Consider the following 115,343-nt stretch of genomic DNA (forward strand, 5'->3'; position numbering starts at 1 on the left):
AAGGTGTTTCCTACCTGCCAGCCGCCGGACCAGGCTTGCAGCGTTTTACCATCGCGCACTTTGCGACAGTTCATCACCGCTGGCGTTTCAGGGGTAAAATCGGAGTAGTGGAATTCATGTCCTCGCAGCACTTCGCCTTCTGCAGCTAACAATGTTTGCTGCGCGGCCTGCGCTTCGCAGTAGCCAAATCGGGTCAGACGTTTCCCCATTTTGCTGTGGCCGGGAATGATATCCGCCATCAGCCAGGTATCGCCGTTGCTGTCCTCAAGCGAACTGCCGAGATACATCAGCCCCCCGCACTCTGCATAAATCGCGACGCCACGTTGATGTGCCTCTCGCAGTTGATTCAGCATCGAGACATTGCGAGCCAGCGCCGCAGCGTGTAGCTCTGGATATCCGCCACCTAACCAGATCATCTGACAGTCCGGTAAACAGGTGTCGTGCAACGGGCTAAAACGAACAATATTTAGTCCCGTACGTTCCAGCAGCGTAATGTTATCCGGATAGTAGAAGTTGAAGGCTTCATCATCGGCAATGGCAACCGTTAGCCCTGCTCCGGCGTCTGCGGCAGGAAGCGCGGGCCATTCGCCAGCAGGAAGATTGGTTGACTGGCTTAATGTCAGAAGCGCGTCGATATCAAGGGTTTGCTCCAGTGTCGTGGCAAAAGCCTGCCACGGTTGCTGATTGATAACCGACTCACGTGCGGTTACTAAACCCAGATGACGTTCGGGAAGGGCAACGCCCTCCATACGGGGTACGTAGCCCAAGACGGGTATATCGCAGTAACGTTCGATTGCGACTTTCAGTAACTGGTAATGCGTTTCGCTGTTAACCCGATTAACAATAACGCCGGCGATGTTCAGGGTGGGATCAAAATGCTGAAAACCCATTATCGTTGCGGCGATTGAAGTGGAAACGGCTTTGCCATCAACCAGTAAGATGACCGGACAGCCTAACTGTTTAGCCATCGCGGCGGTGCTGCAGTAGTTTGGATCGGTACCATAGCCGTCATACAGCCCCATCACACCTTCAATAACGGCGATATCCGCATGTTGCATCTGCTCGTTGAATAGAGCGTTCAGCGTGGGGACGGGAAGCATGAAGCTATCAAGATTGCGGGAAGCGGTACCGCATACCGCTGTATGCCAGCCGGTATCAAGGTAATCAGGACCCACTTTGCAAGGTTGGACGCGCAAACCGCGTTTTTTCAACAAGCTCAACAAGCCCAGCGTCACCGTGGTTTTACCACAGCCGCTTCCGGTACCTGCAAGAACAAATGCGTGAAAATTGGCCGCCATACCCTGATCCTGTTCAGGGTGGTAGGGGTGTAGAGATACCCAGTCTCTCGACTGTATGCATCTGAACCACCCACTTCCCACCGAAGTTGTTGGTAGTCACTGACAGGCAGGTCTTCTGGCTTAGCGTCATCCTCACCCGTCCTTCCCAATCTTGCGATCAGTGGTCCATACGGGGTCGTCAGCATCACAGCAGCGGGGGCTGCGGGGGATTCTCACCCCCTTCCCTACCACAAATGTGGCAAACCTGTCAGTTCAAGAGCCTGGTTAATTAAGCTCTCTGTTATGAGGTAAATTCACGACCTCATGACAATAATTCAATTTAATATCTTTCCGAGTTCATTCAGCCAATTTTCTGGCCTTAACCCACTTATTCATACGTTCACTTTTTGAATGAAAGTATCAGCTAAGAATAAAGAAAGTCATTCACACAGACACTGTATCTCATCACAAAAATAAAAACTGGTGCAGTTTATCCCTCTAATACCATTATTTTGTTGCGCTATGACAATTTATTGACTGCTGTTGTCACATTTCATTTTATAATGACTAACATAGCGCCCGATATCAAAAATCGGCAATAGCAAAATATTGCTATTTAAGCGGATTCACCGCGTGAAATGACATTTATTTGCTGGCGAAATGCCTGCGGCGTAACCTGATAGGTCTGGCGGAAAACTTTGCAAAAATAACTTGTTTGCGAAAAGCCTAAATTACGCGCAATGCTGGCTATGCTCCAGTCACTGTGACAAAGCAGCTCTTTGGCACTGGCCATTCTTTGCTGGTTTACCCATGCGTTAAAACCAATACCCTGATATTTTTTGAACAATTTGCTGAAATAGTACGGGCTAAGGAAAACATGAGAGGCAACATCTTCCAGACGTAGATCGTCTGATAAATGTGCATCAATATAGCGCAGGGCTTTTTTCATTTTACTGTCATGAGGGTTGGTACTACGGTTAGCGCGTACCGGCTCTGACTGCTGCGGGTTATCTTTGATAACAACAAAATTAAGTTGTTTCTTAAGGCAATTTTCGACGATGAGCTTGAGTAAATCCGCTGAAGCAATGACGCGAGAATAGTCCATTTCAGGTACATTACGGAACTCGTTTACCAGCTCTGGATCGGCTTGCCAGCGGTCATCGACGTTCAGAATATCAACGAGGCCTACATCGTTACTTAAGCGTACTTGTCCACAAAGCACGAACCCTACCAGGTGTCCCGCGATGACCAGCGGAATTGAGAAATCGGTAAGCCCGGCATGGCAGCGATAAATGCAGGGTTGATCGGATTTAGAGGCTTCCAACCCTCCACAGCGGTCGCTCATACGACAACGCGTACTATGCTGAGGATGCTGGCGCATCAACTGGCAAAAAGGAGTGAAATTAAAAAGCTCAGAAATTTCATCACCGTGAATATTGACAACCACAACAGCCAGACTGGTGGCCTGTGCAAAATCCTGTGCGATTTTATTAATGAGTTCTGAGTTCAGGGCACTCGCAGAAATCATGATAAAACCTCTCAGTTAATTTATTGTTATAAATAAAACATATTATTCACACATTCATTTTCATCTCGCGATCCAGCGATCTGATGAAAGTCAGCATTGAACATAACAAAAGTCTCCCATTGTTGGGAGACTTTTTAAGCCGTTCAGGAAACCGGATCACGAAAACAGTTTTTACCTTTCAATAATAAACATCTTTCGTGAAGCTAGCTCTCGTTTTCCTCCAACTTACACGAATTACACGGTAAATTTTTGCCAATAAAATAACGATAAATTGCTGCGCCCGCACAGGCGCCGATGATGGGTGCCACAATCGGCACGATGAAATAAGGGATATCGCGCCCCCCGGTCATCGCAACATCACCCCACCCGGCCATCCAGGCAAACAATTTAGGACCAAAGTCACGTGCCGGGTTCATCGCAAAGCCGGTAAGTGGACCGGTTGATGCGCCGATAACAGCAACCAGAATACCAATCAGCAGTGGTGCTAACGGGCCTTTGGGAACACCGTTACCGTCGTCCGTTAGCGCCATAATCATCCCCATCAGAATGGAGGTAATCACCACTTCGACCAGTGCGGCCTGCCAGACACTCAGTGCGGCGGCAGGATACGTACTAAAAATGCTGGCAAGTTGCAGGCTTTCCAGACTACCGCGTACCATTTGATGGGCTGATTCATACTCAATAAATAAGCTGCCGTACAACAAATAGGCCAGCATAGCGCCACCAAAGGCCCCCGCTATCTGAGCGACAGAATAAGGTAGTACCTTACGACCCGGAAAACAGGCAAACAACCAAAGTGCGATGGTAATAGCGGGGTTGAGATGGGCCCCAGAAATCCCGGCTGTCAGGTAAACTGCAAGCGAGATCCCCAAACCCCATATGATGCAGATCTCCCACAATCCCAAACTGGCACCCGCGACCTTCAGGGCGCTCAGGCACCCAATACCAAAAAACAAAAATAGTCCGGTACCCAAAAACTCAGCAATACATTGCGCTCTTAGTGAATCGTTCATTGTGACACCTTCTAAGCAGAGTTCGTGTCTTTACCAGCGGACTCCTTGCTGGCAGGAAGATTACTTCAAGGCTTACTATAAAAATCTGTATCGGCAAATTGTTGGCAATCTGCAAGCGACATGCCCTTAAAAATCGTGTTGTGATAGCAAATTCTTGCTATCACCTTTATTAAAGCAGGCGGTAAAACGAGGATTTACCCTATTAAAAGTACATTTTCAAAATAATAAAATATTGCGAAAAGCAGAATTCTATTTTCAAACGATCATCACAATTTCATTTTTCTCGCATAGCAAATGATATTTAAACTGTCACTCGGAAAAGTGTAAATATGGAATTAACATAACCAAATAATCACATTACTTAAACTAAAAATAACCAACAAAAACAAATTGTTATGATGACATATAGCAATTTTATCTCACCATAACCCCACTATTTTTTCACTCTTACTTTCAACTCAGCCATTCTTTTTCCTCGCTTCTTTTTATAGTCATGAAAATCGGGACAACCCAGGCGAGGTCTTTATGCAACAAGAAGCGTTAGGAATGGTAGAAACCAAAGGCTTAACTGCAGCCATAGAGGCCGCAGATGCAATGGTGAAGTCAGCCAATGTAATGCTGGTCGGCTACGAAAAAATTGGTTCGGGGCTAGTAACAGTCATTGTCCGTGGCGATGTCGGCGCAGTCAAAGCAGCAACAGATGCAGGTGCCGCCGCAGCCCGTAATGTGGGAGAAGTGAAAGCCGTACACGTCATCCCACGCCCGCATACCGATGTAGAAAAAATCTTACCGAAGGGAATTAGCTAATGAGCAGCAATGAGCTGGTTGAACAGATCATGGCGCAGGTGATTGCTCGCGTGGCAACGCCGGAACAGCAGGCTATCCCTGAAAATAATCCTCCAACACGAGAAACGGCTATGGCAGAGAAAAGCTGCAGTTTAACGGAGTTTGTCGGTACCGCGATTGGCGACACCGTCGGTCTGGTAATCGCCAACGTAGACAGCGCCCTACTGGACGCGATGAAACTTGAAAAACGGTATCGCTCCATTGGCATCCTTGGCGCCCGTACTGGCGCAGGCCCGCACATCATGGCCGCCGATGAAGCGGTAAAAGCCACCAATACTGAAGTCGTCAGTATTGAGTTACCACGTGATACCAAAGGCGGCGCAGGTCATGGTTCGCTGATTATTCTTGGCGGCAACGATGTTTCCGACGTGAAACGCGGCATTGAAGTCGCACTGAAAGAACTGGATCGCACCTTTGGCGATGTTTATGCCAACGAAGCCGGTCACATCGAAATGCAGTACACCGCACGCGCCAGCTACGCGCTGGAAAAAGCCTTTGGCGCACCGATTGGCCGTGCCTGTGGCGTTATCGTCGGCGCGCCAGCATCCGTTGGTGTCCTGATGGCCGATACGGCCCTGAAATCCGCCAACGTGGAAGTTGTGGCCTACAGCTCCCCTGCCCATGGCACCAGCTTCAGTAACGAAGCCATTCTGGTTATTTCGGGTGACTCTGGCGCTGTTCGTCAGGCCGTTATCTCCGCCCGTGAAATCGGTAAAACCGTACTCGGGACCCTCGGCTCAGAGCCGAAAAACGATCGTCCGTCCTACATCTGATATCAGTGAGGCTGATTCATGAGATCGAAAAGATTTGAAGCACTGGCGAAGCGCCCTGTGAATCAGGATGGTTTCGTTAAGGAGTGGATCGAAGAAGGCTTCATTGCGATGGAAAGCCCGAACGACCCCAAACCGTCGATTAAAATCGTCAACGGTACAGTCACTGAACTGGACGGTAAATCCGCCAGTGAATTTGACTTAATCGACCATTTCATTGCCCGCTATGGCATTAACCTGGCGCGCGCTGAAGAGGTCATGGCGATGGACTCGGTCAAACTGGCCAATATGCTTTGCGACCCTAACGTGAAGCGCAAAGACATTGTGCCGCTGACCACCGCAATGACGCCGGCAAAAATTGTCGAAGTAGTGTCCCATATGAACGTCGTTGAGATGATGATGGCGATGCAGAAAATGCGTGCTCGTCGTACACCCTCTCAACAAGCGCACGTCACTAACGTCAAAGATAACCCGGTGCAGATTGCCGCTGATGCCGCTGAAGGCGCATGGCGCGGGTTTGACGAACAGGAAACAACCGTTGCCGTTGCACGTTATGCGCCATTTAACGCCATTGCGCTGTTAGTCGGCTCACAGGTTGGACGCCCGGGCGTATTAACCCAGTGCTCGCTGGAAGAAGCTACCGAACTTAAACTCGGCATGCTAGGCCACACCTGCTACGCGGAAACCATCTCCGTCTATGGTACTGAACCCGTCTTTACCGACGGCGATGACACGCCATGGTCGAAAGGCTTCCTCGCCTCGTCCTACGCATCCCGTGGTCTGAAAATGCGCTTTACCTCCGGCTCTGGCTCTGAAGTTCAGATGGGTTACGCCGAAGGCAAATCAATGCTTTATCTGGAAGCCCGCTGCATTTACATCACCAAAGCTGCGGGCGTACAGGGCCTGCAAAACGGTTCAGTAAGCTGCATCGGTGTCCCTTCCGCCGTGCCGTCAGGCATTCGTGCAGTGTTGGCTGAAAACCTGATTTGTTCCTCTCTGGATCTGGAATGCGCCTCCAGCAACGACCAAACCTTTACCCACTCGGATATGCGTCGTACTGCGCGTCTGCTGATGCAGTTCCTGCCGGGTACTGACTTCATTTCTTCTGGTTATTCCGCGGTGCCGAACTACGACAACATGTTTGCGGGTTCGAACGAGGATGCTGAAGATTTTGACGACTACAACGTTCTTCAGCGCGACCTGAAAGTAGACGGTGGTCTGCGCCCGGTTCGGGAAGAAGACGTTATCGCCATTCGTAACAAAGCGGCACGTGCGCTGCAGGCCGTCTTTGCCGGGATGGGATTACCACCAATCACTGATGAAGAAGTGGAAGCTGCGACCTACGCCCACGGTTCGAAAGATATGCCGGAACGTAACATCGTTGAAGACATCAAGTTTGCACAAGAGATCATCAATAAAAACCGTAACGGTCTGGAAGTGGTGAAAGCCCTTGCTCAGGGCGGATTTACCGATGTCGCTCAGGACATGCTCAATATCCAGAAAGCCAAGTTAACCGGGGATTACCTGCATACCTCCGCCATTATCGTTGGCGACGGACAGGTGCTATCCGCCGTCAATGATGTTAACGACTATGCCGGTCCGGCAACAGGTTATCGCCTGCAGGGCGAACGCTGGGAAGAAATCAAAAACATCCCTGGCGCACTTGATCCCAACGAGCTTGGCTAAGGGGTGAAAAATGGAAATTAATGAAAAACTGCTGCGCCAGATAATTGAAGATGTGTTGTCTGAAATGCAGACCAGCGACAAACCCGTCTCTTTCCGCGCATCTACAGCGGCAAGCGCACCTCAGGCTGCGGCGACACAGGGAGACAGCTTTCTGACCGAGATTGGTGAAGCCAAACAAGGCCAGCAACAGGACGAAGTGATTATTGCCGTAGGGCCGGCGTTCGGGCTCTCGCAAACCGTCAATATCGTAGGGATCCCGCATAAGAATATCTTGCGCGAAGTGATTGCCGGTATTGAAGAAGAAGGCATTAAAGCGCGCGTTATCCGCTGCTTTAAATCCTCCGATGTGGCGTTTGTCGCCGTTGAGGGGAACCGTCTGAGCGGTTCCGGGATCTCTATCGGCATCCAGTCAAAAGGTACCACGGTTATCCACCAGCAGGGGTTACCGCCGCTTTCAAACCTGGAGCTGTTCCCTCAGGCACCGCTTCTGACGCTGGAAACCTATCGTCAGATCGGTAAAAACGCCGCGCGTTATGCCAAGCGTGAATCTCCGCAACCGGTCCCTACTCTGAATGACCAGATGGCCCGTCCTAAGTACCAGGCGAAATCGGCCATTCTGCACATTAAAGAGACCAAATACGTTGTGACAGGCAAAAACCCGCAGGAACTGCGCGTGGCGCTTTGATAAAGGATACCTCCATGAATACCGACGCAATTGAATCGATGGTTCGGGATGTGTTGAGCCGGATGAACAGCCTGCAAGGCGAGTCTGCGACTCCACCCGCGGCGAGTTCATCAGCACATACCGCGAAAGTCACGGATTACCCTCTCGCGAATAAACATCCTGAGTGGGTAAAAACTGCGACCAACAAAACGCTGGACGACTTCACGCTTGAAAATGTTCTGAGCAACAAAGTGACCGCGCAGGACATGCGCATCACCCCTGAAACACTGCGCCTGCAGGCGGAAATCGCCAAAGATGCCGGACGTGACAGGCTGGCGATGAACTTCGAGCGTGCAGCCGAGCTAACCGCTGTTCCTGACGATCGCATTCTTGAGATCTACAACGCGCTGCGCCCGTACCGCTCAACAAAAGATGAGCTGATGGCTATCGCCGACGATCTCGAAAATCGTTATCAGGCAAAAATCTGCGCAGCTTTCGTTCGTGAAGCGGCAGCGCTGTACGTTGAGCGTAAAAAACTCAAAGGCGACGACTAACTCAGGGAAAGGATCATGCGATATATAGCTGGCATTGACATAGGCAACTCATCAACAGAAGTCGCTCTGGCTACTCAGGATGAGTCTGGCGTGCTGAGCATCACCGGCAGCGCGCTGGCAGAAACCACCGGAATTAAGGGCACATTACGTAATGTGTTTGGCATTCAGGAGGCCCTTACGCTGGCGGCAAAAAACGCCGGTATCAATGTCAGCGATATTTCGCTCATCCGTATTAACGAAGCCACCCCGGTCATTGGCGATGTGGCGATGGAAACAATAACCGAAACCATCATCACTGAATCCACCATGATCGGCCATAACCCTAAAACACCGGGCGGCGTCGGGTTAGGCGTGGGCGTCACTATTACGCCGGAAGACCTTCTCAGTCGCCCGGCGGATACGCCCTATATTCTGGTGGTGTCATCGGCATTTGATTTCGCCGATGTCGCTACGATGATTAATGCCTCCGTCCGTGCTGGATACCAGTTGACTGGCGTTATTTTGCAGCAGGACGACGGAGTTTTGGTCAGTAATCGTCTGACTCATCCCCTGCCCATCGTCGATGAAGTCCTTCATATCGACCGTATCCCGTTGGGGATGCTGGCTGCCATTGAGGTCGCTGTACCAGGAAAGGTCATTGAAACCCTTTCTAACCCCTACGGCATTGCAACTGTCTTTGGCCTCAATGCCGATGAGACTAAAAACATTGTTCCGATGGCACGGGCGCTGATCGGCAACCGTTCAGCCGTGGTGGTCAAAACGCCGTCAGGTGATGTGAAAGCGCGAGCGATTCCTGCCGGAAATCTGGAGCTACAGTCTCAGGGTCGTACCGTACGGGTCGACGTTGCCGCGGGTGCCGAAGCGATTATGAAAGCGGTTGGTGAATGCCCAAAACTGGATAACGTTACCGGAGAAGCTGGCACCAATATTGGCGGCATGCTGGAGCATGTGCGCCAGACGATGGCTGAATTAACCAACAAACCCAGTCATGAAATTTTTATTCAGGATCTGCTGGCGGTCGATACCTCGGTTCCCGTCAGCGTGACGGGTGGACTTGCCGGTGAGTTCTCGCTGGAACAGGCTGTCGGCATAGCCTCTATGGTGAAATCAGACCGCCTGCAAATGGCGATGATTGCCCAGGAGATCACGCAAAAGCTCAACATTGACGTCCAGGTTGGCGGGGCCGAAGCCGAAGCTGCCATTCTGGGAGCCTTAACAACTCCGGGCACAACACGACCACTGGCTATTCTGGATCTCGGCGCGGGTTCAACCGACGCTTCTATCATCAATCCTAAGGGCGAAATTATTGCCACGCACCTGGCAGGCGCAGGCGATATGGTCACGATGATCATTGCCCGTGAACTGGGTCTGGATGACCGTTATCTCGCTGAAGAGATTAAAAAGTATCCGTTGGCGAAAGTTGAGAGCTTGTTCCACCTTCGCCACGAAGACGGCAGCGTTCAGTTCTTCCCTACGCCTCTCCCACCAACGGTTTTTGCGCGCGTGTGCGTAGTGAAACCCGATGAACTGGTGCCACTGCCTGGTGAACTGGCGCTGGAGAAAGTACGGGCCATTCGTCGAAGCGCCAAGGAGCGCGTTTTCGTTACTAACGCACTCAGAGCGCTACGTCAGGTCAGTCCGACCGGGAACATTCGGGATATTCCCTTTGTGGTGCTGGTTGGCGGCTCATCTCTGGATTTTGAAGTTCCACAGCTGGTCACCGATGCTCTGGCGCATTATCGACTGGTTGCCGGGCGCGGCAACATTCGTGGTACCGAAGGTCCGCGCAATGCGGTTGCGACAGGACTGATTCTCTCCTGGCATAAGGCATTCGCTCATGGAAAGTAATCTCACCACCCCAGCCATCGTTATCTTCACCAGTGCTGACTGTGCTGACGTCTGGAATGACGTACTGCTGGGTATTGAAGAAGAAGGGATTCCCTTTGTGATTCAGGAGAGTGGCTCAGCTGACGTTATCCACAACGCATGGTTGGCCGCCTGCCAGTCTCCATTGCTGGTCGGTATTGGCTGTAGCAGCGAAAAACTGGTCGTGCACTACAAAAACTTACCCACGTCAGCACCACTTTTTACGCTGACGTATCAACAAAATAGCCACGATCGCCGCAGCATTGGTAACAACGCTGCGCGGCTGGTTAAAGGCATTCCGTTCCGGGAATGCCACTCATAACCCACAGGAGAAAAGCAGTATGAATAACGCACTGGGACTAGTTGAAACAAAAGGGCTTGTCGGCGCTATTGAAGCCGCTGATGCCATGGTGAAATCCGCAAACGTGCAGTTGGTTGGTTACGAAAAAATCGGCTCTGGCCTTATCACCGTTATGGTTCGCGGTGATGTCGGCGCGGTGAAAGCAGCCGTAGATGCTGGAAGCGCAGCCGCAAGCGCCGTTGGTGAGGTGAAATCCTGCCACGTTATCCCGCGTCCGCACAGCGACGTTGAAGCCATTTTACCTAAATCCGCATAAGTCGTTGCAACCAAGGAGCACAGCGTGAAGCAATCACTGGGATTACTTGAAGTTAGTGGTCTGGCATTAGCCATCAGTTGCGCGGACGTCATGGCGAAAGCCGCCTCCATCACGCTGGTGGGCCTCGAAAAAACCAACGGCTCAGGCTGGACGGTGATCAAGATAATCGGGGATGTGGCCTCCGTCCAGGCGGCCATTTCCACCGGTGTCAGTTTCGCTGACCAGCGAGATGGACTGGTGGCTCACAAAGTCATTTCCAGACCCGGGGATGGGATCCTGTCGCATAGCGTTGTCCTGGAGCCTGAGCCAACGCCCGAACCCATACCAGCCGTACCGCATGAAGAGATATTTGTAGACCATGATGTACCCGAAGCACCGCAAGATGCAGAGTTGATTAGCTGCAATTTGTGTCTTGATCCTGCCTGCCCTCGTCAAAAAGGCGAGCCGCGCACGCTTTGTCTTCACTCTGGCAAACGAGGTGAAGCGTAATGGATAAACAGCAACTGGAGACCACTGTCGCTAAGGTTCTGGATGAAATGCGCGAGCGCCCGATTCCGCTGGGGATCTCTAATCGTCATATTCATCTGTGCGCTGAAGATTACGGTCGCTTGTTTCCCAATCACCCCATTAGTGAGAAAAAAGGGCTGCTGCAGCCGGGACAATATGCAGCAGAGCAGACTGTCACGCTGGTGGGGCCAAAAGGTCAGTTAAAAAATGTGCGTTTACTCGGCCCGCTGCGCAGTACCAGCCAGGTCGAAATTTCTCGTACCGACGCCCGCACGTTGGGAATTGCTGCTCCGCTGCGGATGTCGGGCAATATTCAGGGCACACCCGGTGTTCGTCTCGTCAGCCCATTTGCTGAACTGGACTTAGCATCCGGGGTGATCGTCGCCCAACGGCATATCCATATGTCGCCGCTTGATGCTCTGATTCTGCGGGTTTCCCATGGTGATAAAGTCTTGGTCGCCATTAATGGCGATGAACGTCGACTGATTTTCGATAACGTCGCCGTACGCGTTTCGCCGGATATGCGCCTCGAAATGCATATTGATACAGACGAAGCCAATGCTGCAGGCGCTGATAATCCCCAGGCATTCGCCACACTGGTGACCTCACGATGAACAACGAACTGCTGCAACGCATTATCGAGGAGGTTGTTTCCCGATTAAAAAAACGCGCGGAAAGCACGCTCACTCTTAGCGTCGCGCAGTTACGGGAAATCGATTCACGGACAGTATGCTGCCAGTACTCGTCGCTCCATCTCCAGCAAGTGGATCTGCCATTACTGGAACAAATTGCCGAGGGCTGCCCAGCCAACATGTCGGTGGGAAAGATTCACGACGCGCTGGCATGCGGAGTCCGCGTGAAAATTTCACTACAACACCGATTGTTACCCGCAATCCCCGTGAAAAAACTCGCACGTCTGCCGCTGGAGTTCAATGACGAACGGGGACGAATCATCTTTTTGCATCCTGAGAAGCTTCTCAGCTATGCCGACGTCGCCCAATTAAGGGATGGCGTACTGGTGTTGCGCCGTCGGTGTGTTGTGACGGCTCTGGCTCAGGAAGCAGTCAGTCTGCGAAATGTCCAACTAATTAAGCAGGAGTGAGCTATGCATCTGGCCCGGGTTACAGGCGTTGTGGTTTCCACGCAAAAATCCCCATCACTGGTGGGAAAAAAACTGTTGCTGGTACGTCGGGTAAGTGCTGACGGAGAGCTTCCTGCATCCCCTGTGAGTGGAGATGAAGTCGCTGTTGATTCTGTCGGCGCAGGGACCGGCGAACTGGTATTACTCAGCAGCGGATCCAGCGCCAGACACGTTTTTTCTGGCCCTAATGAGGCCATCGATCTGGCTATCGTCGGCATTGTCGACACGCTTTCTCGTTAGGAGGAACTATGGCGATTTATACCCGCACTGGTGATGCCGGAACAACAGCCCTCTTTACCGGACAGCGCGTGAGCAAAACGCATCCACGCGTGGAAGCCTACGGTACGCTGGACGAACTGAATGCGGCGCTAAGTCTGTGCATTTGTGCAGCGAAAAACCCGCAGCACCGGCAGTTACTTGAGAATATCCAGCTGCAGCTTTTTTGGTTCAGCGCCGAACTGGCAAGCGAAAGCGAAGAACCAACGCCAGAGCAGCGCTACATCAGCTCAGAAGAAATTGCGGCACTGGAAGCGGCCATCGATACCGCAATGGGAAGAGTACCGCCCCTGCGCAGCTTTATTCTACCTGGCCGCAGCGAAGCCGCCAGCCGACTGCACTTTGCCCGTACGCTGGTACGCCGCGCAGAGAGACGACTGGTCGAACTCTCCACCGAGATATCCGTCAGACACGTGCTGATGCGTTATATCAATCGCCTGTCCGACTGCTTATATGCGCTTGCACGAGCAGAAGATCATGACGCCCATCAAAACGACATCATTCAGAAAGTGGCTGAGCGCTATCTCGCTGCCGTTCAAGCACCTGCCATAAAGGAGCCGACTATGTCTCTGTCTTTTCAGGAGCTCCACCAACTCACTCGCGCTGCGGTGACGAGAGCAGAAGAACTTCAGGTTCCGGTCGTCATAAGCATTGTTGATGCGAACGGGACCCAAACGGTGGTCTGGCGCATGCCTGACGCATTACTCGTGAGTAGCGAACTGGCACCCAAAAAAGCCTGGACTGCCGTGGCGATGAAAACCGCCACACATGAGCTGACATCGGCAGTGCAACCCGGCGCTGCGCTTTACGGTCTGGAAAGCCATATGCAGGGAAAAGTCGTCACCTTCGGTGGCGGGTACGCATTATGGCGTGAGGGTTTACTCCTCGGGGGTCTTGGCATCAGCGGAGGAAGCGTTGAACAGGATATGGACATTGCAGAAACGGCCATTGCGGCGATTAACGTGAGAACACATCAATGAATACTTCAGAACTTGAAACCCTTATTCGTAACATTTTGAGTGAGCAACTCGCCCCGGCAAAAGCAGAAGTTCAGGGTAACGGTATTTTTCCGTCCGTTGGCGAAGCTATCGATGCAGCGCATCAGGCTTTTCTGCGTTACCAGCAATGTCCATTGAAAACCCGCAGCGCCATCATAAACGCCCTACGCGAAGAACTGACGCCTCATCTTGCTTCACTGGCCGCTGAGAGCGCTGCCGAAACGGGGATGGGTAACAAAGAGGATAAGTTCCTTAAAAATAAAGCCGCGCTGGACAACACTCCGGGTATCGAAGATCTCACCACCACGGCGTTAACCGGCGACGGCGGCATGGTGTTATTCGAGTATTCACCGTTTGGCGTGATTGGTTCTGTCGCCCCCAGTACAAACCCGACAGAGACCATTATTAACAACAGCATCAGCATGCTGGCGGCAGGGAATAGTGTTTACTTCAGTCCGCATCCGGGTGCTAAAAAGGTTTCACTCAAGCTGATTGCCATGATCGAAGATATTGCTTTCCGTTGCTGCGGAATTCGTAATCTTGTCGTTACGGTCACAGAACCCACTTTTGAGGCTACCCAGCAGATGATGGCGCACCCTAAAATCGCAGTTCTGGCGATTACCGGTGGCCCTGGCATTGTTGCTATGGGCATGAAAAGCGGGAAAAAAGTCATCGGCGCAGGCGCAGGAAATCCACCCTGCATTGTTGATGAAACGGCCGACCTGGTTAAGGCGGCGGAAGATATCATCAATGGCGCATCCTTTGATTACAACCTCCCCTGCATTGCTGAGAAGAGCCTGATTGTTGTTGATGCCGTTGCCGAACGACTGGTTCAACAGATGCAGTCTTTTGGTGCGATGCTTCTCAATAGCGAAGAGGTAGACAAACTGCGCGCTGTCTGTCTACCAGAAGGCATAGCCAATAAAAAACTGGTGGGTAAAAGCCCGGCAACCTTACTGGAAGCAGCAGGAATACCGGTTCCGGCAAAAGCACCTCGATTACTGACAGGCATCGTCAAGGCTGACGACCCGTGGGTTACCAGCGAGCAATTGATGCCAATGCTCCCCGTCGTAATGGTGAGCGATTTTGACAGTGCATTAACGTTGGCCCTGAAAGTTGAAGAGGGATTGCATCACACCGCCATTATGCATTCGCAAAATGTGTCACGTTTGAACCTTGCCGCGCGCACGCTTCAGACCTCCATCTTTGTGAAAAATGGCCCCTCTTACGCCGGGATCGGCGTTGGTGGCGAAGGTTTTACAACCTTCACTATTGCGACGCCAACCGGTGAAGGAACAACATCTGCGCGCACTTTCGCACGCTCTCGTCGTTGCGTGCTGACAAACGGTTTTTCTATTCGCTAATGGGGCCGTTATGAATAGCTTTTCACTGCAAACTCGATTGTACAGCGGCCAGGGAAGTCTGGATGTGCTCAAGCGTTTCACGAATAAGCATATCTGGATTATTTGCGATGGTTTTCTCGCGCGTTCTCCCCTGATTGAAAAGCTGCGCAACGCTCTGCCAGCGGATAACCGCATCAGCATTTTCAGCGATATCACCCCCGATCCCACCATCGGTACGGTAGTACAAGGGATTGCACAAATGCAGTCCCTGCGACCGGACGTCGTGATGGGTTTTGGTGGCGGCTCAGCACTGGACGCCGCAAAAGCCATCGTCTGGTTCAGCCGACAGTTCGGTATTGAAATTGAAACCTGTGTTGCAATTCCCACCACCAGCGGCACAGGCTCCGAGGTAACCAGTGCCTGCGTGATTAGCGATCCGGATAAAGGCATTAAATATCCATTATTCAATAATGCGCTTTACCCGGACATGGCCATCCTTGATCCAACGTTGGTTGTCAGCGTACCACCTGCCATCACCGCGAATACCGGCATGGACGTGTTAACGCATGCGCTGGAGGCTTACGTGTCCACGAAGGCCAGCGACTTCACAGACGCACTGGCTGAAAAAGCGGCTCAAATCGTCTTCCAGTACCTGCCTGTCGCCGTCAGCAAAGGCGACTGTCTGGCAACCAGGGGGAAAATGCACAATGCATCAACGCTCGCGGGAATGGCATTTAGTCAGGCTGGACTGGGGATCAATCATGCGATTGCCCATCAGTTGGGTGGTCAGTTTCATCTGCCGCATGGACTTGCCAATGCGCTGCTGCTGACCCATGTCATTCATTTTAATGCCCGCGATCCGCGAGCTGCGAAGCGCTATGCCCGTTTTGCTAAAGCCTGCCACCTATGCCCGGATAACGCGAACGATACAGCAGCATTGAATGCGCTCATTCATCATATTGAGCTACTGAAAAAACAGTGTGCGTTGCCTTCTTTTGTTGACGCGCTTAAAGACGGAAAGCAAGCCTGGTCACAACGTATCCCGTCGATGGTTCAGGCCGCGCTGGCTGACGTCACGCTGCAAACCAATCCTCGTGTTGCCGATGCCAGTGCCATGCAGGAACTGCTTGAGGAATTATTATGAAGACAGCCATGACGGCAGAGTCCACGCTTTATGATGCACAGACCATTCGCGAACGCGTTCGCGCAGCGGGTGTTGTCGGCGCCGGAGGCGCAGGCTTTCCTGCTCACGTAAAATTACAGGCGCAGGTCGATACCTTTCTGGTCAATGCGGCTGAATGTGAGCCAATGCTGAAAGTTGACCAGCAGTTGATGGCCGTCCAGGCTGAGCGACTTATCCGCGGCGTTCAATATGCCATGACGGCGACCGGAGCCAGTGCCGGGATTATTGCGCTCAAAGAGAAATACCAGAAGGCTATCAATGCATTAACGCCCCTTCTGCCTGCCGGGATCCGCTTACATATTTTGCCTGATGTCTACCCGGCTGGTGACGAGGTTCTGACCATCTGGATGGCAACAGGTCGGAGAGTTCCGCCTGCCGCGCTGCCAGTCAGCGTCGGTGTAGTGGTCAATAACGTCCAGACCGTGCTCAACATCGCCAGAGCAGTTGAGCAGCAGTACCCCGTTACGCGTCGCACCCTGACCGTTAACGGTGCAGTCGCCAGTCCCATCACACTCACTGTCCCTATCGGAATGCCTTTACGTGACGTTCTGGCGCTGGCCGGTGGCGCAACCGTTGACGATCCCGGCTTTATTAACGGTGGTCCGATGATGGGCGGCCTGATTACTTCACTGGATACCCCCGTAAGCAAGACCACCGGGGGCCTGCTGGTTTTGCCTAAGTCTCATGCGTTGATTCAGCGGCGGATGCAGGATGAACGCACCGTGCTTTCTGTAGCAAAAACCGTTTGCGAGCAGTGCCGTTTGTGTACGGATTTGTGCCCAAGGCATTTGATCGGCCATGAATTATCCCCGCACCTGTTGGTTCGTGCGGTTAATTATCAGCAGGCGGCCACACCGCAGTTGCTGCTCACGGCCCTGACCTGTTCAGAATGTAACGTGTGTGAAAGCGTAGCCTGCCCGGTTGGGATTTCACCGATGCGCATCAACCGTATGCTGAAACGCGAGCTGCGGGCGCTCAACCATCGTTATGAAGGGCCGCTAAATCCTGAGGATGAAATGGCGAAGTACCGGTTGATCCCGGTTAAGCGCCTTATTACCAAACTGGGTCTTAGCGACTGGTATCACGATGCGCCACTGGCTGAGACTGATTATTCCACAGATAAAACGACGCTGTTGTTACGCCAGCATATTGGTGCCAGCGCCATCCCATGTGTAGAACAAGGGGAACGCGTTGTTCGCGGTCAATGCGTTGCCGATGTGCCGTCCGGTGCATTAGGCGCGCCTGTTCACGCCAGTATTGACGGTATTGTCAGCGAAATCACTGAGCAATCTATCACGGTAATTAGAGGTTAATCATGTCTCAGGCTATAGGGATTTTAGAACTCACCAGCATTGCCAAAGGGATGGAAGCTGGTGATGCCATGTTAAAAAGCGCGAATGTGAATTTACTGGTCAGCAAGACCATCTGCCCGGGAAAATTTCTACTCATGCTCGGTGGTGACGTAGGTGCCGTACAACAGGCGATTGCCACTGGAACATCTCTTGCTGGCGATATGCTCGTTGACAGTCTGGTACTCCCCAACATTCATGCCAGCGTACTCCCCGCAATCAGCGGACTAAACAGCGTGGATAAGCGTCAGGCAGTTGGTATTGTCGAAACATGGAGCGTTGCTGCCTGCATCTGTGCCGCCGACCGGGCGGTTAAAGCCTCCAACGTCACGCTGGTACGCGTCCATATGGCATTTGGTATTGGCGGTAAGTGCTACATGGTCGTTTCTGGCGATGTATCCGATGTGAATAACGCAGTGACGGTTGCCAGTGAAAGTGCGGGTGAAAAAGGCCTGCTGGTTTACCGCTCGGTCATACCCCGCCCGCATGAAAGCATGTGGCGACAAATGGTGGAGGGATAATGGAAAGACAACCCACCACGGATCGAATGATTCAGGAATATGTACCAGGCAAACAGGTCACGCTGGCGCATCTTATTGCTAATCCAGGTAAAGATTTGTTCAAGAAGCTGGGATTACCAGATGCGGTTTCCGCAATCGGTATTCTGACCATTACCCCCAGCGAAGCCTCAATCATCGCCTGTGATATCGCCACGAAATCCGGGGCGGTAGAGATTGGTTTTCTCGACCGGTTTACCGGCGCGGTGGTACTGACGGGTGATGTTTCCGCCGTTGAGTACGCGCTGAAACAGGTAACCCGAACGCTGGGCGAAATGATGCGTTTTACCGCGTGTCCCATCACCCGGACGTAATCTCATGAAACGTATCATGCTAATTGGCCCCAGCCAGTGCGGTAAAACATCGCTCACGCAGTGCATGCGGGGAGAAGCGCTTCACTATCAGAAGACCCAGGCCATAGTCTGGTCGCCCACAGCGATAGATACACCGGGCGAATATCTTGAAAACCGCTGTCTGTACAGTGCGCTGCTGGCCAGCGCCTGTGAAGCAGACATTATTGCCCTGGTACTCAATGCTGACGCGCCGTGGTCACCATTTTCTCCCGGTTTTACCGGACCAATGAACCGACCCGTTATTGGTCTCGTTACCAAAGCCGATTTAGCCAATCCGCAGCGTATTTCTCTTGTGGAGAGTTGGTTAGTTCAGGCTGGCGCGCAAAAAGTATTTGTCACCAGCGCGCTGGAGAATACTGGGGTCGATGAGATGTTCATTTTTCTGAATGCAAAGGAACCTTCATGTCTCACAAAATAATGGCCATTAATGCAGGTAGTTCCTCGCTTAAATTTCAACTACTGGCGATGCCGCAGGGTGAAATGATCTGTCAGGGGTTGATTGAACGTATCGGTTTGTCTGATGCGCAGGTCACCCTAAAAACGCCAGCGCAGAAATGGCAGGAGACTTTGCCCGTAGCCGATCACCGTGAAGCCGTAACGTTGCTCCTGGAAAAACTGCTCAACCACCACATTATCAACAGTCTGGAAGAGATCGACGGCGTGGGTCATCGCGTCGCGCACGGCGGAGAATCTTTTAAAGACTCCGCGCTGGTAACTGATGAAACGCTGGCAGAAATCGAGCGACTCGCGGAACTGGCCCCTCTGCATAACCCGGTAAATGCGTTGGGGATCGCGGTATTCCGCCAGCTATTGCCCAAAACACCAGCCGTTGCGGTGTTCGACACCGCCTTTCATCAAACGCTTGATGAGCCTTCTTTCATCTATCCCCTGCCCTGGCGTTACTATGCTGAGTTGGGTATTCGTCGCTATGGTTTTCATGGTACCAGCCACAAATACGTTAGCTCACAGCTTGCTGAAAAACTGGGTGTACCACTCAGCGCCCTGCGCGTTGTTTGTTGTCATCTGGGCAACGGCAGCAGCATCTGCGCCATCAAAGGCGGACAATCGGTGAATACGTCAATGGGCTTTACGCCGCAGTCTGGCGTGATGATGGGCACGCGAAGTGGCGATATCGATCCGTCCATTTTACCGTGGATTGCCCTGCGAGAAGGCAAAACACCGCAGCAGCTCAACCAATTGCTCAACAATGAGTCCGGATTGCTCGGTGTTTCTGGCATCTCACCTGACTACCGCGACGTTGAACATGCCGCAGATACGGGCAATCACCAGGCGGCGCTGGCGTTGACGCTTTTTGCTGAGCGCATTCGTGCCACCATTGGTAGCTATATTATGCAGATGGGCGGTCTGGATGCCCTGGTGTTTACCGGTGGTATTGGCGAAAACTCCGCACGGGCGCGCGCTGCGATTTGTCGTAACCTGAATTTCCTGGGGCTGGCCGTTGATGAGGAAAAAAATCAGCGTAATGCCACCTTCATTCAGACTGAAAATGCGATGGTCAAAGTGGCGGTGATTAATACCAATGAAGAGCTGATGATTGCGCAAGACGTTATGCGTTTAGCGATATCTGAAACTGTGACATTGGGCATTCCTGCATAATACTGCCGCACCGCAAATTGCGGCAAATCATGGTAATAGCGCGATCGCCATGACACTATGCGCCGAAGATTTCTGATCACATAGGTGAAGACGTGGCTGTTGCGCAATGTCCCGCATCGTGCGGAGAACTTATCCAGGGCTGGATTCTGGGCAGTGAGAAATTGGTCTCCTGCCCGGTTGAATGGTATAGCACCGTTGAGGTCACTTCAGGTTCACCGCTGACAGATGAACGTCCACTTTCGCGGGCGATGGTTGAGAGGTTATTGCTGCACTGGCAATACCCGGCACAAATGAGTCAGGATATTCGAATTGATGTCCAGTCAACCATTCCTGTCGCTAAAGGGATGGCCAGCAGCACAGCGGATATCGCCGCCACGGCAATCGCCACGGCGCAGTATCTGGGTCATCAGCTAGACGAATCCACTCTGGCGCAGCTTTGCGTTTCGCTGGAACCTACCGACAGCACCGTTTTCCGCCAGCTTACGCTGTTCGATCATAACGACGCCTCCACGCAAATTGCCTGTGAAGCCCAGCCTCAACTCGATCTGCTAGTTCTCGAAAGCCCGGAAACCTTGCTTACTGCTGATTATCACCGTACTCCACGTCAGTCAGGGTTACTGGCAGGCGCTCCAGCGCTAAAACGCGCATGGGAAAAGGTACAGGAAGCCTGTATCAGTCAAAATCCTTATCGGATGGGTGAAGCCGCCACGCTGAGCGCGATCGCCAGCCAGTTGCTGTTACCTAAACCAAATTTTGATTCACTTTTAGCGCTGGTAGAAGAATGTGATTTATACGGTGTCAACGTTGCGCACAGTGGCAGCGTAGTCGGTCTGATGCTCGACAGAAAGCGTCATGATGTGGACTACATTAAATGGATGCTGACGCAGAAAAAATTGACGGAACACTGGCCGGAACAGCATTTGTTGCGGATGGTAACTGGCGGGGTCGAACTGCAATAAGGGCCGCCGCTAAGCAGCGACCCGGACAAGCATAAAATCGTTACTCGGCTTTCGCTTCGCCGTTTTTCACTTCGCCCATCGCTTTCAGCTTTTTAGAGATGTCGCGGCGCTCTTTAGAGATCTCAGCGTTTTTGATGATGTAATCATCAACACGATCTTCATAATCGCTTTTCATGCTGGCGATAATGCCCTGAATCGCTTCCACGCTCATTCCAGGCTTGATGTAGTCGCTCAGGTTGTCCAGCAGCAGAACACGTTTCTGGTTGTCACGGATCTTTTTCTCAACGTCCTGGATTTCACGTTGCAGTTTGTTTTTACGACGGAACAGACGAACAAATTCCAGCACGTCCTGGAAAGAAGGCTTGGTAGTTTCCATTTTTACACCCCTGATAATGTGAGATTCGGATTCGTTAAAACAACGGCTAAAGTGGGTCAACATTACTTTCATGCCCGCCATACTTCAAGTTGCATCTGCATCGACCATGCATGGTTGAAACCTGAATTATCGAGGGTAAAGCCATTGCAGTTACCAATGGTTTTAGCCTTTTTCAGTATCATACCTCTATTCGTTGCTGAATCGAAGCAGCAGTAGAACCAATCCCCTCATCTGCTCTTTATTTGCGCAGCGCGCGACAGATCAAATGAGAGAGCAACTCCAGCTGTCGCGCCATTTCCATATTTAGCCAAACGTAGCCGTGAATGGGCGTTTCAGCGACATTATCGCCCTTATGCTCAGCAATAAGCTGACGTAACTCCACCACGGTGTCATTGAGTTTTTCCGTATTGGCAAGCACCGGTTGTGGATTACCTTCATACAATGCGTGGGTTATCGTCAGTAGCGCCTGTTGTGTCCTGAGCTGTGTTTCACGCAAAGTATGCGCATTCAACATAACAAAGTGGCTGGTACGGCTGGCCCAGAGCGCATTGATTTGCAGCTCAAGCATGCAGACCAGGTTGCGATTAACCGTCTGAATAGCTTCAAAGATTGATTTTTGAATGCGGGTTTCTTTGCTGGCTGGAACGATGAGCCCACGCATTTTGACAACATCGCTTAAAAGCTGTTGTAAATGCTTTTCCAGTCGCGGTTGCTCCAGCAGGTTGGGAGATAGCGCAGCCTGATACACCCGATTGTACCCCGTTACGCAATGCGCCAGCTGAATTCGCCAGTGTATAAATGCCCGCTGCGGCCAGATACCGGTAAACAGCATTGCCAGTAATGAACCCAGAATAACATCGCCACCGCGCCATAACGCTGTGTTCATATCTCCAGCGGGGGCACCCACAACGACCGCAAGCGTTATACCAATCAGCAACGCCTGATACGGCTTTTTACCCAGTGCCAGCCAGCCGCAGAGAAACATCGCCACCGCGCACCATATCAGCATTAGCGGAAGTGAAAAGAGCTCCAGACGAAGAGCCACCAGCCCAAGTACCGAACCCAGAATTGTCCCGCCAATACGCTCAAACGCTCTGGGGACAACGTTCCCCCAAAAGGAAATAGGCCCCATGATTACCACCAGCGTAATCAGAGGCCATGTACCTTCAGGAATGTTCAACAGGCGAACCAACAGAAAAGTAAAAAGAAACGCCAGCGCAATGCGAACACCATGCACCACACGATAATGACGATACAAACGAATTTCAAAAGGACTCAGTGACTTATCTGCACGCACTCATGCACTCCGTCAGGGAATTGCAAAGAACAGAATTGTACCTGTTTTTTGAGTGAAAACATCACCCTGATGACCAGGACATTCATCCTGATTTACACCAAAAACAGTTACTTCGACTGTACCGGCACGTACATTTCAATGTCCCAGTAGCCGTCCTCCATGCCATTGTTCATATAAACTTCAAAGCAAGGTTTAGCGGCTATCGCATACGTCGAATCCTGCAGCAGGCGCTCAAAGAACTGATACCACGGCGTCGCGAAGTCATGATTTTCAACGCGCGCAACGGCGATAGCATAGTCGCCCCCCGCCAGTTCGGTCTGGATCACCCCTTCGCTGTTTTCTGGGATCTCAAAACCTTCAGGCACAGACACCACGGTATCACAACGCAGTTTTTCCGCCGGAACAACGTCAGGATTGTCGTAATAAACGGCTATCCATTCCAGCGGTACGATCTGCTTACCGTCGACCCACATCATTAACTGCTCGAAACCCTGCTTTACCGTTTGTTCCCACGGTCCAACCATATGGAAACCGGCAATTATGCGTTTCTCAACCTGCTTTATCTCGTACTCCATATAACCTCCGTTATTACACTGTATTTATATACAGTGTAATTTTTAGGTATGACGGCCACAAGGAATCAGTGATTATTATGTGAGCAGATTCGCACTCTTGCCAGTCAGGCACATCAGGAAAAACTACGCCTTGTGGTGGAAGTAATCGCTCAAACGCGAGAAGACGCCGCCTTCGTTGACAGACTCCAGCGTAACCAGAGGCCAGTGCGCCACCAGTTTATCCCGATCGTAGAGTTCAATTTCCCCCACACGTTGATGGGCAGCAATGGGGGCAACCAGTTCTTTCTTATCAAGAACATATTTTGCCTTGATATTAGCGACTTCGGCTTTAGGCAGGGCCATCCAGAAATCCTGCTCTGTGCCAAGGCTAATTTTTTCTTTATCGCCGTACCAGATCCGTTCAATACCAACCTGCTTACCGCTACGTAATACCTGCACGGTATCGAAGTTCTGTTGTCCCCATTGCAGCAGTTTTCGCGCCTGGTCTTCACGCCCTTTCGCACTCTCCGCCCCCATCACAACTGCAATCAGGCGGCGCTGCCCATCAACGGCAGAAGCAATCAGGTTGAATCCAGCGCCGGAGGTATGTCCTGTCTTCAGACCATCGACGTTCATAGTTTTATCCCACAACAAACCGTTACGGTTTTGCTGCGTGATTCCGTTCCAGGTAAGGCTTTTTTCACTGTACATATGGTAGAAATCCGGCTCTCCATGGATGATAGCTCTCGACAGCACGGCCAGATCGTAAGCTGAGCTATGCTGACCTGGCGCATCCAGACCATGTACCGTTTCAAAATGCGTGTCCCGCAGGTTCAGCTTTTGCACATAGTTGTTCATCATCGCGACAAACTGCGGCTGCCCTCCGGCGATGTAATCCGCCAGCGCCACACAGGCATCATTACCGGAATCAACAATTAACCCGCGACTCAGATCGCGCACAGAAACGCGATCCCCTTCTTTCAGGAACATTAAGGATGAACCGACGAATACCGGATTATCTTTCGCCCAGGCATCGCGCCCTACGGTGACAATATCTGTCGGACTAATACGCTTGCTGTCGATTGCGCGATCAACAACATAGCCGGTCATCAGCTTGGTCAGGCTGGCAGGGTTGCGCTGCTGGTGTTCATTTCCGGCTGTCAGGATTTGGCCCGTGGTGTAATCCATTAATACCCACGCACCGGCATTAATTGCCGGAGGCTGTGGAGCGAAACTGGCGACGTCGGTCGCGTACGCGGGCGAAAAACTCATCGCAAATAGTGAAGCGGCAATAAACAAACGGCGTTTCAACAGCATGTCCTCAGGAAATGGAGAAATAGCCGTTCTTTTTACGGAAGTTCTGGCGAACAAACATGGATAAATTGCAAGAAAATGTGACATAAGGCACATTTTCTTGCTGTAAGGAAAGGATTTCAGATATCGACCGCGTCTGGCGTTACCCTTTGCGCGGTGCCGTTTCTGCGTGATGGCTGCGATGACGATGATAGCCATCTATCATGCTGCGGAAAATTTGCCCCGGTGTGTCACCCAGCGTGCACAGGTAAATATGTGCACAGATGAACAGTAAGCCGACAATCGCCAACACCATATGCAGCACCAGCATCACAGGCCCTGCCCCTACCACCTGCGGGTAGAGGCATAACAACCCGCTGATGATTAGCAGCGGAACCAGCGCATACATGATGGCCAGATAAGCCAGCTGTTGTAGCGGGTTAAATTTACTCTCTGCCGTTGCGGCAAACGGGTGTGGTTCACCCTTCATGATGCCATACAGATAAAAGCGCGTTTGCAACAAGCAGCGTGATATCAACCCATTAAACTTCACCCGGTAATGACAACCGTTGCCGCTGGTTGCGTTGATTAGCACAAAACCAACCCAGAAGGCCAACAAGGCGAAACCGCACCAGGTATGTATCTGCACCATCAATGCCACCGGTCCGAGAGAGAAGTGACCAAACAGGCCACTCAGCAAAAGCAGGATAAAAAGCAGCGCATTACCCCAGTGCCAGCGGCGGACTGCCAGAGAATAGAGGTAATCCCGTTGCTCTTCTCCGGTTGCCGTCTTGGGTGCCAGCATCCGACGTAACAGCGCGTGCATAACCAGGCCCGCAATCATCAGCACAACAACAACGCCTGCATAAATGAGCCACAGCGGCCAGTAGTCCGGCGCATAGTTAAGCTCTGCTCCCCAGATAGAATTCATGCTTTACCCTCCTGATGGATCTCTTTACGCCGATAAACACTCACCGGACCGCTACGCGTATCCTGCTGGCGATAAACCTCTTTTTGATTTATCCAGTGCTGAATTTCCGGATCGTCACGACGACCAAATTTCAGCGCATCCGTCGGACAAACGGAAACGCAGGCGGGCGAGTGACCGCTCTCGAGTCGGGTATCTGCGCAGAAGTTACATTTGTCGGCAATTCCCGTTTGCGGATTGAGATAACGGACATGGAACGGACAAGCGGCAACGCAGTAGTCACAGCCAATACAGCGAGACTTATCCACTTGCACAATGCCATTTTCGTCGCGAAATGATGCACCGGTCGGACAAACGCTGACACACGGCGCATCTTCACAATGCTGACAGGAAACGCGAACAAACTGGAAGTGGGACAGCACCTCGGGTTCATGTTCGGGTGAACGGATCTGCACCTGTAGACGGCTAAATCCCTCTGGCACATCATTCAGAACTTTGCAGGCAACCGTACATGCCTGACAGCCGATACAGCGTTTCTCGTCATGCAGCATGACATAAGGGTTCGTAGATTGATTCATGATGTTCTCCTTTCTCATGCCCGACGAAGCGTAACGCCAGCGGTGTGGACCACCGTACCGGAAACCGGACTGGTAACATGCGGAAGCAAATTACCGCAATGGATACCGTGCGTTGTCGCTGCGGTTTTGGCTCCCGCCTTGGCGCCAAATCCCATATAAACAAACAGCGTATCGGGCCGAATTCCGGCGGTGACCAGCGCTTTGCCTTTTTCCTTGCCGGTTGCATTTTCCAGCCAGATGTCATCACCGCTTTTGATGCCTTTATCACGGGCCGTTTGCGGGTGGATCCACACCGCGTTATCCCACATCAACTCGCTAAGCAGTGGCACGTATTGCGTCGCACCGTTGGTATGAACCGCCACTTTTCCCTGGATAAAATAGAGTTCGCTGTCGCCTTTAAGCGCAAAATTGCGCGCGCGCGGAATACCGTATCCAGGCAGGAGCGTTTCCAGCTCTTCGGAATAGAGTTCGATTTTTCCTGACGGAGATTTAAAGCGCAGTTGCTCGCCATAGGTACCGTCGCTGTCAACCGCCACCGCGCCCGGATAGCGTTCCACAAACTGACGCACCGCTTCAGGTTCACGCAGCAGCAACGGAACACCCCACTCCCGATACCCTTTCTGACGCAATTCAGCAGATAGCGCATGATCGCCATTAAGCTGGTATAACTGACGCGTTTGCATATCCTGCCATGGATAGAATTGGCCAAGGCCTAACTGCACGGCCAGCTCTTTCCAGATTTGCCAGCTCGGACGCGCATCCCCAATAGGTTCGACTACCTGCTGACGCAGGGCATAGGCGGGATTCAGACCCGACATGTCTGAAACTTCTTCATCGCGCTCAAGGTAAGTACATTCAGGCAAAAGGTAGTCGGCATACGCCGCGCTTTCGCTTAGGTAGACATCACAACTGACCACAAGGTCGAGCTGTTCAACGGTTTTGACCAGATCTGGTCGACAGGTTACGGTTTGGAAAGGGTTGTGTCGGGACATAATCCATCCCTTCACCGGATAAGGCGTCTGATTTAACACAGCATCAATGATGCTTTGCACCACACCACCGCCCGCCGCGATGTACTTAAACTGCGGGGCTACCAGATCGATACGCTGCGCCGTTGGTTTGGGTAATTTGACATCGGGTTTTGCCAGCACCGGAGCGACCTTCTCTCCAGCCAGCTTATTGTAAGTTGCCGCCGCTTTTTTCTGATACAAACCGCCTTCACGCTCAATATTGCCAAGCAGCACATTGAGGGTAAAAATCATGCGCCGCATATCAATTTCTTCTTGCGAAAACGTCGCGCGATGGCCCGGACTGACGATGGCATGAGGCGCGCAGGCGGCCATTTCGCGGGTGACCCGAACAATGACATCAGCAGGCACATCCGCGAGCTGCTGCGCCCATTCTGGCGTGGTCTCTTGTACCGCTTCTGCCAGTTGCTCAAACCCCGTGGTGTAGCGCGCCACAAAGTCCGCGTCATACAGATTTTCATTGATCATGACGTGACACATGGCCATCAGCACAGGTAAATCGCCGCCCGGCTTGAGCGCATGCCATTCATCCGCCTTGCTGGAGAATACGGACAGACGGGGATCGAAGCTGACCATCTTCGCCCCCTTCTCCTGCGCGGTCATCAGCTCATGCGTATCAGCAACCTCGATCCCTTCATAGAGGTTATGGCCAAAAGAGACCATATAACGGGTATTGGCGATATCCATGGCTAAATCGCCACCCATCATCACTTTAGCGGCAATGGCTTTACCGGCAGGACACGTTGATGCGTGAGTAAAGGTATTCGGTGACCCGAAAGCCGTCGCGAGGTGAAATAAATGACCAGACAGCGAGCCAGATTTAGACGAGAAGACGACTCCCTGGGGACCATATTGCGTTTTTATTGCCGTCATTTTTTCGGCGATTTCTTTATACGCCTGTTCCCAGCTAATAACCTGCCAGTCACCGCTCCCGCGAGGTCCTGTGCGTTTCATGGGTTTAACAATGCGATGAGGGTCGTTGACCAGGCTAACGCCGCTGCCGCCGCGAGCGCAGACACGTGTCCCCTGTTGTGGCGCATTAGGGTTTCCCTGAATAAAAACCGTTTTATTATTAATCACCTGAGCCTGAATTGGGCAGCGAAAAGAACACATCTCGCACAAACTTGGCGTCAGGGATGTTTTCCCTTTGATGCTCTCCGGAGAATTTCGCGCCAGTGCCCCAGGCGGGAAACTGCCTATCGCACAGGCTGAACAGCCTATACCCACTCCTCGCAAAAAATTACGCCGACTAATGCTCATATAACCTCCTGTTATTAGATATATCCAATAATTATATGGCGTTTGGATTATTTATTTTTTACATCAATCACATTTCATTACAATGCATGACAGCGAATTGACATAAATAAAAACCCATTGTTTATAAAAGATTTTTAAAGTTTCCAGAACACAACTAAGAAGAGGAAAATAACAATAATGGTTATCAGTTAGATTATTTACAAACCCGCAACTTCAAGATGTTTTATTTCCGTAATTTATTTTAACAGTGCGGAATTTATTAATTAATTCCATTAATGTCCTGTTTATCTCAATTTTATTGCGTACACAATCCAGCTTCGATAATGCCATAGCTGATTATCTCGCTATTTTTTGGTATTCTTGAACCAGCGCTAAATTGATCCCGGACATAACTGAACAATGAATGACGGCAAGCAGCAACCTGGTTTTCTCTTCCACGATTACGAGACCTTTGGTACCCATCCGGCGCTGGACAGACCCGCGCAATTTGCGGCTATCCGCACAGATAATGATTTCAACATCATCGGTGAACCAGAAGTCTTTTATTGCAAACCCGCGGACGATTATCTGCCGCAGCCTGAGGCGGTGTTGATTACGGGTATCACACCGCAGGAAGCACGTGAAAAGGGAGAAAATGAAGCCGCTTTTGCTGCACGCATCCACGCCCTGTTCACCGTGCCGAAAACCTGTATCCTGGGTTATAACAACGTGCGCTTCGATGATGAGGTGACGCGCAACATCCTGTATCGCAATTTCTACGATCCCTATGCCTGGAGCTGGCAGAACGATAATTCGCGCTGGGATCTGCTGGATGTGATGCGCGCCTGCTATGCCCTGCGCCCTGAAGGCATTAACTGGCCGGAAAACGACGACGGCTTACCCAGCTTCCGACTGGAGCATTTGACCAAAGCCAACGGTATTGAGCATACCAATGCTCACGATGCGATGGCGGACGTATACGCCACAATCGCAATGGCGCAATTAGTGAAGTCGCGCCAGCCGCGTCTGTTTGATTATCTCTACAGCCATCGTAATAAGCACAAGCTGGCCGCGCTGATTGATGTCCCGCAAATGAAGCCGCTGGTCCATGTCTCTGGTATGTTCGGCGCATGGCGCGGCAACACCAGTTGGGTAGCGCCATTGGCGTGGCATCCGGAGAATCGTAACGCGGTTATTATGGTCGACTTAGCCGGTGATATTTCGCCGCTGCTCGAACTCGACAGTGACGCCCTGCGCGAGCGGCTCTACACGTCTAAAGCGGATCTGGGTGATAACCCGGCCGTACCGGTTAAACTGGTGCACATCAACAAATGCCCGGTACTGGCACAGGCGAATACCCTGCGTCCGGAAGATGCCGACCGTCTTGGCATTAACCGCCAGCACTGTCTGGATAATCTCAAAGTTCTGCGCGAAAATCCGCAGATACGCGACAAAGTGGTCGCGATCTTTGCCGATGCGGAACCGTTTACACCGTCAGATAACGTGGATGCTCAACTTTATAACGGCTTTTTCAGCGATGCTGACCGTGCGGCGATGAAAATCGTTCTGGAAACCGAACCACGCAATTTACCGGCGCTGGATATCTCCTTTGTCGATAAGCGCATTGAAAAACTGTTGTTTAATTACCGTGCACGTAACTTCCCGGGAACGCTGGATGAAGCAGAACAGCAACGCTGGCTGGACCATCGCCGCCAGGTATTCACACCGGAGTTTTTGCAAAATTACGCCAATGAATTGCAGCTATTGAGCCAGCAATATGCGGACAACAAAGAAAAGTTGATGCTGCTGAAATCACTCTGGCAGTACGCCGAAGAGATTGTATAAATCCCACGTATAAAAAAACGGAGAACTTGTCTCCGTTTTTTTTCAGCTAAATACCGTTATTACGCGACATCTTCGTCGTACTGCGGCACCGGGTTGCGGAAGCTTTTGGTCACACAAGCCAGGTAAATCAGACCGATACCGGCCCAGATCAGCCCCAGAACCATTGAGCTTTCTTCCAGATTCACCCACAGCGCACCAACGGTCAGCGCACCGCACATCGGCAGGAACAGATACTGGAAGTGGTCTTTCAGCGTCTTGTTACGCTTCTCACGGATCCAGAACTGGGAGATCACCGACAGGTTAACGAAGGTAAACGCCACCAGCGCACCAAAGTTAATCAGCGCCGTCGCCATCACCAGGTCGAAGTTGATTGCCAGCAGAGCAATCGCACCAACCAGAATGATGTTCATAGACGGAGTACGCCATTTCGGGTGAACATAACCGAAGAAACTTTTCGGGAACACGCCGTCACGCCCCATCACGTACATCAGACGCGCTACGCCTGCATGCGCCGCCATACCGGACGCCAGTACGGTAATGGTAGAGAAAATCAGCGCGCCAACCTGGAAGAACTTACCGGCAACGTACAGCATGATTTCCGGCTGTGAAGCGTCTGGATCTTTGAAGCGCGAGATATCCGGGAAGTACAGCTGCAACAGATAGGTGGAGACGATAAAGATCAGGCCACCAATCAGCGCAGTCAGGAAAATCGCACGCGGGATCACGCGCTCAGCGTCTTTGGTTTCTTCTGACAGGTTGCTGATACCGTCAAAACCGGTGAACGAGAAGCACAGGATGGTAGCGCCCGTGATCATCGGGATCACGTGTGCATCACCTGACCAGAACGGACGGCTGCTCGCCAATGTACCAGCACCTTCCCCTTCGAACACGCCATAAACGACCATGCCGAGGATCACTGCAATCAGCACCACCTGCAACAACACGATTACGGTGTTGAAATTCGCAACGGATTTAAGGCTGCGCAGGTTAAAGGCGGTCATAAAGGCCACCAGCGCCACCACGAATATCCATGACGGTATCGACGGCACCAGGGCTTCAAAATAAATTTTTGCCAACAGAATGTTGATCATCGGAGCGAACAGGTAGTCCAGCAGTGATGACCAACCCACCATAAAGCCAACGGTCGGGCTAATGGATTTCTGGGCGTAAGTGTAGGCAGAGCCTGCAGACGGATAGCGACGCACCAGTTTACCGTAGCTCAGTGCGGTAAAGAGGATGGCGATCAGTGCAAAGGCGTAAGCTGTCGGGACGTGACCATCGGTCATTCCTGATACGATACCGAATGTATCGAACAGCGTCATCGGCTGCATATAGGCAAGGCCCATCATGACAACCGGAACCAGCGTAAGCGTTTTACGTAATTCCACGCGAGAGGTGTTTGGAGTAGCGTTATGCGACATGGTTATCCCCCATTACGGCGAAAACCGTCGCGTAAGCAAAAAATTGCCCCATTTTTTGTTAATCCTCAGCGACAACAACTGTCGATTTTTAAGTAAGTATCTATCCGGTACGAAGCCCGGCCTCTTTTATGAATGATTGGTTTGATGCAAAAAAATAACCGACGCGTATTAAAACGTCGGTTAATGTCATTTTTTGCAAGCGGCGTATTTTGCCCTAAATTGGGGAGAAATAACAAGAGATTGAAGCGGCCACAAAAGAATATTTTTTCTTAACTGATTGATTTGTCAGCAGCCGTTTTAACATACACCCCCGCGATAGCACTATTTGCTAAAATTTCATCCCGCCACCAGGCGCTGGCCAGCCCGGCGGTCTGTTCATTCCAGCCTATCCACACGGGTTCAAAGACAATTTGCGCGACCACTTTTTTCTCAATCAGTGCGCCGCTCTCCAGAAATCGCTGCGCCAGGTAGCGCGGAATATAGCCACATCCCAGACCGCTGATTTGCAGTTCCAGCTTGGTTTTGAAGTCAAAAACGGTAATGGCTTCCTGATCGTCAAGCACCTGGGAACCTGAGACGTTGGCATGCTGCGCATTGTCGCCCACTACAATGGCGCGAAAACGGCGAATGGTACGACGATTTAACGGTTCCTGTTCCTGCGCCAGCGGGTGATGCGGCGCAACCACAAACACCTGTTCCAAAACCCCGAGCCGTGCAAAGCCAAATTCGCTCGCTGCAGGGGGTTCATGCATGGCGCCAACGATAATATCCGCCCGGCCCTGAGTGAGGGCATCCCAGGAGCCGCCCAGCACGCCATTGATAAATTTCAGGCGCGTCACGCTGTGGTGTTGATAGAAAGATTCGATGAGTGGGGCCAGCAGTGAAAAGGGAAACGTATCATCTACGCCAATAACCAGTTCATTCTCCCAGCCTTCGTGAAGTTTAATCGCCTGCTTTTCAAGTTCGCGGACGGTGTGCAGCACCTCCCGCCCCTTTTCCAGCAGCATCTGCCCGGTGCGGGTGAACTTAGCCCGGTGTCCGCTGCGATCGAGTAGCTGAATATTAAGATCGCTTTCCAGCTTATGGACGGTGTAGCTAAGCGCAGACGGCGTCTTAAACAATTTTGCCGACGCCGCCGCGAAACTGCCCTCTTTTTCTAATGCATCGAGGATGATAAGAACGTCCAGCAGTGGTTTCATACTCGCCCCCTGGCGGTATACAGCGGCACTCTGCTGGCCTGTCACTCCATTGGCATCACCAGCGGGTCGGGATACTGGTACTCAAACCCAAGCTCATTACAAATACGGTTGCCATCAATGACTTTACCTTTACCGTTATCCGTACCGCCGCGAAATTCCGGCGGCTCCATCCCCAACTGGCGGGCCATCTGCGGATAGAACACGTTACGCGCCGGATGCATAGGCGCACATATATTATAGATGTGTCCCCCTTTAGGCGCTTGCAGCAGTAACGTGATGGCAGATACTACATCGTCCAGATGCACCAGATTGACGCCATGATGTCCGTCAGGTGCCGTCTTGCCGGCAAAGAAGCGACCAGGATGTCTTCCCGGACCGACCAACCCGGCCAGACGCAAAATATCCACCGACGTGCCTGGCAAATTGTGCAACCAGTCTTCAAGTTCTTTCAGGACACGACCGCTCGCCGTGACCGGATTACGCGCCGTCCCCTCTTTCACTGTGCCCTGAACGTCACCATAGACTGACGTCGAACTGGTAAAAATAATTCGTGGGATCCGATACGCCAGCGCGCTATCGACCAGTTCCTGCATGGCCTGCAGGTAAAATGCTTCCCCAGGACCGCTACGACGCGCAGGTAGCGTAATAACCAGCGCATCGGCGTCCATCAGTGCATCGAGATCGTCAGCCTCACAGACCAGTTCAGGTTCCAGGCGCAGCGAATAACTCTCGATACCGCTCATGCGGGCCGCTTCCACCCCATCCAATGTGGTTTTGCTGCCGGTAACCTGCCAGCCTCTCGCCGCCAGCGACATGGCTAACGGCATGCCTAACCAACCTAACCCGACAATTGCGACCTTTTTCATGCCTTCTCTCCTGACTTTTGGCCTATAACGCAAGGCTACGCCAGCCCACGGTGGCTGACAATTCATAGTATCAATATGAAATGAATTAATGATCAAAAAAAGCCCTTGCTTTCCGTAGCTAAAGTGGTTTAGGTTAAAAGACATCAAATGAATAAACATTCATCGAGAAAATTTATGACACGCGCTCAATTCAAACACCATCATCACCATCATCCTGACTAGTCTTTCAGGCGATGTGTGCTGGGAGACGTTTAAATCTTCCAGCGGTGCATGAGCGTATGAGAAAGCCCCCGGAAGATTTCTTCCGGGGGCTTTTTTTTGTGCGTGACCCAAACTGATTCAGACAGGATAACGAGGAATAAAGAATGTTAGACAACACCCGTTTACGCATAGCTATGCAGAAATCAGGCCGCTTAAGCGATGATTCACGCGAATTACTGGCCCGTTGCGGCATTAAAATTAATCTTCACACCCAGCGCCTGATTGCGATGGCGGAGAACATGCCGATCGATATTCTGCGCGTGCGTGATGACGATATCCCGGGTCTGGTGATGGACGGTGTCGTTGACCTCGGCATCATCGGGGAAAATGTTCTGGAAGAGGAACTGCTCAACCGCCGGGCACAGGGTGAAGACCCTCGCTATTTTACTCTGCGCCGTCTGGACTTCGGCGGCTGCCGTCTCTCGCTGGCTACCCCGGTTGATGAAGCCTGGGATGGCCCGGCAGCGCTGAACGGTAAACGTATCGCGACCTCTTACCCACACCTGCTCAAACGTTATCTCGATCAGAAAGGGGTTTCGTTTAAATCTTGTCTGTTAAACGGCTCAGTAGAAGTCGCTCCCCGTGCGGGTCTGGCTGATGCGATTTGCGATCTGGTGTCCACCGGCGCAACGCTTGAAGCCAACGGTCTGCGCGAAGTAGAAGTGATCTACCGCTCTAAAGCCTGTCTGATTCAGCGCGACGGCGAAATGGCCGAAGCCAAGCAACAACTGATCGACAAACTGCTAACCCGTATCCAGGGGGTTATTCAGGCCCGTGAATCCAAATACATCATGATGCACGCGCCGAGCGAGCGTCTGGACGAGGTCATCGCCCTGCTGCCCGGCGCTGAGCGCCCTACCATTCTGCCTCTGGCGGGCGACCAGCAGCGTGTTGCCATGCACATGGTCAGCAGCGAAACCCTGTTCTGGGAAACAATGGAAAAACTGAAAGCGCTCGGTGCCAGCTCAATTCTGGTGTTGCCGATTGAGAAGATGATGGAGTGATCTGATGCCTGATGGCGCTTCGCTTATCAGGCCTACAAGAATTGTCACAATCATCGATATTACGGGTCTTGTAGGCCGGATAAGGCAGCGCCGCCATCCGGCAACACCCGATAATGGAGTAACGACCATGAGCTTCAATACCCTGATTGACTGGAATAGCTGTAGCCCCGAGCAGCAGCGCGAACTGCTGATGCGCCCGGCCATTTCCGCCTCTGAAAGCATTAGCCGCACAGTGGCTGAGATCCTTGAGAACGTCAAAAATAACGGCGACCGGGCGCTGCGTGAATACAGCGCAAAGTTCGATAAAACCGAGGTTGGCGCGCTGCGCGTGACCGAGGAAGAAATCCAGCAAGCCAGCAGTCGCCTGAGCGACGAACTGAAACAAGCCATGCAGGCGGCGGTGCGTAATATTGATACTTTCCACACCGCGCAGATCCTGCCGCCGGTGGATATCGAAACCCAGCCGGGTGTGCGTTGCCAGCAGGTTACCCGCCCTATCGCTTCCGTGGGCCTGTATATTCCTGGAGGTTCGGCGCCGCTGTTTTCTACCGTATTAATGCTGGCGACCCCGGCGCGCATCGCCGGCTGCAAAAAAGTGGTGCTGTGCTCACCGCCGCCGATTGCCGATGAAATCCTCTACGCCGCGCAGCTGTGCGGCGTAAAAGAGGTGTTTAATGTGGGTGGCGCGCAGGCAATTGCCGCGCTGGCGCTGGGCACCGAATCTATTCCTAAGGTTGATAAAATCTTCGGGCCGGGCAATGCGTATGTGACCGAAGCCAAACGCCAGGTCAGCCAGCGTCTTGACGGCGCGGCCATCGACATGCCTGCAGGCCCGTCCGAAGTGCTGGTTATCGCCGATAGCGGCGCGACGCCGGACTTTGTTGCCTCTGACCTGCTATCTCAGGCAGAACACGGCCCCGACTCGCAGGTTATCCTTCTGACGCCAGACGCTACGCTTGCCGAAGGCGTTGCCAAAGCCGTTGAACGCCAGCTTGCTGAGCTTTCCCGCGCAGAGACCGCACGTCAGGCACTCTCCGCCAGCCGCTTAATCGTGGCGAAAGATCTGGCGCAGTGCGTTGAAATATCTAACGCCTACGGTCCGGAACACCTGATTATTCAGACTCGCAACGCGCGTGAACTGGTTGATGAGATCACTAGCGCCGGTTCGGTGTTCCTCGGCGACTGGTCGCCGGAATCCGCAGGCGACTATGCTTCTGGCACCAACCACGTTCTTCCGACCTACGGCTATACCGCGACCTGCTCAAGCCTTGGGCTGGCTGATTTCCAGAAACGGATGACCGTACAGGAATTAAATCCACAAGGTTTCTCGGCCCTGGCCTCAACCATTGAAATACTGGCCGCTGCTGAACGACTGACTGCCCACAAAAATGCCGTCACCCTGCGCGTTAACGCCCTGAAGGAGCAAGCATGAGCACTGACAACTTTCTCAGCGTCACTGATTTAGCCCGTAAGAATGTTCGCGAATTAACGCCCTATCAGTCTGCCCGTCGTCTCGGTGGTAACGGCGATGTCTGGCTCAACGCGAATGAATACCCCACCGCCGTTGAGTTCCAGCTCAGTCAGCAAACGCTGAACCGCTACCCGGAATGCCAGCCGAAAGCGGTGATTGAGAATTACGCGCAGTATGCTGACGTCAAACCGGAGCAGGTACTGGTCAGCCGCGGCGCAGATGAAGGGATCGAACTGCTGGTGCGCGCTTTTTGCGAACCCGGTAAAGATGCCATTCTGTACTGCCCGCCGACTTACGGCATGTACAGCGTCAGCGCCGAAACGATTGGCGTTGAGTGCCGCACCGTTCCAACCCTTGATAGCTGGCAACTTGATTTGCAAGGCATCGCGGACAAGCTTGATGGCGTGAAAGTGATTTACGTATGCAGCCCGAACAACCCAACCGGCCAGCTGATCAAGCCACAGGATCTGCGTTCGCTGCTCGACATGACGCAGGGTAAAGCTATTGTGGTCGCTGATGAGGCCTATATTGAGTTTTGCCCGCAGGCCACGCTGGCGGGCTGGCTTTCTGAGTATCCGCATCTGGTGATATTACGCACGTTGTCCAAAGCGTTTGCGCTCGCCGGTTTACGCTGCGGGTTTACGCTGGCGAATGAAGAGGTTATCAATCTGCTGTTAAAGGTGATAGCCCCTTACCCACTTTCTACGCCGGTGGCAGATATCGCCGCCCAGGCGCTGACGCCGCAAGGGATTTCCGCCATGCGTAAACGCGTAGAGCAGATCCTGGAAGAGCGTCAGTATCTGGTAGATAACCTGAAAACAATTCGCTGTGTAGAGCAGGTATTCGATTCTGAAACCAACTATGTTCTGGCGCGCTTCACCGCTTCAAGTAGCATATTTAAATCTTTGTGGGATCAGGGCATTATCTTACGAGATCAGAATAAACAACCTTCGTTAAGCGGCTGCCTGCGAATTACTGTCGGAACCCGTGAAGAGAGCCAGCGCGTCATTGACGCCTTACGTGCGGAGCAAGTATGAGCCAGAAGTATCTTTTTATTGACCGTGATGGAACCCTGATTTCCGAACCGCCAAGTGACTTTCAGGTCGATCGCTTTGACAAACTCGCCTTCGAGCCGGAAGTTGTTCCCGTTTTGCTGAAACTGCAAAAAGCAGGTTTTAAGCTGGTTATGATCACTAACCAGGATGGACTCGGAACCCAGAGTTTCCCGCAGGCTGATTTTGACGGTCCGCATAACCTGATGATGCAAATTTTCACCTCTCAGGGTGTGACGTTTGATGAGGTACTGATTTGCCCGCACCTGCCAGCGGACGAGTGTGATTGCCGTAAGCCAAAAGTGAAGCTGGTTGAACAGTATCTGGTTGAACAGGCCATGGATATGGCGAACAGCTACGTCATTGGCGATCGGGCGACCGATATTCAGCTCGCTGAAAACATGGGCATTAGCGGATTGCGTTACCATCGCGACACCCTGAACTGGGCGATGATCGGCGAGCAGTTGACCAAACGTGACCGCTACGCACACGTTGAGCGTAATACTAAAGAAACGCAGATTGACGTCAAAGTCTGGCTGGACCGCGAAGGCCGCAGCAAAATCAATACCGGCGTTGGCTTCTTTGACCACATGCTGGATCAAATCGCCACCCACGGCGGTTTTCGCATGGAGATTGCCGTCAAGGGCGATCTGTATATAGACGATCACCACACCGTTGAAGATACCGGTCTGGCGCTGGGCGAAGCCTTAAAGCTGGCGTTAGGCGATAAACGCGGCATCAACCGTTTTGGTTTTGTGCTGCCGATGGATGAGTGTCTGGCACGTTGCGCGCTGGATATCTCCGGCCGTCCACACCTGGAGTACCGCGCGGAGTTTACCTACCAGCGCGTTGGCGATCTGAGCACGGAGATGATCGAACACTTCTTCCGTTCACTCTCTTACACTATGGGCGTCACCCTGCACCTGAAAACCAAAGGCAAAAATGACCACCACCGTGTGGAGAGCCTGTTTAAAGCCTTTGGCCGTACGCTGCGTCAGGCGATTCGTGTAGAAGGCGACACGCTGCCCTCTTCAAAAGGAGTGCTGTGATGAACGTGGTGATTCTGGACACCGGCTGCGCCAACCTGCACTCGGTAAAATCCGCCGTCGCACGCCACGGATACGATCCTGTTGTCAGCCGTGACCCGGACGTAGTGCTGCGCGCCGATAAACTGTTTCTGCCGGGCGTCGGCACCGCGCAGGCGGCTATGGACCAGTTGCACGAGCGCGAACTGATTGAACTGATTAAAGCCTGTACTCAACCGGTACTGGGGATCTGTTTAGGTATGCAACTGCTGGGCCGTCGCAGCGAAGAGAGTAACGGTGTCTCCCTGCTGGGCATTATTGAGCAAGACGTCCCGAAGATGACCGATTTCGGTCTGCCGCTGCCGCATATGGGCTGGAATCGCGTCTATCCGCAGGCGGGGAATCGTCTGTTCCAGGGCATTGGAGATGGCGCCTATTTCTACTTTGTACACAGCTACGCTATGCCGGTAAACCCGTGGACCATCGCCCAGTGCAATTACGGCGAACCGTTTACCGCGGCAGTACAAAAAGACAATTTCTTTGGCGTACAGTTTCACCCGGAACGTTCGGGCGAGGCTGGGGCACAGTTGCTGAAAAACTTTCTGGAGATGCAATGATTATTCCGGCATTAGATTTAATCGACGGCACGGTGGTGCGTCTTCATCAGGGGGATTACGCTAAGCAACGTGATTACGGCAACGATCCTCTCCCCCGTTTGCAGGATTATGCAGCCCAGGGTGCTGAAGTGCTGCACCTGGTAGATTTAACCGGCGCGAAAGACCCGGCACAGCGCCAGATCCCGCTGATCAAAACGCTGGTCGCTGGCGTCAATGTTCCGGTACAGGTTGGCGGTGGCGTGCGTACGGAAGCAGACGTGGCGGCGCTACTTGACGCAGGTGTGGCGCGCGTGGTGGTGGGTTCGACGGCGGTAAAATCCCCCGAGATAGTCAAGAGCTGGTTTGCCCGTTTTGGTGCCGATGCGCTGGTACTGGCGCTGGACGTTCGTATTGACGAGCACGGTAATAAACAGGTTGCGGTCAGTGGCTGGCAGGAAGATTCCGGGGTTTCACTGGAAGAACTGGTTGAGACCTATTTACCCGTCGGCCTGAAGCACGTGCTGTGCACCGATATCTCCCGCGACGGTACGCTGGCAGGCTCAAACGTCGCGCTGTATGAAGAAGTATGCGCCAAATACCCGCAGGTGGCGTTTCAGTCATCTGGCGGCATTGGCGGAATCGAGGACGTAGCGGCCCTGCGCGGGACCGGAGTTCGCGGCGTGATCGTCGGACGCGCCCTGCTGGAAGGAAAGTTCACCGTTGAGGAGGCCATTCAATGCTGGCAAAACGCATAATTCCTTGTCTGGACGTCCGTGATGGGCTGGTGGTAAAAGGCGTCCAGTTCCGTAATCACGAGATTATTGGTGACATCGTCCCGCTGGCAAAACGCTATGCCGATGAAGGTGCAGATGAACTGGTGTTCTACGATATCACCGCTTCCAGCGATGGACGCGTAGTGGATAAAAGCTGGGTATCACGCGTGGCGGAAGTGATTGATATTCCGTTCTGCGTAGCCGGCGGCATTAAATCCATCGACGATGCGGCGCGCATTCTCTCCTTTGGGGCGGATAAAATCTCCATCAACTCCCCGGCGCTGGCCGAACCGGAACTTATCACCCGTCTGGCGGATCGCTTTGGCGTGCAGTGCATCGTGGTGGGCATTGATACCTGGTATGACGCCGACACCGGCAAATATCATGTAAATCAGTATACCGGAGATGAAAGCCGTACCCACGTCACGCAGTGGGAAACACTGGACTGGGTGCAGGAAGTCCAAAAACGCGGCGCGGGCGAAATCGTCCTGAACATGATGAACCAGGACGGCGTACGTAACGGTTATGACCTGGAGCAACTGAAAAAAGTGCGTGATGTTTGCCACGTACCGCTGATTGCCTCCGGCGGTGCGGGCACCATGGAACACTTCCTGGAAGCCTTCCGGGATGCCGACGTTGACGGCGCGCTTGCCGCCTCCGTCTTCCACAAGCAAATTATCAATATTGGCGAATTAAAAGCGTACCTGGCAACACAGGGCGTGGAGATCAGGATATGTTAACGAAGCAACAATGCCGCGAGCTGGACTGGGAAAAAACCGACGGACTGATGCCAGTCATCGTGCAGCATGCGGTTTCCGGTGAAGTACTGATGCTGGGGTATATGAACCCGGAGGCGCTGGATAAAACGCTCGAAAGCGGCAAAGTAACCTTTTTCTCGCGGACCAAACAGCGCCTGTGGACCAAAGGAGAAACCTCCGGTCACTTCCTTAATGTGGTGAGCATTGCGCCTGACTGCGACAACGACACTCTGCTCGTTCTGGTTAATCCGATTGGCCCAACCTGCCATAAAGGCACCTCAAGCTGCTTTGGTGACGCAAGCCACCAGTGGCTGTTTTTGTATCAGCTTGAGCAACTGCTGGCCGAACGTAAAACCGCTGACCCAGCCAGCTCCTACACCGCGAAACTGTATGCCAGCGGCACCAAACGCATCGCGCAGAAAGTGGGCGAAGAAGGCGTAGAAACCGCGCTGGCTGCGACCGTGAACGACCGTTTTGAGCTGACAAATGAAGCTTCTGATCTGATGTATCACCTGCTGGTGCTGCTGCAGGACCAGGATCTCGACCTGACGACGGTGATTGAGAATTTACGTAAGCGTCATCAGTAATCTGCAGACGTAAAAAAACCGGGCAGAGCCCGGTTTTTTGTTATCAGCTTTAGACTTACTCAGCTTTGGCTTTGTAACCACGCAGAGCATTTCGCCCCAGCACCACACCGGCACCAATCATCCCACCGAGCAGAACCGCCAGCACGAGGGTAATCGTTTTTTTCGGGCTGTCACGACGAATCGGCAACGTTGGTTTCATCACATAGCGGTAGGCGTGTACGCTGTCAGGCGCCACTTGTAATGCCTGCACCGCCAGCAGGTTCTGACGCGTTTGATAGTATTGATCAGAAAACGTCAAAGGACGCGTAGCTTCGTTCTCAACCATTGAGGAAAGTGCCTCACTACCCAGCATAAACATAGTATCCTGAGATACTTGATCAACCTGCTGTACCTGCGGTAGCTTAATATTAGACTGTTGCGCAACCTTAAGTGCTTGAGTCATCTGCGCGATACGCAGGGTTTTCTGCTCTTTCGCAACTGCTTCCTGCGCTGCAAGAGATTTTTGCAAATCAGCCAGTCGCGTTTCCAGACTCATTGACAAGTCAGTATTAAGCTCTTTCGCAACACTTTCATCAACTTGTTGAATATACTGCGCCAACGTTTTTTGTGCCTCTTCAGAGGTTTTACCGGTGTAAGAAACCTTTAACGGCAGAGCCTGACCTTTAACCGCAGCATCAATTGATAGTTTTTCCGGTTCTTGCTGGTTATCTAACGTTTCCGCCAATGCAGAAAATGCCGAACTAAAACGCCCGATAAAACTCGCCTGAACATCTGTCACTTTGGGTGCGTTAGCCCCAAATAGTACATCCAAAGCATTATTGTAGCTGGCAAGCTGACCCGCATCGGGTTGTGTAACGATAGCTGTCGAGGTCCATTTTTCCTTAGCCACCGCCAAATAGCCTACTGCCAGCGCTATTGCCACAACAATGCAGATAATAATCGTTACTTTCCCACGCCATAACTGCATGAGTAAATCAATCAGATCAATCTGTTCCGGATCGTGACTGCGCCCGGACATGTTGTTATCACTTACAGACATAGAAACCCTAGATAAGGAAAGACTTAAACTGGGATTAGTTTAGCTATAAATTGAGGCAATGCCATAGGATTAATGATAAAAAAATCAAATTGTTTCTGGGATTTTGATTGGTATTTCAAACACTACTGAATAGCGATACGATTAAACAAAAGTGTCAATACTCAAAGAACATCTTCATGCGCAAAAAACCATCAACAAACAGGTTTCATGCCCGCTAATCGTTATACTTTACAATTCATTTTATTGAATTCATATCGTGAATACTTACCTTCTAACCAGTAAAAATGGTAGGCGTAAATAATATAACAATTAGCTTTTTTACCATCTAAAGGTATCATTCCACTTTTTAGTAGCACCTGTTGGTGTCTGGCTATTATTTAGCCAAAAAGAGGAATAAACATGAAATACCTGGTTACGGGTGCCGCTGGTTTCATCGGCTTCCACGTTAGCAAACGCCTCCTTGAGGCTGGCCATCAAGTAGTCGGTATTGATAACCTGAACGATTACTACGACGTCAGCCTTAAACAAGCTCGTCTGGAATTACTGGCGCAGCCTGGTTTCCAGTTTCATAAAATTGATTTAGCCGACCGCGAGGGTATGAGTGAACTCTTCGCATCCGAGCATTTTGAGCGTGTGATCCATCTCGCAGCACAGGCTGGCGTACGTTATTCACTCGAAAACCCACATGCCTATGCAGACTCAAATCTCACAGGCTTTCTGAACATACTGGAAGGGTGTCGCCATAATAAAATTCAGCATTTGCTCTATGCCTCATCCAGTTCAGTTTACGGCCTGAATCGCAAAATGCCTTTCTCTACGGATGATTCCGTCGATCATCCCGTGTCGCTGTATGCAGCAACCAAAAAAGCCAACGAACTGATGGCTCATACTTATTCCCATCTGTACGGATTGCCCACAACCGGGTTGCGTTTCTTTACCGTGTACGGTCCTTGGGGGCGTCCTGATATGGCGCTGTTCAAGTTCACCAAAGCGATGCTAGAAGGAAAGAGTATTGACGTCTATAACTATGGCAAAATGAAGCGTGACTTTACCTATATTGATGATATCGCAGAAGCAATCATTCGCCTGCAGGATGTCATTCCACACGCAGACACACAATGGACCGTTGAAACAGGCACGCCAGCAGCCAGCATTGCGCCCTATCGCGTCTACAATATCGGCAATAGTTCACCGGTTGAGCTAATGGACTATATCCAGGCTCTGGAAGATGCACTGAGTATTGAAGCAAAGAAAAATATGCTACCACTACAGCCAGGTGATGTGTTGGAAACCAGCGCGGACACTAAAGCACTGTATGAGGTAATTGGTTTTAAACCTGAAACCACGGTAAATGATGGGGTGAAGAACTTTGTTGAGTGGTACCGTGATTTCTACAAAGTTTGATTACTGGCTGATTAGAATAAAAAAGGCCTTATATAAGGCCTTTTTTATGGAGACAAGATTAATCACTACCAAACAAATCGCGGGTATACACTTTATCGGCAACATCAGCTAATTCTGACGTCATGCGGTTAGAAATAATAATATCCGCTTCATTTTTGAACGCATTAAGATCACGCACAACTCGGGAATGGAAAAATTCATCCTCTTCCATGACCGGTTCATAGATAATAACGGGCACGCCCTTTGCCTTAATGCGCTTCATGATGCCCTGAATCGATGATGCCCGGAAATTATCGGAACCACTTTTCATGATCAAACGGTACACGCCGACCACCTTAGGCTTACGCGCAAGAATAGAATCTGCAATGAAGTCCTTACGCGTACGGTTCGCATCAACGATCGCGCCAATAATGTTATTCGGCACAGACGCGTAGTTCGCCAGCAACTGCTTAGTATCTTTCGGCAGACAGTAGCCACCATAGCCGAATGACGGGTTGTTGTAGTGATTACCGATACGCGGGTCCAGGCACACACCTTCAATAATCTGCCGTGAATTCAAGCCAAGACTTTCTGCATAGCTATCCAGCTCGTTAAAGTAAGCCACACGTAACGCCAGATAGGTGTTAGCGAACAACTTGATGGCTTCGGCTTCAGTCGAGTCGGTAAACAGCGTCGGAATGTCCTTTTTAACCGCTCCTTCCTGCAGCAGCGCGGCAAAACGCTCTGCACGTTCGGAACGTTCACCAATAACGATACGGGACGGATGCAGGTTGTCGTACAGTGCACGGCCTTCACGCAGGAATTCTGGCGAAAAGAATATATTGTCGATGCCCAACTGTTCTTTAATCGAGTTCGTAAAGCCAACCGGAATCGTTGATTTAATTACCATCACCGCATTTGGGTTGATTTCGACCACATCGCGGATCACTGACTCGACGCTCGAGGTGTTAAAGTAGTTTGTTTTCGGATCGTAATCAGTCGGTGTCGCGATGATAACGTAGTCCGCGTCGCGGTAAGCATCATACTTATCGGTCGTTGCACGGAAATTCAGCTGTTTTGTCGCCAGATACTCTTCGATCTCTCTATCAACGATCGGCGATTTTTTCTGATTCAGCATCTCGACCTTCGTCGGAACGATATCCAGAGCGACCACTTCATGGTGCTGGGCAATCAGAATACCGTTCGACAAACCAACATAACCTGTTCCTGAGATAGTTATCTTCATTCGCTGTGTAACTTCTTCCGGTTAAACATTTGAGGGTGAACACGCTGCCAACAACGTCGCGCATCGGCTCTGCATTGCACCAGTATATCGTGCTTTGCTACAACACCGGATATCAGACCTGACTGAATCCCATTTTTTGGCAATAAAAAAGCCCGGAGGAGCGCTCCGGGCCTGCATTTACAGTTAGACTAAATCAGATTAATCCAGCCATTCGGTGTGGAACACACCTTCTTTATCGGTGCGTTTATACGTATGTGCACCAAAGTAGTCGCGCTGGGCCTGGATCAGGTTAGCCGGCAGCACCGCAGAACGGTAGCTATCGTAGTAGGCTACTGCTGCAGAGAAGGTCGGTACCGGAATACCATTCTGCACGGCATAAGCCACTACATCGCGCAGCGCCTGCTGGTATTCATCAGCGATATTTTTAAAGTACGGTGCCAGCAGCAGGTTAGCGATGCCCGCGTTTTCAGCGTAGGCGTCGGTGATTTTTTGCAGGAACTGCGCACGAATGATGCAGCCCGCGCGGAAGATCTTCGCGATTTCACCGTAGTTCAGATCCCAGTTGTACTCGTCAGACGCAGCACGCAGCTGAGAGAAGCCCTGCGCGTAGGAGACGATTTTTCCCAGGTACAGCGCGCGACGAACTTTCTCAACGAACTCTGCTTTATCGCCAGCCAGTTGAGCCTGCGGGCCGGACAGTACTTTAGATGCCGCAACGCGCTGGTCTTTCAGAGAAGAGATATAACGAGCAAATACGGACTCAGTGATTAAGGACAGCGGTTCCCCCAGATCCAGAGAGCTCTGGCTGGTCCATTTACCGGTACCTTTGTTCGCCGCTTCGTCCAGGATCACATCAACAAGGTATTTACCGTCTTCATCTTTTTTAGTGAAGATGTCTTTAGTGATGTCGATCAGGTAACTGCTCAGCTCGCCTTCATTCCACTCGGTGAAGGTAGTTGCCAGTTCTTCGTTAGACAGGTTCAGACCGCCTTTCAGCAGAGAATAGGCTTCAGCAATCAGCTGCATATCGCCGTATTCGATACCGTTGTGGACCATTTTCACGTAATGACCCGCACCGTCAGCACCGATGTAGGTTACGCACGGTTCGCCGTCTTCAGCTACAGCAGCAATCTTGGTCAGGATAGGTGCTACCAGCTCATACGCTTCTTTCTGGCCGCCAGGCATAATAGATGGGCCTTTCAGGGCTCCCTCTTCACCGCCGGACACGCCGGTACCGATGAAGTTAAAACCTTCCGCGGACAGTTCACGGTTGCGACGGATAGTGTCCTGGAAGAAGGTGTTGCCACCATCAATGATGATGTCGCCTTTATCCAGATACGGCTTCAGGGAATCGATGGCAGCATCGGTGCCAGCACCCGCTTTCACCATTAACAGGATACGACGTGGGGTTTCAAGAGACTCGACGAACTCTTTCACCGTGTAATAAGGAACCAGTTTCTTACCCGGGTTCTCGGCAACAACTTCTTCAGTTTTCTCGCGGGAGCGGTTGAAGATGGAGACGGTATAACCACGGCTTTCGATGTTGAGCGCCAGGTTGCGCCCCATCACTGCCATACCGACGACGCCGATCTGTTGCTTGGACATTACATACTCCTGTCAGGTGTGGTCACCGCGCGACGCATGCGCGGCTTGAATGTGTTCTAGATGTTAACTCAGGTTAATGTCACTGAATAGAGATAGGTTCACTTATGGTGCTTTTTGACTTAAAAATTATTGTTTGGTAGGTTGAATATCGCATATCTTCTACGACAAAAGCTCAATTCCTGAACGGTAAACTAATTTTGAGTTTATAAGCTAATTTTCTAAATACGTTACTAAATCTATATTTAACTATTTTCCCGTCAAAAACAATATATTCATCTTTTACTGATAAGGTATGAATTCCCTTGTTGTAAGGATATAATGGAAAAATCTCCATGAACTCGTTTTCTTTATATTCATCAGGGCTAAGATGCGATACTTCACTTATGACAATACTACCACCATAAGTTTTAGTACAGTTTTGAGATACTCTGAAAAACTTATCGTCGCAGCAAAGCATACCTCCACCATTTCGCCCGACTCTGCTATTTTTTGCAATGGGGGACATTCTATGTTCGACAAAATCATTAAGAAGAGAATCAGAATAGAATAATCTTTGTTTGAAAGGTTCGTTTATAGTCGAAGTAAATAAATAATAGATACCATTTACATTATGGATGAAAGAGTCAACGTACATATCATCACACAATATCTCCCTAACAAATTCAAAATTGTTCAACTCAACATTGAACCTGTATAGATAAACACCATTGCGATCTCCTTCCTCAGGAATACAATATAGACCGCCTTCGGCCTCAAATACATATGGAAAAGACTTATGGCCAGTACTTTTATTTATCTCATCAAAAAACGGATACTCATCCCCATTTAAATCAATACATTTTAGCTTCGCATTACCTGAAACGTAGTTAAAATCCTCATACGCAACATAATACTTTTCAGAAAATTTAAATATAAATGGATCTGCCTCATAATCACTTTTAATATTAACTTCAAGCCATTTAACCTTCTGTTTCGGTAGTTCCCCATCTAAAACAAGCGACAAGTCGCAAGATGCGATACCTATACGCCAAATATCTTGTCCGAATAACTTATAGAAAATTTTATTTAACAAACTCATAATCAATTATCACAAGCAGCAAATGAGATGTAACGACCGTCAGCACAAGGAGATTCAGAACTGAAATCTGTCATAAAGTAATTTATATTGGAGCCAATTCGTCTGTCATAAAAATAATGCTTATAACTATCATCCTCTTCTAACCCACTGAAAGAAAAAATTCTTGGACAAATCTTTGAATTGAAAACTTTACCTTCAGAGCCAGGATTTACGATATAATGGATAACCCTATCGATAATACCTTTAAATTTTACAGAAACGATCACACCAACAAGTTTAAATTTATCGTAAATAAATTCAACATTATACTTCTTAACCGGATGATTTATATAACGCCATGTTAAAAAATCCATGTCACTAGCAACTATTAAATTGCTACTGCTACAAAGCATATTAATTATATCTTGTTTTTCTGACGTTCTGACTTGTGAAACGTCTGTAATGACTTTTCTTTTATTGCATAGCGATGGTTTAGATAAAAAAGAATTTATAATAGGCTGAAAATTCATTTTCGTCCTTTTCCATCCCGGTAGCGCATTACTATTTGGATGACCAATAAGACAAGCATTTTGCTCTTTCAAATACTCAATGCTTCGACGGATCAATTTCACAAAAAGGTTTTTATCACGATGGTGTGGATGAGTCAAAACATCAGTAGCATAGTAAGCATATTTTTCATTGCCATCCTGAATTAGCCTCACAGGAATCAAGAACATATTTGCAACAAGCTCATTGTCAATTTTGATATTTACGCTAATACCTTCTCCATGCGGATTGTTATGCAAGAGCCATGGCAAATACATCTCATTAAAAAGCTTATTATCTGCAGCATAATAACATTTATAAAAAACTTTAAGTTCAGTAATTAGTTTTAAGTCAACTTTTTCTAAAGCAATTATCATACCCCTCCTCCAATACATGAATTACAAAAATAAATAATGATAGAAACAGCCAAGCGATTATATTATTTACTCACATATATTTAAAAAATCAGCTTATGCCTTTAGTATTAATGTAGATTAACTCCCATTGCACCACTATATTATCAATGGAAAAATTCCGCTGTACTCTATCCCTATTCAGCGTACCAATGTGCAATAATTCTTCATTATTTAAATTTAAAATTGATTTTATTTTATGCATTAGTAAGTCAGGTCGGGATGGCGGAACTAAGAAATTAGCATCACCAACTACCTCTTCCACCCCACCAACGTTTGTAGCAATAACAATCCTTTCACATGCCATTGCTTCAGCGAGTACAATTCCAAAACCTTCCCATACAGAACTCAAAACAAACAAATCGCATGCTGATAACCACTCTTCAATATTATTTTGTTTACCTAACCAAAAAATATTACTGTCAACTTTCAGGTTTATCGCTAATTCCTTCAAGCTAGAATTTAGTTCGCCATCACCTATTATTGCAAGATAAGTGGAACTTTTGCATTCAAGCGATGCAAAAGCATTGATTAAATTCGGGTAGTCTTTTGCCTCTGTCAGTCTCCCAACTGTCATAATCAAGCGAGCATCATCAGGAATATTCAGTAATTCCCTCATTACTCTACGGTTTTTACTACTATAACAAAACTTATGAGTATCCACTCCATTATAGATCGGTATCATTCGTCCAGGCTTAGAAGCTTTCTTAGCAATAAATTCATTGACTGCTTTTTCACTAACATTAGTAGATATCTCAGCCAATGAATCAGTAAGTCTGTATGCCAACATCCTTAAGGAGCCACCTTCATTATTGCTATGAGCAGTAGATATCAACTTTTTAAATGGTAACGTCAGACGAATTAATCGAGCAAAGATATTCGCATGAAACATGTGACTATGCACAACATCAGGGTTGAATTCCTTTATTATTTTACGAACACCCCAGTATGTTTTTATAATTGAAACTATCCCCTTGGTCATATTCATTTCAATGACGTTTACTTCTGAGGGAGTTTTCATTAACTTATCCCCAGTCAAGGAGATAATTAAAACTTCATGTTGATTATTTACTAGTTTTTCTGAAAGATCACTAACGATTTTTTCAGCGCCGCCAATACCCAGTCCAGTGATAATCTGAATAATTTTCATTTCAGCATCCCATAATATTTGCACTGAATATATCGCACGAGCATTTTTCCTTTTTTCAGCAAATCACTTTCACGATAAAATTGGTTTCGGTAATACTCAGAAAAACCTCTATGATTATTTTTAAGGTGTTTTTTAAAATTCATGGTAAGACCATCATCAAGATAACCATAAAGATAGATAACCTTATTGATATAAAATCTCACACAGGCAAAATCTGTGATTTGCGTCCAAATTAAGCCTTCCGGTACAAATTTTTCACCAGCATGCAATGGAAATGGGATCTTCAGCATTAAATTTCTTTTGAAACAAAATGCCATTTCACCTTTTAGCAAATTTGAAGCATCAGTCGCATTAAGATACAAGGCATGATCAAGAGAATGATTATCGAATGCTATCCCTGATAAAGTTCCATTAAATTCGCTTTTTCGGAAGCCAACGCCAGAATACTCAATTCCTTCAGCCTCAGCTTCTTTAATACCCTTAAGTACCCATTCAATTGCATCATTAGTTAAACAATCATCACTATCAACAATTAAAATATAATCACATCTTGAAAGTCTGCATCCATGATTAATAGCACTGGGTTTTCCTTGATTGACCTGAAAAGCAGTTACTATATCGAAATCGGAGTTTTTCTTGTATTCTTCAATTTTATCTGAAGTCGCATCACTACTCCCATCATCAATAATTATCCACTCAAAATTCTTATTGGATTGCTGTTGTAGTGAATAATACAAATTATCAAGTGTGTTTGCTCTGTTGTATGCGGGTGTTAATACCGTAACCATTAATGATACCTATAAAAATTTCAAATTATTATCTATCTAAACCATATAGGTACTATAGATAAACCCACCGTCGAAATGAGTTAAGAAGACATTCAATCTAACAGCACAGTAGATAAATAATGCAACGAACAAAAGCACTTTATTTGCTATCTTTTCTTGTCTTGATATATAACTGACGGTCATTAGTATATAAAAGAATTTAATATATTCGCTTAACCTTGCCATAACAGGCAGCAAGTATGAAACAAGTAAAACACTAACTCCAAGAACCATTATTACCTGATAGATTTTCTTTTCTTTTTCATGTATTAACGTTCTTTGATTAGTTGAAAGAAAATATATAAAACAAGCAAACAAAAAATCGATTAGTAAAGAACCGCTAACAAAAGGTGGCTCACTCAAATATGCTTCAATATTACCATTATGAAGAATGGTTTGATTCAGATAAACGACAATTATCTTTATCCACCATAATGAAACCACACTAACTAGTAGAATTTTAATATAATGCCTTGAGTTTGTTTTATATAAAATAACACCAGCGATTGCTATTACAACTGTAACCTCGTGAAACATAGTGGCAAAAGTTAAAAATATAAGAGCCAGCAGATTTTTCCTTCTAAAGAAAAAATCTGCTGCAATCAATAGCAAACCTGCAGCTATCGACTGTCTAATCAAAACCATATCGAGCCAGATAAAACTAATTGCATAAAACATCATCAAGCATAAAGTTGGCTTATTCGAGTTTTTATAAAAATACCAACCTTGCATGAGTACTGCAGACATACCAGAAACAGCAATTAAAAGATTAAAGTCATTACAGAACAATTTAACAACATAGTTTAATCCAAAATAGCCAAGTCCATAAGAGTATATAGCATCAGGTATCGATTCAAAATACAACTTATACACATCATAATCAGTTCCGCCAACGCTTCTAATACCAACAAAGATGACCATAGCGACTAGTGGAATTAAAAATATAAAGAAGTTTTTTCTACTACAGAATAGTTCCAGAAGTGAAAAAAAAACGACCAGTATAAATATAGCATTAACAATCATTTTATCAACCATCATTCCTTTTTATGACCTTTACTTGATCTTCTCATCAAAACAAGATAATAAATAGAAGTCAATAAAACCATAACTAAATAGTTTAAATTATAAATGAGATAGACACTTTTCTGGCCCATAAGACCAAGCCAAATATAATACGAGGTACATGATAAAATCATCATAAAAGTCCATTTGAAGAGTATAAATCCGTTTTCTCTAAACCTATACATGATTTGCATCAGTACTAAATCAATGCCATAGAAAGTAATAGCTGGTAGTAACATCAACGCCATCTGTCCTGACATTTGAAACTTCATACCAAAGATCAGCAATATTAGTTTACTCAAGATTAATAAACAGCCTAATTGAATTACTGTTGAAACAGCAACAACTGTCCATATACACTTTTTCACATTAAGCTGTAATGTCATACGATCGACTGTCGCAAATAAATATCTCGGAGCTACCGACTGGACAATTATGCTTAAAAGTAAAAAAGCCTGCTCCAAAAACTGCACAGATACGCTATATATTGCAAGATAATCATAAGTTAAATAATGTTCGATAAAAAAACGATCAACCCTAAGATAAATCATCATAGTTACCAAAGGCACCCATAGCTTAATGCCTCTGAAGAATACTATTTTTAACACTGTTGCATTGAGGGTTATTTTTAGCTTTGAAAATAAAAAAAGACCACCTAAAAATACAGCGAGGGCCAATGTTTCGGCACTTCGAGAGAAATATATATAGTAATTATTCGCTGTGTGAAATGCGAGCATCACACAGAACACACGGATAGCCAAAGCTACACAACGACAAATTACTGCTCTTTTTATTTTTATAATCGATTGTAAATAATTGGTAACGACACCAAATGGTTCATTTAACAGGAGAATAAATGACAAACAATATAATATTCGTTTTATTTCTTCGTCTGTAACGAAAAACACAGCATATGTCCATATAAAGATGAAAGCCAATAAGGCTCCTATCATCCTTATGAGAAAAGCAGCACTAATAAGCTCATTGACTATCTTTTTATGACGGCTCAATGCTGGAATTAGAACTTCACTACCAGCAACAAGAGCTACGGATGATACAACCACAACCCAATTTACTGAGTAAACCCATTTACCATAATCTGTCACACCTAGACTTCGGCTTATCATTGCCTCACTAAGAAAAACAAGAATAACGAAGTACATTTTCTCAATAATAAGCCATATGATATTTTTAAAAATATCTGAAGAAAAGAAAATACGCTTAAGCATAAACTAGCAACCTATTATTTGGAAATAATAATCATTCTAATAATAGTATTGTTTTCATAAAAGCAGCTAAAGGATGTGGTTCTAAATAAAACCACAACAGAATTAAACTGTCAAAAGCAATCAACAATATATTACATGAAAATCATTAATACAGTAGACAGTAGATTGAATACATTAATTTAATATCAATTTCTTATACTCATCCGCATATGAGTCAAAGACAAACTTCCCTTTTGCCTCTCGTGACTTAAGTAAATAATCATCATAATTATCAAATATACTAATGATACTACGTTCAACATCTTGTTCGGTATTGTTAACAAGGAGACCATTGCCTTCTATTAACTCAGTACATCCACCAACGTTACTTAAGACAAGTGGGATTCCTGCAGTATGCGCTTCTAAACCTGACATCGGTAATCCTTCACTATCAGATACCAAAACAAACAAGTCATAATTCGAATAATTATTAAATCCTTTAACTTCTCCCAAAAAATTGATATTAGAAATATCTTTGTTAGTTTCTTTTAGGGTCTTTAGGTATTCACCCCCACCTACTATATCCAACTTCATATCTGGATGCTTCGCTACTACATTAATAAGCAAATCAGGTCTTTTGGGGTAAGTAAGACGCCCCACAAAGATAATTTTCTTATGACAATCATTACCTTCTTTTTCTTTCATCTGCACTACTGAATTTGTTAATGTCTTGATCTTACATTTGTTAATACCTATAATTCTTATAGCTTTATCTTCATCACTTCTGGATACACACCAAATAACATCCGTTATGTATGATAGATACTTTTCTATTTTTATAAAGACAGATTTCAGCATCCCTCCATTGTATATACATGACCATCCATGTGATACATAGATACATTTAAACTTGGAAATTAACCTTGCCATTCTTGAATAAATACCAGCATTTGCTGAACTGGCGATCATAACGTCAATATTTTCCTTTCTTATAAATTTAAGTAAGGAAATATATCCAGAGAAACTGAAATGTTTTTTAAGCTGAGGTAAAATCAAGACCTTCTCAAAGTTATTTTGTTCAGTTAACCAACCATCCTCTGAGGTTATCAAATAAACAGAACCTTCATTTTTTACTAATTTCATCATCTCATTTGTCCAAGTCTGAGCTCCACCGATTTCAGACTTGGTAACAATAAAAGCTATTTTTTTCATGTGTTATTTTAAATATCAAGGTTAGTTGATTATATAGTATCTGTATGTGTCTGAAGTCTATTGCAGACTTTAATTATTTAACTTATTGCACGCTACCGCCCCTGGCTCACAAGCTACCAGAGTACTTCACACATTGCTCTTCGATGTTCAGCCCTCACACAGAACCTTTTAATAATTTTCTTACCAAATACAGCGCTATAGAGGAAGAATACTACATTCCGAAGAATATTTCCTAAGCTTACTCTTTTAAGTAAATTGTACAAAATAAAAACGGCAGCGCCTCCCCATATGCAACCAGACTAAGATTCAGGGTGTTCACTACCGTTTGTTTAACAATTTATTATCAAGCAGATATTTGATGATCTATTCGCTTAACAATTTCTCAATACCCTTGCGAAACTTAGGCCCTTCTTTCAGATTCCGCAACCCATACTTAACGAACGCCTGCATATAACCCATTTTTTTACCACAGTCGTAGCTGTCGCCCGTCATCAGCATGGCATCAACAGACTGTTTTTTCGCCAGCTCAGCGATGGCATCCGTCAACTGAATACGCCCCCAGGCACCTGGTTGGGTATGCTCTAATTCTGCCCAAATATCAGCAGACAGCACATAGCGCCCTACGGCCATCAGATCGGAATCAAGTGTCTGCGGCTGGTCTGGTTTTTCGATGAACTCAACAATACGGCTGACTTTACCTTCGTTGTCCAAAGGCTCTTTGGTCTGAATAACAGAGTACTCAGAAAGATCGCCTTCCATACGCTTAGCCAGCACCTGACTACGCCCTGTTTCATTAAAGCGAGCAACCATGGCAGCTAAGTTGTAGCGCAGCGGGTCCGCACTCGCGGTATCCAGAACGACGTCCGGTAATACCACGACGAAAGGATTATCACCAATAATAGGGCGAGCACAAAGAATGGAATGACCCAGACCCAGCAACTGAGCCTGACGGACGTTCATGATAGTCACGCCCGGAGGACAGATAGACTGCACTTCGGCTAAGAGCTGGCGCTTAACACGCTGCTCAAGGAGTGATTCGAGTTCGTAAGAGGTGTCGAAGTGGTTCTCAACCGCGTTCTTAGACGCGTGAGTCACCAGAACGATTTCTTTGATACCGGCAGCTACAATCTCGTCGACAATGTATTGAATCATCGGCTTGTCTACGATCGGCAGCATCTCTTTAGGGATTGCCTTCGTAGCAGGCAACATGTGCATCCCCAGGCCCGCTACCGGGATAACTGCTTTCAAATTAGTCATTCTCTCTCCTACCTCCAAACGGCTGATAAAGTATAGACTTTAGCCGTACGTTAGCCAGTATTGCTGGCTCCATCCTCAACACGAAATAGCCAGGTTAAGGTAAACCGAATGCAAACTCTACACTTCACCAGCGCCGAGGTGAACTCGGATTCCTCGGAAACGAACTCATCTCGTCAGTTTTATAGCATTTCCGAAAAATCGAAGTTAACTAAGCCCCAGACACTCAACAAACAGCAATCACTCAGAGACAAACGTAATGTCATCTTTCTTATCGTGCAAAAATTCGTATTTTAAAGTGCGATCCAGCCCCTGAGACAATGTGTAAGGTGCGACAAAACCGGATGAGTGGACTTTCGTTGCATCAAACTGTGTGGTGGCACAGAACTTCTTCACGCGCACAGAGCTGACAGCATATTTTTTGCCGGTCACTTTACCCAAAATATCAAAGCAATAGCCACCTAACATGCCTAAAGCGTAAGGTAAGTGTGCTGAGGGGATTTTTTTACTTAAGCTCTGTTCAACTTCGGTAACCAGTTGGTTCATATTTAGATCAGGTTTATCAACGTAATTATAAACCTCATAACCAGCAGTCACATTCTTCAGTTTATACTTGATAAACTCAACAATATTACCCACATAAGCCATTGATTTATAATTGGTACCCGCCCCAACCATCATAAACTTACCGCCAGCAATCTGCTTCAGCAGATTATAAACGTTGCCGCGGTTGCGTTCGCCAAAGATAACAGTTGGACGAATGATAGTCAGCGAACGATCATCAGGCGCTTTAGCATGCCATTCACGAAGAACCTCTTCCGCTTGCCACTTGCTTTTACCGTAATGGTTGAAGGGATCGTGAGGATGATTTTCATCAGGGTTGGTTTTGTTCAGGCCATAGACCGCAACAGAACTGGTGAAAATGATGTTCTTAACATCATTTTTCTCCATAGCGGCCAATACATTGCGCGTCCCCTGAACATTCACATCATAGTAGAGTGAAGTAGGACTGACATCATCACGGTGTTCAGCCGCTAACAACACGACTGTGTCATAGCCTGAAAGCGCCTGATCCAGAACTTGTTGGTCGCGAACATCACCGATTTGCGTGATTTGCGGATAGAAATGACTCTGCTGTTTATCCAGATTCTTGATATCAAAATCCGCAACAGCCGTCTCCAGGAGTCTGGTCCCCACGAAGCCGGAGGCACCGATGAGCAAAACTTTATCGTTCATAAATCACTTTGTCTGTTCGTAACACAAGAAACATATGATAAAGATGAGCGTCTTCCCTGAGTAGTCAATGCTGCCCAGCCCCAGCTTTAACAGTAATTGAGTGATTATAATCTTTTAGCCAATGATATCCAGTAAGATTATAGTGGGGTTACCTCCCCTGCCCCGGCAGTCGGAAATTCACCGCTTCGACATTCACCACCTGATGGTTTACCCGGTCAATGTCAACTGAACTTTGCCCGCTTTCGTTTACCGCATGGATATTCGCCAGTGATAGCAAGGTGCCCTGCTTAGCCATAAACTTGCCGCGTACGTCCTGGCGCAGATCGAAGTGCATCTTGAGCGCGGGTCCTGTTGTGGATTGCTGCATCACCCTGATGTTACGTAAAAAAAGATGCTGTGGTTGGTTGTGCAACTCAAGCGTGGCTCGCTTCATCTCCACGTTGGTGATGGCCACGAACGACGTTGCATTACCTGATGAGATCTGAATTCCACGTAATTTATATTCAAGTTTCGTGTTATCCAGATGGATATTATTTAACTTAAAGTTCTGCGGAATGGATAAATATCGTCCTTTAATAACACCGTAGCCAATGAGCATACCTGCGCTATTTTCCATATTGATATTATCAATCACGAAATTATCACAGCCATAAATAGCGACCGTCGCATTATCAATACCTGCTTTCTTACTAAAATCTGGGGTAATATTTCGTGCGGTGATATTACGAATTATAAAATGTTTACCGTTCTCTACATGAACTAGCTGTCGACAGTCGGTACCGGTGATATTCGCCACGACAAAGTTTTTTACCGCCAGGTCATCGGGATAGGAATTGTCATAGGTACTGCCCGCCAGCCCGATGCCGATGCCCCAGTTCACGTTGCCATTGGTACAGTTGATACGTTCAATGACATGGTCAGAAATGAGGATGTTGCTGTCGTTGATCGCCACATTCCACTCAATGGCATCTCCCTGTAGATCGCTAAAACGGCAGTTTGTAATCTTTACGCCATCCATCCGGTTATGAAAGCCCTGACGCAGGATCCCATAGTTGGCGCGCGTGACGGTAATATCATCGATAACCAGATTGCGCATCAGACTTGGTGTTTTGCCGCCGACATAGACTTGTGTCACTGGGCCAAAACCACTCATGGCAATCCCTTTTATCACACAGTCTGAACCGCGCACATCGAGGGTAACATTCCTCAGGCTCCCGCCCTGCTCACCCACTACCTTACATCCATCCTGCAGAACAAAGCGACCACGGCCATTGCCGCTGATTCTGCCTTGCAGGTGTAGCGTTTTGCCAGGAGGAATAACGACAGCGGTATTGAGATCCTTACATTCCAGTTCTTTGGGTACGACTACCGTTTGTCCTTCTTTGAACGCCTGCCGGAAAGAAGCGACCCAATCCTTTGGGTTGTAATTCTGAATGTTGACGCTGTCCGATGATTCAAGCGCCCGGACAATGGGAGAATGCAGCACGACAAGCGCAGAGCCTGCCGTCAGAAAAGTACGGCGTGAGAGTTTGTTCTCTGACATACAACCTCGATTTACATCGTTTGCAGCAGACTGGCTAACTGTTTATTGATAGCTAACTGATTAAATTCAGTTTCAATTTTTTCTCGCGCACACTGCACAATCGGCTGTACCTGCTCACTGCCGAGCAGGCTAAATTCCGCTAACCTCTCAGCCAGTGCCTGCGCATCGTTTTCCGGTGCCAGCCAGCCAGACTTGCCCGATTCGACCAGCTCCGGGATCCCGCTGTGAAAGGTAGAAATCACTGGAATACCTACCGCCATCGCCTCCATCAGCGCCACCGGGATCCCCTCCATATCGCCGTCTCTTCCGGTAATCGACGGCAGCAAAAATACATCCGCCTGTTCAAGCATCTCCTTTACCTTATGGCTGGGCTTAAAGCCGGGCATCTCAATCACATCATCGAGTTGATATTGCTCGATCAGCGTGCGTAAACGACGCTCCCAAGGACCGATACCCAGGATGCGATAACGAAATGAGACGCCCTGCTCTTTTAACTGTCGGCAGGCTTCGATGGCGACGTGCAGTCCTTTTTTCTCGGTTAACCGGGCGACAGAGATAATTTCCAGCGGTGCAGCTGGTGCTTTCAGTTGGCGAGGGGTAAAACGCGTCATGTCGATACCCATACGCGAAACCGCGATTTTTTGCGGCGGGCATCCCATGTTTTTTAAACGTCCGGCCCAGAGATTGCTGATGGGTAACATCAAATCTCCACGTTGAAATAGCTGCTGATACTCAGGGGTATAGCGGGTAAGCACATCCCGATGCGAAACATCGACGCCGTGAAATACCGTAGCGATTTTTCCGCGGATCATCCCAAGCTCACGCAGCTTAGCGGCCGTTACGCCTGCTGGCCCAAAATGAGCAATAAAGACATCCGCTTCAAACGCCCGCGGATTCCCACCGCAAATGGCCGCCAAAATCAGATTGCGCGCTTCCTCGCCATAACGTGCAACATTAAGCGCTTTCCAGGTCGCTGCGCGGGTGAGACCGTGCAGAGCCGCCGCCGCCCTATATTTCAGCTTCGCCAGTTTGCTTTCCGGTTCATTCAGCAACCAGCGCGTTTTTTCACCCAGCCGATAGGTATTAAATGAGGCATGCGTATTTTCAAGATCGCCCTTCTGCAAAGCGACAATCTCCACGTCGTAGCCCATATCGATAAATGCGGTTATCTGATTGAGTACAAAGGTCTCAGAAGAGAGCGGAAATTTAAGCAGGAAAAAGCCAATCTTCATTTTTCCCCCTCAATACGCGTTAAAACCGACTGCACCATGTGTACCCCGCGTTCGCGTTCGCGTGTCACAGCATCCCCAAGCCGTATGTTCAGTTCAGGTAGCTGTCCGAGGGTATCGGCGACCTTTCCTTCCAGACTGCCATCGAGCAGATGGCGAATATCGACAGCCATCTCCGGCAACCCCAACTGTTGCATGATCCCTGCCGATTTATGCTCGTAGTTAATGGCGATGGCTGGCGTCATAAAATTCATCGAGATAATGGCCGAGTGCAACCGAGTACCCACCGTCAGATCGCATGCCCCCAGAATCTTCCCCATCTCCAGATCGTTAAGTTCATCCATCACCACATGATATCGGGCCGGGTCGTTTACATACTGGCGCAGGTTTAACGCCACCATGCGATCATCTTTGTTGTAACTATCAATACCGGTGCAGGTTGACAGTGCAATCACCTGGTAACCTTCATCGAGTATGCGGTTCACTACCCCGGCAAAGGCTTGCTCATAGGCCTGCTGCGTTGTCCCCAGACGCTTATCAAAAGGCGCCAGCTCGCGCAATGTAATGGCAACGGTCTTCTGTTTAGCCGCCATGTCTAACCAGTGCTGTACCGCATAACCCGGCTCAAAATCCTCATGATGATTGTCGACCAGCCAGGCCGTATCCACGCCTGTTTCAACTTTATCCGTGGTAATTGCGCTGCGCTTCATCAGATCCAGACTGACGGATTCACGTAAAATCAATGCATTACAGTGGCCAAACACGTAGTTCGCCAGTTGATTAAACTGCTCATCCTGGAATGGCCCCACGCTATGACCAATCATGTACAGCGGTTTTTTCGCCATAAACGAACACAACGCATGTTCAAACTGCGGCACACCATACAGATCGACAAAGAACGATCCGCCGACCTGGATGATGGCGTCATAGCGCGACAACAAACGAACAAAATCGGTAAAGCCCTGGGCGATAGCGATATTGCGCAGATTACCGGAGTCGGTAACACGCGAGAGCAGTACCTGGTGCTGATAGCGACGACGCAGCACTTTCTTCACTCGCCCCATAACACCCGCTGCGTTGTTGTGTTGCTTCATCTGCGAATACAGCGGATCGCCCATCACCGGGCGGTTCAGTAACCATGAGGAGCTCACCGGGTAACGGCTCATAACATCCACTTCAGTCTCGGGACGCAACGCGTTAATGGCATCCAGCAAACCGCGCAGGATCGCGCTATCCCCTCGGTTCCCGCAGGTATGGTTGCCCAAAATTAATAGTTTCATTATGACCTCTTAAAGCGTTGTTCTTATCCTGCACGGAGCAAGGTTTTCATTTTTTCACTGCGACAGAGCTGGCGTTTTATTTCCACCACCAGCGGATGACGCGACAGCACTATCATTAGCGCAAACGCCAGTGCCCCTGCCGCTATCTGGCTCCCCAACAACACGCCCAACGACAGTTGCCCATGCAGCATTACGCCCAGCGCATAGCTCACCACAAGGGTTGGCAAGGAGAGATACAACGGCAGCCAAAGACTGAGCATGTACTGGCGGTAGCTGGGGCCAAGAACAGGTTTAATCATCACGAAATAGCTGAGGACTGTGTTAATCACCTGGACCAGCAAAAAGCCCAGCGTCACGCCAATTGCCCCGGCCAGATGTCCACCGATGAAAATGGCGGGAATAAACAGAAAGGTTTTGAACACATTGAATTTAAAGCTGATATCGACCCGCGCTTTCGCCATCAGCAGTGAACCGATTGGATTCCCCACCGAGCGCAGCAGCCCAACAATGCACAGCAGTTGCAGGATGGGGATAATACCGTTCCACTTCTCACCGAATACCAGCGGCACCACGTTATTCGACACCACCATCAGTCCCAGCAGCGCCGGGAAGTTGATAATCCCGACCACCGACAGCAGCTTGTAAAAATTCACCCGTAGCTTTTCGCTGTCGTCCTGGATTTTGGCAAACGCCGGAAATAGCACGCGGGTGATAATCGGGTTCAGTTTGATCGGGGGGACAACCGCCACATTCCAGGCGAGATTGAATCCGCCCGCCACGCCAGCTCCCAACGTGCGGGCTAAAACCAGCGTGGAAAGGTTGGTATTGATGTAATTGATGATGCTGTCTGCCGTCAGCCACGCACCAAAACGCAGATTCGACGAAACGGATGCCAGCGAAAAATGCAGCCCCGGACGGTAAATCCGGCGACCAAAATAGCCGAACAGCAGCGTACGTAGCGTACTGTTTACCAGATACCCGAGAATGGCCGTCAGTGCGAGCGGCCAGAAATGGGCACTGACTACGGTGAAGGTAAAACCAGCCAGTACCGAACTGGTTTCAATCATGCCAATTTTGTTGAAGGCCAGCTCTTTTTGCATCAGCGCACGAAACTGCTGCCCGTGCGGTATCACCACAAACGCCAGCGATAACGTTTTGATGAGCGGTGCCAGTTCTGGGTTATTAAGTACGCTGGCAATCGTCTCGCTCAGCAGAAACATCGCTACGCATACCACGATACCCAGCCCAACGTTGAGCCAGTACAGCGTGGTCAGTTCAAGATAGCCAATCTCTTTGCGCTGAATAATTGAGTTGGCGATACCAAAGTCAGACAACGTATCTGCCAGCGCGATGATCACCAGCGCCACGGTTAACAACCCGAACTGGTGGTTATCAATAATCCGTGCCAATACGGTCATCTGGATAAGCCCCAGACCAATGATGATCACCGTGGCAATCGCCGACCACTTTGCACCGTTCAGCGTTTTTTCTCGTAAGCTCATGTTAATACGCCGCTTTGTTGACAAAGCCTTTGAATACCGTCAGAAAAACAATTTTGATATCGAACCACACGCTCCACTCGCGAATGTATTCGAGGTCAAACTCCACACGTTTTTCCATTTTTTCCAGCGTATCGGTTTCACCGCGCCAGCCGTTGATTTGCGCCCAACCGGTAATACCCGGTTTCACCTTATGGCGTAACATGTACCCCTCAATCAGCTGACGGTACTGTTCGTTATGCGCCACCGCATGCGGGCGTGGCCCAACAATAGACATGCCCCCGGTCAGCACGTTAATAAACTGCGGCAGTTCATCGAGCGACGTTCGGCGCAGGAAATTCCCCACAGGGGTAACGCGCGGATCGTTTTGCGTCGCCTGCGTCACCACCGCGTCGTTTTCCATCACTTTCATCGAGCGAAATTTCCAGACTTTGATCGGTTTTCCGTCCATGCCATAACGGGTCTGGCGGAAAATCACCGGTCCTTTGGAGGTCAGTTTTACCAGTAGCGCTATGCCACACAGCACCGGAGAAATAAGCAGCAGGATCAGCGAAGCCAGCACGATATCTTCCGCGCGTTTCAACAGGCGATTGATCCCCGAGAGCGGCGTGTCATACAGCGGCACCACCGGAACGCCATTCATCTCTTCAATCCGTGAATGCAGAATGTTGAATGTAAAGACATCAGGAATAAGGATCACTGAGCAGGTAGTGTCGGCCAGCTCGCGAACCAGTTTTTTGACGCTGGCGCCATCGCTCATCGACATGGCGATATAAACGTTATGAATACGTGAGGCTTTGGCGTCGTCCACCAGTTGTTGCAGATTACCGGCCCAGTCGCGGGAGTTTTTTCCAGGGATAGGATCGTGATATACACCCGCCACTTCAAATCCCAGCCACGGTTCATGGCGAAAGCTGTCCAATAGCATTTGTCCGGCGGGCAGGTCCCCTGCCACCGCCACCCGGCGCGTGTTATACCCGCGATTACGCAACCATCCCGCGCCGTAGCGAATAAACGAACGGCTCAACACCAGGCCAACGCTGGATAGCAGATACCACGCCAGCCAGACGGCGAGACGGTTATCAAAATCGTTATTAAAGGCGATCAGACCTGCGCAAAAAATCAGACTCAGCGTCCAGTTTTGCAGCAACAGCACCAGCTCAGTGGAAATTTTGACACCGCGCCAGGAGCGATAAAAATCCGTTATGCCACCGAGCATCTGAAAAACGACCAGCGTAATCAGCGCCACCAGCAGGTGCATGTACAGGAAAGGCAAACCGCTTAATTCGCAGATTACCCACAACCCGCCAAACATGATGGTGATATCTGAAAAGCGTTGCACCATCGAAATTAACGACGCATTGGTTTTGGCGCGCTCGCGCTTCTTTAGATGTGTCATCGTGGTTCCTGTTAGTCACCCTTTGCCCAGAATCGGGCAAAGGAAGCACCAGCATTACTGATTCAGTAACGCCAGAAGAGTGCGCGTTCGCGCTTCCATCAACGGAATATCTCCGCGCGATTCCACGTTCAGGCGCACCACCGGTTCGGTATTGGATGAGCGTAAATTGAAGCGCCAGTCGACAAACGACATGCTGATACCGTCCGTTCTGTCCACCGACAACGCCTCACGGGAAAAATGCTGCTCCACGCGCGCAATCGCTGCCGTCGGCTCTGCCAGCGTACTGTTTATTTCTCCGCTCGCCGGGTAGGCCACCATCCGGTCGCGGACCAGTTCGCCCAGCGACTGTCCTTTCAGACACAGCAGCTCCGCCACCAGCAGCCACGGGATCATTCCGCTGTCGCAATAGGCAAAATCGCGGAAATAGTGGTGCGCGCTCATTTCGCCACCATAAATGGCATCTTCGTGGCGCATCCGCTCTTTGATAAACGCGTGCCCGGTTTTTGACATCACCGGTTTACCGCCTGCCGCCGTCACCACATCCACGGTGTTCCAGGACAGGCGTGGGTCGTGGATAATTTTCGCCCCCGGATTCTTCTCCAGAAACGCTTCCGCCAGCAGGCCGACAATGTAGTAACCCTCAATGAACTGACCTTTTTCATCGAACAGGAAGCAGCGGTCAAAATCACCGTCGAAGGCAATCCCCATATCCGCGCCGTGTTCAATCACTGCATGGCGCGTATCGGCCCGGCATTCCGGCAGCAGAGGATTGGGAATACCGTTGGGGAAGTTGCCATCCGGCGTGTTGTGAATTTTGATGAACTCGACCAGCACGCCCAGCGCCTTGAAACGGACTTCAATGGCGTCAACCACCGGACCTGCCGCGCCGTTGCCGGAATTGAGCACCAGCTTCATCGGTTTCAGGTTGGCGGGATTGATGTAACCCAGCAGGTGGTCAATGTAGGCATCACGGGTAGTAATGCGCTGGTAGCGGCCACGTTTTGTCTCATCAACCATCGGGAAGTCATTGGCTTCCGCCAGGCGCTGCACGTCGCGCAGACCGGTATCACCGCTGATGGGCCGTGCCCCTTCCCGCACCAGCTTCATGCCGTTGTAATCCATCGGATTATGGCTGGCGGTGACTTCAATACCGCCGTCAATGCCCAGGTGGAAAGTGGCAAAATAAATCTCTTCGGTGCCCGACATACCAATATCCAGCACATCCACGCCCGCATCCTGCAGTCCTTTCGCCAGCGCCAGCTTCAGCGTCTCACTGGTCAGGCGCACATCGCCGCCGAGGACAATGGTTTTTGGCTTCAGGAACTCGCCGTAAGCGCGGCCAATACGCCACGCAATATCTTCATTCAGCTCTTCGCCCAGCCTGCCGCGAATATCGTAGGCTTTGAAACAGGTTAATTTCGTCATGATTTACCCTTCTTCAGGCAACAGGAGGCCCTGACTCTAAATGAGCCTTTTAATGAGTGTTAAATGCATTTCCCGGCGCGCTTCGCTTATCGGGCCTACGGTGTTGTAGGCTGGATAAGCGCAGCGCATCCGGCATCAGGTACGCCCGTATCTGTCCGCAAACCGCACCACATCATCCTCATCGAGATAAGATCCGGAACGCACTTCAATCAGATCGAGCGGGATTTTCCCCGGGTTCTCCAGACAATGGGTCGCCCCCAGCGGAATATAGACAGACTCGTTTTCAGCGAGCAGTTTGATGTCGTCATTGATTGTCACCTTCGCGGTCCCAGCCACCACAACCCAATGTTCAGCCCGGTGATGATGCATCTGCACGGACAATCCCTCACCGGGTTTAACGGTAATCCGCTTCACCTGGTAACGGTCTCCGGCATCAATAGAGTCGTACTTGCCCCATGGACGGTAAACTTCACGGTGAATATGGTGCTCATGACGTCCGTCAGCTTTAATTTGCTCCACCACTTTTTTGACGTCCTGCACCGCGTTGCGATCGGCGATCAGCACCGCATCTTTGGTCTGCACCACCACCAGATCCTTCACCCCGACGGTCGTCACCAGGCCAGATTCGGCATACACGTAGCTGTTTTCCGTTTTATGGCTAATGACGTCACCATGATGCACATTGCCTTCAGCAGTATGGGCACTGATTTCCCACAGCGATGACCAGGAGCCAACATCGCTCCAGCCTGCGTTCATGGGCATCACCACCGCATCGGCCGTACGTTCCATTACCGCATAGTCCACAGACTCTTCCGGACAGGCGAGAAACGCCTGTTCATCAACGCGGATAAAATCGAGATCGGGGTCAACCGTGCTCATGGCGTTTTCGCAGGCCTCAAGAATGTCGGGGCGATATTTTTTCAGTTCTTCCAGATAGCGCCCGGCCCGGAACAGAAACATGCCGCTGTTCCAGTAGTAGTCGCCGCTCGCCACGTAAGCCTGCGCAGTTTCCAGATTGGGCTTTTCAACAAACTGCGCCACCTCAAAAGCCACGGCGTCGGTATTGGTCGGCGAAACCTCGCCGCGACGGATATAGCCGTAGCCGGTCTCCGGCTGGTCCGGCACGATACCAAACGTCACCAGCTTACCCGCGCTGGCATAGGGCATTGCATTGCGAACCGCCTCGCGAAATGCCTCTTCATCGGCAATCATGTGATCGGCCGCCAATACCAACAGCAGCGGATCTTCCACCGGACTTTGACGTTTTGCCGCCAGCGCGGCCAGCGCTATTGCCGGTGCTGTATTGCGCCCGGCTGGTTCGAGAATAATATTCTCAGTCAGCTTGTGCAGTTGTCGTAGCTGTTCCGCCACGATGAAACGGTGTTGTTCATTACAGATAACCACCGGGCTTTCACACTCCACGCCGTTCAGACGACAGATCGTTGTCTGCAACATGGTGAGATCGCCTTTCAGGCACAGAAACTGCTTTGGATATAGTACGCGGGACAGAGGCCATAAACGGCTACCCGAGCCACCGGCCATCACCACCGGAAAGAGTTTGTTTTGACTCATCATGTACCCCGAATATCTGCAATAAATTGGCTCAGCACGTTTTCTTTATCCAACGTGCGTTCGGCATACTCACGTGCCACCTTGTTCACTTTTGGCATGGTTAGCGCCTGTTGAATCCCGCCAACCAGCGCATTCACTGATTCAGGCTCGACACACACCGCGATGCCTGGGTGAGCATCACACAGCTGACCCAACTCGGTCTCAGGTTCGGCGGTAATCACCGCGTTTCCACCAACGGCGAGGATATTGGTCAGTTTGGAGGGCAATACGGCATCCGCCGCACCGCGCTTTTGTACCACCAGATGGCAGTCCGCCATCTTGAGCAGCGCAGGCAGCGCGTCATAAGATTGCAGCGGAAAGAAGATCACATTGTTCAAGCAGCGTTCGCCAGACATACTCTCCAGCCGCGCTTTACCCCCGCCCTGCCCGACAATCACAAACAGCCAGGGCTGTTCGCTCAACAGGGCCGCTGCGTCGATCACACTCTCCAGCCCTTGCTTTTCACCGATATTGCCTGAGTAGAGAATGATTTTTTTATCATCAGGTAAGCCCAGTTGCTGGCGCAACGCCAGAGCATCGGCATCGTTCACGTCACGAAAACGTGCTACTTCTGACCAGTTCGGAAAGAAAATGACCTTCTGTGCATCAACGCCCTTCTCCTGCGCTTTATTCATCATTGAGCGAGAAATGGTCGAAATATGATCCATATTCAACAGCCCACTGCGCTCAAAGGCGCTGGCCAGTTTTGCCACCGCGCCACGCTTGCCTTTGCCTGCCATGCCAAGCCCCAGCATGGCATCGACTTCGTAATCCTGAATATGCAGCAGCGTGCGCGCCCCGGACAGCTTCGCCAGCAGGCGCATGCCCGGCGTACAAAACAGCGTTGGCACTACCCCAATGATGCGATCCGGCTTCCAGCGGCGCTGCGCCAGCAGCGGGAAGAAACTGCTCAGGGCAAAACTGCCTAGATGCAGCAAGCGCTTGAGCGTAGAAGGCTGCTCAGGCACATACAGCGGACAACGCCAGACGATGGCATCGCCCTCTTCACGACGATAGCGCCAGGATGAATAGCGACCGTTGACCTTCCACTGCGGATAATAAGGCGGCGCAGTGATCACCCGTACGTCATGCCCCTGTTGCGCCATCCACTCCACCATTTCACCGGTGTATTTACCGATACCGGTCAACTCCGGCGAATAGTTGATGCCATACACAAGGATCCTCATATCCCCGGAACTCCGGTCTGACTTTCTTCGAGAAAGTAAGCCCGGCTGTTGTTGTGCACACGATCACTGGCCAAAATCTGTGTAGCCGCCAGCCAGCGGTAAGCGTCATGTTGAACGTCAGGCAGTTGCAGGTCGTTTTCCGACACCCGCAGACGAAATCCCAATACAATGTAATGCGTTGAGAAATCTTCCCCGGAAAAGTTGTCGTCATAGAAGTGTTGCCAGACCCCGTAGAACTCTCCCTTATCTAGAGGCAATCGTAAACCTAACTCTGTCTGAGTCAGGCGCGCAAAGGCTATTTCCAACGACTCATCTTTTTGCACCCTCCCGCCAGGTACAAACCAATACCCCCTTGCCGGGCGGTTTGTACGCTGCCCAAGTAGAAACTCACCTCTCGTATTCTCTACAATCAAATCAATAGCGATCAAAGGAGTAAAACGCACAACAGAGGCAAAATCCTCATGACGTAAAAACATGCTTACCTCCGATACTGATGCTGATGCTCAAGGAACCACTGATATGTGCTGGCAAGCCCCGCTTCCAGAGATATCTCGTGATACCATCCCAATTGATGCAAACGCGTAACGTCGAGCAATTTGCGCGGCGTCCCATCCGGTTTGCTGGCGTCGAACACCACGCGCCCCTTGTAACCCACTACCTGCGCGAGGGTTTGGGCCAGTTCACGGATGGTGCAGTCCACACCGGTGCCCACGTTGATATGCGACAGCATCGGCTGGGTATATTCCTGCCAGACTTCGCGATCCAGTTCCATCACATGAATGCAGGCCGCCGCCATATCGTCGACATGCAGAAATTCACGCATTGGCGTCCCGCTTCCCCACACCACCACATCCGGCGTATTTTGCTCGCGAGCTTCATGAAAGCGGCGCAGCAGCGCCGGGATCACATGCGAATTGCTCGGATGAAAGTTGTCATGCGGTCCGTAAAGATTGGTCGGCATCACCGAGCGGTAATCACGGTCAAACTGGCGATTACACGATTCACATAGCTTGATACCGGCAATTTTGGCTATCGCATAAGGTTCGTTAGTCGGCTCCAGTTGGCCCTGCAGCAATTCATTCTCCGCCATAGGCTGCGCAGCCAACTGCGGATAAATACAAGAGGACCCCAGGAACAACAGTTTATTCACGTTATGCAGATGCGCCGCATGAATAATGTTGCTCTCAATCATCATATTTTCATAAATAAAATCAGCAGGATAAGTATTATTTGCCACAATACCCCCTACTTTTGCCGCCGCCAGATAAACCTGGTCAATACGTTCAGCGGCAAAGAACGCCTGCACCGCACTGGCGTCCAGCAGGTTAAGCTCATCTCGGGTACGCAGCACCAGTTCAACATCGTCACGCTCCGCCAGTTGTCTGACGATGGCGGCCCCCACCATCCCGCGATGACCCGCCACAAAAATACGTTTTTTCGTCATTTTCAATGCTCCAGTGCAATAGCGACGTTATAACCGTGCGACTTGAGCAGGGAATGTTTCTTCGCCGCATCAAGATCGTTGGCAACCATTTCCGAGATCATCTGGCGCAGCGTGATTTCCGGTTTCCAGCCCAGTTTTTCATGTGCTTTGGCCGGATCGCCCAGCAGCGTTTCCACCTCAGCCGGACGGAAATAGCGCGGATCGACGGCGATTATCACATCCCCAGGTTTCACACCCGGCGCATCGTGTCCGGTCACAGAAACCACAATGCCTTTTTCATTCACGCCCTCACCTTCAAAGCGCAATTTAATCCCCAACTGAGCGGCCGCCATTTCCACGAACTGGCGCACGGAATACTGCACGCCGGTGGCAATGACGAAATCTTCCGGCTGATCCTGCTGCAGCATCATCCACTGCATCCTGACGTAATCTTTGGCATGCCCCCAGTCGCGCAGTGAATCCATGTTGCCCAGGTACAGGCAAGACTCCAGCCCCTGAGCGATGTTGGCGATCGCCCGGGTAATTTTGCGAGTGACAAAGGTTTCGCCGCGGCGCGGAGATTCGTGGTTGAACAGAATGCCGTTACAGGCATACATCCCGTAAGACTCGCGGTAGTTGACGGTGATCCAGTAGGCGTACAGCTTGGCAACAGCATACGGTGAACGCGGATAGAACGGCGTGCTCTCTTTCTGCGGGATTTCCTGTACCAGACCGTACAACTCAGAGGTGGACGCCTGATAAAAACGGGTCTTTTTTTCCAGACCAAGGAAGCGGATCGCCTCCAGCAAACGCAAGGTGCCGATCGCATCAACGTCTGCGGTGTATTCCGGTGAATCAAACGACACCGCAACGTGGCTCATGGCGCCCAGGTTATAGACTTCATCCGGTTGGACTTCCTGTAAAATACGGGTCAGGTTGGAGGAGTCGGTCAAATCGCCATAGTGCAGATGAAATTTGGGATTGCCTGAATGCGGATCCTGGTAGATGTGGTCCACACGTTCGGTGTTGAATGATGAAGCGCGACGCTTAATACCGTGTACTTCGTACCCTTTTTCCAGCAGGAGTTCTGCCAGGTAAGAACCATCCTGCCCGGTTACGCCAGTAATGAGAGCGACTTTTGACATGTTATAACCTCTTCAATGATCCCCTCAGGGAGTAACTTTCTCGACGCGTTCGCGCGTGACTACTGCGGGATTTCCCCGACAAACAACATTTGCTGGCAGCGATTTAAATACGCTGCTTCGTGCTCCAACGACGGTGCCATCACCAATCGTCACGCCAGGCGCGACAAAGACATCTGTCGCCAACCAGCATTTAGCGCCAACCACAATCGGCGTGGCGTTAATATCAAAATGTTGACTGGCATAATCATGACTCCCGGTGCATAAATAACTTTTTTGCGAAATAACCGCATGGGCGCCAATCGTAATATCACCTAACGTATATAAAACCGCGTCGTCACCCACCCAGGCATAATCTCCCAGGGTTAATTTCCACGGATAAGTAATTTTTACTGAAGGCCGAATGACTACGTTTTTTCCTATTTTTGCACCAAACATTCGTAATAAAAATGCACGCCAGCGATACATGACCTGCGGTGACCAGCGAAATAATGTTGCTTGCACCGCCCACCATAATTGCACTTTAATAGCACCACCGCCGCGAAAACCTCCAGGCACTTTAAATCCGCTTAAGTCCTGCATAATATGCCCTTACGCTTTCCCATATAAGTTTTTTGTTTTAGCGGTTGTGCGCAGACGTAAATATTCTGACAAACCGGTCCAAAAACCTGGCATGTGTAATATCTGGCGCTGTACTTTTTTGGCATCCCGACACAATTCCAGATTATTCGTCGTTGACACTCCGCCCATAGAAAACTCCGATACCAATCCGCTCAACTTTTTAAAAGCGTAACCGGACTTGTATAATTGGGCTGCCAACGCGTAATCAGACGATATTTTATATTGCAAATCATAATGCCAGACATTCAGTCCTGAGAGCGGAAAGAATATCGCCTGATGACTGGCGGGCAGGCTGTGATAAATATACCAACTCGGTTTTGCCCGGCGCTTAATTTTGTTGCCATTGCCGAAATCCAGCAACGCATCGCCAATGACCATGGTTTGGTCGCTCTGCATTTTTAGCTGGCGGATAAAATGTGCCGCGTCCGCATGCAAAATATCCCCGGAGTTGAGGAACAGCGCGAACCGCCCGCGCGCCATCGCGATGCCTTTGTTCATCGCATCATAGATGCCGTTATCCGGCTCGCTGACAAACCGTAACCGGTGTTCCCCACTGAGCCCTTCAAGAAACGCCGACGTACCATCCGAGGAGCCGCCATCAACAACAATCCACTCAAAACTGATATCACCCGCTTGCGCCAGATGTGCCAGCGATGCGTGAGTTTTGACGATCCCTTCCAGATTGCGAAAGGCGACGGTAATGATACTGAGCAGCATGTGAGTTACCTCGCGATATTCAGCGCCTTGCGCAATATAAACGGACACACAATTAAAAATGCGTATTCCGGACTAAATACTGAACCTGTAAAAAACAGTGACAACGGTGTAAAAAGATAAAGCTGCACCCGATAATTCTGATTATCGCCAAACGCATTGATCATCATTTTCATGACCTTCCCCATGTACCACAGGGCTAATATCACCGCGAACCATGAAAAATAAATAATCAGCAGATACAAACCATTGTCTATTGTTTTACCGACATCTGCACCGTTAAATATTCCGAATGACGCGACGTATTCATAAAGTGAGCCAAATCTCACTACGCCATCAACGTTCAGTAACGAATAACCGACCATCACTAATGGCCCTACGATACGATAATACGATGACGAACCTTCAGTTCCTAAATCACCAAGCCGCGTTGTGATGTACGGAAAAGCAAATATCACCCCAACTAAAAACACGCTTAATGAGATTATCGCCAGGGGTAGCTTCTTTTTTATCGCATCCTTATTCAGGTACTGGAACGCCCACTCCAGGAGATAAAACAAAATAAACGTCATTACCCTTGAAAACGATCCTGATAATATTATCCCTGCCAGAATCATAGCATCGGACTTAGGTGTTTTGATACCAAACTGTTTGATGCTGAGCCAAATTGAGATTAACGCCAGAGCGAAGAATGCCGGTTCGAAATAGAGCGCAGTGGTACGTTTCCCACCAAACTTAATAAAGTTCAGAACATAGCTGTTACTGTAAATAAGATATTTCGAAATAACTTCCATTAAACTGCTGCCGCCGCTGAGAATTATCTGTGCCATTTCAACCGCAGCTAACCCCACCACCAGTCCCACCACCAGCCAGAAAAAACGCAAAATCTTAATGTAGTTATGCGGTGAAATGGTTTTGAAGCGAATACTCCACACCATGCCAATGATCACCACGGTATAAACAAACAGCATCGCTGACGTTACGTACTTACTGGCATCCAGTGATTGACCGAACAGGTAGTTAAACGCCGTCAGCCCGCCCCCTACCCCCAGCGCGATCATTAATTTTTTGATATTGATTCGCTCGACAAACAGCAACAGCAGAGCGGGTAAGAAGGTGACGATAGTTATCGGGAAGCTCTCGCCCAACTGGGCGAGTTTGACGTTAACCAGCAGATAAAGCAGCGGTAGCACCAGATAGCTACAGATTCTGATAGAACGAGACATATTCCTCCAGCATCTGTTGCCCACTGTATGCCACCCGACTGCGCTGACTGAATGCGGTAAGGGACGTGTCAAATACCGCCTGCGCAATGTCTGATTTTTTCAGCTGCACCAGCTGCAATACGTCCGCTTCGCTGAACGTTTTGCCGCCTGATTTGGCCAGCACTTCCTGCGCGGCATCGCTGTGCGTGGCAATTACCGGTACGCCGATGGAAAGCGCTTCACACAAAATCAGCGGGTAGTTATCGACACGGGAGCTGAACACCAGTCCATCCATCTGGTTAAGCGCACTCATCAACGTACGCTTATCGCTCTCAAAACCGTGGTTGATGACGTTATCTCCCGCAAATGGCGAAAATTTGCCGAAGGTATGCAGCTCAATTTTGTCCCCAAGCGCGCTAATCGCTCGCACCAGTTGTTGACTGGTTTTGCCGTCATAGCGCAGGTCATGAGCCACCACGGCAATTTTCGGCCGACCGCTCTCCGCAGGCATCGCGGGTAGTTCGGCAAGAATGGCTTCGGTTGCCACATCAATGCCATTATTGATAACGCGGCAGCGTCCCACGCCATACAGGCTGTTGAATGCGTCGGCCACATGTTGACTGGGCGAGATAAACTGGCAGCCCAGCGCCAGCATGGCACGGAACATCTGCCGCTTACCGGGCAACTGCTGATGGGCTTTATCGACTTTTACCGGCGGATAGTTGCTGAGCGTTGGGCATTTCTGACAGCCCGTTCTCCAGCCTTCGCAGCCATCGGTAAAGGCACAGCGCCCGGTCACGCTCCAGTGATCGTGCAGGGTCCAGACGAAGGTGATATCCGGTTTATGCGCCTTCACTTTTTGGCAAAAGGTCACCACCTCTTCCAGGTTCAACCAGTAGCTGTGCAACACATGAAAATGCAGTACCAGCGGGCCGCAGGTGCGGGTAACCGTGCGATATAGCTTGTCGAGATTGCCGAACATGTCGCGATTTGCAAAACGAAACAGCGCAATGTTAGCCGCCGACGTCAGGCGCGGCGTATATTTGATAACCTGTGGATATTTCGCATGACTGGCGCTTTCTTTACCGCCTTTGCCATAGCCATAGACAAACCGTGACGACAGCCCTTTTTCCAGCGCGCGAAGATGCAAATCTAACGCCACACCTGCCGCCCCACCTTCTGTGAGTCGCACATTAAACTGTAATATCTTCATTTTATTACCTTCACCCGTGCCTTCTCGCCCACGACCAGCGTATTGTCCGGGACGCTATCCACCACAACACTCCCGGCGCCAATCGTCACGTTATCGCCAATAGCAACGTCGCCGAGCAGAGTGACATTGGCCCCCAACTCAACGCCGTTACCGATGACCGGACAGGATGGGTCGTTGGCACCAAGATTGCCGATGGTCACGCCGTGGCGTAGGGTAAAATCATCCCCCGCCACCACGTGTTTATTGATAACCACCCCATAGCCATGATGGATGGTGAAACGACGACCAATTGATGCAGCAGCCTGAATTTCATAGCCAAACAGGCATTCGGTGATAAGGCGGTACATCACCAGCACCGGGGCAGCCCACAGGTTGTTTATGATATTTTTTTTACGCCAGACGGAGCAAAAATGGGCAATCCGATAGGCCGCCACCATGCAGCAGGGGCGCAGACTCCAGCCGTTCGCGCGTAAATCTTCCAGCATAATTAGCGTCCTCGCAGTCCGTCGGCCAGACGCTTACTGTTGCGAACAGAAAGCAGCGTCAGCAGCGTGCGCCAGTTCATCCGTTTGTTGCGGATCTGATAGAGGGTAAACAGCTGATATTTCTTGCTGGCCCGGTCAAATTTGCCTTTGTGCTTGCGGTAAAACTGAAAGTAGCCGGAGAATTTATTCGGCGATGAGGTAATACGCATCTCGCCGTGATTCACATGCAGGATCTGCGTCGCCTCTTTGACCTTCCACGGTTTGCCATACGCCACCACCATGCGCAGGAAGATGTCGTAATCCTGCGCCGCTTTCAGCGTGGTATCGAACAGGCATGCTTTAAACCGCCATGCCCAGGTAAATACCTGATTACCGATGATGTTGCGCTTATAAAACCTGCGGCGTGAATAAACGGACTTCGGATAGAGCGGCAGACTGGTCGGCTGCGAATACACTTCGCCCTCACAGACATAGTCATTGGCATACAGAAACGCCCGTGTGACCAGTTGATGCCGATACTGCAGGAACACGCTCAGGCGGTTCGGCGTCCATTCATCATCATCATCAATCCCCGTAATGTATTGCCCGTTGGCCTGCATAATGGCCTGGTTACGCACCGCGCAGGCCCCGGAGTTGGTGGAATTATGCGTATACGACACGCGCGGATCGTTGAGTTCCTCAACAAACTGCTGCAACTGCTCATATGAGGAAGAGCAATCATCCACAATGATCATCTCCCAGTGAGGGTAGTCCTGGCGCAATACCGATTTAATCGCCCGAATGGCCAGCTGCTGGCGGTTCCAGGTTGGCATATAAATTGAAATTAGCGGGTTTTCTGTCGTCATTTTCGTTTCCGGATAGATACGCTTTTGTAGGCCGGATAAGGCGTTTTCGCCGCATCCGGCAGGGTTGGTGATTTATTTCGCATCCGACGTATATTCGTATTCGTAGTAGCCGTAATCCTGATACCCGCTGGCACGGCGGAAGATCGAGTTGAGAATCACCCCTTTCACCTGGATGCCATTTTGCTCGAAGCGACTCAGGCTGGTTTCCACCTCTTTCAGCGTGTTGACCGCATAACGCGCCACCATCAGAGTGGTGCCGACATGACGGCCAACAATCGCCGCGTCGGTCACCGCCAGAATTGGTGGGGTGTCAATCAGCACCAGGTCATAGTGCGAGCTGGCCCAGGCAATCAGTTCGCCGAAACGCTCGCTCATCAACAGCTCGGAAGGATTGGGAGGGACTTGACCGCGAGGGATCAGATCAAAATGCGGAATCGATGTCGGTTTGGCGCTGGATGAGATATCCCCCTTGCCGATGAGGATCTCAGACAGGCCGTTGACGTTATTGGTCCCCAGCAGTTCGTGGGTATAGCCTTTGCGCATATCGCAGTCGATCAACAGCACGCGTTTGTTGGTCTGGCTGATGACTGCCGCCAGGTTGGCGCAGACAAACGTTTTACCAATCGACGGGCTGACGCCGGTCAGCATCAATACGTTGTTACGCGCCTGCATCATGGCAAAGTGCAGACTGGTACGCAGGCTGCGGACCGCTTCTATGGCGAGATCCGTTGGATTCCCCACGGCCAACAGCTGGCTTTGCTTGTAGCGTTTCACACCTTTAATGGTCTGAACGTTATCACGCGCTTTTTGCCATTCAGATAGCGGAATACTGGCATACACGCTGATACCATGCTCTTCCAGCGCCTGGGGGCTTTCAATACCGCGATTAAACAGAGAACGCAGCAGTACGCCCACCACAGAAAGCATCAAACCAAGAATGATACTGCCGAGAATAATCAGCGCCGTTTTCGGCTTCAGCACGCCAGGCTGGGCAATCGCGGGATCGACAATACGCACATCGCCAACCGTACTGGCCTCGGTAATCTTCAGTTCCTGTTGCTTGTTCAGCAACTGCATATAGACCTGCTGACCGGACTCCACATCACGCGTCAGACGAACAATTTCCTGCTGCGTTTTCGGCATCGCCGTTACGCGCCCGTTCAGCTTACTTTTCTCATCTTCCAGCGCCTGGCGTTTTTCCAGCAGCGTGCGGTACGCCGGATGCGCTTTGGTGAACAGCTTGGAAATCTCCGCTTCTTTGAAGGTCAGTTCATTCAACTGCGCATCGATATTCACCATCGAATCCAGCACCGCTTTGGCTTCCAGCGGCAAATCCACGGAGTCTTTATCCTGACGAAAGGCGTTCAGCTTGTTTTCAGCAACGTCCAACCGATTACGCACCTCAGGCAGTTGCTTTGCCAGAAACGCCAGACTTTTGGCGGCCTCTTCAGATTTACGTTCCACGTTTTGTTGCAGATAGTTGCGGGTAATACTGTCGAGGATCTGGCGGATTTGCTCGCGGTCTTCGCCGGTAAACGTCAGGCTCAATACGCCGGTGTCTTTGCCCGTTTCCGTCACCATCAGGTTATTTTGCAGGGTGTTTATCATGCCCAGCGTGGAGAATTTGCTGACGGTAAATTGGCTCTCCGGGCTGGCATGAATCGCCTCAACCAGCATCGTCACGCCATCATGTTCCAACAACTTGCCGACTTGCCCCCGGGCGCTAAAACCCCCGTCACTCACCAGTTGATAGCTTTTGTCATTCAGCACATTGAGCGTGAAGATCTGTTCATTCATTGCCTTTGGCAACGTGAAGGTGGTCACATTAACCGTTTCGTTCTGGCGGCCCATCAGCCGGTCCCAGCCCGCGCCAAAAATAGGGAATGTATCTTTGGTAACGGCGATATCGAGGTTAAGATCGTCTACCGTTTTCCCTAATACCAGACGCGACTGGATGAGCTGAATTTCCGCTTCCGAGGCCGGAGGTTTGTTCGACAACGCCGAGCCAATATCCTGCACCAGTGAATTTCCGGTATTTTGCTCAATTTGCACCAGCGCGTCCGCACTGTAGATGGGTGTGGCGAACAGTGTGTAGACCGCGGCACACAATGCAAAAGCCGTGGTAATGCCTAATACCCACCAGCGGGCCTCCACCACCGTTGCAACCAGACGACCAATATCGATTTCATCATTGCCGGTTACCGGCGCAGCAGACTGTTTAACTTTTTCTGTCATTGTTTTCCCTGCTCTGCGTTCAGTGCCTGAGCCCATTGGCGGGCAGACCGTTCAAGTAATGCGTACACCGCGTCAAACGCATCACGGCTTTTACGATACGGATCGGGAATTTCGCGCTCGCTGTCCCAGTGCCCAAAAAGCATCACTTTGCCACGCATCTCCGGTACCATTTCACACAGGGCAGAGATATGGCGCTTCTCCATGGTCAGGATCAGGTCATACTCCCGGCACATGCGTCCCGAGATCTGCCGGGCACAATGATTGTCCAGTGACAGGTTGTGCGCCTGCGCCACGCTAATAGCACACGGATCCGCGCCTTTCCCCACCAGCGCCCCAAGACCGGCTGAAGAAACCGTTAACGCCGGATGAAATTGCCTTAATAAACGCTCTGCCGTCGGGGAACGACAAATGTTCCCCACACAGACAACTAAGATTTTGTTAAACATGATGATTACCAGTTGTGAAGGTCGCTGGCCGTGTCCGTCATATAGCGAACACCGCTAATAGTCGGCAGCAACTGATTGATCAAACGGTTCCAGCGAGCAACCGGCGCGGTAGTGACGTACACCACATCGTATGGCTGGAGTCGGAATGATGTTGCCATCACCAGCGACGTCGCATCGGACATATCAAGCTGATAGATATTGGCGATCTTGCCGTTGTTCCCGCCCTCGCCTTTCAATGGTCGAATAACGAAAATGCCGCTGGCATTGGAGGTGGTCAGGTCGATACCTTCGGCATTGCCCAGCGCTTCGGTGAGCGTCATTCCGCTGAAGTCCATTTTGAGGGTGCTCTGTTTTTTCACTTCACCCATCACGAAGACTTTCAGATCGTCATTACGCGGAACAAACAGAATGTCGCCAGGATAAAGCAGGCGGTTCTGGCTCAGGTCGCCATTTTGCATCAGCGCTTGCAGTGAAATACGTTGCTCCTGCCCTTTATGAGTCAGCACAACGTTGCGCCAGTCTGCTGCCTCAGTGAGACCGCCAGCGGCGTTAATGGCATCGAGAACGGTAAGCGGCACGTTGGTGATGGCCTGCTGGCCGGATTTGTTCACCTGCCCGGAGACATAGGCCTTCTGCGAGCGGAAAGCGGCGATATTAACGTCCACCTGCGGGTCAGCAATGTACTTCGCTAAGCGCCCGGTAATATCACTACGAATCTCTGCCAACGTTTTTCCCACCACGCTGACTTTGCCGATGTAGGGGTAAAACATGGTGCCATCAGGCTGCACCCAGTTGCCGGTATCGCTTGAGCTACGGTACTGCCCGGCTGGCGTGGTGAGTTCAGGATGGTCCCAGACGGTCACATTCAGGACATCCCCCGGGCCTACCCGGTACTGATATCCGGAAATCTCCTGGTCCAGCGACATATTAGGCTGTGCAACATTTGGTCGAGGACGTAATTGTTCGACCAGCCGTGGCGTGAGTGGATAAACATTCACCATGCGATCGATATCAAAATCAGCGTCCTGCTGTTTAATCACATCTTTGCCCATCGTAGACATATTGCTGCCCGGAAGCACGGTACAACCGTTTATCAAGATCACCGATACCAATACTGGCATCAATTTAAGTTTGGATTTCATCATTGATTATTTATCACTTTGGCAGAGTATTTATCACATGCAATCTAAATAGCGACTTCGCCTGTACGTATTTACCTTGCCGTTAATTGAAATGGAATTTAACTGGCATCAGTCCTAAAAAAAATGAATTCATCTGCGGTCTCTTGACAGAATAATTTAGGCTTGTTTCAGGCGACCAGACACGCTACCGCCCCTGGCTTCACTAGCTACCAATGCACTGATTAATTTAAATTTTTATCCTCTCCTTTATTTTCATCACATTTACAGCGTTAACGCATCGGGAATGGCGCCACTGATTGATGAGGAAATATTTATCTTTTGATTATTACCGCAAGAATTGTTGCAGCTATGCGAATATCAGGCAAGATAACAAACCGCCGATACCTGGCTTTTAAGATTAATATTAAGCGTCGGATTTATATATTTTTAAGATTTTATTGATATTGACAATGTTGATATAGAAATACTTCACCTGCGATATTTCCTAAATATATCTAGATTAATAAAATCATTTCCTGTAGTTACATTAAGGCTATTATCCTGCATCAGTTCTGATATAACCGACAGAGAAATCCCTTCTCGCCATTGCATTTTTCGCCAGTTTTACCCATGATCGAATTGTGACAATTGTCATACAACTATGGGTATAGCATTTACTATGGAATGGATTGCCGATCCGTCAATCTGGGCCGGACTGGTCACGTTAATCGTGATCGAACTTGTTCTTGGCATTGATAATCTTGTTTTTATTGCCATCCTCGCGGAGAAACTACCTCCTGCCCAGCGGGATAAGGCGCGTATTACCGGGCTACTGCTGGCGATGGTTATGCGCCTGCTGCTGCTGGCATCAATATCCTGGCTGGTAACGCTGACCACGCCGCTGTTCAGCATTCGCGATCTCAGCTTCAGCGCCCGCGATCTGATCATGCTGTTCGGGGGTTTCTTCCTGCTGTTTAAAGCCACTATGGAGCTCAACGAACGGCTGGAAGGGAAAGACAGCGATAACCCCACCCAGCGTAAAGGCGCTAAGTTCTGGGGTGTGGTCGCGCAGATCGTGGTGCTTGACGCCATCTTCTCTCTGGATTCCGTCATTACCGCTGTTGGCATGGTCGATCACCTGGCGGTGATGATGGCGGCAGTCATTATTGCCATCAGCCTGATGTTGCTGGCCAGCAAGTCGCTGACGCGCTTTGTTAACAGCCATCCAACTATTGTTATTCTGTGTCTGAGCTTCCTGCTGATGATTGGTTTCAGTCTGGTGGCCGAAGGGTTTGGTTTCCATATCCCGAAAGGTTACCTGTACGCGGCCATCGGCTTCTCGGTCATGATCGAAGCATTGAACCAGTTGGCTATCTTTAACCGTCGTCGCTTCCTCTCAGCCAACCATACTCTGCGCCAGCGCACCGCCGAGGCGGTAATGCGGCTGCTGAGCGGGCAAAAAGAAGATGCCGAACTGGATGCCGAAACCGCAGCGATGCTGGCGGATCATCATGAAGGTCAGATTTTTGCGCCACAGGAGCGGCGGATGATTGAACGTGTGCTGAACTTCAATCAGCGTACCGTCAGCAGTATCATGACCTCGCGCCATGATATTGAACATATCGACCTCAATGCGCCCGAAGCAGAAATCCGCGCCTTACTGGAAAAAAACCAGCATACGCGTCTGGTGGTCACTGGCGAAGACGAGCAGGAGGAACTGTTGGGCGTGGTGCATGTCATCGATTTACTGCAACAGTCTCTGCGCGGCGAACCGCTCGACCTGCGCGTCTTGATTCGCCAGCCGCTGGTTTTCCCGGAGACCTTGCCGCTGCTTCCGGCGCTTGAGCAGTTCCGTAATGCCCGGACGCATTTCGCGTTTGTAGCCGATGAATTTGGTTCCGTCGAAGGGATTGTGACGCTGAGTGATGTGATGGAAACCATCGCCGGCAATCTGCCAAACGAGGTAGAGGAAATCGACGCCCGTCATGATATTCAGAAAAACGCCGATGGTTCGTGGACCGCTAACGGACATATGCCACTGGAAGACCTGGTGCAGTACGTGCCTATCCCGTTAGACGATAAGCGTGAGTATCACACCATTGCCGGACTGTTAATGGAGTATTTGCAGCGCATCCCGAAAACCGGGGAGGAAGTCCAGGTTGGCGACTATCGGCTAAAAACCCTGCAGGTGGAAAATCATCGCGTGCAAAAGGTCCAGCTGATACCGCTACACAGTGAAGAAGAGATGGATTACGAGGTGTAAGTCACGAGCCGGATGGGGCATTAGCCACCATCCGGCAATATGAATCAGAGCTTATCCAGCAACTTTTTAACATCTTTGCCGTTGCGGGAATCTTTATTGCGATCTGCCCAGTCATTCAGACGACGTTTTGCTTCATCCTGCAGATGTTTACGCAAAAGCTGATCAACTTGCAGACTGTAGTTCAGTGATTGCCACTGGCCATAGACCCTGAGAGGAACCGGGGTGGCCTTCAGGAAACTAATCAACTTACTTTCGCCATCCCAACCGCCCAGCACGCGAATGTTAAACAGCGTGTCGCAATTCTGCTTCACCAGATCTAACGTTCCTTTGCCGGTTAGCGCCAACATCGCGGACTCGCCTGCCATGTTATCCAGCGTCACCTCTCCGTTATCCAGCGTCATATCGGTTACAAAATGATCCAACCGGGTCACGTTATCGAGGTTTTGCTGAGATTTAACATCCCCACCGCTGCGTTCTACAGCCTGTTGAATCATCTGCTGGAAGTTCATCCCTTCCATTCGGGTATCGTTCATTTCGACATGGGCCTGCCCTTGCCAGCTATGGCGAAACGCCTGGGCATCAATATCTGAGCCGGAAAAATCTCCCGCCAGCGACAGCTTGCCGGTGAGTGCGATGGGGTAATCAAAGGCCTTCAAAATAGTGCCAATTTCCACACCTTCCAGGCGCGGATGAAAGACCGCTCGCGGTTCTCCCTTTCTGGCATCCAGCGTGCCGGGCAGTGAGATCAGCCCGCCATCACTTTTTCCCTGCAACTGCGCAATGTTCAGTAAGCCGAACTGGTTGTCTATTTTTGCCGAAACATTCTCAAACGCCATTTTCCGCCACAGCACTTTGTCAGCCTGCAAAGCGATGTCTGCCGAAAAACCCTTAAGTCCCTGATACGAAACGGCATCAACCTGGGAAGCAATGACGGGGCGCGCCAGCGTTGACTGACTCTGACCTTGCTGAACGTCACCTTTTGCTGTCGCCACTGCGTCATGTTGTACGAGCAGGTTATCCAGATTGAGCTGACCAAATTTTAAGTCGACGGCCCATTCCGGTTTTTCCAACAAGGCCACATGTGCTTGCCCGGAGAACGAAGAGTCATTGGCGGTCAAATTTATCTGGCTAAACGAAAGCTGTTTTTTCTCTTCCAGCCATTGCGCCTGAAGATGTCCCTGACCGTTGATCCCCTGGGGCGGCAGATCGGCCCCCTGCAATTGCCAGCTTAACTGCTCGATATTCGCAGATAAGTTGTGCGGATAATCGGAGGCATCGACCGTGCCGTTAAAGGATAACGCGAGATCGCGCTGATCGCGGTTCACACGCCCGGAAAAATCAAACGTGCCGCGGTGCTGGCTATCTTGTTCCATCTCCAGACGAATATCACGAACGGTAACTTGTTCGTCGTCTTCATGCTGGAATACCAGAACACTGTCGGCAACGCGCAAACGGGCGATATCAAACGACCACCCTTTGTCTTCCGCCAGATCGGGCAACATATTGTCTTTTGGGGCAACGGGCGCATCTTTACCGCGCACCGCCTCAGTTTGCGGGGTCAGTTGAATCACTGCGCCTTTGAGCATCACCTGCTTCACGCTGAGCTGGTGGCTCAACAGCGGCCATAACGCAACGTCAAGACGCATATTGTCGGCACGAACCAGAGGCTCGCTGGCGCCTTCAGCTGTTAACACCACTCGCCCTGAGAGAATACTCAGTTGCGGCCATACGTGCCAACGCAGGGGGCCATCCAACTGCAGCTGATATCCGCTACGTGCGGCAACCTGCTTGACCATATACGCGCGGAAATCATTCGGATTCACCAACAGTACTAACGCAGAAAAGCCAGCCACCAGCACGACCAGAAGAATCATCAGCGTCGTCAGAAATCGTCTCATGCTATCCCCAATGGACTGAAAAACACTCAGTCTTTATCGATCCGGCTGGCAACGGCGCCCTGCTGGTCGCGATACTTCGCATCCTGACGACGGTTGTATGGTCGCGCTGCCGGACCGGAAAGCGGTTCGAAACTTAGCGCGCCAATCGGCATGCCCGGACGCAGAGCCAGCGGTAATTTTCCGGAGTTGTAAAACTCCAGTACGATACAGCCAGACCAGCCCGGATCGATACGGTGTGCGGTGACGTGTACCATCAGTCCCAGACGCGCCAGAGATGAACGGCCATCTAACCAACCGACGAGATCGGAAGGCAACGTCACGGATTCGAATGTTACTGCCAGCGCAAGCTCACCCGGATGCAAGAAGAATGCCTCGCCGTCCTTGAGGACGATTTCATCACTCATCACGCGATCCAGCGCGGCGCTGACTTCATCTTTCGGTCCGCTCAAATCGATATACGCCGCCGTATGACCGCGGAACGTACGGAATTTGTTGCCAAGACGCACATCTACCGTGGCGCCATTGATTCGCTCGACAGGAGGGCGTGGAGTGATCGACAGGCGACCTTCATCCAACCAGGCTTCAATATCTCGGTCACATAAACGCATGGCACTTTCTCCTTTCGTGCTTCAAACCCTTAATGCCAGGTGCGTTAAGGGTGAACCAGGTTATCACTGAACGGTACACAATTCGCTGAACTTATTCAAAGAACTGACTGATTTTAGCCTTCAGAATATCGATGGCGATGCGGTTTTTACCCCCGCGCGGCACAATGATGTCGGCGTATTGCTTTGAAGGCTCAATAAATTGCAGGAACATTGGACGGACGGTTTTCTGGTATTGCGCCATCACCGAATCCATTGAACGACCACGCTCATTCACATCCCGCTTGATACGGCGCATCAGACAAATATCCAGCGGCGTATCAACAAAAATAGAAAAGTTCATCTCATCGCGCAAACGCGCATCCGTCAGCAGCAAAATGCCTTCCAGGATAATGACTTTCTTCGGTTCGATATGAATAGTGTCTTGCGTACGCGTGTGCTCAACATAGCTATAAACCGGCAGCTCAATGGCAGAGCCGCGCTTCAGCGTTTGCAGATGTTGAAACAGCAGGCTGTGGTCCATCGCGTTCGGATGGTCGTAGTTGGTTTTTACGCGTTCTTCCATCGACAGATGGCTTTGATCTTTGTAATAGCTGTCTTCGGGAATAACGCCAATATGTTCGTCACCGACTTGTTCACGCAATTCGCGATAAAGAGTACTGGCAATAAGGCTCTTGCCGGAAGCCGATGCGCCGGCAATGCCGATAATGACGCACTGATGGGACTGATCAGTCATAAATTTAGCGACCTGATTAACCTGGATGTAAGGAAGGGCGGCGCCGAAACGCCAAACGCGGCAATTATAGGGATTTCAGCGGCGCGATGCCACCCCAGGCTGCACCAATGCTGTCCCTGTCGCAAATTAAAATGGTCAGATTTAGAACAGCCGCTATATTTATTCACCTGCCTTAGGAATTAATAGCTTGGGAGTGTTAATTTATGAGCAGCTGGCGTATAAATTGTAAATTGTTTGTACTAGCATAATCCCAGATTAAATGTGATGCGTCCGGCATCTCTGCTGGGCGACAACGGCTATTTGGGTAGAGTGGTAATGAGTAAACAATCCCAACATGTTTTAGTTACCTTACCCCATCCTCTACTGCGCCTGGCCAGTTTAGGTCTGGTGGCTTTCATCTTTACGTTGTTTTCGCTGGAACTATCACGTTACGGCGCACAGCTTGCCCCTCTGTGGTTTCCAACCTCTATCATGATGGTGGCTTTTTACCGTCACGCGGGAAAGATGTGGCCAGGGATCGCGCTGGCTTGCTCATTCGGTAGCATCGGCGCCTCTTTACTTTTTTTCCCCGGACAGTCGCTTAATTTCTCCTATACGGTCATTAACATTATTGAGGCTGTTGTTGGCGCAATGTTATTGCGTAAACTGCTGCCCTGGTACAATCCCTTACAAAATTTGAATGACTGGGCGCGCCTGGCATTTGGTAGCGCGGTTGTTCCGCCACTGTTGGGCGGCATTTTGATGTGGTTGTTGCTGCCGAAGGACACGTCGTTAAATACCTTTCTCATTTGGGTACTGTCAGAATCCATTGGCGCACTGGCGTTGGTGCCGTTAGGTTTACTGTTTAAACCACATTACCTGTTGCGCCATCGCGACCCGCGATTATTGCTTGAGACCCTGATTACCCTGCTGGTGACCTTAACGCTCAGTTGGCTGTCCATGATGTACATTCCATGGCCATTTACCTGCGTTATTGTCCTGCTGATGTGGAGCGCTGTCCGTCTGCCGCGTATGGAGGCGTTTTTAATATTCCTCAGCACCGTGATGATGGTTTCGCTGATGCTGGCTGCCGACCCTTCGCTACTTTACACCCCGAAACCGAACATGATGACGGACATCCCCTGGTTGCCGTTTTTGATGATCCTGTTGCCCGCTAATATGATGACCATGGTGATGTACGCGTTTCGAGCCGAACGCAAGCACATTTCAGAAAGCGAGTCACGCTTTCGCAACGCCATGGAATATTCCGCGATTGGCATGGCGTTAGTCGGTACCGAGGGGCAATGGTTACAGGCCAATAAAGCCTTGTGTCAGTTTCTGGGCTATAGCCAGGAGGAGTTACGTTCACTGACCTTCCAGCAATTAACCTGGCCGGAAGATTTGAACAACGACATTGAACAGTTGAACATGCTGGCACGCGGAGAGATTAATAGCTATTCCATGGAAAAACGCTATTACACCCGTTCGGGCGACGTCGTCTGGGCGTTGCTGGCCGTTTCGTTGGTGCGTCATAGCGACAATACCCCACTCTATTTTATCGCGCAGGTTGAGGACATTAACGACCTGAAGCATACCGAGTGGATTAACAAACGGTTGATGGAGCGCATTACCCTCGCCAATGAAGCCGGGGGGATTGGGATTTGGGAATGGGAACTCCAGCCTGACGTGATCAGCTGGGATAAACGGATGTTCGATCTCTACGAAGTTCCTGCGCATATCAAGCCCAGTTGGCAAGTCTGGTATGAGTGTGTGGTACCCGAAGATCGTGAGTATGCCGAAAATGTGATTCGTGATTCACTGGCCGCACGGGCTCCGTTTAAGCTTGAGTTTCGTATCGCGGTAAAAGATGGCATACGCCATATCCGCTCGTTGGCCAACCGGGTACTGAATAAAGACGGTGAAGTTGAACGCTTACTTGGTATCAATATGGATATGACCGAAGTCAAGCAGCTTAACGAAGCGCTGTTTCAGGAAAAAGAGCGCCTTCACATTACGCTGGATTCAATCGGCGAAGCGGTGATTTGTATTGATGTCGATATGAACGTGACCTTTATGAATCCGGTTGCTGAGAAAATGAGCGGCTGGCAGCAGGACAGTGCCATCGGCATTCCGCTATTGACGGTACTACATATTACTTTTGGCGAGAACGGTCCGCTGATGGAAAATATCTACAGTGCTGACATGTCACGTACGGCAATCGAACAGGAAGTGGTCCTGCATTGTCGTAACGGCAACAGTTATGACATTCAGTACAGCATCACGCCCCTCAGCACCCTCGACGGCGGCAGCATTGGCTCGGTGTTGGTTATTCAGGACGTTACCGAGTCGCGGAAGATGCTCCGCCAGCTTAGCTACAGCGCCTCGCATGATGACCTGACGCAGTTGGCAAACCGGGTCAGCTTCGAAAACCATCTAAAACAATTGCTGCATTCGGTACACGACACGCACCAGCGCCATGTGTTGGTTTTTATCGATTTGGATCGTTTTAAAGCAGTGAACGACAGCGCGGGTCATGCCGCCGGCGATGCTCTGCTGCGTGAACTCTCAGCGCTTATGCTCAGCATGTTGCGATCCAGCGATATGCTGGCACGCCTGGGCGGCGACGAGTTTGGTCTGTTGCTACCGGATTGTAATATCGAAAGCGCCCGCTTTATTTCAGGTCGCGTCATCAGCGCCATTAATGATTACCACTTCATATGGGAAGGCCGCTTACACCGTATTGGCGCCAGCGCAGGGATTACGCTCATTGATGAGAAAAACCATGTCGCGACCGATGTGATGTCTCAGGCCGATATCGCCTGCTACGCGGCGAAAAACAGCGGCCGTGGGCGAGTCTGTGTCTATGAACCACAGCAAAGCCAGGCCCATGCCGCGCGTAGTCAACTGACATTGGATGAACAAAGACACACCATTATGCACAACCCAATGCTGATGATCGCCAGAGGTGTGGCTTCCCCGCGTATACCGGAGACGTTTAGCTTCTGGCTTCTCTCGCTTCGCTTAGGCACCGCTGAAGGGGAAGCCATTGAGGAGCAAGCCTTCCGCGCCGGGCTGGTCGATCCCGCGTTAAGCAAGGCGCTTGACCGTCGGGTATTTAGCGAGTTCTTCCAGAACTCTGCCCAAGCAGTAGCCAGTAAGGGCCTCAGTATTGCCCTACCCCTTTCCGCCGTCGGCCTGCTCAACACAGAACTTATCGATGAGCTGCTGGAGCACTTGCAACGCAGTCCACTACCGCCGCGATTGCTGCATCTGACCGTTCCGGCAAGCGTCATCAAAACCAACCCAACGCAGGCGGTATCCGCCCTGCATCGGCTGCGCCAGTACGGCTGTCGAATTGTATTAAGTCAGGTTGGTCGCGATTTAGAGCTCTTTGACAACCTGAAATATCGCATTGTCGATTACCTGTTGCTCGACAGCGAGCTAAGTGCCAGCGCTCCCGGCAACCTGATCGACGAAATGTGGGTGTCCATTATCCAGGGTCATGCCCAGCGTCTGGACATAAAAACTATCGCCGGGCCGGTGCAGTTGCCACTTATCATGGATACGCTTTCTGGCATCGGTGTTGATATGATTTATGGCGATATTATTGCCGACGCCCAACCGCTGGATCTGTTACTGAATACCAGTAATTTCGCCATCAACTGACGGTTGCCAGCCATCCGTATACCAGATATGCAACAGCGCATAGGAGCGCCAGGGTTTCCAGCGCTCTGCATACCGTCGGATCTGGGCCGGTGTCATGCCGGGAAAACGCTGCTTAATCAGATAGTCATCCGGCAGAAAAACATCTTTCGCCTGCCAACCACGTAGCGCGAAATAGTTGGCGGTCCAGCGCCCTATCCCGGGAAACGTTTGTAGCTGCTTAACGCCTTGTTCGATATCGGCAGGGGCTGTTGTCGCGATCGTTCCTTCAAGGGTTGCATGAGCCAGGTGAATCAACGCTTCGGCGCGTTTGAGCGGCATACCTAACGCTTTCAGGTGCAGCGGATCGGCATTGGCAAGCGCTTCCGGCGTAGGAAAACACACATACTCGGGCGCATCCTCCAGCGCTTCCCCGTAAGCATGCGCCACTTTCGCCGTCAGTTTCGCCGCCATAGCCACGCTGACTAACTGCCCTAAAATCGCTCGTACTCCTTGTTCAAAAGCATCGACACTGCCCGGCAAACGCAGTCCCGGACGCGCTGCACCGAGGCTGCCCAGCGCGGCGATAATTTGCTGCGGGCAACAGCCAAGATCGAACAAGCGCGTTATTTTTGCCAGGCACTCGGAAGCTACCGGCTGTAACCCTGTGCTCAACGTCACGTGTAGCACGTTGGCGTGCAGATCCGGGACAACGCGCACCAGACCACGATGCCCCCCTACGCACAGGCTTCTGACATAGCTCAGTTCCTCTACGGTTTCGACACCTTCAACCGCACGGGCGGCAAGAAACCCCAGCATCCAGGGCCAGTCATAAGGCGGTTGCCAGCTCAGCGTGAACATTCAGTTTTCCTTTTTACGCAAACCTACAGCATAAACGGTATTCAATCAGTACGCCTTGCTTTCATATTCCAGTTGTCGGGGCGTCAACTATTCGTTAAAGTCACGCCCCTTCTTCACTGGCATGGGGATTTTTACGGTGTTTATTGGTTTTGACTACGGTACGGCAAACTGTTCAGTGGCCGTTATGCGTGACGGGCAGCCCCACCTGCTCAAAATGGAAAATAACAGCACGCTGCTACCCTCAATGCTGTGCGCACCAACGCGCGAAGCGGTTAGCGAGTGGCTGTATCGCCATCACGACATCCCAACTACGGACGATGAAACGCAGGCGCTGCTTCGCCGTGCAATGCGCTACAACCGCGAAGAAGACATCGACGTTAACGCCAACAGCGTGCAGTTCGGTCTGGCATCGCTGGGTCAGTATATTGAAGACCCGGAAGAGGTGTACTTCGTTAAATCGCCAAAATCATTTTTGGGCGCCAGCGGTCTGAAGCCGCAGCAGGTTGCGCTGTTTGAAGATCTGGTCTGTGCAATGATGCTGCACATTCGCAACCAGGCGCAAAGCCAGCTGCCGGAAGCTATCACTCAGGCCGTGATTGGTCGGCCCATCAACTTCCAGGGATTAGGTGGCGATGACGCCAACACCCAGGCGCAGGGTATTCTTGAACGTGCGGCCAAACGCGCCGGTTTTCAGGATGTCGTCTTCCAGTACGAGCCGGTAGCGGCGGGACTGGATTACGAAGCGACGCTGCAGGAAGAAAAACGCGTGTTGGTGGTGGATATCGGCGGGGGTACGACTGACTGTTCACTGCTGCTGATGGGGCCGCAATGGCATCAGCGCGCCGATCGCGAAAACAGCCTGCTGGGACACAGTGGCTGCCGCGTAGGCGGGAACGATCTGGATATCGCGCTGGCGTTTAAACACCTGATGCCACTGCTAGGTATGGGCGGTGAGACAGAAAAAGGTATCGCCTTACCGATTCTCCCGTGGTGGAACGCGGTCGCAATCAACGACGTTCCCGCGCAAAGTGATTTCTATAGCAGCGCCAACGGTCGATTGCTCAACGATCTTGTCCGCGACGCGAGAGAAGCCGATAAAGTCGCTCTGCTGCTTAAAGTCTGGCGCGAGCGTCTGAGCTATCGCCTGGTGCGCAGTGCAGAAGAGAGCAAAATCGCACTTTCCGACCAGACTATTGTAACGGCGGCGATACCGTTTATCAGCGACACGCTGGCAACCGATATCAGTCAACACGGACTTGAAGCTGCGCTCAATCAGCCCCTGGCGCGTATTCTGGAGCAGGTCCAGTTGGCGCTGGACAACGCACAGGAAAAACCGGACGTGATTTATCTGACCGGCGGCAGCGCGCGTTCGCCGCTGATTAAAAAAGCCCTCGCCCAGCAGCTTCCCGGGATCCCTATCGCGGGTGGCGATGACTTCGGTTCTGTCACCGCCGGACTGGCCCGCTGGGCTGACGTTGTTTTCCGCTAAGCCGCTCGCACGCTGAAAAGTGTGCGTATTGACATCATCCTTGCTGTGGCTTATTTTCAGGAGTGAGGGTTAGGGAGGGTTTCCCCTCCCCCTGGTGTCTTAGTAAGCCGCGAAGCTAATGACTAAGAGTATCACCAGTATGATGACCTGCTTCATCATAACCCTTTCCTTATTTTGGCCCCCTCCTCGGGAGGGGCTTTCCCGTTCCAGCGTCCTGCTGAAATCTCTGGCTTTCCTCCTTTTTGCCTTGTCAGCACTCTATCGCACAATTGCGTATTCGCTATCTTCACCACCGATTGTTGCGTAACGCCTCGCAAAGCCGCGTCAGCATTCAGACGAATCCCGACAGTGTTTCATAATTCCTCCATTTTTCTCCCTTGTTCGCTGGCTAAACTAGTATCATTCCGCGAATCGTTTCAGGATGAGAAACTCATAACAATGAAAGGCAGTAATAAATCCCGCTGGGTGATAGCAATCGTGATCGTCGTGGCCGCCGTCGCCGCCATCTGGTTCTGGCAAAGCCGTAGCGCATCCCAGGGAACCGCACCGGGCGCAACCAAACCCGCGCAGCACACTGCGGGGTCAGGACGGCGTGGAATGCGCTCCGGACCGTTGGCTCCCGTGCAGGCTGCCACCGCCACTGAGGAAGCCGTGCCACGTTACCTGACAGGGCTGGGGACCGTTACTGCCGCAAATACCGCCACGGTGCGTAGTCGGGTGGATGGTCAACTCATCGCCTTACACTTTGAGGAAGGACAACAGGTAAAAGCCGGCGACCTGCTGGCAGAGATAGATCCCAGCCAGTTCAAAGTTGCTCTGGCTCAGGCGCAGGGACAACTGGCAAAAGATAAAGCCACGCTGGCGAATGCCCGTCGCGATCTTGCCCGCTATCAACAGTTGGTTAAAACCAATCTGGTCTCCCGCCAGGAGCTGGATGCCCAGCAGGCGCTGGTCAACGAGACGTTAGGCACAATAAAAGCGGATGAAGCCAGTGTCGCCAGCGCTCAGTTGCAGCTCGACTGGAGCCGGATAACCGCGCCTGTCGATGGTCGTGTCGGCCTGAAGCAGGTCGATGTCGGTAACCAAATTTCCAGTGGCGATACCACCGGAATCGTCGTCATTACGCAAACGCATCCCATCGACCTGATATTTACGTTGCCTGAAAACGACATTGCTACCGTATTGCAGGCACAAAAATCGGGGAGCCAGCTGAAGGTCGAAGCCTGGGACCGAACCAATTCGCAAAAGCTCAGCGAAGGCGTCCTGCTCAGTCTCGACAATCAGATTGATGCCACCACCGGAACAATCAAAGTTAAGGCTCGTTTTAACAATCAGGATGATGCTTTATTCCCTAACCAGTTCGTTAACGCCCGCATGCTGGTCGACACACAACAAAATGCCGTTGTGATCCCAACTGCCGCTCTGCAAATGGGTAACGAAGGCCACTTTGTCTGGGTACTGAATAGCGACAATAAAGTGAGCAAACACCTGGTTAAACCGGGTATTCAGGATAGCCAAAAAGTGGTGATTGCCGCCGGGCTTTCTGCGGGCGATCGGGTCGTGACCGACGGGATTGACCGTCTGACGGAAGGCGCAAAAGTCGAAGTCGTTGAGGCGCACGACGCCTCTGTTCAGGACGAGAAAACAGCGCCACGCGGATACGGCAAAAAAGGAGCTAACTCCTGATGCAGGTGTTACCTCCGGACAACACAGGCGGACCATCGCGCCTGTTTATTCTGCGCCCCGTCGCCACCACGCTGCTGATGGTCGCGATTTTGCTTGCCGGTATTATCGGTTATCGCTTCCTGCCAATCGCTGCCTTACCTGAAGTGGATTACCCCACGATTCAGGTCGTTACGCTCTACCCCGGCGCCAGCCCGGACGTCATGACCTCGGCGGTAACCGCGCCGCTTGAACGCCAGTTTGGACAGATGTCTGGCTTAAAACAGATGTCATCACAAAGCTCCGGTGGCGCATCGGTCGTTACGTTACAGTTTCAACTGACGCTCCCGTTGGATGTTGCCGAGCAGGAAGTTCAGGCCGCGATTAACGCCGCCACCAATTTATTACCCAGCGATCTCCCTAACCCTCCGGTCTACAGCAAGGTAAACCCGGCAGATCCACCGATCATGACGCTGGCGGTCACATCCAGCGCCATGCCGATGACGCAGGTGGAAGATATGGTCGAAACCCGCGTCGCGCAGAAAATCTCTCAGGTATCCGGCGTGGGCCTGGTAACACTTTCCGGTGGGCAACGTCCGGCGGTCCGCGTGAAGCTTAACGCTCAGGCCATTGCCGCACTCGGTCTGACCAGCGAAACCATCCGTACGGCCATTACCGGTGCCAACGTCAATTCGGCAAAAGGGAGTCTTGATGGTCCAACGCGTGCCGTTACCCTTTCAGCCAACGACCAGATGCAGTCCGCGGATGAATATCGTCAGCTCATTGTTGCCTATAAAAACGGGGCACCGGTTCGTCTGGGCGATGTCGCCACCGTCGAACAAGGTGCCGAAAACAGCTGGCTGGGCGCATGGGCCAATAAGCAACAAGCTATAGTGATGAATGTTCAGCGTCAGCCTGGCGCAAACATCATCTCCACGGCAGACAGTATCCGCCAGATGCTGCCGCAGCTCACCGAGAGCCTGCCCAAATCGGTTAAGGTCAGCGTACTTTCCGATCGTACAACCAATATTCGTGCGTCCGTAGCGGATACCCAATTTGAATTGATGCTGGCGATTGCGCTGGTAGTCATGATTATCTACCTGTTTTTGCGCAATATTCCGGCAACCATTATTCCTGCGGTCGCCGTACCGTTATCGTTAATCGGTACTTTCGCGGTGATGGTATTTCTTGATTTCTCCATCAACAACCTGACCCTCATGGCGCTAACCATTGCGACAGGTTTTGTGGTAGATGACGCTATCGTGGTTATCGAGAATATTTCACGCTATATCGAAAAAGGCGAAAAACCGCTGACTGCTGCCCTGAAGGGCGCGGGCGAGATTGGTTTTACCATCATCTCTCTGACATTTTCACTGATCGCCGTACTGATCCCACTGCTATTTATGGGTGATATCGTAGGTCGATTATTCAGGGAGTTCGCTGTGACGCTGGCCGTGGCGATTCTGATTTCCGCCGTTGTCTCGCTCACTCTTACGCCGATGATGTGCGCGCGTATGCTGAATCAGGCCTCATTGCGTAAGCAAAACCGCTTCTCCCGTGCCTCAGAGCGCATGTTTGATCGCGTTATTGCCGGGTACGGCCACTGGCTGGCGAAAGTGCTCAACCATCCGTGGCTCACGCTGAGCGTTGCGCTCGGCACGCTGGCGCTGAGCGTTATGCTATGGGTCTTTATCCCCAAAGGCTTCTTTCCGATCCAGGATAACGGCATTATCCAGGGCACGCTGCAGGCACCGCAGTCCAGCTCATTTGCCAGCATGGCCCAGCGCCAGCGTCAGGTTTCAGATGTCATTCTGAAAGATCCGGCGGTAGAAAGCCTGACCGCTTTTGTCGGTGTGGACGGCACTAATACGGCATTGAACAGCGCGCGCTTACAAATCAACCTTAAGCCGCTGGATGAACGCGACGATCGGGTGCAGAAAGTGATTGCGCGCCTACAGGACGCGGTTGACAGAGTTCCCGGCGTTGACCTTTATCTTCAGCCCACTCAGGACCTGACGATTGATACTCAGGTCAGCCGGACGCAATATCAGTTCACGCTGCAAGCGACATCCCTTGATGCCCTCAGCACCTGGGTTCCACAGCTGATAGCAAAACTAAATCAGCTACCGCAACTGTCCGATGTCAGTAGCGACTGGCAGGACAAAGGGCTGGTAGCATATGTGAACGTCAATCGCGACAGCGCCAGCCGTTTGGGCATCAGCATGTCAGATGTCGATAACGCTCTGTACAACGCCTTCGGCCAGCGACTGATTTCAACCATCTACACCCAGGCCAATCAGTATCGCGTGGTGTTAGAACATGACACCAACAATACGCCGGGGCTTGCGGCACTGGATACAATACGTCTGACCAGTAGCGACGGCGGCATAGTACCGCTCAGCGCGATCGCCAGTGTTGAACAGCGTTTTGCCCCGCTGTCGATTAACCACCTCGATCAGTTCCCGGTCACCACCATCTCGTTCAACGTGCCAGACGAGTGGTCGCTGGGTGATGCGGTACAGGCCATTCTGGATACCGAAAAAACGCTTAACCTGCCCGCAAATATTACCACCCAGTTCCAGGGCAGCACGCTCGCCTTCCAGGCCGCGCTGGGAAATACCATCTGGTTGATTGTGGCTGCGGTTGTCGCGATGTATATCGTCCTCGGCGTGCTGTATGAGAGCTTTATTCACCCAATTACTATTCTCTCCACGTTGCCGACGGCGGGCGTCGGGGCGCTCCTGGCGTTAATGATTGCCGGGAGCGAACTGGACGTCATCGCGATTATCGGCATTATTTTGCTCATCGGTATCGTCAAGAAAAACGCCATCATGATGATCGACTTTGCCCTTGCCGCGGAGCGCGAACAGGGAATGTCACCACGCGATGCCATTTTCCAGGCTTGTCTGCTGCGTTTTCGCCCGATCCTGATGACTACACTGGCGGCACTGCTCGGCGCGTTGCCGCTGATGTTGAGTACCGGCGTGGGCGCAGAGTTACGTCGTCCATTAGGTATTGGCATGGTCGGTGGGCTGCTGGTGAGTCAGGTATTAACCCTGTTTACCACCCCGGTGATTTATCTGCTGTTTGACCGTCTGTCGTTGTACGTGAAAAGCCGCTTCCCGCGTCAGGAAGAGGAAGCGTAAATGAAATTTTTCGCGCTTTTCATTCATCGTCCGGTGGCGACCATTCTCATTTCGGTAGCGATCACCCTGTGCGGCATACTCGGATTTCGTCTGCTGCCGGTCGCTCCGCTACCGCAGGTGGATTTTCCGGTGATCATGGTCAGCGCATCGTTACCGGGTGCCTCACCCGAAACGATGGCGTCCTCGGTCGCAACTCCGCTGGAGCGCTCGCTGGGGCGCATTGCGGGCGTGAACGAAATGACTTCGAGCAGTTCACTTGGCAGTACGCGTATTATTCTCGAATTCAAATTCGACCGTGACATCAATGGCGCGGCGCGGGACGTTCAGGCCGCAATTAACGCCGCGCAAAGTCTGCTACCCAGCGGGATGCCGAGCCGACCAACGTATCGCAAAGCCAACCCTTCCGATGCGCCAATCATGATCCTGACGCTAACATCGGACACGTACTCGCAAGGTGAATTGTACGATTTCGCATCAACACAACTGGCGCAGACCATCGCACAGATCGACGGCGTGGGCGACGTGGACGTTGGAGGCAGCTCTCTGCCTGCGGTGCGTGTAGGGCTCAATCCGCAGGCGCTGTTTAACCAGGGCGTGTCGCTGGATGACGTGCGTAGCGCAATTGACAACGCCAACGTGCGTAAGCCGCAGGGTGCTATCGAGAATGATACTCACCGCTGGCAGGTTCAAACCAACGATGAGCTGAAAACCGCCGCCGAATACCAGCCGATTATCATCCACTACAATAACGGCGCGGCGGTGCGACTGGGCGACGTTGCGTCTGTAACCGACTCGGTGCAGGACGTACGCAACGCAGGGATGACCAATGCCAAACCGGCCATTCTGCTGATGATCCGCAAGCTACCGGAAGCCAATATCATTCAGACGGTAGACAGCATTCGCGCCAAATTGCCGGAGCTACAAACGCTGGTCCCGGCCGCTATCGATCTGCAAATAGCCCAGGACCGCTCGCCGACTATTCGCGCCTCGCTGGAAGAAGTCGAACAGACGCTGATTATCTCCGTGGCGCTGGTTATCCTGGTGGTCTTTATTTTCCTGCGCTCCGGGCGCGCGACGCTGATCCCCGCGGTAGCGGTTCCGGTCTCGCTGATCGGTACCTTTGCCGCCATGTATCTGTGCGGATTCAGCCTGAACAACCTGTCGTTGATGGCGTTAACCATTGCCACGGGATTTGTCGTCGATGACGCCATCGTGGTGCTGGAAAATATTGCCCGCCACCTGGAAGCAGGAATGAAGCCGCTCCAGGCGGCGTTACAGGGTACGCGCGAAGTGGGATTCACCGTGCTCTCCATGAGTCTGTCGCTGGTGGCGGTGTTCCTGCCACTGCTGTTAATGGGCGGATTGCCTGGGCGCTTGCTGCGCGAATTTGCCGTCACGCTGTCGGTTGCTATCGGTATCTCGCTGCTGGTGTCGCTGACATTAACGCCAATGATGTGCGGCTGGATGCTCAAATCCAGCACCCCGCGCGAACAGTCTCGCAAGCGGGGTTTTGGTCGTGTGCTGGTGGCGCTGCAACAGAGTTACGGTACCTCGCTTAAATGGGTGCTGCGCCATACGCGGCTGGTAGGCGTGGTGTTACTCGGTACCATCGCGCTGAATATCTGGCTTTATATTTCCATCCCCAAAACCTTCTTCCCGGAGCAGGATACGGGTGTATTGATGGGTGGGATCCAGGCCGACCAGAGCATCTCATTTCAGGCCATGCGCGGCAAACTGCAGGACTTTATGAAGATCATCCGCGACGACCCGGCGGTGAATAACGTCACCGGTTTTACCGGTGGTTCGCGGGTCAACAGCGGGATGATGTTTATTACCCTCAAGCCACGTGATGAGCGCCATGAAACCGCTCAGCAGGTGATCGACCGCCTGCGCGTCGCGCTTTCAAAAGAGCCAGGTGCGAATCTGTTTTTAATGGCGGTGCAAGATATTCGCGTTGGTGGACGCCAGGCCAACGCCAGCTATCAATACACATTGCTGTCCGACGATCTCGCGGCGCTGCGTGAGTGGGAACCGAAGATCCGTAAGGCGCTTGCCGCCCTGCCCCAACTGGCAGACGTCAACTCCGATCAGCAGGACAATGGCGCGGAGATGAATCTGATTTACGATCGCGACACCATGTCTCGTCTGGGGATCGACGTGGCAGCCGCCAACAGCCTGTTGAATAATGCTTTCGGACAACGACAGATCTCTACCATCTATCAGCCGATGAACCAGTACAAAGTGGTGATGGAGGTCGATCGACGTTACACCCAGGACATCAGCGCACTGGACAAAATGTTCGTCATCAACAATGACGGTAAAGCGATCCCGTTATCGTACTTTGCTAAATGGCAGCCAGCGAATGCACCGCTATCTGTGAACCATCAGGGTTTGTCTGCCGCCTCAACCGTGTCGTTTAACCTGCCGACGGGTTCTTCACTGTCAGAAGCGACAGAGGCCATCAACAGAACCATGACCCAGCTCGGCGTCCCTTCCACGGTTCGCGGTAGCTTTGCCGGTACCGCACAGGTATTTCAGGACACCATGAATTCGCAGGTGATCCTGATTATCGCCGCCATCGCCACGGTCTATATCGTGCTGGGTATGCTGTATGAAAGCTATGTCCATCCGCTGACCATTCTCTCCACGCTACCTTCGGCTGGCGTCGGGGCGTTGCTGGCGCTGGAACTGTTCAATGCCCCGTTCAGCCTAATCGCCCTGATAGGGATCATGCTATTAATTGGCATTGTGAAGAAAAACGCCATCATGATGGTCGATTTTGCGCTGGAAGCGCAGAGAAACGGCAAATTACAGCCGGAAGAAGCTATTTTCCAGGCCTGCCTGTTGCGCTTTCGCCCAATAATGATGACCACGCTGGCGGCGTTGTTTGGCGCGTTGCCGTTGGTGTTATCCGCAGGGGATGGCTCTGAACTGCGTCAGCCCTTGGGGATAACCATTGTCGGTGGGCTGGTCGTGAGCCAGCTCCTGACGCTGTACACCACGCCCGTGGTCTATCTCTTTTTCGACCGTCTGCGTCTGCGTTTTTCGCGTAAAAACAGCAAACCGGTAGCAGAGTTATGACAGAACTTCCCGACAGCACCCGCTGGCAACTTTGGATTGTGGCATTTGGCTTTTTTATGCAGTCGCTGGATACCACCATCGTTAACACCGCGCTTCCCTCGATGGCGGCAAGCCTCGGGGAAAGCCCGTTACACATGCATATGGTCATTGTGTCATATGTTTTAACTGTTGCCGTGATGCTGCCCGCCAGCGGATGGCTGGCGGACAAAGTTGGCGTGCGTAATATCTTCTTCACCGCCATCATCCTGTTTACGCTTGGCTCGCTGTTTTGCGCCGGGTCGAGCACACTCAACGAACTGGTGATGGCGCGCGTCTTACAAGGCGTTGGCGGCGCGATGATGGTGCCGGTCGGCAGGCTAACGGTGATGAAAATCGTCCCGCGTGAGCAATATATGGCGGCAATGACGTTTGTCACTTTACCCGGTCAAATCGGCCCGCTGCTGGGCCCAGCGTTAGGCGGGATTCTGGTTGAATACGCCTCCTGGCACTGGATATTTTTGATTAACATTCCGGTAGGCATTGTCGGCGCGATAGCGACGTTAATGCTGATGCCCAACTACACCATGCAAACCCGACGTTTCGACCTCTCAGGGTTCGCGATGCTGGCGGTCGGCATGGCGGTACTGACGCTGGCGCTCGATGGCAGCAAAGGAACCGGCCTCTCCAGTATCACGCTGGCGGCGCTGGTTATCTGCGGGGTATTGGCTATTGCGCTGTATCTGAAACACGCCCATCGTAATCCGCGTGCGCTATTCAGCCTGAATCTGTTTCGCACACCAACCTTCTCGCTAGGTCTGTTCGGCAGTTTTGCCGGACGCATCGGCAGCGGCATGTTGCCGTTTATGACACCGGTGTTTTTACAGATTGGCCTCGGTTTTTCACCTTTTCATGCCGGGCTGATGATGATCCCGATGGTGCTGGGCAGTATGGGCATGAAGCGCATTGTGGTGCAGGTCGTTAACCGCTTTGGTTACCGTCGTGTGCTGATTACCACTACGCTTGGCCTGTCGCTGGTCAGTCTGTTGCTAATGACCACGGCACTGCTGGGCTGGTATTACGCCCTGCCCTTCGTGCTGTTTTTACAGGGAATGGTCAACTCAACGCGTTTTTCATCCATGAACACGCTTACGTTAAAAGATCTGCCTGACGATCTGGCCAGCAGCGGTAACAGCCTGCTGTCGATGATCATGCAGCTATCGATGAGTATTGGTGTGACCATCGCTGGCCTGCTGCTGGGCATGTTCGGCCAACAGCATATCGCCATCGACAGCGGAAGTACGCATACCGTCTTTATGTATACCTGGCTGTGCATCGCCTTCATTATTGCGCTGCCCGCCATTATTTTTGCCCGCGTGCCGAACGACACGCAAACCAACGCGGTGATTTCACGGCGCAAAAGGAGCACCTGATGAAGTTCTGGCGGCCCGGTATCACCGGCAAACTGTTTCTGGCGATTTTCGCCACCTGCATTGTGTTGCTGATCAGCATGCACTGGGCCGTACGCATTAGCTTCGAACGTGGTTTTATTGACTATATCAAGCACGGCAACGAGCAGCGGCTGCAAATGCTCAGCGACGCATTAAGCGAGCAGTACGAGCAGCACGGCAACTGGCGATTCTTACGCAATAACGATCGTTTTGTTTTCCAGATCCTGCGCTCTTTTGAACACGACAACGACGATGATAAACCGGGTCCAGGCATGCCACCGCACGGCTGGCGTACACAGTTTTGGGTTGTAGACCAAAACGCCCGTGTGCTTGTCGGCCCGCGCGGCCCAGTTCCTCGCGACGGCATGCGCCATCCCATACGCGTTAACGGTAGCGAAGTGGGCGCCGTGATTGCCTCTCCTGTGGAACGCTTAACGCGGAATACGGATATCAATTTCGACATGCAGCAACGACGATCCAGTTGGCTTATCGTTGCGCTCTCCACGATCCTGGCCGCGCTGGCGACGTTTACGCTGGCGCGCAGCCTGCTGGCCCCGGTTAAGCGGTTGGTGGAAGGCACGCACAAACTGGCGGCGGGCGATTTCACCACTCGCGTTACGCCAACCAGTACGGATGAGCTGGGCAAGCTGGCGCAGGACTTCAACCAGCTCGCCAGTACACTGGAAAAAAACCAGCAGATGCGTCGTGACTTTATGGCCGATATTTCTCACGAACTGCGTACGCCGTTGGCGGTGTTGCGCGGTGAACTGGAGGCCATTCAGGATGGCGTACGCCAGTTTACCCCTGACTCCGTTGCCTCGTTGCAGGCTGAAGTCGGTACGCTCACCAAACTGGTTGACGACCTTCATCAGCTCTCCATGTCAGATGAAGGCGCGCTGGCCTACCAGAAAACATCGCTGGACCTCATCCCCCTATTGGAAGTGGCAAGCGGCGCATTTCGTGAACGCTTCGCCAGCCGTGGATTGACCATACAGCTTTCGCTCCCCGACAGCATGACGGTATTTGGTGACAGAGATCGTCTGATGCAGCTGTTCAACAACCTGCTGGAAAACAGTCTGCGCTACACCGATAGCGGTGGCGGGTTGCATATCAGCGCCGAACAACGCGAACGCATGGTGTTATTAACCTTCGCAGATTCCGCTCCCGGCGTAAGTGACGAGCAGTTACAGAAGCTGTTTGAACGATTTTATCGCACCGAAGGCTCGCGCAACCGCGCCAGTGGAGGTTCCGGGTTGGGGCTGGCGATTTGCGTCAATATCGTACAAGCGCATAATGGTCTGATTCGTGCCGCCCATTCGCCTTTTGGTGGGGTTAGCATTACAGTAGAGTTACCGCTGGAACGCGATTTACAGAGAGATGTATGACTGAGTTACCCATTGATGAAAACACACCACGTATTCTGATCGTAGAAGATGAGCCTAAGCTGGGGCAACTGCTGATCGACTACCTGCGGGCAGCGAGCTATGCCCCTACGCTGATCAACCACGGCGACCTGGTTCTGCCTTACGTGCGCCAAACGCCGCCCGATCTGATCTTGTTGGATCTGATGCTGCCCGGTACCGACGGTCTGACTCTGTGTCGGGAAATCCGCCGCTTCTCAGAAGTCCCCATCATGATGGTAACCGCTAAAATCGAAGAGATTGATCGCCTGCTGGGGCTGGAGATCGGTGCTGATGATTATATTTGTAAACCTTACAGCCCGCGTGAAGTTGTCGCGCGCGTAAAAACGATCCTGCGTCGTTGCAAACCGCAGCGCGAACTGCAACAAATGGATGCAGACAGCCCGCTTATCGTCGATGAAGGCCGTTTTCAGGCCTCCTGGCGTGGGAAGATGCTCGATTTAACGCCCGCCGAATTCCGCTTACTTAAAACGTTGTCACATGAGCCGGGAAAAGTGTTCTCCCGTGAACAGTTGCTCAATCATCTCTATGACGATTACCGCGTCGTTACAGACCGCACCATCGACAGCCATATTAAGAACCTGCGACGCAAGCTGGAGTCGCTGGATGCCGAGCAGTCGTTTATCCGCGCGGTCTATGGCGTGGGGTATCGCTGGGAAGCCGACGCCTGCCGAATTGCTTAAACTCTCCTGCACTTCAGGGCTCCGCTGCTCCGTGAGCCCTGGTAACTAGCAACTCTCCAAATATCGCTCATACTCTTTCTGACAATACTGTCGTCAATAACTGTTTGATATAAAACTTTTAATCAAGGAGTTCATATGGCTGGTTGGTTTGAATTAAGTAAGAGTAGCGATGATCAGTACCGCTTTGTTCTTAAAGCTGGGAACGGGGAAATAATCCTTACCAGTGAGCTTTACACTACAAAAGGCGCTGCAGAAAAAGGGATCGCATCTGTCCAGGCTAACAGCCCTCTGGATGAGCGTTATGAGAAAAAAACAGCGTCTAATGGCAAATTACATTTCAACCTGAAAGCAGCAAACCACCAGATTATTGGTAGCAGTCAACTGTATGCGAATGAACAGTCACGCGAGACCGGTATTGCTTCAGTTAAGACCAATGGTGTCAGTCAGACGATAAAAGATAAGACCTGATAATTATTTGCTCAGCCGGGTAACGCAACGCTGTCGCCCGGCGTTTTTCTTTACCTGACTTCCTCGCAGCGCTACAATGCCCGCCCTTAATATGGGGGCACTCCCCTAACCGCCTCATTGAGTGAGGCGAGTCTGACCTGTCATCAGAACGAGAAAATTATGTTTAAACCGGAACTCCTTTCCCCGGCGGGAACGCTGAAAAACATGCGTTACGCTTTCGCCTATGGCGCTGACGCTGTGTATGCGGGCCAACCGCGTTACTCACTGCGCGTACGCAACAACGAATTCAACCACGAAAACCTGCAGCTCGGCATTAATGAAGCCCATGAACTGGGTAAAAAATTCTATGTGGTGGTTAACATTGCCCCACACAATGCCAAGCTGAAGACCTTCATTCGTGATCTGAAACCGGTGGTGGAAATGGGGCCGGATGCACTGATCATGTCAGACCCTGGTCTGATTATGCTGGTGCGCGAAAACTTCCCTGACATGGACATTCATCTTTCAGTACAGGCTAACGCCGTAAACTGGGCAACGGTGAAATTCTGGAAGCAGATGGGGCTGACCCGCGTGATCCTCTCCCGCGAGCTGTCGCTGGAAGAAATCGAAGAGATCCGCACCCAGGTGCCGGATATGGAGCTTGAGATCTTCGTTCACGGCGCGCTGTGTATGGCCTACTCCGGCCGTTGCCTGCTTTCTGGCTATATCAACAAGCGTGACCCTAACCAGGGTACCTGCACCAATGCCTGCCGCTGGGAATACAACGTGCAGGAAGGCAAAGAAGACGTGGTGGGCAATATCGTGCATAAGTACGAGCCTATCCCGGTACAAAACGTTGAGCCTACGCTGGGTATCGGCGCACCGACAGATAAAGTCTTTATGATTGAAGAAGCCCAGCGTCCGGGTGAGTATATGACCGCGTTCGAAGACGAACATGGCACTTACATCATGAACTCAAAGGATTTGCGTGCCATTGCCCACGTTGAACGCCTGACGCAGATGGGCGTGCATTCCCTGAAGATCGAAGGCCGCACCAAGTCATACTATTACTGTGCACGTACCGCGCAGGTCTATCGTAAAGCCATTGATGATGCCGCAGCCGGTAAACCGTTCGACCCGCAACTACTGGAAACGCTGGAAGGCCTGGCGCATCGTGGTTACACCGAAGGGTTCCTGCGCCGCCATACCCATGACGACTATCAGAACTACGAATACGGCTTCTCTGTTTCCGAGCGTCAGCAGTTTGTCGGCGAATTCACCGGCGAACGTAAAGGTGAACTGGCCGCCGTACTGGTGAAAAACAAATTCACCGTCGGCGACAGCCTGGAGCTGATGACCCCACAGGGCAACATTAACTTTACCCTCGAACAGATGGAAAACGCGAAAGGTGAAGCCATGCCGGTTGCACCGGGCGACGGTTACACCGTGTGGATGCCAGTACCAGAGGATATCGATCTGAATTATGCATTGTTGATGCGTAATTTTACCGGTGAGTCCACGCGCAACCCGCATACTAAGTAGTTAATTACGGTTATTTTTCAGCGTTCGGAAGATTCTTAGAAATCGATCACATACCGTTTCGTTCATTAAGGGTATTATCCCCTCCGCTGAAAAACATAACCCATAAATGCTAGCTGTACCAGGAACCACCTCCTTAGCCTGCGTAATCTCCCTTACGCAGGCTTATTTTTTGCCTGCCGTTTAAACTCCCTGAATATCCCAATTCAAATCACTTCTATCAGGCGAAAAAAAACCGGGCATTACGCCCGGTTGATTAGGTGATTAAAGATTAATGTGCAGCTTCTGGCTTGTGCTTTTGTGCACTCTGGAAACCATAGGTCAGCTCATTTTTCTCTTTATCCAGCGCAACGGTCACCTGGCCACCATCCACCAGCGAACCAAACAACAGTTCGTTAGCCAATGGTTTCTTCAGGTTATCCTGGACCACACGCGTCATTGGACGTGCGCCCATTGCGCGGTCATAGCCCTTCTCTGCCAGCCAGTCACGTGCTTCCTGGCTAACTTCCAGAGAGACACCTTTCTGATCCAGCTGAACCTGAAGCTCGACGATAAACTTATCAACAACCTGATGAATCACCTCGGTAGAGAGATGATCGAACCAGATAATGTTGTCGAGGCGGTTACGGAATTCCGGCGTAAACACTTTTTTGATTTCGCCCATTGCATCAGTACTGTTGTCCTGATGAATCAACCCAATCGATTTACGCTCAGTTTCACGCACACCAGCGTTGGTGGTCATGACCAGCACCACGTTGCGGAAATCCGCTTTACGCCCGTTATTGTCGGTCAGCGTGCCGTTATCCATCACTTGCAGCAGCAGGTTAAAGACATCCGGGTGCGCTTTTTCGATTTCATCCAGCAGCAGTACCGCATGCGGATGCTTAATAACAGCATCGGTCAGCAAACCGCCCTGGTCGAAACCGACATACCCAGGAGGCGCACCAATCAGGCGGCTGACGGTGTGGCGTTCCATATACTCGGACATATCAAAACGCAGTAGTTCAATGCCGAGTGCTTTGGACAACTGCACCGTGACTTCGGTCTTACCGACGCCAGTTGGTCCGGCAAACAAGAACGAACCAACCGGTTTATGCTCGTGTCCCAGACCGGCACGGCTCATTTTGATCGCTTCAGTCAGCGCCTCAATGGCTTTATCCTGTCCGAATACCAGCATTTTCAGACGGTTGCCCAGGTTTTTCAGCGTGTCGCGATCGCTCTGCGAAACGCTCTTCTCCGGGATCCGCGCAATGCGGGCCACAACGGACTCGATATCCGCCACGTTGACGGTTTTCTTGCGCTTGCTGACCGGCATCAGACGCGCACGCGCGCCCGCCTCATCGATCACGTCAATCGCTTTATCCGGCAGATGACGATCGTTAATGTATTTCACCGCCAGTTCAACCGCTGCACGCACCGCTTTGGCGGTATAGCGGACGTCATGGTGCGCTTCGTATTTCGGCTTCAGACCGTTGATTATCTGCACGGTCTCTTCTACCGATGGCTCAGTGACATCGATTTTCTGGAAACGGCGCGCTAACGCACGATCTTTTTCAAAGATATTGCTGAATTCCTGATAGGTTGTGGACCCTATCACACGGATCTTACCGCTGGAGAGCAGCGGCTTGATCAGGTTAGCCGCATCCACCTGGCCGCCCGATGCCGCACCCGCACCGATAATGGTGTGGATCTCATCGATAAACAGAATGCTGTTAGTATCCTGTTCCAGCTGTTTCAGCAGCGCCTTAAAGCGTTTTTCAAAATCACCGCGATATTTGGTGCCAGCCAACAGCGAGCCGATATCCAGGGAGTAAAGGGTGCAATCAGCCATGATTTCAGGCACATCACCCTGGACGATACGCCAGGCGAGGCCTTCAGCAATGGCGGTTTTACCGACACCAGACTCTCCCACCAGCAGCGGGTTGTTTTTTCTGCGACGGCACAGTACCTGAATGGCGCGCTCCAGCTCTTTGTCCCGGCCAATGAGCGGATCAATTCCGCCCACTCGGGCAAGCTGGTTAAGGTTAGTCGTGAAGTTCTCCATACGGTCCTCCCCGCCAGCTTGCTCTTCGTTATTTGGCTGATTCCCAGAGTCAGAAGACTGACTGGGTTCGTCTTTGCGCGTGCCATGAGAAATAAAATTCACCACATCAAGGCGGCTCACTTCATGCTTACGCAGCAGATAAGCCGCCTGAGATTCCTGCTCGCTGAAGATAGCGACCAGCACATTTGCGCCGGTAACTTCATTGCGCCCGGAGGACTGAACATGAAAGACCGCGCGTTGCAGTACACGCTGAAAACTCAACGTTGGCTGCGTGTCGCGTTCTTCCTCACTGGCAGGCAATACAGGTGTGGTCTGTTCAATGAAGGCTTCGAGTTCCTGACGGAGCGCCACCAGATCCACAGAACACGCTTCCAGCGCTTCGCGGGCCGATGGGTTACTGAGCAACGCCAGTAACAAGTGCTCGACGGTCATAAACTCATGTCGGTGCTCGCGCGCTCTGGCGAAAGCCATGTTTAAACTGAGTTCCAGTTCTTGATTGAGCATAGGCACCTCCCCCAATGTTTATGCCTGCATTCAGGCTTTTTCCAGCGTACACAGCAACGGATGCTCGTTCTCCCTCGCATATTTGTTCACCATCGCTACTTTGGTTTCAGCCACTTCGGCAGTGAACACACCGCAGATAGCTTTGCCTTGATAGTGAACTGCAAGCATCAGTTGCGTTGCACGTTCTACATCATAAGAAAAGAATTTTTGTAACACGTCAATAACAAACTCCATCGGAGTGTAATCATCATTGACTAATATCACTTTATACATAGATGGCGGTTTTAGCGCGTCGCGCAATTTGTCTTCCGCCAGCAGATCGAAATCCAGCCAGTCGTTCGTCTTACCCATTGTCAGTCGTCATCTTCAGTTACGGTTTCCGGCAGAAAATCTTGCCGCTGACAAGCAGCCTATGCGCACAATCAATCTACCTCAAGTATTAGATAACTATCATCTATTAGTGCCATCCGCGACATCTGTCACATAACCGACAATAGCGTTAACTGCTTCAAATTTTGATGCATTTTTACCCTATTCCGTCTGCATGGCGCTTGACGCCCCGCCTGATTTCTCTAAATTGTAGTTTCGAGAGTTGGCGAGGTTTTGAACAGCCCCCACTCCGCCACCGGTTCATTCCATCTTACTTATATAAGATTTACGAAGGATGTCGAAGTATGGAAACGGGTACTGTTAAGTGGTTCAACAACGCCAAAGGGTTTGGTTTCATTTGCCCCGAAGGCGGCGGCGAAGATATTTTCGCCCATTACTCCACCATTCAGATGGATGGTTACAGAACGCTAAAAGCCGGACAGTCTGTCCAGTTTGATGTCCACCAGGGGCCAAAAGGCAATCATGCCAGTGTCATCGTGCCTGTCATTGAAGCAGAAGCTGTCGCATAGCTCTTCTGTCTCATTGTGTACATCCCGCAGTCAAAATGCCAGCCCTTGCGGCTGGCATTTTTATCTCTGTGGCATTATTCCCGCGCCAGAGCATCTACCGGATCCAGACGTGCCGCATTCCGCGCCGGTAGCCAGCCAAACAACACACCGGTTGCAGTCGAACACAGAAACGCCGTCAACAGCGCGACGGGTGAAAATCCAATTTCCCAGCCCGGCAGAAATAGCTGTAGCGTAAACGCGATCAGCATCGACAGGCTAATGCCCAACGCGCCGCCAACCAGACACACTAACACCGCTTCAATTAAGAACTGTTGCAGCACGTCACTGGCGCGAGCACCAACCGCCATACGAATGCCAATCTCACGCGTTCGTTCGGTTACTGAAACCAGCATAATATTCATCACGCCAATCCCACCGACCACCAGCGAAATCACCGCCACCAGCGTCAGGAAGAGTTGTAATGTACGTGTGGTCTTTTCGGCGGTTTTCAAGATACCGTCCATATTCCAGGTGAAGAAATCCTTCTTACCGTGGCGCAACGTCAACAGTCGGGTCAGTTGCTGTTCGGCCTGGGCACTGTCAAAACCATCCTTCACTCGCACGGTGATCGAGTTCAGCCACGACTGTCCCATGATTCGCCCGGACATAGTGCTATAAGGCAGCCAGACACGCAGGATCTTGCTACTGCCAAACATCGACTGTTTCTCTTCTGCAACACCAATCACCGTGGCAGGCATATTCCCCACCAGCACGACTTCGCCAACAACTTTCGCTTTATTGGGGAACAACTGACGACGGGTATTACTGTCGAGCACCACCACCTGAGCGCGCCCCGCCAGTTGCTCGGCGTTAAAGGTGGTCCCTTCGCTAAATGTCATGCCATAGACGTTGAAATAGTCGCCGCTAACGCCATTAGCACTGGCAGCAACATCGATATTGCCATAGCGTAACCGCAGGTTCTTCGACACCGCAGGCGTTACTGAACTGACCCAGGGCTGCTTCTGTAGCGCCGTCAAATCGTCATACTTCAACGCCTGTTGATATTGCGGATCGTCGTCGCCGAAGTCTTTGCCTGGATAGATATCAATGGTGTTAGTACCTATAGCGCGAATATCTGCCAGTACCAGTTGTTTAGCCGCATCGCCTACCACCACGATCGACACCACCGAAGCAATACCGATAATGATCCCAAGCATGGTCAGTAGCGTTCGCATTTTATTCGCGGCCATTGCCAGCCAGGCCATGGTAAGCGCTTCACGAAAACCGCTGACAAACTGACTCCAGCCGGATGCCGTTTTCACCGTTGGCTCCGCAATATCGCGTCCGCCAGAGGGTTTCTGTGGCGGTGGATTGCGCACAATCTCACCGTCACGAATTTCAATGACCCGTTCGGCCTGCGCGGCGACCTGGCTGTCGTGAGTAACGATAATTACCGTATGCCCGCGATCGCGCAGCTGATGCAAAATCGCCATCACCTCTTCGCCGGAATGGCTATCCAGTGCACCGGTGGGTTCGTCGGCAAGAATAACATGCCCCCCGTTCATCAGCGCACGCGCGATACTGACCCGCTGCTGCTGACCACCGGAAAGCTGGGAAGGTTGATAGTCAACCCGGTCACCCAACCCCAGCCGCTGGAGTAATTCCTGCGCACGCGCCAGGCGCTGCTTACGTTCAGTGCCCGCGTAGACCGCCGGTACCTCAACGTTTTGTGCGGCGGTTAAATGCGACAGCAGGTGATAGCGCTGGAAGATAAAACCAAAATGCTCACGACGCAGTTGCGCTAGCGCATCGCTATCCAGCGTAGAGACATCACGTCCGGCAACGCGATACGTACCGCTGGTTGGCTTATCCAGACAGCCGAGAATGTTCATCAGCGTCGATTTACCCGAACCCGACGCCCCGACAATCGCCACCATTTCCCCGGCCTGAATGCTCAAGGATACGTCCTTCAACACCTCAACCTGGCCTTCGCCTGACGGATAGCTGCGGCGGATATGGCTCAGCTCAAGCAATGCTGTCATTTTGCAGCTCCAGCGTTGCCCTCACCGGTAATGACTTCATCCCCCTCTTCCAGCCCTTTCACGATCTCCACATCGGTGTCATTACGCGCGCCGATAACCACTTCACGTTCGCGGGTTTCGCCGTTACGCAGTAGTCTGACGTTATAGCGGTTGTTGCCAATAGGATCGCCCAGCGCCGACAGCGGGATGGTCAGGACATTTTTGACATCAGTGAGCTGGATATGGACCTGCGCGGTCATATCCAGACGCAGGATCCCTTTCGGGTTGGGAACTTCGAAGCGAGCATAGTAGAAAATCGCGTCATTCACTTTTTCTGGCGTCGGAAGAACATCTTTGAGCTTACCTTCGTAACGCGTCTGCGGATCGCCGAGAACAGTAAACCAGGCCTTTTGCCCAGGATGCAGGTGAATTACATCAGCCTCAGAAACCTGCGCTTTTACCAGCATGGTGCTCATATCGGCCAGGGTCAGAATGTTAGGTGCCTGCTGGGCGGCAATAACGGTTTGCCCCTGCAGGGTAGTAATTTGTGTTACTTCGCCAGCCATTGGCGCAACGATGCGGGTGTAATCAAGGTTGGTTTTTGCAGTATCGAGAGAGGCCTGATTGCGCTTAATTTGCGCGTCAATTGTGCCAATTTGCGCCTGTTTGACCGCCATTTCGGTGGCCGCCGTGTCGAGATCCTGCTGTGAAACGGCCTGGGTTTTCGCCAGCTGTTGTTGGCGGGAGAGAGTGACCCGCGCCAGCTTCCACTCAGCTTCGGCTTGTAAACGCTGGGCGCGCAATTCCATTAGCGTCGCTTCAACCTCTTTGATTTGGTTTTGCGCCTGTTCAGGATCGATAACACCGAGCAACTGATCTTTTTTCACTTTATCGCCAATCGCGACCGACAGCGTTTTTAACTGCCCGCTGACCTGCGCCCCGACGTCAACTTTACGCAGCGCATCCAGCTTACCGGTCGCCAGCACGCTTTGTTGCAGATCGCCAGGACGAACAATTAATGTTTGATACTGAGGTAAAGGCGCATTAAGCGTTCGCCAAAGTGCAATTGCCGCCACAATAAGGACGACGGCGAACAGAAAATAGCGTTTTTTGATTTTTCCCTTGAGCTTCATAAATGTCCCAATTCCCCCAATACGCCCACCAGAGTGGAGTGCTAAACATCAACGTTAAATAAATCGCCGTTGAAAAGCGCAAGAATAACAGAGTTATTGATGAATGGTTAAGATCCGCTGTGCTGAAATTAGTACAAAGGTATCAATCGGATTTATATTATGAGCCAGCTAACTGAAAGCACTTTTCTTTCCACCAAACCAGTCACGCGTTTTGGCCTTTTTTTCAGCCTGAGCAGCGGTCATTTACGGCCCGCACATTGCTGGGATAAACGGAGCTTTCGTCGTAAGTTTATCTGGCGTTCATTATTGATACCCCGCCTCACTCAGGAATGGATGACTGAACTGGCCCAATGGCCGGATCTTGGCCCCCTGCTCGCCCGTCAACCCCGACTGCCGGTTCGTTTGCACCGTCCTTATCTTGCGGCAAACTTCTCCCGCAAAATGCGTTTAGATGCGGTGCGTTTTCATTACCATTTTATCCGCCACGCATTCTTACCCGCTGAATTTAACGCCTTATTAAGCAATGACGGCTTACATCTGGCGCAAACCGAAGGTAAAGACGGCGATATATTTACCATCACCATGATGATGTTTCCCGTACTGGATAAAGAGGGTGAAGCCACCATTCAGGTGCGCAATGGTGACGGAGACGTGCTAACTAAAATGACGTTTACGTTCTGCGAATATAATGGGAAAAGGACATTATTTATTGGCGGTGTGCAGGGCAATGCGCAACTACCGCACGAAGCAATCCAAAAAGCGACGAAGTCCTGCCATGGAATTTTCCCAAAACGTATTGTGATGGAAACCATTTGCCGTTTAGCCGAACAGTTGAATATTGAAAAAGTTATGGCTGTAAGTAATGAACAGCATATCTTTCGCAGTCAACGCTACCACGATAAAAACAAGGTGATCCATTCTGACTACAACGCCTTTTGGGAGTCGGTTGGCGGTGAGTGCGACAGCAACGGGTACTATCATATTCCGCGCACGCTGGCGCGAAAAAGCGAGGCGGATATTGCGAGCAAAAAACGCGCAGAATACCGCCGCCGCTATCAGCTACTGGACAGCATCCATTCGCAGCTGTCGTCGATGTTTCGCCACTAATCCGCTCTGCCGCGTGCCAGCCACAGCACGCGGGAAAACATTTTTCGCAGCAGCGTTGGCACCGCATCAACGCCCCGCCGCCCGGCTTCCATCGCCACCTCAATGGCCAAATCCGGTTTTGACGAACGATGTATCGCCTTGGAGATAATTTTGCGCATATTCATAGGCACATTCTCCGGGATTTGCGCCACCCGGTGAAAGACGTCAGCAAACCCCTGGCGATACATAAAGTGTTCCATATCCAGCGCGGGGAGCATAGTCAAATGCTCACGCTCTTCCTCTCTGTCGTCATTCAATAAGCTACGTACCGTGGCCGCGTACTTTTTCCCGGCTTCATCGCCATCGACCAGCACATGCCACTCTATCCCCATCCGGCGGGCGAATTTAACCAGCGGCTTAAGACCGGACTGGGCAAATTCAATGACTTTAATCCCTTCTGCATCAAAGTGATGTCCGCACTGGCGGGCCAGTTCGTTAATAACCCAGGTTTCCGTTTCACCTTCCACCAGCAGCCAGCAGCGGGCAAACAACGATGACGCACGATTAAAACGAATATGAAATGCGATTCGCCGACCATCTTCTGCACTGATCCCACCCGGCCCCAGCCGCCAGGCAGCGACGCGGGATGATTCACGTACCAGACGAACAACATGCTCAACAGGCGTAAGGGACAGCAGCTCACCGGAGTTGGTGGTCGCCACTCGCTGCAGAGGCAGTAAATTCAACAAGTGCCAGGCCACCGACAGCATGATGGGATGTAAACGCGTTTCCGGATCTTCCACCAGCAGTAAAGGTCGGGCGTCTTTATCGAGCCTTAGCGTGCCTTTGGCCTGCAACAAGGTCGAAAACAGGCCCAACAGAATAACCCGGTGCGTACGTCCGCCGGGTTTATCAATCATGCGGTTAATAATGTCCAGATAGCGCCAGCTTCGTTGTTCGTTATTGGAGCGACGGCGCATCAGACGGTAGCGGGACTGGCCAGCCCCCTGCTCGGAAAAATAGTGCTCCAACAACTGAACCATGGCCGATAACCCCTGGCGGATCTGCCCGTCAGTCAGGTTTTGCGGCCGGGTAGCCAGCTCACGCGCCAGAAAATCCAGTTGGCGGGCGGTGACTTCGACATCCGCCGAGTCCGGCACGGTACCGTTGCGGATCCGTCGCATGAATCGCGCGTCGCGCAGACGCAGTACCGGCATCAGACGCACAAGGTGGCGCGCCTGATCGTTAATGTCATCGAGAGGTAATGGATGGCCGTCGCCGTCAAGAAAACTGCGCAAGGTCAGAACGCTACCGTCATCCGCACACTCGCCTTCCAGGCGATAAAAAATGCGGTGATAGCCATCCTGGCACGGCGTCCAGCTGGCTTCCAGAGGACGATAGCGACGCACCCGGTGACGACCCGGCTGGGATTCACGAAACGTCAGGATAATGTGCAGGTGGTGTTCCCGGCCCTGTATATCACCCGGCGGGAACCAGAAATCCTCGCGGACAAAATGATACAAGTCTGACTCCGGCGACAGCAGCAGGGTCAAGGCATCCAGCAGACTGGATTTACCCCACGCGTTCTCCCCAATCAGCACGTTGCTCTGCTCCAGCATCAACGACAGACGGTTAATACCACGAAATCCAACAATCTCAACGCGTTCGAGAATCATATAGCCTCCGGAAATGCTAACTTTTTCCTTCAAGTTATCAGGAGTATAACGGCAAGCGAGCGCTCAGGACACCCGATATCAATCTGGCGTGAATCGCAAAAGCAAAAAAAATAAGAATATTCTTCTTATGTTTTCTCCTGAATATAATTTCAGAACTTAATCATCGTCCTTTCGCTAATTGAACTATGCTTCATTCACCCAAGATTCAAAAAGGAATCGCAACATATTGCCTTAAATCAAATTTTTTCATCAATTTAACTGGCGAAGGGATGATATTTTTTTCTAAAATACCCGCTCTTTCATCATCGTCCCTTTTAGCGATGAATTACCGGGCAAGGAACACGAACCCGGAACTTTTAATTGAGGTGGTTATGTTCAGGAAATTAGCAGCTGAATTCTTCGGTACGTTTTGGCTCGTTTTTGGTGGGTGCGGTAGTGCAGTGCTGGCAGCCGCATTCCCGGAATTGGGTATTGGATTTGCCGGTGTCGCGCTGGCATTCGGCCTGACAGTATTAACCATGGCATTCGCTGTGGGTCATATTTCAGGTGGGCATTTTAACCCGGCGGTAACCTTCGGTTTATGGGCTGGCGGTCGTTTCCCGGCAAAAGATGTTATTGGTTACGTTATTGCTCAGGTTGTGGGCGGTATTGTTGCAGCTGCGGCACTGTATCTTATTGCCAGCGGTAAAGCAGGTTTTGATGCAACGGCCAGTGGTTTTGCTTCGAACGGCTTTGGTGAACATTCACCAGGCGGTTATTCCATGCTTTCTGCCGTCGTCATTGAAATTATTCTGACCGCAGGTTTCTTATTAGTGATCCACGGCGCGACCGATAAACATGCTCCGGCAGGTTTTGCACCTATCGCAATTGGTCTGGCGTTAACACTGATTCACTTGATCAGTATTCCGGTCACCAACACCTCCGTGAACCCGGCACGTAGTACCGCAGTAGCCATTTTCCAGGGCGGCTGGGCATTGCAACAATTGTGGTTCTTCTGGGTCATGCCGATTATCGGTGGGGTTCTCGGCGGTCTTATTTACCGCACCCTGCTGGAAAAACGCGATTAATCGCTAACAAAAAGGCCTGGCGAAAGTCAGGTCTTTTTTTTCCTCTCTATATTTCCTTTTATTTGCAACTTTACTCCCCTCTTTGCATTGAGTAGTGTGTATACCCGTTATACTTCAAGTTGCAGATGTGTTGACTGCGCTCGCTCCCCCCAGTCACGTACTTATGTACGCTCCCGGGGATTCACTCCCTTGCCGCCTTCCTGCAACTTGAATTATTTAGGTTATAGTGACGCATTTCGTCTTACTTCTCAGCAAGGATCTGATTTTCATGTTTTCAGGGCTGTTAATCATTCTGGTTCCCCTTATTGTGGGCTACCTTATTCCGCTCCGGCACAGGGCTGCATTACAACTTATCAATCGCCTGTTAAGCTGGATCGTCTACCTTATTCTCTTTTTTATGGGTATTAGCCTGGCGTTTCTGGATAATCTCGCCAGCAACCTGTTAGCCATTCTTCATTATTCTGCGGTCAGCGTGACGGTCATTATACTGTGTAATATTGCGGCGCTGTTCTGGCTGGAGCGTTCGCTGCCCTGGAGACACAACCACAAGCAAGAAAAGCTCCCCTCGCGAATTGCAATGGCGCTTGAGTCGCTTCAGCTTTGCGGCGTCGTCGTCATCGGCTTCCTGCTCGGCCTCACTGGGCTTCCCATTCTGCAGCATGCCACCGAAGCCAGCGAATATACGTTAATCTTTTTACTGTTCCTGGTGGGGATTCAACTGCGCAACAGCGGCATGACCTTAAAGCAAATTGTGTTGAACCGTCGGGGGATGATCGTGGCCGTCGTCGTCGTCGCCAGTTCGATGCTGGCGGGGGTTATCAATTCCTTGATCCTCGGTCTACCGCTGAAAACCGCGCTGGCGATGGCATCAGGTTTTGGCTGGTATTCCCTGTCCGGTATTCTGTTAACCGAATCGTTCGGGCCCGTAATTGGTAGTGC

The 115,343-nt window shown here is 50.9% G+C and carries 102 protein-coding genes, 1 pseudogene, 1 riboswitch and 1 other annotated feature (2 of these 105 only partly in view); of the genes and pseudogenes, 47 read left to right on the top strand and 56 right to left on the bottom strand.

Annotated features, from left to right (window positions below; all coding sequences use genetic code 11):
* The 3 genes from OGX96_RS07480 to pduF form a co-directional block, all read right to left on the bottom strand.
* Positions 1–1,298 carry the 5' portion of a cobyrinic acid a,c-diamide synthase CobB gene (locus tag OGX96_RS07480; RefSeq protein WP_198801601.1) on the bottom strand. The gene continues 82 nt to the left of window position 1, outside the view, so the window shows 1,298 of its 1,380 coding nt (coding positions 1–1,298); the start codon lies at positions 1,296–1,298; its stop codon lies off the left edge, out of view.
* Between the two features lie 88 nt (positions 1,299–1,386).
* A riboswitch (cobalamin riboswitch) is annotated at positions 1,387–1,561 on the bottom strand.
* Positions 1,562–1,893: 332 nt separating this feature from the next.
* A complete protein-coding gene (gene pocR, locus OGX96_RS07485) occupies positions 1,894–2,805 on the bottom strand; it encodes a transcriptional regulator PocR (RefSeq protein ID WP_003834122.1) in 912 nt (303 codons plus the stop codon).
* A 203-nt stretch (positions 2,806–3,008) separates the two neighbouring features.
* On the bottom strand, positions 3,009–3,818 hold the full coding sequence (pduF, locus tag OGX96_RS07490) for a propanediol diffusion facilitator PduF (RefSeq protein ID WP_003030258.1): 810 nt from the start codon (positions 3,816–3,818) through the stop codon (positions 3,009–3,011).
* Between the two features lie 525 nt (positions 3,819–4,343).
* Here pduF and pduA point away from each other — a divergent pair.
* From pduA to OGX96_RS07595, 21 genes are all read left to right on the top strand, one after another.
* Positions 4,344–4,625 carry a propanediol utilization microcompartment protein PduA gene (gene pduA / locus OGX96_RS07495; RefSeq protein WP_003030255.1) on the top strand — a complete coding sequence of 94 codons (282 nt, stop codon included), beginning with the start codon at positions 4,344–4,346 and terminating at the stop codon, positions 4,623–4,625.
* Positions 4,625–5,437 carry a propanediol utilization microcompartment protein PduB gene (gene pduB / locus OGX96_RS07500; RefSeq protein WP_003834129.1) on the top strand — a complete coding sequence of 271 codons (813 nt, stop codon included), beginning with the start codon at positions 4,625–4,627 and terminating at the stop codon, positions 5,435–5,437. The genes pduA and pduB overlap by 1 nt, the downstream gene beginning before the upstream one ends.
* 18 nt (positions 5,438–5,455) lie before the next feature.
* A complete protein-coding gene (gene pduC / locus OGX96_RS07505; protein WP_003030249.1) occupies positions 5,456–7,120 on the top strand; it encodes a propanediol dehydratase large subunit PduC in 1,665 nt (554 codons plus the stop codon).
* A gap of 10 nt (positions 7,121–7,130) precedes the next feature.
* Positions 7,131–7,805 carry a propanediol dehydratase medium subunit PduD gene (gene pduD / locus OGX96_RS07510; RefSeq protein ID WP_003834131.1) on the top strand — a complete coding sequence of 225 codons (675 nt, stop codon included), beginning with the start codon at positions 7,131–7,133 and terminating at the stop codon, positions 7,803–7,805.
* Between the two features lie 14 nt (positions 7,806–7,819).
* Positions 7,820–8,338 carry a propanediol dehydratase small subunit PduE gene (gene pduE, locus OGX96_RS07515; RefSeq protein ID WP_003030243.1) on the top strand — a complete coding sequence of 173 codons (519 nt, stop codon included), beginning with the start codon at positions 7,820–7,822 and terminating at the stop codon, positions 8,336–8,338.
* A gap of 15 nt (positions 8,339–8,353) precedes the next feature.
* Positions 8,354–10,186: a diol dehydratase reactivase subunit alpha gene (locus OGX96_RS07520; RefSeq protein ID WP_286582614.1), complete on the top strand. Its 1,833-nt coding sequence runs from the start codon at positions 8,354–8,356 to the stop codon at positions 10,184–10,186.
* Positions 10,176–10,526 (top strand): glycerol dehydratase reactivase beta/small subunit family protein, encoded by a 351-nt coding sequence (locus tag OGX96_RS07525; RefSeq protein WP_136392085.1) that lies wholly within the window; start codon positions 10,176–10,178, stop codon positions 10,524–10,526. Before OGX96_RS07520 ends, OGX96_RS07525 begins: the two co-directional genes overlap by 11 nt.
* Positions 10,527–10,545: 19 nt before the next feature.
* Positions 10,546–10,821 carry a propanediol utilization microcompartment protein PduJ gene (pduJ, locus tag OGX96_RS07530; protein WP_001057752.1) on the top strand — a complete coding sequence of 92 codons (276 nt, stop codon included), beginning with the start codon at positions 10,546–10,548 and terminating at the stop codon, positions 10,819–10,821.
* A gap of 24 nt (positions 10,822–10,845) precedes the next feature.
* Positions 10,846–11,310, top strand: coding sequence for a BMC domain-containing protein (locus OGX96_RS07535; RefSeq protein WP_032943897.1), 465 nt, complete (start codon positions 10,846–10,848; stop codon positions 11,308–11,310).
* Entirely contained in the window at positions 11,310–11,942 is a 633-nt protein-coding gene (locus tag OGX96_RS07540) for a phosphate propanoyltransferase (protein WP_198801599.1), read from the top strand. The genes OGX96_RS07535 and OGX96_RS07540 overlap by 1 nt, the downstream gene beginning before the upstream one ends.
* A complete protein-coding gene (gene pduM / locus OGX96_RS07545; protein ID WP_008785146.1) occupies positions 11,939–12,430 on the top strand; it encodes a microcompartment protein PduM in 492 nt (163 codons plus the stop codon). Before OGX96_RS07540 ends, pduM begins: the two co-directional genes overlap by 4 nt.
* Positions 12,431–12,433: 3 nt before the next feature.
* Positions 12,434–12,709, top strand: coding sequence for a EutN/CcmL family microcompartment protein (locus OGX96_RS07550; protein WP_003030211.1), 276 nt, complete (start codon positions 12,434–12,436; stop codon positions 12,707–12,709).
* Positions 12,710–12,717: 8 nt separating this feature from the next.
* Complete coding sequence (pduO, locus tag OGX96_RS07555) at positions 12,718–13,725, top strand: two-domain cob(I)yrinic acid a,c-diamide adenosyltransferase PduO (protein WP_198801598.1); 1,008 nt, start codon at positions 12,718–12,720, stop codon at positions 13,723–13,725.
* Positions 13,722–15,107, top strand: a complete 1,386-nt coding sequence (gene pduP, locus OGX96_RS07560; protein ID WP_167820070.1) for a CoA-acylating propionaldehyde dehydrogenase PduP — start codon at positions 13,722–13,724, stop codon at positions 15,105–15,107. The genes pduO and pduP overlap by 4 nt, the downstream gene beginning before the upstream one ends.
* Positions 15,108–15,117: 10 nt before the next feature.
* Positions 15,118–16,230: a 1-propanol dehydrogenase PduQ gene (locus tag OGX96_RS07565; RefSeq protein WP_111465402.1), complete on the top strand. Its 1,113-nt coding sequence runs from the start codon at positions 15,118–15,120 to the stop codon at positions 16,228–16,230.
* Complete coding sequence (gene pduS / locus OGX96_RS07570; RefSeq protein WP_111465401.1) at positions 16,227–17,582, top strand: cobalamin reductase PduS; 1,356 nt, start codon at positions 16,227–16,229, stop codon at positions 17,580–17,582. The genes OGX96_RS07565 and pduS overlap by 4 nt, the downstream gene beginning before the upstream one ends.
* 2 nt (positions 17,583–17,584) lie before the next feature.
* Positions 17,585–18,139, top strand: coding sequence for a propanediol utilization microcompartment protein PduT (gene pduT / locus OGX96_RS07575; protein ID WP_286582621.1), 555 nt, complete (start codon positions 17,585–17,587; stop codon positions 18,137–18,139).
* Positions 18,139–18,489 carry a propanediol utilization microcompartment protein PduU gene (pduU, locus tag OGX96_RS07580; RefSeq protein WP_008785151.1) on the top strand — a complete coding sequence of 117 codons (351 nt, stop codon included), beginning with the start codon at positions 18,139–18,141 and terminating at the stop codon, positions 18,487–18,489. Before pduT ends, pduU begins: the two co-directional genes overlap by 1 nt.
* A gap of 4 nt (positions 18,490–18,493) precedes the next feature.
* The gene (gene pduV / locus OGX96_RS07585; RefSeq protein ID WP_048215993.1) at positions 18,494–18,946 is read left to right on the top strand and encodes a propanediol utilization protein PduV; all 453 of its coding nucleotides are present in this window, start codon (positions 18,494–18,496) and stop codon (positions 18,944–18,946) included.
* Positions 18,931–20,145: an acetate/propionate family kinase gene (locus OGX96_RS07590; RefSeq protein WP_008785153.1), complete on the top strand. Its 1,215-nt coding sequence runs from the start codon at positions 18,931–18,933 to the stop codon at positions 20,143–20,145. Before pduV ends, OGX96_RS07590 begins: the two co-directional genes overlap by 16 nt.
* 92 nt (positions 20,146–20,237) lie before the next feature.
* Complete coding sequence (locus OGX96_RS07595; protein ID WP_003834174.1) at positions 20,238–21,104, top strand: GHMP family kinase ATP-binding protein; 867 nt, start codon at positions 20,238–20,240, stop codon at positions 21,102–21,104.
* A 40-nt stretch (positions 21,105–21,144) separates the two neighbouring features.
* On the opposite strand, the gene OGX96_RS07600 is transcribed toward OGX96_RS07595, so the two are convergent.
* The 7 genes from OGX96_RS07600 to phsA form a co-directional block, all read right to left on the bottom strand.
* Positions 21,145–21,480 carry a DUF496 family protein gene (locus OGX96_RS07600; RefSeq protein WP_003834176.1) on the bottom strand — a complete coding sequence of 112 codons (336 nt, stop codon included), beginning with the start codon at positions 21,478–21,480 and terminating at the stop codon, positions 21,145–21,147.
* A 238-nt stretch (positions 21,481–21,718) separates the two neighbouring features.
* Positions 21,719–22,777 (bottom strand): FUSC family protein, encoded by a 1,059-nt coding sequence (locus OGX96_RS07605; RefSeq protein WP_008785155.1) that lies wholly within the window; start codon positions 22,775–22,777, stop codon positions 21,719–21,721.
* 107 nt (positions 22,778–22,884) lie between these two features.
* On the bottom strand, positions 22,885–23,352 hold the full coding sequence (gene sbmC / locus OGX96_RS07610; protein ID WP_008785156.1) for a DNA gyrase inhibitor SbmC: 468 nt from the start codon (positions 23,350–23,352) through the stop codon (positions 22,885–22,887).
* 123 nt (positions 23,353–23,475) lie between these two features.
* A complete protein-coding gene (gene dacD / locus OGX96_RS07615) occupies positions 23,476–24,648 on the bottom strand; it encodes a serine-type D-Ala-D-Ala carboxypeptidase DacD (protein WP_032941959.1) in 1,173 nt (390 codons plus the stop codon).
* Between the two features lie 139 nt (positions 24,649–24,787).
* Positions 24,788–25,555 (bottom strand): thiosulfate reductase cytochrome B subunit, encoded by a 768-nt coding sequence (gene phsC / locus OGX96_RS07620; RefSeq protein ID WP_057067504.1) that lies wholly within the window; start codon positions 25,553–25,555, stop codon positions 24,788–24,790.
* Complete coding sequence (gene phsB, locus OGX96_RS07625) at positions 25,552–26,130, bottom strand: thiosulfate reductase electron transport protein PhsB (RefSeq protein ID WP_048215988.1); 579 nt, start codon at positions 26,128–26,130, stop codon at positions 25,552–25,554. The genes phsC and phsB overlap by 4 nt, the downstream gene beginning before the upstream one ends.
* A gap of 14 nt (positions 26,131–26,144) precedes the next feature.
* Positions 26,145–28,418, bottom strand: coding sequence for a thiosulfate reductase PhsA (phsA, locus tag OGX96_RS07630; RefSeq protein ID WP_198801591.1), 2,274 nt, complete (start codon positions 28,416–28,418; stop codon positions 26,145–26,147).
* 399 nt (positions 28,419–28,817) lie between these two features.
* Here phsA and sbcB point away from each other — a divergent pair, with 399 nt between their 5' ends.
* Entirely contained in the window at positions 28,818–30,242 is a 1,425-nt protein-coding gene (sbcB, locus tag OGX96_RS07635; RefSeq protein WP_048215987.1) for an exodeoxyribonuclease I, read from the top strand.
* A 59-nt stretch (positions 30,243–30,301) separates the two neighbouring features.
* Here sbcB and plaP read toward each other — a convergent pair whose 3' ends face one another.
* The 4 genes and pseudogenes from plaP to OGX96_RS07650 all read right to left on the bottom strand — a co-directional run bounded on the left by plaP (position 30,302) and on the right by OGX96_RS07650 (position 33,728).
* Positions 30,302–31,663 (bottom strand): putrescine/proton symporter PlaP, encoded by a 1,362-nt coding sequence (gene plaP, locus OGX96_RS07640; RefSeq protein ID WP_003834188.1) that lies wholly within the window; start codon positions 31,661–31,663, stop codon positions 30,302–30,304.
* The gene (gene yoeI, locus OGX96_RS22595) at positions 31,653–31,715 is read right to left on the bottom strand and encodes a membrane protein YoeI (protein ID WP_099045591.1); all 63 of its coding nucleotides are present in this window, start codon (positions 31,713–31,715) and stop codon (positions 31,653–31,655) included. The genes plaP and yoeI overlap by 11 nt, the downstream gene beginning before the upstream one ends.
* Before the next feature lie 162 nt (positions 31,716–31,877).
* A pseudogene (locus OGX96_RS07645) lies at positions 31,878–32,862 on the bottom strand (LysR family transcriptional regulator).
* Positions 32,863–32,903: 41 nt separating this feature from the next.
* The gene (locus OGX96_RS07650) at positions 32,904–33,728 is read right to left on the bottom strand and encodes an SDR family oxidoreductase (protein WP_003834190.1); all 825 of its coding nucleotides are present in this window, start codon (positions 33,726–33,728) and stop codon (positions 32,904–32,906) included.
* Positions 33,729–33,902: 174 nt separating this feature from the next.
* On the opposite strand from OGX96_RS07650, the gene hisL reads away from it, so the two are divergent.
* The 9 genes from hisL (at position 33,903) to hisIE (ending at position 41,255) form a co-directional block, all read left to right on the top strand.
* On the top strand, positions 33,903–33,950 hold the full coding sequence (hisL, locus tag OGX96_RS07655) for a his operon leader peptide (RefSeq protein WP_100250077.1): 48 nt from the start codon (positions 33,903–33,905) through the stop codon (positions 33,948–33,950).
* Positions 33,926–34,048: a sequence feature (His leader region), on the top strand. Its footprint overlaps the gene before it by 25 nt.
* Before the next feature lie 45 nt (positions 34,049–34,093).
* On the top strand, positions 34,094–34,993 hold the full coding sequence (hisG, locus tag OGX96_RS07660) for an ATP phosphoribosyltransferase (protein ID WP_003834191.1): 900 nt from the start codon (positions 34,094–34,096) through the stop codon (positions 34,991–34,993).
* Positions 34,994–35,120: 127 nt separating this feature from the next.
* Positions 35,121–36,425 carry a histidinol dehydrogenase gene (gene hisD, locus OGX96_RS07665; RefSeq protein WP_191227050.1) on the top strand — a complete coding sequence of 435 codons (1,305 nt, stop codon included), beginning with the start codon at positions 35,121–35,123 and terminating at the stop codon, positions 36,423–36,425.
* Positions 36,422–37,501 (top strand): histidinol-phosphate transaminase, encoded by a 1,080-nt coding sequence (hisC, locus tag OGX96_RS07670; RefSeq protein ID WP_198801589.1) that lies wholly within the window; start codon positions 36,422–36,424, stop codon positions 37,499–37,501. The genes hisD and hisC overlap by 4 nt, the downstream gene beginning before the upstream one ends.
* Positions 37,498–38,565, top strand: a complete 1,068-nt coding sequence (gene hisB, locus OGX96_RS07675; RefSeq protein ID WP_000080054.1) for a bifunctional histidinol-phosphatase/imidazoleglycerol-phosphate dehydratase HisB — start codon at positions 37,498–37,500, stop codon at positions 38,563–38,565. Before hisC ends, hisB begins: the two co-directional genes overlap by 4 nt.
* The gene (hisH, locus tag OGX96_RS07680; protein WP_198801588.1) at positions 38,565–39,158 is read left to right on the top strand and encodes an imidazole glycerol phosphate synthase subunit HisH; all 594 of its coding nucleotides are present in this window, start codon (positions 38,565–38,567) and stop codon (positions 39,156–39,158) included. Before hisB ends, hisH begins: the two co-directional genes overlap by 1 nt.
* On the top strand, positions 39,155–39,892 hold the full coding sequence (gene hisA, locus OGX96_RS07685; RefSeq protein ID WP_008785166.1) for a 1-(5-phosphoribosyl)-5-[(5-phosphoribosylamino)methylideneamino]imidazole-4-carboxamide isomerase: 738 nt from the start codon (positions 39,155–39,157) through the stop codon (positions 39,890–39,892). The genes hisH and hisA overlap by 4 nt, the downstream gene beginning before the upstream one ends.
* The gene (gene hisF, locus OGX96_RS07690; protein ID WP_198801587.1) at positions 39,874–40,650 is read left to right on the top strand and encodes an imidazole glycerol phosphate synthase subunit HisF; all 777 of its coding nucleotides are present in this window, start codon (positions 39,874–39,876) and stop codon (positions 40,648–40,650) included. The genes hisA and hisF overlap by 19 nt, the downstream gene beginning before the upstream one ends.
* Positions 40,644–41,255 (top strand): bifunctional phosphoribosyl-AMP cyclohydrolase/phosphoribosyl-ATP diphosphatase HisIE, encoded by a 612-nt coding sequence (gene hisIE, locus OGX96_RS07695; RefSeq protein WP_000956425.1) that lies wholly within the window; start codon positions 40,644–40,646, stop codon positions 41,253–41,255. The genes hisF and hisIE overlap by 7 nt, the downstream gene beginning before the upstream one ends.
* Positions 41,256–41,310: 55 nt before the next feature.
* On the opposite strand, the gene wzzB is transcribed toward hisIE, so the two are convergent.
* Positions 41,311–42,294 carry an LPS O-antigen chain length determinant protein WzzB gene (gene wzzB, locus OGX96_RS07700; protein WP_198801586.1) on the bottom strand — a complete coding sequence of 328 codons (984 nt, stop codon included), beginning with the start codon at positions 42,292–42,294 and terminating at the stop codon, positions 41,311–41,313.
* Between the two features lie 399 nt (positions 42,295–42,693).
* On the opposite strand from wzzB, the gene OGX96_RS07705 reads away from it, so the two are divergent.
* Positions 42,694–43,698: an NAD-dependent epimerase gene (locus OGX96_RS07705; protein WP_198801585.1), complete on the top strand. Its 1,005-nt coding sequence runs from the start codon at positions 42,694–42,696 to the stop codon at positions 43,696–43,698.
* A gap of 58 nt (positions 43,699–43,756) precedes the next feature.
* Here the strand turns inward: OGX96_RS07705 and ugd are convergent, their stop codons facing one another.
* The 31 genes from ugd to OGX96_RS07860 form a co-directional block, all read right to left on the bottom strand.
* Positions 43,757–44,923 (bottom strand): UDP-glucose 6-dehydrogenase, encoded by a 1,167-nt coding sequence (gene ugd / locus OGX96_RS07710; RefSeq protein WP_048215977.1) that lies wholly within the window; start codon positions 44,921–44,923, stop codon positions 43,757–43,759.
* Between the two features lie 198 nt (positions 44,924–45,121).
* Positions 45,122–46,528, bottom strand: coding sequence for an NADP-dependent phosphogluconate dehydrogenase (gene gnd, locus OGX96_RS07715; RefSeq protein ID WP_167820085.1), 1,407 nt, complete (start codon positions 46,526–46,528; stop codon positions 45,122–45,124).
* A gap of 172 nt (positions 46,529–46,700) precedes the next feature.
* On the bottom strand, positions 46,701–47,606 hold the full coding sequence (locus OGX96_RS07720) for a glucosamine inositolphosphorylceramide transferase family protein (RefSeq protein ID WP_167820086.1): 906 nt from the start codon (positions 47,604–47,606) through the stop codon (positions 46,701–46,703).
* Between the two features lie 2 nt (positions 47,607–47,608).
* Positions 47,609–48,508 (bottom strand): GNAT family N-acetyltransferase, encoded by a 900-nt coding sequence (locus OGX96_RS07725; protein ID WP_198801584.1) that lies wholly within the window; start codon positions 48,506–48,508, stop codon positions 47,609–47,611.
* An 88-nt stretch (positions 48,509–48,596) separates the two neighbouring features.
* Positions 48,597–49,694 (bottom strand): glycosyltransferase, encoded by a 1,098-nt coding sequence (locus OGX96_RS07730; RefSeq protein ID WP_167820088.1) that lies wholly within the window; start codon positions 49,692–49,694, stop codon positions 48,597–48,599.
* Positions 49,691–50,482: a glycosyltransferase family 2 protein gene (locus OGX96_RS07735; RefSeq protein WP_167820089.1), complete on the bottom strand. Its 792-nt coding sequence runs from the start codon at positions 50,480–50,482 to the stop codon at positions 49,691–49,693. The genes OGX96_RS07730 and OGX96_RS07735 overlap by 4 nt, the downstream gene beginning before the upstream one ends.
* A gap of 36 nt (positions 50,483–50,518) precedes the next feature.
* Positions 50,519–51,559 (bottom strand): EpsG family protein, encoded by a 1,041-nt coding sequence (locus OGX96_RS07740; protein ID WP_167820090.1) that lies wholly within the window; start codon positions 51,557–51,559, stop codon positions 50,519–50,521.
* On the bottom strand, positions 51,556–52,812 hold the full coding sequence (locus OGX96_RS07745; RefSeq protein WP_167820091.1) for a lipopolysaccharide biosynthesis protein: 1,257 nt from the start codon (positions 52,810–52,812) through the stop codon (positions 51,556–51,558). Before OGX96_RS07745 ends, OGX96_RS07740 begins: the two co-directional genes overlap by 4 nt.
* Positions 52,813–52,986: 174 nt before the next feature.
* Positions 52,987–54,003: a glycosyltransferase gene (locus OGX96_RS07750; RefSeq protein ID WP_167820092.1), complete on the bottom strand. Its 1,017-nt coding sequence runs from the start codon at positions 54,001–54,003 to the stop codon at positions 52,987–52,989.
* A gap of 363 nt (positions 54,004–54,366) precedes the next feature.
* Complete coding sequence (gene galF, locus OGX96_RS07755; protein ID WP_167820093.1) at positions 54,367–55,260, bottom strand: UTP--glucose-1-phosphate uridylyltransferase GalF; 894 nt, start codon at positions 55,258–55,260, stop codon at positions 54,367–54,369.
* 237 nt (positions 55,261–55,497) lie between these two features.
* Complete coding sequence (locus OGX96_RS07760; RefSeq protein WP_048215967.1) at positions 55,498–56,493, bottom strand: SDR family oxidoreductase; 996 nt, start codon at positions 56,491–56,493, stop codon at positions 55,498–55,500.
* Between the two features lie 148 nt (positions 56,494–56,641).
* A complete protein-coding gene (wcaM, locus tag OGX96_RS07765; protein ID WP_286582641.1) occupies positions 56,642–58,036 on the bottom strand; it encodes a colanic acid biosynthesis protein WcaM in 1,395 nt (464 codons plus the stop codon).
* 11 nt (positions 58,037–58,047) lie between these two features.
* Positions 58,048–59,268, bottom strand: coding sequence for a colanic acid biosynthesis glycosyltransferase WcaL (wcaL, locus tag OGX96_RS07770; protein WP_137377008.1), 1,221 nt, complete (start codon positions 59,266–59,268; stop codon positions 58,048–58,050).
* On the bottom strand, positions 59,265–60,545 hold the full coding sequence (wcaK, locus tag OGX96_RS07775) for a colanic acid biosynthesis pyruvyl transferase WcaK (RefSeq protein WP_079934505.1): 1,281 nt from the start codon (positions 60,543–60,545) through the stop codon (positions 59,265–59,267). Before wcaK ends, wcaL begins: the two co-directional genes overlap by 4 nt.
* Positions 60,546–60,568: 23 nt before the next feature.
* Positions 60,569–62,047 (bottom strand): colanic acid undecaprenyl disphosphate flippase WzxC, encoded by a 1,479-nt coding sequence (wzxC, locus tag OGX96_RS07780; RefSeq protein ID WP_234692117.1) that lies wholly within the window; start codon positions 62,045–62,047, stop codon positions 60,569–60,571.
* 1 nt (position 62,048) lies between these two features.
* Positions 62,049–63,443, bottom strand: coding sequence for an undecaprenyl-phosphate glucose phosphotransferase (wcaJ, locus tag OGX96_RS07785; RefSeq protein ID WP_008785190.1), 1,395 nt, complete (start codon positions 63,441–63,443; stop codon positions 62,049–62,051).
* A 54-nt stretch (positions 63,444–63,497) separates the two neighbouring features.
* On the bottom strand, positions 63,498–64,868 hold the full coding sequence (cpsG, locus tag OGX96_RS07790; protein WP_286582645.1) for a colanic acid biosynthesis phosphomannomutase CpsG: 1,371 nt from the start codon (positions 64,866–64,868) through the stop codon (positions 63,498–63,500).
* 135 nt (positions 64,869–65,003) lie between these two features.
* Positions 65,004–66,440 carry a mannose-1-phosphate guanyltransferase gene (gene cpsB / locus OGX96_RS07795; protein ID WP_286582931.1) on the bottom strand — a complete coding sequence of 479 codons (1,437 nt, stop codon included), beginning with the start codon at positions 66,438–66,440 and terminating at the stop codon, positions 65,004–65,006.
* Positions 66,440–67,666, bottom strand: coding sequence for a colanic acid biosynthesis fucosyltransferase WcaI (gene wcaI, locus OGX96_RS07800; protein ID WP_198801577.1), 1,227 nt, complete (start codon positions 67,664–67,666; stop codon positions 66,440–66,442). Before wcaI ends, cpsB begins: the two co-directional genes overlap by 1 nt.
* Positions 67,663–68,142 (bottom strand): GDP-mannose mannosyl hydrolase, encoded by a 480-nt coding sequence (locus OGX96_RS07805; protein ID WP_198801576.1) that lies wholly within the window; start codon positions 68,140–68,142, stop codon positions 67,663–67,665. The genes wcaI and OGX96_RS07805 overlap by 4 nt, the downstream gene beginning before the upstream one ends.
* Positions 68,143–68,144: 2 nt before the next feature.
* On the bottom strand, positions 68,145–69,110 hold the full coding sequence (fcl, locus tag OGX96_RS07810) for a GDP-L-fucose synthase (protein ID WP_198801575.1): 966 nt from the start codon (positions 69,108–69,110) through the stop codon (positions 68,145–68,147).
* Between the two features lie 2 nt (positions 69,111–69,112).
* Positions 69,113–70,234: a GDP-mannose 4,6-dehydratase gene (gene gmd / locus OGX96_RS07815; RefSeq protein ID WP_286582651.1), complete on the bottom strand. Its 1,122-nt coding sequence runs from the start codon at positions 70,232–70,234 to the stop codon at positions 69,113–69,115.
* Positions 70,235–70,258: 24 nt separating this feature from the next.
* Complete coding sequence (wcaF, locus tag OGX96_RS07820) at positions 70,259–70,813, bottom strand: colanic acid biosynthesis acetyltransferase WcaF (protein WP_001153539.1); 555 nt, start codon at positions 70,811–70,813, stop codon at positions 70,259–70,261.
* A gap of 9 nt (positions 70,814–70,822) precedes the next feature.
* Entirely contained in the window at positions 70,823–71,569 is a 747-nt protein-coding gene (gene wcaE / locus OGX96_RS07825; RefSeq protein WP_198801573.1) for a colanic acid biosynthesis glycosyltransferase WcaE, read from the bottom strand.
* A gap of 5 nt (positions 71,570–71,574) precedes the next feature.
* Positions 71,575–72,792, bottom strand: a complete 1,218-nt coding sequence (gene wcaD / locus OGX96_RS07830) for a colanic acid polymerase WcaD (RefSeq protein ID WP_286582655.1) — start codon at positions 72,790–72,792, stop codon at positions 71,575–71,577.
* Positions 72,767–73,984 (bottom strand): colanic acid biosynthesis glycosyltransferase WcaC, encoded by a 1,218-nt coding sequence (wcaC, locus tag OGX96_RS07835; RefSeq protein ID WP_198801571.1) that lies wholly within the window; start codon positions 73,982–73,984, stop codon positions 72,767–72,769. The genes wcaD and wcaC overlap by 26 nt, the downstream gene beginning before the upstream one ends.
* Positions 73,981–74,469 carry a colanic acid biosynthesis acetyltransferase WcaB gene (gene wcaB / locus OGX96_RS07840; RefSeq protein WP_032943932.1) on the bottom strand — a complete coding sequence of 163 codons (489 nt, stop codon included), beginning with the start codon at positions 74,467–74,469 and terminating at the stop codon, positions 73,981–73,983. Before wcaB ends, wcaC begins: the two co-directional genes overlap by 4 nt.
* Before the next feature lie 2 nt (positions 74,470–74,471).
* On the bottom strand, positions 74,472–75,314 hold the full coding sequence (gene wcaA / locus OGX96_RS07845; RefSeq protein ID WP_000206145.1) for a colanic acid biosynthesis glycosyltransferase WcaA: 843 nt from the start codon (positions 75,312–75,314) through the stop codon (positions 74,472–74,474).
* A gap of 72 nt (positions 75,315–75,386) precedes the next feature.
* Positions 75,387–77,549, bottom strand: a complete 2,163-nt coding sequence (gene wzc / locus OGX96_RS07850; RefSeq protein WP_198801570.1) for a tyrosine-protein kinase Wzc — start codon at positions 77,547–77,549, stop codon at positions 75,387–75,389.
* Positions 77,546–77,995, bottom strand: a complete 450-nt coding sequence (gene wzb / locus OGX96_RS07855) for a low molecular weight protein-tyrosine-phosphatase Wzb (RefSeq protein ID WP_032949610.1) — start codon at positions 77,993–77,995, stop codon at positions 77,546–77,548. Before wzb ends, wzc begins: the two co-directional genes overlap by 4 nt.
* Before the next feature lie 5 nt (positions 77,996–78,000).
* Positions 78,001–79,140, bottom strand: a complete 1,140-nt coding sequence (locus tag OGX96_RS07860) for a polysaccharide export protein (RefSeq protein ID WP_003834266.1) — start codon at positions 79,138–79,140, stop codon at positions 78,001–78,003.
* A 655-nt stretch (positions 79,141–79,795) separates the two neighbouring features.
* Between OGX96_RS07860 and OGX96_RS07865 the strand changes: the two genes are divergently transcribed.
* Entirely contained in the window at positions 79,796–81,379 is a 1,584-nt protein-coding gene (locus OGX96_RS07865) for a TerC family protein (protein WP_032943936.1), read from the top strand.
* A 44-nt stretch (positions 81,380–81,423) separates the two neighbouring features.
* Here the strand turns inward: OGX96_RS07865 and asmA are convergent, their stop codons facing one another.
* The 3 genes from asmA to udk form a co-directional block, all read right to left on the bottom strand.
* Complete coding sequence (asmA, locus tag OGX96_RS07870) at positions 81,424–83,277, bottom strand: outer membrane assembly protein AsmA (RefSeq protein WP_198801569.1); 1,854 nt, start codon at positions 83,275–83,277, stop codon at positions 81,424–81,426.
* Positions 83,278–83,303: 26 nt separating this feature from the next.
* Positions 83,304–83,885: a dCTP deaminase gene (gene dcd / locus OGX96_RS07875; protein WP_003834269.1), complete on the bottom strand. Its 582-nt coding sequence runs from the start codon at positions 83,883–83,885 to the stop codon at positions 83,304–83,306.
* Between the two features lie 91 nt (positions 83,886–83,976).
* Positions 83,977–84,618, bottom strand: a complete 642-nt coding sequence (udk, locus tag OGX96_RS07880) for a uridine kinase (protein ID WP_003036776.1) — start codon at positions 84,616–84,618, stop codon at positions 83,977–83,979.
* Between the two features lie 315 nt (positions 84,619–84,933).
* On the opposite strand from udk, the gene OGX96_RS07885 reads away from it, so the two are divergent.
* Positions 84,934–88,263 (top strand): diguanylate cyclase, encoded by a 3,330-nt coding sequence (locus OGX96_RS07885; RefSeq protein WP_286582659.1) that lies wholly within the window; start codon positions 84,934–84,936, stop codon positions 88,261–88,263.
* Here OGX96_RS07885 and alkA read toward each other — a convergent pair.
* The gene (gene alkA / locus OGX96_RS07890; protein ID WP_153752674.1) at positions 88,231–89,100 is read right to left on the bottom strand and encodes a DNA-3-methyladenine glycosylase 2; all 870 of its coding nucleotides are present in this window, start codon (positions 89,098–89,100) and stop codon (positions 88,231–88,233) included. The two genes, OGX96_RS07885 and alkA, sit on opposite strands and share 33 nt — an antisense overlap.
* A gap of 136 nt (positions 89,101–89,236) precedes the next feature.
* Between alkA and yegD the strand changes: the two genes are divergently transcribed.
* On the top strand, positions 89,237–90,589 hold the full coding sequence (gene yegD, locus OGX96_RS07895; protein ID WP_020996657.1) for a molecular chaperone: 1,353 nt from the start codon (positions 89,237–89,239) through the stop codon (positions 90,587–90,589).
* A gap of 99 nt (positions 90,590–90,688) precedes the next feature.
* Here the strand turns inward: yegD and OGX96_RS07900 are convergent, their stop codons facing one another.
* On the bottom strand, positions 90,689–90,748 hold the full coding sequence (locus OGX96_RS07900; protein WP_100280300.1) for a type I toxin-antitoxin system Ibs family toxin: 60 nt from the start codon (positions 90,746–90,748) through the stop codon (positions 90,689–90,691).
* Between the two features lie 279 nt (positions 90,749–91,027).
* Between OGX96_RS07900 and OGX96_RS07905 the strand changes: the two genes are divergently transcribed.
* From OGX96_RS07905 to trhP, 8 genes are all read left to right on the top strand, one after another.
* Positions 91,028–92,275, top strand: a complete 1,248-nt coding sequence (locus OGX96_RS07905; RefSeq protein WP_048235011.1) for an MdtA/MuxA family multidrug efflux RND transporter periplasmic adaptor subunit — start codon at positions 91,028–91,030, stop codon at positions 92,273–92,275.
* A complete protein-coding gene (locus tag OGX96_RS07910; RefSeq protein WP_008785211.1) occupies positions 92,275–95,397 on the top strand; it encodes an MdtB/MuxB family multidrug efflux RND transporter permease subunit in 3,123 nt (1,040 codons plus the stop codon). Before OGX96_RS07905 ends, OGX96_RS07910 begins: the two co-directional genes overlap by 1 nt.
* Complete coding sequence (gene mdtC / locus OGX96_RS07915; protein WP_191227027.1) at positions 95,398–98,478, top strand: multidrug efflux RND transporter permease subunit MdtC; 3,081 nt, start codon at positions 95,398–95,400, stop codon at positions 98,476–98,478.
* The gene (locus tag OGX96_RS07920; RefSeq protein WP_003834276.1) at positions 98,475–99,887 is read left to right on the top strand and encodes an MFS transporter; all 1,413 of its coding nucleotides are present in this window, start codon (positions 98,475–98,477) and stop codon (positions 99,885–99,887) included. The genes mdtC and OGX96_RS07920 overlap by 4 nt, the downstream gene beginning before the upstream one ends.
* A complete protein-coding gene (gene baeS, locus OGX96_RS07925; RefSeq protein WP_003834277.1) occupies positions 99,887–101,290 on the top strand; it encodes an envelope stress sensor histidine kinase BaeS in 1,404 nt (467 codons plus the stop codon). Before OGX96_RS07920 ends, baeS begins: the two co-directional genes overlap by 1 nt.
* Entirely contained in the window at positions 101,287–102,009 is a 723-nt protein-coding gene (baeR, locus tag OGX96_RS07930) for an envelope stress response regulator BaeR (RefSeq protein WP_032943946.1), read from the top strand. The genes baeS and baeR overlap by 4 nt, the downstream gene beginning before the upstream one ends.
* A gap of 135 nt (positions 102,010–102,144) precedes the next feature.
* Positions 102,145–102,477 (top strand): YegP family protein, encoded by a 333-nt coding sequence (locus tag OGX96_RS07935; protein WP_048224506.1) that lies wholly within the window; start codon positions 102,145–102,147, stop codon positions 102,475–102,477.
* A 159-nt stretch (positions 102,478–102,636) separates the two neighbouring features.
* On the top strand, positions 102,637–103,998 hold the full coding sequence (gene trhP, locus OGX96_RS07940; protein ID WP_032943948.1) for a prephenate-dependent tRNA uridine(34) hydroxylase TrhP: 1,362 nt from the start codon (positions 102,637–102,639) through the stop codon (positions 103,996–103,998).
* A gap of 268 nt (positions 103,999–104,266) precedes the next feature.
* Here trhP and clpA read toward each other — a convergent pair whose 3' ends face one another.
* Positions 104,267–106,543 carry an ATP-dependent Clp protease ATP-binding subunit ClpA gene (gene clpA / locus OGX96_RS07945; protein WP_003036804.1) on the bottom strand — a complete coding sequence of 759 codons (2,277 nt, stop codon included), beginning with the start codon at positions 106,541–106,543 and terminating at the stop codon, positions 104,267–104,269.
* 30 nt (positions 106,544–106,573) lie between these two features.
* Complete coding sequence (gene clpS, locus OGX96_RS07950) at positions 106,574–106,894, bottom strand: ATP-dependent Clp protease adapter ClpS (protein ID WP_003036810.1); 321 nt, start codon at positions 106,892–106,894, stop codon at positions 106,574–106,576.
* Between the two features lie 323 nt (positions 106,895–107,217).
* On the opposite strand from clpS, the gene cspD reads away from it, so the two are divergent.
* Positions 107,218–107,442, top strand: a complete 225-nt coding sequence (gene cspD, locus OGX96_RS07955) for a cold shock-like protein CspD (protein WP_003036813.1) — start codon at positions 107,218–107,220, stop codon at positions 107,440–107,442.
* 74 nt (positions 107,443–107,516) lie between these two features.
* On the opposite strand, the gene macB is transcribed toward cspD, so the two are convergent.
* Positions 107,517–109,463: a macrolide ABC transporter ATP-binding protein/permease MacB gene (gene macB, locus OGX96_RS07960; RefSeq protein ID WP_286582667.1), complete on the bottom strand. Its 1,947-nt coding sequence runs from the start codon at positions 109,461–109,463 to the stop codon at positions 107,517–107,519.
* Positions 109,460–110,575 carry a macrolide transporter subunit MacA gene (gene macA / locus OGX96_RS07965; RefSeq protein WP_071444783.1) on the bottom strand — a complete coding sequence of 372 codons (1,116 nt, stop codon included), beginning with the start codon at positions 110,573–110,575 and terminating at the stop codon, positions 109,460–109,462. The genes macB and macA overlap by 4 nt, the downstream gene beginning before the upstream one ends.
* Positions 110,576–110,734: 159 nt before the next feature.
* On the opposite strand from macA, the gene OGX96_RS07970 reads away from it, so the two are divergent.
* Positions 110,735–111,682, top strand: a complete 948-nt coding sequence (locus OGX96_RS07970; protein WP_048234957.1) for a VirK/YbjX family protein — start codon at positions 110,735–110,737, stop codon at positions 111,680–111,682.
* On the opposite strand, the gene OGX96_RS07975 is transcribed toward OGX96_RS07970, so the two are convergent.
* Positions 111,679–113,337, bottom strand: coding sequence for an ATP-dependent endonuclease (locus OGX96_RS07975; protein ID WP_003834292.1), 1,659 nt, complete (start codon positions 113,335–113,337; stop codon positions 111,679–111,681). The two genes, OGX96_RS07970 and OGX96_RS07975, sit on opposite strands and share 4 nt — an antisense overlap.
* A gap of 371 nt (positions 113,338–113,708) precedes the next feature.
* Here OGX96_RS07975 and aqpZ point away from each other — a divergent pair, with 371 nt between their 5' ends.
* Together aqpZ and OGX96_RS07985 are read left to right on the top strand one after the other, a co-directional pair.
* Positions 113,709–114,404 (top strand): aquaporin Z, encoded by a 696-nt coding sequence (gene aqpZ, locus OGX96_RS07980; RefSeq protein ID WP_003840208.1) that lies wholly within the window; start codon positions 113,709–113,711, stop codon positions 114,402–114,404.
* Positions 114,405–114,672: 268 nt separating this feature from the next.
* Positions 114,673–115,343, top strand: the 5' portion of a protein-coding gene (locus tag OGX96_RS07985) for a LysO family transporter (RefSeq protein WP_103014216.1). The gene runs 229 nt beyond the window's last position; only the first 671 of its 900 coding nucleotides appear in the window; the start codon lies at positions 114,673–114,675; its stop codon lies off the right edge, out of view.

This window comes from Citrobacter sp. Cpo100 (assembly GCF_030332595.1).
Lineage (GTDB): Bacteria > Pseudomonadota > Gammaproteobacteria > Enterobacterales > Enterobacteriaceae > Citrobacter > Citrobacter portucalensis.

Excerpts from the sequence above, each read along its gene's own strand:
- pocR (WP_003834122.1), bottom strand. The coding sequence starts at position 2,805 with ATGATTTCTGCGAGTGCCCTGAACTCAGAACTCATTAATAAAATCGCA.
- pduF (WP_003030258.1), bottom strand. The coding sequence starts at position 3,818 with ATGAACGATTCACTAAGAGCGCAATGTATTGCTGAGTTTTTGGGTACC.
- pduA (WP_003030255.1), top strand. The coding sequence starts at position 4,344 with ATGCAACAAGAAGCGTTAGGAATGGTAGAAACCAAAGGCTTAACTGCA.
- pduB (WP_003834129.1), top strand. The coding sequence starts at position 4,625 with ATGAGCAGCAATGAGCTGGTTGAACAGATCATGGCGCAGGTGATTGCT.
- pduC (WP_003030249.1), top strand. The coding sequence starts at position 5,456 with ATGAGATCGAAAAGATTTGAAGCACTGGCGAAGCGCCCTGTGAATCAG.
- pduD (WP_003834131.1), top strand. The coding sequence starts at position 7,131 with ATGGAAATTAATGAAAAACTGCTGCGCCAGATAATTGAAGATGTGTTG.
- pduE (WP_003030243.1), top strand. The coding sequence starts at position 7,820 with ATGAATACCGACGCAATTGAATCGATGGTTCGGGATGTGTTGAGCCGG.
- OGX96_RS07520 (WP_286582614.1), top strand. The coding sequence starts at position 8,354 with ATGCGATATATAGCTGGCATTGACATAGGCAACTCATCAACAGAAGTC.
- OGX96_RS07525 (WP_136392085.1), top strand. The coding sequence starts at position 10,176 with ATGGAAAGTAATCTCACCACCCCAGCCATCGTTATCTTCACCAGTGCT.
- pduJ (WP_001057752.1), top strand. The coding sequence starts at position 10,546 with ATGAATAACGCACTGGGACTAGTTGAAACAAAAGGGCTTGTCGGCGCT.
- OGX96_RS07540 (WP_198801599.1), top strand. The coding sequence starts at position 11,310 with ATGGATAAACAGCAACTGGAGACCACTGTCGCTAAGGTTCTGGATGAA.
- pduM (WP_008785146.1), top strand. The coding sequence starts at position 11,939 with ATGAACAACGAACTGCTGCAACGCATTATCGAGGAGGTTGTTTCCCGA.
- OGX96_RS07550 (WP_003030211.1), top strand. The coding sequence starts at position 12,434 with ATGCATCTGGCCCGGGTTACAGGCGTTGTGGTTTCCACGCAAAAATCC.
- pduO (WP_198801598.1), top strand. The coding sequence starts at position 12,718 with ATGGCGATTTATACCCGCACTGGTGATGCCGGAACAACAGCCCTCTTT.
- pduP (WP_167820070.1), top strand. The coding sequence starts at position 13,722 with ATGAATACTTCAGAACTTGAAACCCTTATTCGTAACATTTTGAGTGAG.
- OGX96_RS07565 (WP_111465402.1), top strand. The coding sequence starts at position 15,118 with ATGAATAGCTTTTCACTGCAAACTCGATTGTACAGCGGCCAGGGAAGT.
- pduS (WP_111465401.1), top strand. The coding sequence starts at position 16,227 with ATGAAGACAGCCATGACGGCAGAGTCCACGCTTTATGATGCACAGACC.
- pduT (WP_286582621.1), top strand. The coding sequence starts at position 17,585 with ATGTCTCAGGCTATAGGGATTTTAGAACTCACCAGCATTGCCAAAGGG.
- pduU (WP_008785151.1), top strand. The coding sequence starts at position 18,139 with ATGGAAAGACAACCCACCACGGATCGAATGATTCAGGAATATGTACCA.
- pduV (WP_048215993.1), top strand. The coding sequence starts at position 18,494 with ATGAAACGTATCATGCTAATTGGCCCCAGCCAGTGCGGTAAAACATCG.
- OGX96_RS07590 (WP_008785153.1), top strand. The coding sequence starts at position 18,931 with ATGTCTCACAAAATAATGGCCATTAATGCAGGTAGTTCCTCGCTTAAA.
- OGX96_RS07600 (WP_003834176.1), bottom strand. The coding sequence starts at position 21,480 with ATGGAAACTACCAAGCCTTCTTTCCAGGACGTGCTGGAATTTGTTCGT.
- sbmC (WP_008785156.1), bottom strand. The coding sequence starts at position 23,352 with ATGGAGTACGAGATAAAGCAGGTTGAGAAACGCATAATTGCCGGTTTC.
- dacD (WP_032941959.1), bottom strand. The coding sequence starts at position 24,648 with ATGCTGTTGAAACGCCGTTTGTTTATTGCCGCTTCACTATTTGCGATG.
- phsC (WP_057067504.1), bottom strand. The coding sequence starts at position 25,555 with ATGAATTCTATCTGGGGAGCAGAGCTTAACTATGCGCCGGACTACTGG.
- phsB (WP_048215988.1), bottom strand. The coding sequence starts at position 26,130 with ATGAATCAATCTACGAACCCTTATGTCATGCTGCATGACGAGAAACGC.
- phsA (WP_198801591.1), bottom strand. The coding sequence starts at position 28,418 with ATGAGCATTAGTCGGCGTAATTTTTTGCGAGGAGTGGGTATAGGCTGT.
- sbcB (WP_048215987.1), top strand. The coding sequence starts at position 28,818 with ATGAATGACGGCAAGCAGCAACCTGGTTTTCTCTTCCACGATTACGAG.
- plaP (WP_003834188.1), bottom strand. The coding sequence starts at position 31,663 with ATGTCGCATAACGCTACTCCAAACACCTCTCGCGTGGAATTACGTAAA.
- OGX96_RS07650 (WP_003834190.1), bottom strand. The coding sequence starts at position 33,728 with ATGAAAAAGGTCGCAATTGTCGGGTTAGGTTGGTTAGGCATGCCGTTA.
- hisG (WP_003834191.1), top strand. The coding sequence starts at position 34,094 with ATGTTAGACAACACCCGTTTACGCATAGCTATGCAGAAATCAGGCCGC.
- hisD (WP_191227050.1), top strand. The coding sequence starts at position 35,121 with ATGAGCTTCAATACCCTGATTGACTGGAATAGCTGTAGCCCCGAGCAG.
- hisC (WP_198801589.1), top strand. The coding sequence starts at position 36,422 with ATGAGCACTGACAACTTTCTCAGCGTCACTGATTTAGCCCGTAAGAAT.
- hisB (WP_000080054.1), top strand. The coding sequence starts at position 37,498 with ATGAGCCAGAAGTATCTTTTTATTGACCGTGATGGAACCCTGATTTCC.
- hisH (WP_198801588.1), top strand. The coding sequence starts at position 38,565 with ATGAACGTGGTGATTCTGGACACCGGCTGCGCCAACCTGCACTCGGTA.
- hisA (WP_008785166.1), top strand. The coding sequence starts at position 39,155 with ATGATTATTCCGGCATTAGATTTAATCGACGGCACGGTGGTGCGTCTT.
- hisF (WP_198801587.1), top strand. The coding sequence starts at position 39,874 with ATGCTGGCAAAACGCATAATTCCTTGTCTGGACGTCCGTGATGGGCTG.
- hisIE (WP_000956425.1), top strand. The coding sequence starts at position 40,644 with ATGTTAACGAAGCAACAATGCCGCGAGCTGGACTGGGAAAAAACCGAC.
- wzzB (WP_198801586.1), bottom strand. The coding sequence starts at position 42,294 with ATGTCTGTAAGTGATAACAACATGTCCGGGCGCAGTCACGATCCGGAA.
- OGX96_RS07705 (WP_198801585.1), top strand. The coding sequence starts at position 42,694 with ATGAAATACCTGGTTACGGGTGCCGCTGGTTTCATCGGCTTCCACGTT.
- ugd (WP_048215977.1), bottom strand. The coding sequence starts at position 44,923 with ATGAAGATAACTATCTCAGGAACAGGTTATGTTGGTTTGTCGAACGGT.
- gnd (WP_167820085.1), bottom strand. The coding sequence starts at position 46,528 with ATGTCCAAGCAACAGATCGGCGTCGTCGGTATGGCAGTGATGGGGCGC.
- OGX96_RS07720 (WP_167820086.1), bottom strand. The coding sequence starts at position 47,606 with ATGAGTTTGTTAAATAAAATTTTCTATAAGTTATTCGGACAAGATATT.
- OGX96_RS07725 (WP_198801584.1), bottom strand. The coding sequence starts at position 48,508 with ATGATAATTGCTTTAGAAAAAGTTGACTTAAAACTAATTACTGAACTT.
- OGX96_RS07730 (WP_167820088.1), bottom strand. The coding sequence starts at position 49,694 with ATGAAAATTATTCAGATTATCACTGGACTGGGTATTGGCGGCGCTGAA.
- OGX96_RS07735 (WP_167820089.1), bottom strand. The coding sequence starts at position 50,482 with ATGGTTACGGTATTAACACCCGCATACAACAGAGCAAACACACTTGAT.
- OGX96_RS07740 (WP_167820090.1), bottom strand. The coding sequence starts at position 51,559 with ATGATGGTTGATAAAATGATTGTTAATGCTATATTTATACTGGTCGTT.
- OGX96_RS07745 (WP_167820091.1), bottom strand. The coding sequence starts at position 52,812 with ATGCTTAAGCGTATTTTCTTTTCTTCAGATATTTTTAAAAATATCATA.
- OGX96_RS07750 (WP_167820092.1), bottom strand. The coding sequence starts at position 54,003 with ATGAAAAAAATAGCTTTTATTGTTACCAAGTCTGAAATCGGTGGAGCT.
- galF (WP_167820093.1), bottom strand. The coding sequence starts at position 55,260 with ATGACTAATTTGAAAGCAGTTATCCCGGTAGCGGGCCTGGGGATGCAC.
- OGX96_RS07760 (WP_048215967.1), bottom strand. The coding sequence starts at position 56,493 with ATGAACGATAAAGTTTTGCTCATCGGTGCCTCCGGCTTCGTGGGGACC.
- wcaM (WP_286582641.1), bottom strand. The coding sequence starts at position 58,036 with ATGTCAGAGAACAAACTCTCACGCCGTACTTTTCTGACGGCAGGCTCT.
- wcaL (WP_137377008.1), bottom strand. The coding sequence starts at position 59,268 with ATGAAGATTGGCTTTTTCCTGCTTAAATTTCCGCTCTCTTCTGAGACC.
- wcaK (WP_079934505.1), bottom strand. The coding sequence starts at position 60,545 with ATGAAACTATTAATTTTGGGCAACCATACCTGCGGGAACCGAGGGGAT.
- wzxC (WP_234692117.1), bottom strand. The coding sequence starts at position 62,047 with ATGAGCTTACGAGAAAAAACGCTGAACGGTGCAAAGTGGTCGGCGATT.
- wcaJ (WP_008785190.1), bottom strand. The coding sequence starts at position 63,443 with ATGACACATCTAAAGAAGCGCGAGCGCGCCAAAACCAATGCGTCGTTA.
- cpsG (WP_286582645.1), bottom strand. The coding sequence starts at position 64,868 with ATGACGAAATTAACCTGTTTCAAAGCCTACGATATTCGCGGCAGGCTG.
- cpsB (WP_286582931.1), bottom strand. The coding sequence starts at position 66,440 with ATGAGTCAAAACAAACTCTTTCCGGTGGTGATGGCCGGTGGCTCGGGT.
- wcaI (WP_198801577.1), bottom strand. The coding sequence starts at position 67,666 with ATGAGGATCCTTGTGTATGGCATCAACTATTCGCCGGAGTTGACCGGT.
- OGX96_RS07805 (WP_198801576.1), bottom strand. The coding sequence starts at position 68,142 with ATGTTTTTACGTCATGAGGATTTTGCCTCTGTTGTGCGTTTTACTCCT.
- fcl (WP_198801575.1), bottom strand. The coding sequence starts at position 69,110 with ATGACGAAAAAACGTATTTTTGTGGCGGGTCATCGCGGGATGGTGGGG.
- gmd (WP_286582651.1), bottom strand. The coding sequence starts at position 70,234 with ATGTCAAAAGTCGCTCTCATTACTGGCGTAACCGGGCAGGATGGTTCT.
- wcaF (WP_001153539.1), bottom strand. The coding sequence starts at position 70,813 with ATGCAGGACTTAAGCGGATTTAAAGTGCCTGGAGGTTTTCGCGGCGGT.
- wcaE (WP_198801573.1), bottom strand. The coding sequence starts at position 71,569 with ATGCTGCTCAGTATCATTACCGTCGCCTTTCGCAATCTGGAAGGGATC.
- wcaD (WP_286582655.1), bottom strand. The coding sequence starts at position 72,792 with ATGTCTCGTTCTATCAGAATCTGTAGCTATCTGGTGCTACCGCTGCTT.
- wcaC (WP_198801571.1), bottom strand. The coding sequence starts at position 73,984 with ATGAAGATATTACAGTTTAATGTGCGACTCACAGAAGGTGGGGCGGCA.
- wcaB (WP_032943932.1), bottom strand. The coding sequence starts at position 74,469 with ATGCTGGAAGATTTACGCGCGAACGGCTGGAGTCTGCGCCCCTGCTGC.
- wcaA (WP_000206145.1), bottom strand. The coding sequence starts at position 75,314 with ATGACGACAGAAAACCCGCTAATTTCAATTTATATGCCAACCTGGAAC.
- wzc (WP_198801570.1), bottom strand. The coding sequence starts at position 77,549 with ATGACAGAAAAAGTTAAACAGTCTGCTGCGCCGGTAACCGGCAATGAT.
- wzb (WP_032949610.1), bottom strand. The coding sequence starts at position 77,995 with ATGTTTAACAAAATCTTAGTTGTCTGTGTGGGGAACATTTGTCGTTCC.
- OGX96_RS07860 (WP_003834266.1), bottom strand. The coding sequence starts at position 79,140 with ATGATGAAATCCAAACTTAAATTGATGCCAGTATTGGTATCGGTGATC.
- OGX96_RS07865 (WP_032943936.1), top strand. The coding sequence starts at position 79,796 with ATGGAATGGATTGCCGATCCGTCAATCTGGGCCGGACTGGTCACGTTA.
- asmA (WP_198801569.1), bottom strand. The coding sequence starts at position 83,277 with ATGAGACGATTTCTGACGACGCTGATGATTCTTCTGGTCGTGCTGGTG.
- dcd (WP_003834269.1), bottom strand. The coding sequence starts at position 83,885 with ATGCGTTTATGTGACCGAGATATTGAAGCCTGGTTGGATGAAGGTCGC.
- udk (WP_003036776.1), bottom strand. The coding sequence starts at position 84,618 with ATGACTGATCAGTCCCATCAGTGCGTCATTATCGGCATTGCCGGCGCA.
- OGX96_RS07885 (WP_286582659.1), top strand. The coding sequence starts at position 84,934 with ATGAGTAAACAATCCCAACATGTTTTAGTTACCTTACCCCATCCTCTA.
- alkA (WP_153752674.1), bottom strand. The coding sequence starts at position 89,100 with ATGTTCACGCTGAGCTGGCAACCGCCTTATGACTGGCCCTGGATGCTG.
- OGX96_RS07905 (WP_048235011.1), top strand. The coding sequence starts at position 91,028 with ATGAAAGGCAGTAATAAATCCCGCTGGGTGATAGCAATCGTGATCGTC.
- OGX96_RS07910 (WP_008785211.1), top strand. The coding sequence starts at position 92,275 with ATGCAGGTGTTACCTCCGGACAACACAGGCGGACCATCGCGCCTGTTT.
- mdtC (WP_191227027.1), top strand. The coding sequence starts at position 95,398 with ATGAAATTTTTCGCGCTTTTCATTCATCGTCCGGTGGCGACCATTCTC.
- OGX96_RS07920 (WP_003834276.1), top strand. The coding sequence starts at position 98,475 with ATGACAGAACTTCCCGACAGCACCCGCTGGCAACTTTGGATTGTGGCA.
- baeS (WP_003834277.1), top strand. The coding sequence starts at position 99,887 with ATGAAGTTCTGGCGGCCCGGTATCACCGGCAAACTGTTTCTGGCGATT.
- baeR (WP_032943946.1), top strand. The coding sequence starts at position 101,287 with ATGACTGAGTTACCCATTGATGAAAACACACCACGTATTCTGATCGTA.
- OGX96_RS07935 (WP_048224506.1), top strand. The coding sequence starts at position 102,145 with ATGGCTGGTTGGTTTGAATTAAGTAAGAGTAGCGATGATCAGTACCGC.
- trhP (WP_032943948.1), top strand. The coding sequence starts at position 102,637 with ATGTTTAAACCGGAACTCCTTTCCCCGGCGGGAACGCTGAAAAACATG.
- clpA (WP_003036804.1), bottom strand. The coding sequence starts at position 106,543 with ATGCTCAATCAAGAACTGGAACTCAGTTTAAACATGGCTTTCGCCAGA.
- clpS (WP_003036810.1), bottom strand. The coding sequence starts at position 106,894 with ATGGGTAAGACGAACGACTGGCTGGATTTCGATCTGCTGGCGGAAGAC.
- cspD (WP_003036813.1), top strand. The coding sequence starts at position 107,218 with ATGGAAACGGGTACTGTTAAGTGGTTCAACAACGCCAAAGGGTTTGGT.
- macB (WP_286582667.1), bottom strand. The coding sequence starts at position 109,463 with ATGACAGCATTGCTTGAGCTGAGCCATATCCGCCGCAGCTATCCGTCA.
- macA (WP_071444783.1), bottom strand. The coding sequence starts at position 110,575 with ATGAAGCTCAAGGGAAAAATCAAAAAACGCTATTTTCTGTTCGCCGTC.
- OGX96_RS07970 (WP_048234957.1), top strand. The coding sequence starts at position 110,735 with ATGAGCCAGCTAACTGAAAGCACTTTTCTTTCCACCAAACCAGTCACG.
- OGX96_RS07975 (WP_003834292.1), bottom strand. The coding sequence starts at position 113,337 with ATGATTCTCGAACGCGTTGAGATTGTTGGATTTCGTGGTATTAACCGT.
- aqpZ (WP_003840208.1), top strand. The coding sequence starts at position 113,709 with ATGTTCAGGAAATTAGCAGCTGAATTCTTCGGTACGTTTTGGCTCGTT.